This window comes from Acetobacteroides hydrogenigenes, assembly GCF_004340205.1.
Classification (GTDB): Bacteria; Bacteroidota; Bacteroidia; order Bacteroidales; family ZOR0009; genus Acetobacteroides; species Acetobacteroides hydrogenigenes.
Genome location: NZ_SLWB01000004.1, coordinates 1 through 115,343, shown reverse-complemented (window position 1 = coordinate 115,343; position 115,343 = coordinate 1). Strand labels below are relative to the sequence as shown.

Here is a 115,343-nt window from a genome sequence, read left to right as displayed (position 1 = left end):
GCTATAATCGAATACACCACCTCTTGTTTCTAAAACCTCTGCAGTGTAACCTTGAGGTATAGTTTCTTCGAGTTTTGCGTATTTATTCGCCTTTCCTTTGTCCAGCAAGATGCTTACCATGTAGGTGTCGGTTTTTGCATCGTATGATACCTGTCTTAAGGCCTTTGAGGGCATCTTAAGCGACTCCATTTGTTGGGTAGCCGGTATAAATGTAAGATTCGATTCTGGGGCAGGCTTACTCTTAAAGTTTTTGAGGTCAACAACATTTGCTGGATTTACGTTTGGCGCAGGTGTAATTTCCACTACTACATCTTTGGAGGTAGCTGTTGCATGTACATTGTTGGCATTGATGAAAACAAAAGATCCGCTCAAACTTAGAGATCCCTTTACATTAGCATGGGTAACAACTTTGTATGAAAACTTCAATGAATTCGTTTTCTGAAGACTGAACCACATTAGTTTAAGCGTCTGATTCGTAAATTCGAAATCAGAGTTAGCACAATCTGCAGGTTCAACAGTAACTCCATAGGGGAGCCCTTGCATAAATCGGGCTATTCCTTGTATTTCGGCATTAGAAACTTCAATGCTTACAGTAAAAGAAGATCCGGCAACTGCCTGTTTTGGAGCGTTAACTATCAAAACAGGAGTGTCGCCTGCTTGCACTATATTGGTTGTTAGCAAGAAAAAACCGAGTAATATTCCAAAAAAACGCAACATCTCCCTTTTTAGGTTACTTATAGTTCTTTAGTAAGTCTAGTTCTCATCTAAATATAGCTTAAAAATATAAAAGATATTTGGAATACATAGCCTTAAAGTATGTTCAACAAGTAATATTGATGTGCATGACCTTTGTACTTGTATTTAAGTTGCATGTAAACAGTGTATTGTGTTTAAAAACTAAAACTGCTTCCTCCTAAAAATTCTCTTAAAATTGAAGTGGGAGGGATTTCCTCTTCCAGTAAAGGAACGAAGTAGCTCAAAAACTTTAGAAGCCGATGTGCTTCTGCATATTCATAAGTTGTTGGAGGAACCTCCCTGAGAAGTGGTTCTGCATGTTGCTTTAAGACTGCGAGCTCGTAAAGTAGCGCAGAGTTAAACATTACATCTGCAAATTCTTGGTAGGGGAAGATGTTTTTCTCTTCTCCGCTACGTACGCTTGGCCATCGCTTTATAGTTTCGAAGGCAGAGTAGTTTCTATACCTCGCATCGCGTACAATTCGGCGTATTAGTCGGTTATCGGTAGTAGGCACATGGTTGTGCCTGTCCATTGATATAGAGGTAAGCGCTGATAGGTAAATTTTAAACTTTTTCTTCTCATCAATCATCGATGTTAGCATAGGGTTAAGAGCGTGAATTCCTTCTACGATGATAATGCTGTTATTGTCAATCTTCAGTTTGTGGCCTTTGTATATTCGTTGTCCTGTTTCGAAGTTAAACGAGGGTATAGCAACGGTATCGCCATTCATAAGGGCGGTTAAGTCTGTGTTGAATTGCTTTATGTCTACAGCATAAATTGATTCGAAGTCGTAGTTTCCATTTTCATCTTTAGGGGTATGCTCGCGATCGACAAAGTAGTTGTCCATTGAAATGGTTACGGGTTTTAGCCCTAGGACGCGAAGCTGAACTGCAAGGCGCTTCGAAAAGGTTGTTTTACCGCTTGATGAAGGACCCGATATTAGCGCTAGGTGAACCTCTTTCCTGTTGAAAATTAGGTCTGCTATTTGTGCTACTTTTTTTTCATGGAGTGCTTCTGCGACCTTGATAAGCTCGCCTCCATTCCCTTCTAGAATCGTTTGGTTGAGATCTCCAATTGTTTCGGCATCAATAATTTTTAACCAATCCTTTTGCTCCTGAAATACATCGAACATCTTATTTTGTAATACGATATCTTCTAGCTTTTCAGGGTTATCTTTTTTGGGAGTCATTAGAAGCATGCCTTCGAAATATTTCACCAAATCGAAGTTTGTAAGAAATCCTGTAGAAGGAACAAGTTCTTCGTAGTAGTAGTCGATAGTTTCGTCGAGCTGGTAAACCGACGTGTAAAGTTTAGGCTTCGTTTTTAGAAGCTTAACCTTTTGATTCAGCCCTTCCGCTTCAAAAAGTGGAATAGCCTCTTCCGTTAGCATCTTTATTCGGTTAAAGGGTAGGTCTGCATCAATTATTTCTTTCATCCGATCAAGAATAGCCATTACAATTTCGAGGTCAACACCTTCCATCCCTTCAATTTCACAGTAGTATCCTTTGGATATGGAATGCTCAATTCGTAGCTGTTTGGACGGCAAAACATCCTTTATGGCTTTGTTGAGGACGAAGAATAAAGAACGCTCGTACATTCTACGTCCTGCTTGGTGGGTGATGTCTATAAATCGGACGGTCTTCGGAGAGTATATTCTATAGGAAAGTTCTTTTATCTTGTTGTTAACAAAAGCACCTAGGACGGGATGTTTAAGCGTTACATAATGTGATTTGGCAATGTCTAATAGCGACATTCCTGGTTCGATAAGTGCTTTAGCTCCAATGTTGTCTAAAACTATTTCAATTTTATTTGGCATATCCTTCAAATTTGAGAGCTAAATCTAATACTTTTTGTCAATAGCAACTAGTTCATAAAGTTGTTTTCAAGTATTTATTCTGGATACAGGGCAGGCTTACATAGAATGTATTGATGTGCTTTTGCAGTACATTGTATTTGTTAGGTTTTCTGAAATTTGTTGTACCTTTAAATAAATTCAAATGTTGGTGAATATTAAATGTCCAAGATGATGAGTGAAGATTTTTTGCAATTCATATGGAAATTTCAACTTTTTGATCGGCAAAACTTTGTGTGCACCACGGGTGAGACTGTTGAAGTGCTGCATCCTGGTAGCCTTAATAGTGATGCTGGTCCTGATTTTTTTAATGCAAAGCTGCAAATTGATGGTCAGACGTGGGCTGGAAACGTAGAAATTCATCAAAACACATCAGACTGGATAAAGCACAACCATCATGCTGATAAAGCGTATGATAGTGTAGTTATACATGTTGTTGCTAATCATGACGGAACCGATGTATGTCGTACAAATGGAACACCTGTTAAGTGTGCCGTTTTGCATTATGACAAAGGTTTAGAGTCTCGATATTGTGAGATTGTCAATTCTGTAGATTGGATACCCTGTGAAAGGTACATTAGGGATGTTGATGATTTTTTTATAAAGCATTTCTTAGAAAGACTTCTAATTGAGAGGTTGGGTAAGAGGGTTGATGCTGTTGAGCATGAACTTAGAAGAACATTAAAAAGTTGGGAGGAGGTTTTTTACATATTTTTACTGAGAAATTTTGGATTCTCAATTAATGCCCTACCCTTTGAACTATTGGCAAAAGTGTTGCCTTATAACATAGTGCTTAAGCATCGTAATAATAAATTACAAATAGAAGCGTTGCTATTTGGGCAAGCGGGATTTCTTTCAAATGTTGAAAATGATGAGTATACGACAGCTTTAAAACGAGAATACTCCTTTCTGGCTGATAAATACAAGTTAAAGGCGTTGGATTTAAGTTTATGGAAGTTTTTGAGAACCCGTCCTCAAAATTTTCCCACCATACGAATAGCTCAGTTGGCAGATTTGCTCCATAAGCATGCCTCAATATTTTCAAAAGTAGTAAGTTGTAATAGTTTTGTTGAGTTCTGTGATTTGTTTTCGGGCATAACTCTTTCTCCTTATTGGGAGAATCATTTTGTATTTGGCAAACAAGCCCTTTCGCAAAAAAAGAATCTTGGATATAGCGCTTTGAGCCTACTTGGCATAAATCTATTTGTACCTTTCGTTTTTGCATATGGCCATTTGAATGACATGCCTCAGTTAAAGGAGAAAGCGTTAGATATGCTAGAGTCCACCCCCCCAGATAAAAATAGAGTGATCGAAAAGTGGAAGATTCTGGGTATACCGGTAGGTTCGGCGTTTTATACGCAAGCCCTTTTACACTTAAAAAGGGACTACTGTGATGAAAGGCGATGCCTATCCTGTTCAATAGGGAAAAAAATTGTTGAAGGCGGGGTGTCTATACGCTAGAAGCACTAGATTTCAGTTTTTGCTGATGGTTAGAACTTTTGATGTGGATTTATAAGTAAAAAAGCGACGATGAGGTTGGTTGAAAAAAAAATTATGCTTAATTTTGCGCGTCTTTAGTAAGGCGAACGTTATAAAATTTTTTAGAGATGAGCTATTTAACAGCAGAAAAAAAACAGGAACTTTTCCAACAGTACGGGAAGTCTAATACCGACACTGGCTCAGCAGAAGGTCAGATTGCGCTATTTTCATACCGTATCAACCATTTAACCGAGCATCTCAAAACCCACCGCAAAGACTATGACACCCAACGTTCGCTACTTAAGTTGGTGGGTAAGCGCAGAAGATTGCTCGAATATTTGAAGGATACGGATATTGAAAGGTACAGAGCAATCATTAAGGCTCTTAACTTGAGAAAATAATTTTAGAAGGCAATTGCAAAATTGCCTTTTTTTATACTCCCTTTTAACAAAAGGGAGTATATTTGTTTTTTATAACAAGATAGGAATTAATAAAGAGGTTTTTATGTATAATGCGATCCAAAAAATAATCGAACTTGGTGATGGCAGAGTAATAGAGATTGAAACGGGGAAGTTGGCTAAGCAGGCCGACGGCTCTGTTGTGGTTAAGATGGGTAATACCATGCTTTTGGCCACTGTTACTGCTGCAAAGGAGGCCAAGGAAGATGTAGACTTCATGCCGCTTTCGGTAGACTACAAGGAAAAGTATGCAGCTGCAGGTCGTTTCCCTGGTGGCTTCATGAAAAGAGAGGCAAAGCCTTCTGATTACGAGGTCCTGGTTTCGCGATTGGTCGATCGCGCTCTACGTCCGCTCTTTCCCGATGATTTTCATGCTGAGGTTTTTGTTACCGTAAACCTTATTTCTGCTGATAAAGATATTATGCCAGATGCACTTGCAGGTCTTGCAGCATCGGCAGCGTTGGCCGTATCCGATATCCCTTTCAATGGTCCAATTTCAGAAGTTCGTGTTGCAAGAGTTAATGGCGAACTGATGATTAACCCAACCTTTTCGCAACTGAAGAATGCCGATATCGACATTATGGTTGCCGCAACCATCGATAATATTATGATGGTTGAAGGTGAAATGAATGAGGTTTCGGAAGCAGATATGCTTGAGGCCATCAGGTTTGCTCATGAGGCAATAAAGAAGCACTGTGTTGCCCAAATAGAACTTGCTGAAGTGGTTGGCAAGACAGTTAAGCGTACCTACTGCCACGAGCGCAACGACGAAGAACTTCGTGAGAAAATTTGGAAGGAAACCTACGATAAGGTATACGAGATAGCAAAGGGGATGACCTCGAAGCATGAGCGTGGCGATAGGTTTGCTGCCGTTCTCGAAGAATTTGAGGCAACCTTGCCCGAAGAGGTTCTTTCAGATATGAAACCTGTAGTAGAACGCTATTTTCACGATGTTCTTAAAGAGGCCATGCGCCGCATGATCATCGATGAAGGTATGCGTTTGGATGGCCGCGATACAAAGACCATTCGTCCAATTTGGAGCGAGGTAGACTATCTGCCCTCTGCACATGGTTCGGCAGTCTTTACTCGTGGAGAAACCCAATCACTTACGACAGTAACGCTTGGAACGAAACTTGACGAAAAACAAATTGACGAGGTGCTTAATCAAGGTACCGAGCAATTTGTACTTCACTATAACTTCCCTCCATTCTCAACTGGTGATGCTCGTGCTTCGCGCGGATTAAGCCGTCGAGAGATAGGTCATGGAAATCTAGCATTCCGTGCTCTTAAGCCAGTAGTACCAATGAATCCTGAAAATCCATATGCCGTTCGCGTTGTTTCAGATATTCTAGAGTCTAATGGATCTTCTTCTATGGCTACTGTTTGTGCTGGCACTCTTGCTCTTATGGATGCTGGTGTGAAGATCAAACGCCCTGTTTCGGGTATTGCAATGGGACTTATTGCCGATAAGAAGACAGGCAAGTTTGCCGTTCTTTCCGACATTCTTGGCGATGAAGATCATCTTGGCGATATGGACTTTAAGGTTACTGGAACTGAGAATGGTATCACTGCAACACAGATGGATATCAAGGTTGACGGCCTTTCGTATGAAATACTATCTCAAGCACTTGAACAAGCACGTGCTGGACGTATGCATATCTTAGGCAAAATTCTAGAGACCATTAAAGAACCTCGCGAAGACTACAAACCTCACGTTCCTCGCATCGAGCAGCTTATTATTCCTAAGGAGTTTATTGGTGCTGTTATTGGGCCAGGCGGTAAGATTATCCAAGAAATACAAAAGGAAACCAATACTACCATTACTATTACCGAGGTAGAAAACAAGGGTATTGTTGATATCTTTAGTGAAGATAGAGACGGACTTGTTGCAGCTGCTCAGAAAATAAAGGCAATAGTAGCGGTTCCTGAAGAAGGCGAAGTTTATAGAGGTAAGGTAAAATCAATCCTTCAGTTTGGAGCATTTGTTGAAATACTTCCAGGTAAGGATGGTCTTCTTCATATCTCAGAGATTGATCATAAGCGCGTTGAAAAGGTGGAAGATGTCCTTAAAGAAGGCGATATGGTTGATGTTAAACTGATCGAAGTAGATAAGAAAACAGGCAAGCTAAAGTTGAGCCGTAGGGCTCTTCTTCCAAAGCCAGAGCAAGCTCCTCGTGAACCACGTCCTGATGGACCAAAACGTGGAGATCGTCCTTCAAAGCCAGAACGCAAAGAATAGTTTCGCAAATAAGAAGAAAAAGGGGGAGAATTATCTCCCTTTTTTGTTGGTTAAAATAACCTAAAACTCAACTTGGCATGTTGACTTTTGGTTGTTATTGCTGTTAATTCTAAGAGGGTTACACCCTAATTGTTGAAATAAGGATAAATCCTTATTTATTTAATCCATTTATTTCTTTTTTAGCTTAAAGATTTATAAGTTTGCAAATGAATGGCCTGAGTTTGTAAAAAGAAACTTTAATACAAAAATAGACAAGCGATTATGAGAAACATTCGTATCAGCTATTTAGCATGGATGGTTGCTGCTGTACTTCTGCTAGGAAGTTGTAGCAATCCTGAAAAGATGAAGAAGGCGGTTGACCAGGTAAAGGTAACCTGCGTTCCAACTGCACTCGAAGCAAAAGCTGGAACCGTTAAGGCTAAGATTAGCGTTAATTTCCCAGTTAAGTTCTTCAATAAAAAGGCAGTTCTTGAGCTTACTCCTGTTTTAGTATACAATGGAGGAGAACTTGCTGCACCAGCAAAGTTGCTTCAGGGCGAAGATGTAAAGGATAACAATCAGGTTATTAGCTACGAAAACGGTGGTGGCTATGAGCAAGAAGTTGAATTCCCATATAGCGATCAGCTAAGAATGGCGAAACTTGAACTTCGCGTAAAGATCCTTTACAAAGGAAAAACAATTCCATTTGATCAGCCTTACAAGTTAGCAGATGGAGTTAGTGCTCTATACACTTTGGCAACTCCTGCTGCTGCTCCAATTTTCTACGATCAAACTTACCAAAGAATTACCCCAGAGCAACAGTCTGCTGAAATTCTTTTCATGATTAGCAAGGCTATTGTTGAAAAGAAAGAACTTTCTAAGGCTCAGGTTAAAGAACTGGAGCAATACATTTCAAAGGTTAAGAAGGATACCGTAAACAAGTCGTTCCAAGGTCTTGCTATTAAGGCTTATGCTTCTCCAGACGGTCCAGTTGAATTCAACGACAAACTTTCTGCAAAGCGTGGTACTTCTACCAAGGATGCTGTAAAGAAGAGCTTTAAGACTGTTAAGGATGTAGTTAGTAAGCCAGAAGTTACCTCTCTTGGTGAAGACTGGGATGGTTTTGTTGCTCTTGTTAGCGCTTCTAACATTGCAGATAAGGAGCTTATTCTTCGCGTAGTTTCTATGTACAGCGATCCTAACGTTCGTGACCGCGAAATTAAAAATCTTTCTGCTGGATGGCCTGATCTTAAGAAGACCATTCTTCCTGCTCTTAGAAAGTCTAACCTAATTGCAAACGTAAATAGCATTGGTCTTTCTGATGATCAAATTAAGGCTAAGATCCAAAATAAGGATTACAGCAATATTTCAGCAGATCAACTTGTATATGGTGCTAAGCTTTCTTCTGATCTATCTTACAAGATTGCTGCATACGAAGGTGCTATTCAACTTGACAGCAAGAACTACAAGGCTATCAACAACCTTGGTGCTATCTATCTAATGCAAGGAAAGGTTGCTGAAGCCGCTAAGCAATTCGAAGCTGCTGCTGCTATCAACAACGATGCGGTTGTAAAGAACAACCTTGGAGCAGTTGCTCTTGCTCAAGGAAAGATTGCTGAAGCTGAAAAACTATTTGTTCAGGCTGGCGATGCTGGAGATCAGGTTAAGCACAATCTTGCCTACATCGCTATCACTAAGGGTCAATACACTGCCGCTGTAGATTACCTTGCTGGAAGCAACTCGTTCAACCAAGCTCTTGCGCTACTTCTTGTAGGTAAGACTGAGAATGCTTCTAAGGTTCTTGAGCAAGTTAACTCTCCAAAGGGTGCTTATCTTAAGGCTGTAATTGCTGCTCGTCAAGGAAACGAGTCTGCAGTACTTAGCAACTTGAAGGAAGCTGTATCTGGTGATGCTTCATTGAAGAAACTAGCTGCAACTGAATTCGAATTCCGTGCATACCTTCAAAATGCTGCATTCCAATCACTCCTATAGTATTGGAGGTGTAATAATATAAAAGGAGGCTTAACGCCTCCTTTTTTGTTTTCTATAATTGAGAAAGATTTTCGCAAGTAGTGAGCTAAAGTGCAAGTCTTCGGAAGAATTCCCACATTACAATTCCCGCTGTTATAGATACGTTGAGGGAATGCTTTGTGCCTTCTTGGGGAATTTCTATTGCGTAGTTGCTGGCTTGCACTACGGCTTGATCTACTCCTTTAACTTCATTTCCTAGTACTAGAGCATATCTGGCATCTGGTTCGATAACGAATTTTTCGAGAGAAATACTGCCTTCTACCTGTTCGATTGATATAACGATATAGCCAGTTTTTTTTAGGTTTTCGACGGCAGCGGTACAGTTTTCGAAGTATTCCCAAGCAACGCTATCTTCGGCACCTAATGCAGTTTTATGGATTTCTTTGTTGGGTGGTGTCGAGCATATTCCTGTTAATACCACCTTTTCGATTCTAAAGGCATCAGCAGTGCGAAATACTGAACCTATGTTGTTTTGGCTTCTTACGTTGTCGAGAACAATTGCTATAGGGTATTTTTTTGCCCTTTTGAACTCTTCAAGATCTAATCTGTTTAATTCGTGTACTTCTAACTTTCTCATGGTTACCATAAAAGAGGGGTAAAGATATAACAACTTAGCATTAAACCACTCTAAACTTTTATCTTTATGAACTTACACGAATATCAGGCGAAAGAAATTCTTTGCAAGCATGGCGTTGCAGTTCCGTATGGTATACTTGCAAGTACGCCCAATGAGGCCCAAGAGGCTGCATTAAAAATAGAGCAAGTTTCTAATTCGAAGTATTGGGTTGTTAAGGCTCAAATTCATGCAGGTGGTCGTGGTAAAGGTGGTGGTGTTAAGGTCGCAAAATCGATTGAGGAGGTGCGTGAGCTTGCAAATGCAATGATTGGAATGCAGCTGATAACACATCAAACCGGGCCCGAAGGGAAGAGGGTTAGTAAAGTTCTAGTTACCGAGGATGTTTACTTTAAAGGGGAAGATCCTTTAAAAGAGCTATACCTTTCTATCCTCTTAGATAGAAAAGAAAGAAAAAATGTAGTAGTATACTCTACAGAAGGAGGGGTGGATATAGAAGAGGTTGCAAGCAGGTCGCCTGAGCGCATATTTAAAGAGATTATAGAACCTATAGGACTTCAGGATTACCAAATTAGAAAGATTGCATTTAAGTTAGGATTATCAGGAGATACGATTAAATACTTTGCGAATTTTTTGAAGGCAGCATACGATGCATATCTTAGTTCAGATGCTTCGTTAGTTGAGGTTAATCCGTTACTGAAGGCTGCAGATGGGCGTATAATTGCGGTGGATGCTAAAATGGTTATAGATGATAATGCCTTATATAGAAAACCATCTGTTGCGGCTTGTAGGGATATGGACGAGGAAGATCCCTACGAAGTGGAAGCTTCGGCCTGCAACCTTAACTTCATAAAGCTTGATGGTGATGTGGGGTGTATGGTGAATGGTGCAGGATTGGCCATGGCAACAATGGATATTATCAAGCATTCGGGAGGAGCCCCTGCCAATTTTCTAGATGTTGGTGGTGGTGCAAATGCCACATCTGTAGAGGCAGGTTTTAGAATTATACTAAAAGACCCCAATGTAAAGGCAATCTTGGTTAATATTTTTGGCGGAATCGTTCGCTGTGATAGGGTCGCACTAGGGATTGTAAGCGCTTACAAAGAAATAGGGTCTGTCGGAATTCCTGTAATTGTTCGACTTCAAGGAACTAATGCTGTAGATGGTAAGCGTATTCTTGATGAGTCTGGTTTAAAGGTACAAGCAGCCATATCGCTGTTAGATGCAGCAAATCTTGTTAAGTATGCCGTAGTCTGAATATTAAAAAAGAGGGGCAATACCCCTCTTTTTGATTCTATAGTAGTGCTACCAGTTAATCTTTTTTCTTCTTACAGGCATTGTCATGCATCGAGCACCTCCACCACCGCGAGGCAGCTCTGATCCATCAATTGCAACAACATACTTGTGGTGAGCGTTTAGGTCAATATGGTTGGTGATTACATCTTTGGCCTTGATGATTTCGAAGCCGTGCTTGTTCATCTCCTCTAATGTGTATACGTTGCGCGCATAGCCCATGACCTTTCCAGGTCCTAGAGCAAAGAAGTTAGCTCCGCTATGCCATTGTTCGCGTTCCTGAATCCAACGATCTTTGGTGCCTCCACAAATAATGGGCTCAAGGTCCATGCCTAAGGAATGCAGGGCTGTAAGGATGTTATCTACAGCGCGGATGTTTACCTTATTATTGTCTACAGTAATATGAACTGTTTGGTACTTGTTGTTGTCGAGAATTATAGGTTCATACACCATACATTTGTTAAAGTCGAGAAGCGTAAACACCATGTCGAGGTGAATAAACGACTCGGGTGTGTGTGGTAGCTCTTGAACGATGATATGGAACCTACTTTTATCGCTTCGTTGCAGTATTCTCGAAAGGATAAAGTCAATTCCTTGCGATGTTGTACGGCATCCGTTGCCAATTATGAGCACATCTTCACGAGCAATTAGTACATCGCCACCTTCAATAGATATATGCTTGTTGTCTTGTGCTATGTACGGGTTTATTGTGCTAGTGGTAAATGTTCCAGAATGGTTAAAGATAGCCTCCATTATGATTGCTTCTCTATCACGAACCTTATTGGCCATTTTACCAATAAGCACCTTATTGTTGATGGATATTGATGCATCGCGTGTAAAGTAGAAGTTAAAAAGCGGATGAAGGGAGTACCTGTCCTCACTTAGAAAGGTTGTTAAGTTGTTTCTCTTTAGGGGTAAACCTTCAATAAGCGCTTTGCTTAGTGCTTCTGGCGATAGCTCTAAAAGTTCGTCAACCAACTGGTACTGCTTTTCTGCAGCACAAAGGTCTCTAATAAGCTCTTCCTTTACCGATGGGGTTGATAAGGTTTGGGTTAGCAAGTCTCTTACCTCAAACGTTTGGGCAACTTTGCTAAGCACTCCAATTACTTGCTGGTACTCTTTTTTTGCTATAGATAGGTTCAGAATGTCGCTATAAAGTGCTCTTTGGGCATTCTCGGGGGTCATGTTCTCCACCTCTGCACCAGGCGAATGGAGTATAACACCCTCGAGCGTTCCAAATTCCGAGCTTACGTTTATTTCCATGTGGGTTTTATTATTAGTTCTTGAGTGGGGGCAAATTTACAATTCCGGGAACAGATTGCAAAGCTATAATTAAGACTATTTCTTCGAATTGTAAAGATGTGTAAAAGTTATATTTTTACGGATACTTATATAACATAGTAATCTTGATGAAACGACTCTTGCTTATTCTATTCTGCATTTGCACTTTAATTTTGTGTGGCACTGCAAATCCGACATGTTTAATCAGAGGGAAGGCGATGCTCCTTGCTGTTCAAACTAGCGAGAAGATGCAATCGGGTGTTAAAAAGGAAACGGATGAGGATACCCGTAAGCCTGCGGCTCTTCCCAATACGACAATAAGCAAGAAATCGAGGGAACATTCTTCGACTGTTGCCTTTTTATTGCCTATCTCTATAATGCTTTTAGTTATTATGAGTTTAAGCTTAGCGGGATTTATTCGGTATAGGCGCTTATACAAAAGGGAGCAAGCCGCAATGTCGTTACTTCAAAACAAGTATAATGCAGATGTGAGTTTTTTTAAGGATAAAGAGTTCTTGATGAAAATTCTGGAAATGGAGGAGCGAAATGTTTTGGTAAACAAACTGGTTACTAAACTCAACAAGATAAAGGATAAGCAGCCGAAGGAATACCAAGGATGGATGACTTTAGCTACAATAGAAGTTGAAAAGTATAAGGTTCCCGATTTGTGGGATGTGTTTGAACATGATTTTGTAAAGCTTCATCCTCAATTCAAAAAGGATTTAAGCAGTAAGTTTCCTGATTTGACCGATAATGAGTATAAGGTATGTGCTCTTATTCGGGTTAACTTTAAAACTAAGGATATATCGGAGATAACCGGAGTTAGCGTAAAGAGCATTGAAGCTATTCGAACCCGGCTTCGGAAGAGGTTTGACCTGTCGAGCACTGACGTCCTATTGGGGGATTACCTCAATCAATTCGAATAAAAAAGGTGAGCAGCAATGCTCACCTTTTCTTTTACATGTGCTATATTTTACTTAAGCCATTTATCGAGCCATCCGAAGAATTCGCGTTGCCAGATAACCGCATTTTGTGGTTTGGTAACGAAGTGGGTTTCCTCGGGGAATACAAGCAGCTTGGCTGGGATTTGTCTTAGCTTTGCAGCATTGTATGCTTGTAGGCCTTCGGTGTAAGGGATTCTGAAGTCGCGTCCACCTACAATTACCATGATAGGGCTATCCCAGTTCTGAACGAAGCGGTGTGGGCTATTGGCGAACGAGCGCTGTGCAACGGCGTTGCTTTTATCCCAATATGGACCGCCAAGGTCGTGGTTGGCAAAGAAGGTCTCCTCGGTGGCAGCGTAGAAGCTTTCGAGGTTGAACATGCCGTTGTGGGCAATAAATGCCTTGAATCGCTTCTCGTGATTTCCGGCAAGGAAGTAGGTAGAGTAGCCGCCGTAGCTAGCTCCAACGCATCCTAAATGGTTTGCATCAACCCAAGGCTCCTTCTTAACATCGTCGATGGCGCTTAGGTAATCCTTGATGTTCTGACCGGAGTAGTCGCCAGAGATTTGTGCATTCCACTCCTGACCGAACGATGGAACCCCGCGACGGTTTGGCGCTACAATTACGTAATCGTTAGCGGCCATAATTTGGAAGTTCCAACGGAAGCTCCAGAACTGGCTTACGGTTGATTGTGGTCCGCCTTGGCAGTAGAGTAGGGCTGGGTACTTCTTGTTAGCGTCGAAGTTTACTGGAAGAATTACCCAAACGAGCATCTTCTTGCCATCGGTGGTGGTAACCCAACGCTCTTGAGTTTCGGCCATCTTAATATGACGGTAGATATTGGCGTTGGTAAAGGTTAGCTGGGTTTCTTTGCCGGTTTTAATGTCAATTCTAAAAATTTCAGACGACATCTTGATCGACATCTTTTGGCCTACCAGCACCCCATTGTTGAAGCTGCAAGCGGTGTAGTCGTGGTAGCCCTTGGTGAGCTGGGTGATGGCCTTCTTTGCCACATCAATCTTAAATACCTGCTCGGTACCTTGGATTCCGCTGGTAAAGTAGATGGTCTTGCTATCGTTGCTCCACGTGTAGGTTTCGATGTTTTGGTCGAATCCGGCAGTAGCGTATGTTTTTACGCCAGTAGCAACGTCCATTAGAAAGAGGCGCTTTTGGTCGCTCTCGTAACCGTCGGTTTTCATGCTCCACCATGCAATGGTTTTACCATCGGGCGAGAAGGTTGGGTAACGGTCGTAGCCGGCATTATCCGAAGAAATGTTTTCGGTTGTTTTGCTCTCGATGTTGTAAACAAGGATGTCGGAGTTGGTGCTGGTGGCGTACTGACGGCAGGTTAGCGGCTTGGTGGCGAACACGATCTTCTTAGAGTCGGGGCTCCACTGCACCTCTGCGATATCGTAATCGGTTGCCATTGGGGTATCCCAGGTTTGATCCTTGTTGATGTCTATAGCACCTTCGATGGTGTTATTCTTAAAGTCGGCAACAAAAATGTGGCTGTAAGCGCCATCTTCCCAGCTGTCCCAGTGGCGGTACATCAGGTTGTCGAAGATCATCACGTTCGACTTTTCCATCTCGGGGTAAACCTCTTTGCCGGTCACCTTTTGTAGCTTCACATCGGTTGCGTATGCTATTTTCTGTCCATCGGGAGAAATCTGGAAACCGTTGATGTCGCCATCGAGGCTGCTTAGCTTGGTCATTGCACCATTTTCGAGGGTGTACTTCCATAGCTGCGAGCCTCCCTCGCGGGTCGAAAGGAAGTAGATGGTCTTACCGTCCTTGCTCCATGCAGGGTTCGACTCCGATCCCTTTTCGTCCGTAATCTTTTTAGGCTCTCCACCCTTTGTAGATAGAAGGTAGAGGTTGGTAACGCCCTTATTCTCCTTAAGGTTGTAGTACGAAATAGGGTATACCACCTGTTGTCCGTCAGGCGATAGGCTAGGAGCGCCAACGCGTCCGAATTTCCACATGATCTCGGGGGTGAGGATGCCCTTGGCAATTTCCTCCTTGGTAAGCGCAGTGTCGATGGCGATTGCCCCGGTTGCTGCTTGTGCCCCCTTTCCTGATGAGAATGCCATAAGAGAAAGGAGCAGCAGTGCTGCTGGTTTAAAGTGTATTTTCTTCATACGAAAAAGAATTTTGCGGTTTAACTAGCATGACGATGTTTTTTTATCATCGTTACGCTTTTGGTAAGCCTTGCCTAGGCAAGTTTGCTTACTATATGGAGGTAAAAGTACAATTTTGACGATAATGTGATATCGTTGTGCACTTTTTGCCAAGGATTTTAATCCATCTTCATAAATAAAACGCTTTAAGCGATCTGTATATCGTAGCACAAAGCGTATCCCCCGCTGGCGGGGGCAGGGGGGTGGACAATGCTCGTTGATGTTAGAAAACTTTTGCCTAAGAAAAGATGTTAGACATAATACTCTGGTTAACTAATATGGATTACCGAGAATCCACCCCCTACCCCCGCCAGCGGGGGATATTCTTCGAAAAAGTTTTGTGCAATTATTTATAGTGGGTTGAACCATCAGCCTTCGGTCCAATCTTCTCTAAAATGAAGTCAACCTTCTCGTCGAGGGTCAAGTTATAGTCAACCCAGTTGATGGTGGCACCCTTTCGCTCCATGCCCCGGAACCAGGTCATTTGGCGCTTGGCAAACTGGTGGATGGCCATCTCTAGACCGCTAACCATATCGGGGTAGGCGAACTTACCATCGAGGTAGCTGCCCACAAACTTGTACTCCAGCCCGTAGTAAAGGAGGTCGTCGATGGTGACACCCTTGGCAAGTAGCGCCTTCACCTCGTCAATAAGCCCCTCGTCGAGCCGCTGGTGCAGTCGTTGGGTGATGCGCTGGCGGCGCAGCTCGCGGGGAATGTCGATGCCAAAGTAGATGTTGGCGAGCTTAGGGTACTCCACCTTTTCTTGCGGATGATCCCTATAGTAGGTTTCGATTTCGATGGCGCGTATGGCGCGTTTCTTGGTGTCGACATCGGTTTTGTTGTGCAGCGTTTTCATGGCACTGAGCATATCGGTTAGCTCCTCGAGCGTGTACGCCTCGAGCGATGCCCTTAGCGCTTCGTTCTGTGGAACCGGCTTCAGGTCGTAGCCTTCAACCACAGCTTCGACGTACATTCCCGATCCACCGCATACGATGGCCTGGTTGCCCCGAATGGCAACCTCGTTGTAGGCCTTTAGGAATGCCTGCTGGTACTCGAACACGTTGAAGCGTACTCCTGCATCAACAATATCTATTAAGTGGTATGGAATATGGCGCCCGTTGAGCTGGTACTCCGAGAGATCTTTCCCGGTGCCGATGTCCATTCCGCGGTACACCTGGCGCGAGTCGGCCGAGAGTATTTCGCCACCCAACCTGTCGGCTAGCGCAACGGCTAGGGTGGTCTTGCCGCAAGCGGTTGGACCTACAATGGTTATGAGGTCGTATGTTTTTTTGCTCATTGCAGTTGAAATGCTTTAAAACATGGGAGTTTTATGCAAAAATAGCCTATTTTTGTCTGCTTTTTTAATGCACGCTCAAATGAACCCTAAACAACTCTGGAATAGAATATTTGGTCTTCTTCGAAATCCGAAAATGGAATGGGAGGAAATCCGAGAGGAGAACGTTGAGATTAACGCCTTGTACAAAGCTTACCTCATTCCCTTTTGTGCCATCTACGCATTATCGACGTTTATTGGAGACCTGATTTGGACGCAAAGCGATAGCCTTGGAGAAATTATCGGTCAAACCCTCATCGATTTTGCCGTTCCATGTGGCTCGGTAATCGTTTTAACCTACGCCATCGAGAGGCTTTCGGTTAACTTCGACTCTACCAAGGATCTGACGCTTTCGGCTAAGCTGGCCATCTTCTCCATTGCTCCGGCATTGCTGTTTATGACCATCGGCAATATCTTTCAGGTTCAGCCCATCAATGGTTTGATGCGCCTTGCCTGCTTCTACTCGCTGTACGTGCTTTGGCTGGGCTTTAAGCCGGTTTTGGGCACGGTTACCGAGCAGCGCTTGGGCTACACCGTACTCACCGTGCTGATTTTTGTGGGGATAACCCTTATTGCCCACCTTATTCTAAGGGGATTGCTGGCCATCGTATTTTAGAAGGTATTTTTCTATATTTGTAAAGCAGGGCTCGGAGCTCTGCTTTTTTGTCATCGTAACATGGATAAACCAAAAGTCAACATACGGAATAAGCGTGCCAGCCACGACTACGAGTTCATCGAGACCTACACCGCCGGCATCGTGCTAACGGGTACCGAGATCAAGTCGATTCGTGCCGGCAAGGTGAGCCTGGTGGATACGTTCTGCTACTTTCACCGTGGCGAACTCTTTGTTAAAGGGATGAACATCTCGGAGTACTGGTGGGGAAGCTACAACAACCACGATCCGCGGCGCGACCGTAAGCTGCTGCTGCAGCGTAAGGAGCTGGCTAAGCTCGAGCGCAAGTCGCAGGAGAAGGGGCTTACCATCATCGCTACGCGCCTGTTTATAAACGATAGGGGGCTGGCTAAGCTCGATATTGCTCTAGCCAAGGGTAAGAAGGAGTACGACAAGCGCGAAACCCTGAAGCTGAAGGACGCCAAGCGCGAGATGGACCGCCACCTGAAGATATAGAAAACGCCGACTGCAAAGTCGGCGTTTTTTTGATGCATATAGAAAGATTGTAGCTGTTATTCTGTGGCCTTGCATCGGTAAATCACTTTAACCGGAGTCACTTTATCATCGAATTCACGATAGTCTGTTTCGTTAAATACTCTAACAACTTTTCCTTCGCAGCTATATAGAGTAGGCATATTGACGCTGTTACAAAGGGGATCTGTACCCCTAATAAAGAACACAGTTTGATTGTTGTATATGCCCTGAATGATTGAACTCTCGCAGCTACAATTTGTAAGGGAGTTCTTCATGTCCTTAAGCCAACCAACTTCTTCGATTGGATTTGCAGAGGTACAAGCATTCGTTGTATCTACTGTTGCATCCTTGGTGCATCCCATAAATAGGATGCCTAGAATTAAAATAACACCGAGCTTTTTCATAAATGCAATCTTTTTGGTTTTCGATCTAAATAATCCCGGAAGGAAATTTAAAAACATTTTCTAACATTAACAATAATTATGCCAAAGGTGGCATATGGAGCGTTCCGAATTTCAGCCTCTTCCGCGAGGAATGGACTCGGGTGTATTTTACGGCCACTTTTGCTCAATTAACAAGACGCTAATCCGACATCCCTGCGTTAGGAACGCCGTGGTCGTATTCGGAACAGCTGAAATTACGTCTCATTCGAGCGTGCTTATGAGCCGTTGGTTTTGCTGTTTACCACTAGTCGATGCGCCCTGTATTTCATGGCAGCAGTATTTTAGTAGGGCAACCGTACCCTCTCGAAACTAACGCAGCGTATTGCTGCAATGTTCATACTTCGGTAGGCTGGTGTAGGCGCCGTAAAAAACATTGCGTAGGGCGGCTATGTCTATTTGAAATCTCAAAAACCAGCCCTATTTTCGCGCGCCGCTAATGGCTTAAACAAAACTACATTATGGAAAGAAATGACGGTGTTCTTACTCTAAAAGACACAACCGCCAATCCCGCTCCACTTGGGCTTCTTGGCTTTGGTTTAACCACCATTCTTCTAAACCTGCACAATGTTGGATTCTACGGATTAAATGCCATGATTATTGGTATGGGAATCTTTGTAGGAGGGCTTGCTCAGGTAATTGCGGGAGTAATGGAATTTAAGAAAAACAACACGTTTGGGGCAACCGCCTTCACAGCGTATGGCTTTTTCTGGATTTCGCTTGTGATGATTTGGCTGTTGCCACGTACCGAGATGGGCGCAGAGCTTAAGCCTACAGCCGAATCGATGGGCTGGTTCCTGCTTGTATGGGGTGTTTTCTCTGCATTTATGTTTGTAGGAACCCTTAAGATGAACCGCGTGATGCAAATCGTTTTCGGTTCGCTTGTGGCCCTTTTTGCGCTGCTGGCTATTGCCGACTTTAGCGGTAACGAAGCGGTTAAGACCCTTGCTGGCGCCGATGGCATCCTATGCGGTGCTATGGCTCTTTACGCCAGCGTGGCTCAAATCCTAAACGAGGTGTACGGGAAAACGGTACTCCCGCTAGGGGCAAAGTAGGGTAGCCCTTCGATGGGGCGCTTTTGCCGAAAAGAAATAGAAAGAGGCAGCCTTTCGGCAGCCTCTTTTTTTATGCTACTATGGCCGTAAGCGATTTCGTATTCGGGAGTAGGCTATGCGGATGGCTGTTCTAGTACCTATTCCAGCTGCTCATCTGCTCGGTGGACTTGCGGATCTTATCGCGCGTTTTGGCCTCGGAGTAGCCGATGGTAACCAGCAGCGGAATGCGCCGACCCCTATCTACCTGCAGCAGCTTCTTGACCTTCTTCTCGTCGAACCAGCCGATGATGCAGGTGCCAAGCCCCAGGTCGGCCGCCTGCAGGCACAGCTGGTTTACGGCTATGCCCACGTCGAGCAGCGAGAAGTCCTTCCGCTTGATGGCGCTGGCAATGGTGGCCAGTACGTTCATCCGCTCGACCACCACCGCTACGATTACGGGTGCCTGATGGACAAATCGATTCATGCCCAGCTCGGTTGCGCAGCCGGCCACCTGCTCCTTTAGCGCGGGGTCGTCTACCACCACGAACTTCCACGGCTGCGAGTTGTCGGCCGAGGGCGACAGCCGAGCCGCCTCGATGCACTGCAGCAGCTTCTCCCGCTCAACGGGGAGGTCGGCGTACTTCCTATCGCTTTGGCGATGCTTTACTAGCTCTGAGAATTCCATAGGGAGTTTAAGTTAGAGTTGAATGTGAACTAGAACCGATATCCTACCTTCATGTTTAGGGGAAGGGTTAGCTGGAAGTATTTTCCTTCCCTAAATAGGTAGTCTTGTAGGACATCAGGATCGGGTTTGCTGTAATCATCGGCGTACTGGTGGGTGGCGATGTGGTAGCTTACTCCCAAGCCTCCGTATAGCTCGAGCAGAAAATGGTTGAACATAAACTGTTTTCCAATTTTCAAGTTCAAACCAACAACATCCTTATTCACCGTATAGTCGTCGTAGAAAACGCCGCCCCCAATATTGACGTATGTGGTGAAGATATTCGATATGGAATGAGTGTAAAATGATTCCGTTGAAACATAGAAGTTGTGCTTCCCTGTTGCGTTGGTCCAAATAAATCGTTTTGCTTCCACCCTCACCTTGTATCCCGAGTGGCTAAAGTCTTGCGAATTGAAAGTAAACAAATCATGTTTTAACGGTACTATGCTTCTCTTGATTATTATACCTCCATCTAGTTCAATGGCCCATTTCCTATTTAACGCATGTTCGTATGCCAGCTGGATAGATGGCTCATAGATGTTGAACAGGTTTAGCGGGTAGAAAGAAATCGAGCTATTCTTTGCTGTAGTAGTTAACATCTCTTGTTTGCCATCTTGGGCAAATAGCGAGATGTTAAAAGCTAGGAAAGCGAGAATGGTGGTTATGAAAATCTTTTTCATATTCAAAAGAATTCAGTTCTTACTAAATTAATGCAATCATTAACGGCAACCTACCTCCCTGAACAGGAGAATTCCATAGGTCGTTGTGCTTGTTAATACGATGCTGTGTAAACCTAAAGGCTACTTATCTTCCCTTGGCTTGCTGGCTGGCTGCGCAAACCACGAAGCTACGTATGCCGTAAATGTACCAAAAAGCCCGACTCCCGCAGTCATTAGGACGGCCGCAATTATTCTACCTTCTGTAGTTACAGGGTACTTATCGCCGTAGCCCACGGTGGTGATTGTAACGTATGCCCACCAAATGGCATCTTCGGCGGTTTTGATGTTGCTGTTTGGCGCTTTCTCGACCTGAAGTATCGCTATCGCCGAAAAAATAACGAGCAATAGGGCAAGGATGGAGATTGAGGTAAATGCCCCCTTTGTTCGATTCCTGAAGATATACGTTATGAAGTTTTTGTTGGACTGGAATACTCGAAGTAATCTTATAAGGCGTATAACTCGCACCAACCTTCCAGCTCGTAGGTATTCTACCATCGGAATGCACGAGGCAAGGTCAACCCATCCCCAACGCAAAAATGCGAGCTTGTTTTTCGCATAGTAAAACCTGTAGCAAAAGTCGATGAAGAATACTACACAAATGGCGTTGTCAGCGTAAAAAAGGATCTTTGAAACTTCGGTGGGGAGCTTGTATAGGGTGCTTACGAGTAGGACAATTAAAACGTAAAACGATAGAACGAAGGTGATAATGTCTAGATAGCCAAGCCTACCTGTTACATAGCTGGGCGCTGAATCCTCGTTAAGGTTTTCCATATATCTTTTTATTGTTGTGATGAGGTTTGCCCTAGATAATGGCAAAAGGGTGGCTAAATTAAGCAATAACCTCAAATCTGATTTCCGCGTAGTAAAAAAGTAAAGCGGGAGATATAAAATCTACCGCTTTAATACATGCTATAAGGGGTGTATTCTGGTTACTTCTCGGAATCGTAGTGGCAGACTGTGCTAAGAAGCTCCGCGGTGTACTTGTAAATATCATCCAACGATTCTATTTCCACTTTTGTCTCCTTCTTTTCACCATCAAATAGGCCAATATGCTTTTTGGAAACCCCATTAAACCATAACCTGCAAATTGGTTTTCTGTTGTTGTCGTCTAGTATAATGCTGAAATAGGATTGAGAATCTCTAAAGTAGATTCTTGAAGCGTCAATTTTGGTTCTTAGGATGCTCTTCACAATGTAAAAGGCATTCATTTCGTCTTCGGTTGTGACTACCTTGCTCTCTGTGCTTTCAGGTTGTTGGGCTTCTGTACTGCTTTCCTCTGGTCCTTTTTTTGTTTGGTTTATCGCGTTCATTAAGCGATCGCTCACAATGTCGTTAAAGGTTTGTTCAACGGTTTTCTTTACTAGCTCCGTAAATTGCAGCATTACCTTTTCGGTTGCTTTTCCTTCATAAACTCGGCTGACAAAGTATTTGACAAACTCAGGTGTCGGGTTGGCAATTTCTGAGCTTAAAACAGTTCTAATCGCGTTGCTGTACTTCAGCTCGCTTGCTGTTGTGAGGATGGTATTTACATCAAACCCGCTTTTGTGAAACTTTGAAAGCTCTTTTATTTGCTGATCCTTCGGATTTGTGATGTCAAAGCTGAAAAATGGTTTTTCATCCATTTTGTTGGTTGAATCTAAATCGGTGTAAAAGTTGTACTGCACACCGTTTGTTAGCAGCGCAAATCTTGCTTTCGTCAAATGAAAGTACTTATGTACTTGGGTGTAGTGCTTGTCGAGGTTCTCCGAATGATTTTTACATTCAATAATAAGTATAGGCTGATTTTCTTTTAGAATGGCGTAGTCAACCTTTTCAATATTTTTAGCCCCATAGTCGGTTATATACTCTGGAACAACTTCCATTGGATTAAAGATGTCATAGCCGAGGCTCTGTATGAAGGGCATTATAAAAGCGCTCTTGGTCGCCTCTTCTGTTTGAATTTGGTCTCTTAGCTTCACAACTTTGTCTCCAAGTTGTTTGATCTGCTCTTTAAATTCCATAACGTTCTAGTTTAATAGATTAATATTTGAAGTTCTCTTTTTACCTATATAGAGGTTTAGCGTTAATGCTATTGCAATACAGCGCTGCAGATGGCAATAAAGAACGTCAAACCCAGCCGTAAAATCGTATAATCTCAAATCTTCATCTCGAACGAGGGCACACCACGGTAAACATTTGCTATTCTTACTGGTAGATATACGATTATAAGTAGGCTTCTAATGTAATAATAAAAGTCTATCGTTAATCAGTGTTATAGAAAAAAGTCGTTGAAAAAATGATTCCCTCTATTGATGTGCACTTCGGAGGTGCTGGCAGATGGGCACCAGCCGAGTGATGCCGATTTCTAGGAGCTGGTAAATGGGCATCAGCCGATTGATGTGCACTTCGGAGGTGCTGGCAGATGGGCACCAAACAGCTGTCTTCGATTTCCAGCCGCTCTGAAGCGGACAACAAGCAGCTGTCTTCGATTTTTAGCCGCTCGGAAGCCGACGACAAACAGCTGTCGTCGATTTCCAGTCGCCCTGAAATGGACGACAAACAGCTGTCGTCGATTTCCAGCCACTCTGAGGCGGACAACAAGCGGCTGTCTTCGATTTTTAGCCGCTCGGAAGCCGACGACAAACAGCTGTCGTCGATTTCCAGTCGCCCTGAAATGGACGACAAACAGCTGTCGTCGATTTCCAGCCGCCCTGAAATGGACGACAAACCGCTGTCTTCGATTTTCAGCCGCTCGGAAGCCGACGATAAGCAGCTGTCTTCGATTTCCAGCCATCGGGAAGCCGACGACAAGCAACTGTCGGTTGATTAGTGTTCTTTTTAATTAAGGAAGTAGTATGATAGCGGTAATTTGTTGAAGTATAGATTTTGGAAAAATAAGGATGAATTTAATTGTTAATTAAAAATAAATATTAATCTTTAAGGCAGGTCTCCAAAGCCTACCCCAAAGCTTTCGTACTGGGGATACCAACAGTTCTGTTGCCCATGTACGGATTTTTATAAACAAAAAAATTGGTAGAACAATGAGAATTTTATCATTAGATCTTAGTAAGCTGCAGGTAAAGGAAGTCGGTTCTTTGGCAGCGTTTGTTATTAAAAGGTTAATGGTGCTGCTAACCGGCAAGCACGTTCCCCAAAAAATGGTGGATAACATTTTGGACGCGAATAAGGATTTCGATAGGGCAGTGGGCTCTAACGTCAATCCCGAGCAGACCAAGGTGCTACACCTCAAGGACGATGTTTGCGACAGCTCGCTGCAGGAGCTCAAAGGGCTAGCTATCGCAGCAACGGTTCGGCGCGACGAAAATGTACGAAGTGCAGGCGAGCGGGTGCTTACCGCCATTCGGCACCGGGGCTACAACATGCAGGAGTTTCGCATTCCCGTTCAGGTTGATACCATGCGCCAGCTTCTCGCTGATATTAAGGAGTCGCCCTCGCTAACAGCCGATATCGCCACCATTGGGGCTACCGACGTGGTGGTACGGATGGAGCCTGAGGTGAATGATCTTGGAAACTTCGTAGAGAGTATTCAGGATGTTAATGGTGCCGATAACCTGTCGAGCGTTGAGGCTACCCGCCGCCTACGCTCCTCGATGAGCCAGGTGTTCCAGTATCTCAATTCGGTATCGGACTACGAGCCCGAGGTGGCCGCCGCCATCGAGCAGATCAACGGTGCCATTGAGCCGTTTGCCGTTACCATAAAGAGCCGCGCCACCATTCGCGAAAACGAGAAGAAGGAGGCGGAGGGTAAGTAGAACGGCCGCAGTAGGATTTGGAGGTTAACATGTACGGTATACGATGGCGCAGCTCGGCAAGGGATGCGCCATTTTGTTTGAGGGGCGTACAACGGTGCAGCAACCATGCAGCGCGCAGCACCTAAGGCCGCCGATGGGCTCGAAGGGCCGTGGCGGCATAGTGCACGAAGGGTAGCAACGTGATGGGGGAGAGGTAGGAGTCGTACCGTCCTATCAGCTGCCGGGTAGGTTGCTCTTGAGCTTCTCCACGTCGGCCGTAAGCTTGGCGATTTGCGACTTCAGGCTGTTCATCTCCTCGCTTATGGCGTTGTCTATGGCAAACGAGAGGACGCCTTTGGCCTTCCACACCTCCAGGATGTCCTGTGGGCCTACTCTGTAGGGGTCGTATAGCGGGTTGTCGGATACGAACAGGAAGGTTCCATCGTCGTCGATGTTGTTGTATAGGCGCTTAAACGCCACGCCCTCGGTTTCGGTAAGCACCACGTAGGCTTGGCCATCCTTAACGTTCATCCAGTTCTCGACGTACTCGCATACGATGTACGATCCCGAAGGTATGGGCAGCATGCTGTCGCCCTTAATCTGGAACATGCGGTAGGTGCGCTCGGCGCTCATCTCGCTAATGGGCAGCTCGAACGATGGGAGCTGCTCTACGTACTCCATATCGGCATAGCCGTCGAGGTACCCGGCCGATGCCTGTACCGGAACAATGGTAACCTGCTCGCGGTTGCTGGCGTTAACCACGGTGGTAAGCACCCTGAGCTCGGTTCCCTGCATTTTGGGGCGGAATGATTTCAGCTGATCTTCGGGGGTGATGCTCAAGTCTACCGAGATAAGCTCGTCGATCCGTATCCGAAAAAGGCACGAAATCTGCATAAGGGCGCCCAGCTTAGGGGTGGCGCGGCCCTCTTCGTACGAGCCAATTACCGAACGGTTGGCGCCGATTCTACCGGCAAGCTCCTCCTGCGTAAGGTTATGCTTCTTGCGTAGGTACTTCAAGTTCGATGCAAAGCACTCTTCAATCTTCATGTTGTGGTGGTTTTAGCACGTTTCACCTTGGTTTTTCTCAATCGCTACAAGTGCAACTAGGGCGTTTCTGCTCGATGGCGGCTCGCGACCTCCTCCTTGTTGGCCCTTTCTTTTTCTATGTGGAGATTTTAGGGGCACTCCGAGGTGGACCTTTCTTGAGCTAACGGCGTTGGTCTGGACGGAGGATGTAGGTCTATTGGCCTCTTCAGCATGCGCCTTTCTCAGCCTTTACGTCGTCCTGCCGTAGCATCATCAGTAACGCAAGCCCAATTAACAGCTTTTTTAGCCATTTGCCAAATGTTTTAGCAATAAATTTGTAGAACATCGTATAAATGCTATATATTTGCCAATAATATTAGCAAACTAAACAGCTATTGCTATGGATTTGGCTAAAAAAATAGGCATTTTGGCCAATGCGGCCAAGTACGATGTGTCGTGCGCCACCAGCGGGAGCAAGCGCAAGAACAGCAGCGGAGGTTTGGGCAATGCGCTATCGGCGGGTATCTGCCATAGCTTTGCCGACGATGGGCGGTGCATCTCGCTGCTAAAGGTGCTCTTCACCAACCAGTGCATATACGACTGTGCCTACTGTATCAACCGTCGCTCTAACGATGTGCCACGCGCCGCCTTTACGGTTGATGAGCTGGTAGACCTTACCATAAACTTCTACCGTCGCAACTACATCGAGGGGCTCTTCCTTAGCTCGGGCGTGGTGGTTTCGCCCGATCATACCATGGAGCGGCTGGTTAATATTGCCAAGAAGCTGCGCCTGGAGCATAAGTTCAACGGCTATATTCACCTAAAGGCCATTCCGGGAGCCTCGCCGGAGCTGCTCAACGAGGCAGGCTTGTACGCCGATCGTATGAGCGTAAACATCGAAATACCTACCGATAGCGGGCTGAAGTTCCTTGCCCCCGAAAAGGATCATGCCAGCATCATCCATCCCATGCTATACATAAAGGATAGGATTGTGTCGAACAAGGAAGAGCGCCGCATCTTCCGGAAGGCGCCGTCGTACACGCCCGGAGGGCAGAGCACGCAGGTTATTGTAGGCGCTACCAGCGAAAGCGATTCGGACATCCTTCATCTTGCCTCGGGCTTGTACAAGGGGGCAAGCCTAAAGCGCGTTTACTACTCGGGCTACCTGCCAACCAATGCCTACGACAAGCGGTTGCCGGCCGTTTCTGCACCACCGCTCAAGCGCGAGAATCGGCTCTACCAGGCCGACTGGCTGCTGCGCTTCTACCACTTCGATGTGGACGAGCTGGTGGATACGCTTAACCCCAACCTCGATCTCGACATCGACCCCAAGGCGGCATATGCCATTCGCCATCCCGAAATCTTTCCGGTTGACGTAAACAAGGCCGATTACGAGCAGCTGCTGCGCGTGCCCGGCATTGGGGTTCGCTCGGCCAAGCTAATTGTGGAGGCGCGGCGCTACCGCCGGCTCGACAGCGATAACCTTCGCAAGATTGGAGTGGTAATGCGCCGGGCTAAGTACTTTTTGACGTGCAACGAGCTTCCCAGCAAGGCGCTGCTGAGCGACTATCAGCCCGGTACGCTAAAGTCGCTCATCCTTCACGATGCGGCCATCGCAAAGCCACAACAGCTAACGCTATTTTAGCCATGCATCCTGCGGTACCATATAAAAGCAGCGTTGCCATTGTGTACGATGGCACTTTCGAAGGGCTTCTCTCGGCCGTATTCGACATTTACGAGCAAAAGCTGCTGCCAACAACCATCACAACCGACACGCAATCCATGCTTTTCGGCCAGCAGATAACCCTGGTTAAGGACGAGTATAAAAGCGAGCGCGTATTTAATGGCATCTGCAAGTACGGAGGAATGGCAACGTGCGATATGCTCTACCATGCCTTTATGTCGAATGTACCCATGGCCGAGATCGACATATTTCGCTACCTGCAGCTGCTTTTTAAGCTTAAACGAGATGTTTCGGGGATGATGGGGGAGGGGTACATCCTTCGCGTGAGGCAGATGCAGCGCAAGGTAACCCGCGAGGCTCACCGAATGCTGATGTTTATCCGATTCGAGCAATCGAAGGATGGTACCTACTTTGCCCCCATAGCCCCACAGTACGATGTTCTCAAAATCATAGTTTCGCACTTTAAGAATCGCTTCAACGATCAGGCGTGGGTGATTTACGATACCGCCCGTAACTACGGCGCTCATTTCGATGGCAAGGATGTTGCGCTAATTACCATCGAGGAGCCCACCTTTAACATCGAGAATGGGAGGCTGTCTTCCTCGATGGTTGCCGAATGCGAAGCGGAGTATCAGCACCTTTGGCAGGTATTCTTTAAAGAAATCGCCATAAAGGAGCGAAAGAATCTGAAGCTGCAGCAAAACTTCATGCCAAAGCGGTTTTGGAAATACCTTACCGAAAAGAGATAGCAAACTAAGGTTAATCTCTATTTACATCCCTAAAAAACGGGGGCTGAAAGAATGATCCTTGTTGCACACCCTGCTACATTACAGCTTATTACCTTATTTGATGCTTGTTGGGGTTGGTAAATTAATTCCTAAATGGGGCTATATTTGCACCTCAAATCATCAGCAATGAACTTCTTTAGCTTACTCGATCTAATCGGAACATTCGTATTTGCCATAAGTGGAACCATAGCAGCCGGAGAAAAGCGCCTCGATCTTTTTGGTGCTGCTTTTATCGGTTTTGTTACAGCAATTGGCGGCGGAACGCTGCGCGATATGATGATTGGCATAAGTCCTGTTAGCTGGACATCGTCGATGGCTTACCTATACGTCATTATCCTTGCCGTAATAATCACCTTTTTTCTGAAAGAGCAGATTTTCCGATTTCGCAGAACAATCTTTCTTTTCGATACCATAGGTATTGGAGTATTCACCATTATTGGTGTCGAGAAGGCGCTGGCAAATGGGATTAACACTCCTGTGGCCATTATTATGGGTATTCTGACTGCCGTTGCAGGTGGCGTTATTCGAGACACCCTAAATAACGAGGTTCCCCAAATTTTTAAAAAGGAGATTTACGCTACAGCCTGTTTTGCAGGAGCAGTTGTATACATCCTGCTAAAGCGTTTTGGCATACAAACCGAGGCAAACCAAGTTGCGACGATTCTAATAATAATTGGGATACGAGTTATATCCGTAAAGCAGCAGCTTGGGCTTCCCCGAATGGACTTTAGGGCGCAATAGCAGGGGACTTCCCTAAAAAACAAAAGGATGCTACGTTTTGTATAGCATCCTTTTGTTTTTTGTAAGGTGTCCTCTAAAAAGAATCACAAACTATTTAAAACAAAAAAAGCGCGTAGGCTCACCCTAGGCGCTTCTAAAGTATTAAAACCACTCTTAAGTATAAACAAAAAAACCTCACTTTTTGTAGAGGCTTTCGTCGGGGTGGCAGGATTCGAACCTGCGACCTCCTGCTCCCAAAGCAGGCGCGATGACCGGACTACGCTACACCCCGTTGTTCTTATTTTAAGACAAGCAACGTCTTGTCTCCGGTTTTGTCGGGGTGGCAGGATTCGAACCTGCGACCTCCTGCTCCCAAAGCAGGCGCGATGACCGGACTACGCTACACCCCGTTCACTTGCGGTGAGGGGGGGATTCGAACCCCCGGTACGGTAACCCGTACGTCAGTTTAGCAAACTGGTGGTTTCAGCCACTCACCCACCTCACCGTGATTGCGATGCAAATATAAGGATAATTGCTAAGTTGCCAAACATTCTCCTAACATTTTCCCAGCGAAATTAGGCGTGCGCTGGGAATTGTGGGCTTTTAATGCGTCTCTAGATACTGAAAATTAAAGGGGTTGTTACTTTCGCAACAACCCCTTTAATTTATGTAAATTCGAAAATCAGGCCTCTATTGTGGTGCTTATACCCCGTGCTGCTAGGCCATCGTGCATTGCTTCGAGGTAAATATATTCGCCATGCTTAATGTCGCACTTACCTTTTAGGTGGGCTATAAGCGCGCATTGCTCGGCTTGCTCGGCGGTATGATCGCACACGTCAATCAACGATTCAATTACGTGCTCAAAAAGGTTGACTTCGTCATTATAGAGGATTAGCGAATACCTCGCAGATTCCAACTCTTCGATGTCTCCACCTAAATCCGGTAAAAATTTTTCTAAACTCATTGTTGCTTCTATTGCCCGTTAGGAGTTAACTCAATCTTTGTGACAAATGCTTCGACAATGCCCTCTGAAACAAGCCGATTCTTTAGGGGGATTGCCTGTTCAAATGTATCAAAATTTCCAATGCTGTAGGTGATGAGCCCATCGGCCATTGGCGATTTTATAATCTCTTTATCAGACAATAGCTTTTCCACTATATCCTTAATGTTCTTTGGCATCTCTCCTGCAAATGTCCCAACAACAACCCTAAACATTGCCGATGGAGCAGCTACTGTGCTCTTTGTTTCCATCGCTTTTTTCCCTTCCATCGCTTTTGCCTTTGCTAATGGAACCAGTCTTCTATCGGCGAAGGCAACTATAAAGGCATCCTTAAATCCGTTCTCCTTAACCTGAGCAACCCGGCTCTGAGCGCTGTGGTAGCTGTTAAATATGCCTGCAAACACCCTCTTCCCGCTGCCTGTCGATTCGTAGAACATTGGAGAGAACTTAAATAGCGAGTAGTTTAGCTCCTGAGAGAACAGCCCTAGCTGAAAGGAGTAGACAACCCCTGTTGGCAAAGATCTGGAGCTGGGCATTGGGTTTTGTTGGCTGTACGATGCGGTAGTGTTTACGGCAAACTCGCCGCTATTGGTTGGTGCCGAAAAGGCAATCTGTGGTATCTCTACGTTGTCTCGCTTTACAACGCCAAAGTTTGACGCTTCCGTCAACGCGACATCCGTTTGCTCGCTCTCTTTTTGTGGGTTGAGCGCTGCATACAGCGAATCGGCAATGCTTTTTTCCTTTGCTGCTCGAGCCAGGTACAGGCTAAGCCAGTTGAGCGATTTCTGCTCGTTAAGGTATGCCTCCTCTACTTTCTGGTAGTCGGCATAGGTTTCGCCAATGGCTGCTGTTCCGTTCCTAATTCCTTTTGCTCCAAGGTACGAGCGCTGTGCGTTTTGAAGCAGAACTGAATCTTCGGCAGATGTGCTTGGTAGGGATCGAGCCATTTGGCTCATCACCTCGAAGTAGGCACCATAAAACGATGCCCATCCGCTATTCAACCTTTTTAATGCAGGCTTTAGGCTGGCTTCGTACTCGTTGATCTTGCCCTTAACCTTTTCCATCTCCAGGGTGTCGGATGCGGCAGTAAGTATCTGTTGCAAGTCCTGTATTTGCACACCAGTGGAGGATGCGCTATCTATAAGCGCCATAGCTTGTGGCATACGTAGCGGAGAGGTTGCCAGTTTGTCTAGCTGAGGCTTGGTTAGGTGTGTGGCGAGCAGCTCGTTTCGAACGAACCATTCGTTGACAGCGGGCTTTTCGTTAACCTCAAGCTTTATCTTTCCGCTAATAAAATCGCGCTCCAACGAACTTGCCTGGTCGAGCAGCTGCTCCCTGATGTTGGTTAGCTCCATTAGCCTGTTCTCGTTAAAAACGATTAGTCGCTCCACATCCTGACGGGTAGAATCGGGCATGTCTGCCCATACAGCTCTTAAGCGATCAATCTTTTTGGACGTAGAATCGGTTAGCGACTCGTTGTTTGCCAGCGCCACCTTTATTTTGCGGTATTCGGGAAGTGCGGCAACACCTTCTGTTGACTCAACGGCAACTTTGCTTTGCTGTGTAGCGGCAGCTTCGGAGGCCTTTGGTTCGGGAGTGGCGGCTCTTTTATCTAGCCCTTGTAGGGCAAATGCGCTTTCGGGCGAGAGCTCTACTCTAATGGTATTGTCAACGCCATCTACCTTAAACACGTTTATTGTGCCATTGGTCTTAATTCCGCGCATAGAGGCAAAACAGGCTGTTTTGCCATCCTTGTCGGGAACAAATAGGTAGTCGTCGTAGGGGCTATTGATGGGGAAACCTAGGTTTTCGGGTGCGCTCCACTCTTTCTTTTCCGAGCTGTAGGTTGTCCGGTATATGTCGTAGCCTCCGATGCTGTAGAGCCCCTTCGAGGCAAAGTAGAGCGTGCGGTTGTCGGGACACATGTAGGCGTAGTCCTCGTCGAAGGGCGAGTTAATGGTGCCGGGCAGCCGTTGTGGGCGGCTCCATGTCCGTTCGTCAACCTTTTGGATGAAGAAGAGATCCTTACTGCCGGTTTCGTTTTGTCCGTAGCTGGCATATACCGATATATCGCCAACCCTTCCTCCATCAACATGCGAGAAGATAAGCGAGTTCAACCCCTTTTTACCGTCGATGACGGTTTTTAGCTCGGCAGGAATGTCGCCAAACCCCGAGCTGGAGGGGTAGGTGTCGTAGGTCTTGTAGAAGTCGGCGGCGTTAACCTCGGCTTTAGCAATTGGCGATACCTTAGAGCTGTAGCGTAGCAGGTTTTGCCCGTTAGATGCTGCACTTGCCGCCAGTTCCAGCGCTACCGTAGAAACATCGGGAGATCCGCCATTTACCATAAAGCGCTTGTAGTAGCTTAGCGACTCGTCGAAGCGGTAAAGGTAGCGGCACACCTCGCCCAGGTAGTAGTATACCTTATTGGGTACCTCTTTGGTTGATGCTGCTTTTAGGTACTTATATGCCGCGTTCAGATCTTCGTCGGAAAGAAAGTAGCAAATGCCAAGACGGTAGTTATAGGTGGGGTCTTCGCTGTAGCGTTCGAGCAGCTGACGGTACATAGGGATGGCCTCGCGGTACTTCCCTGCTGCAAAAAGCTGGTTTGCGGCATCCGACGATACCTGTTGCGCCGAAACGCTCACAATGCTTACCAGCAGTATTGACGCCGTTAGTAGTAATCGAAGAGTGCGCATGGTTTTACTGTATTTGATATTGCTAAGGTAACGAATCAAATGGTTTTAACAATTTGATGGGCGTTGGATTTTCCCTACTATCCATGTAAACGGGTAAAGACGCGATGAATCGCGCCTCTACGATCGTCCTACAGCATTCGCCAACGCATCATGCCAAACAAAATTGTGAACGCCCCTCGATTTTTCATTTTTTTTAGTAGCTTTATTGTAAAATTGAACTGATTATGGCAACGTTACAGATTGGCGATAAAGCCCCTGATTTTAAGGGCATCGATCAAAACGGCAAGGCGGTTACCCTTGGCGACTTTGCCGGCAAGCGGCTAGTCCTCTACTTTTATCCTAAGGATAACACTCCCGGCTGTACCGATGAGGCCTGCAGCTTGCGCGATGGCTGGAGCGAGCTTAGGGCGAAAGGATTCGAAGTGTTGGGCGTTAGCGCCGACTCGGAGGCATCGCACCAGAAGTTCATAGAGAAGCATAGCTTGCCCTTTAACCTGATTGCCGATACCGAAAAGGTGATTCTAGAAGCCTACAATGCCTGGGGCGAAAAGAGCATGTACGGCAAAAAGTACATGGGCGTCATCCGTAAAACCTACGTGATAGACGGCAACGGCATCATCGAAAACATCTTCGAAAAGGTGAAGGTAAAGAGCCATGCTGAGCAAATCTTAGACGCGTATAAAAAATAACAAACAGATAAAATGGCCACAGCAAAAGCAGAAATCAACAAAGACAAGCTAAAGGCGCTACAAGCCACCCTCGACAAGATTGAGAAGGATTTTGGTAAAGGCGCAATTATGAAAATGGGCGATAAGCCATCGGAGGATGTGCCCGTTATTTCGTCGGGTTCTATCGGGTTAGACGTAGCCCTGGGCATCGGTGGATATCCACGCGGTAGGGTTATCGAAATCTACGGACCTGAGTCGTCGGGTAAAACCACGCTGGCCATCCATGCCATTGCTGAGGCTCAAAAGGCTGGCGGTATTGCGGCTATCATCGATGCTGAGCACGCCTTCGACCGCTTCTACGCCGAAAAGTTGGGCGTTGACGTGGAAACGCTGCTAATTTCTCAGCCCGACAACGGCGAGCAGGCGCTCGAAATTGCCGATCACCTGATCCGCTCGGGCGCCATCGACATCGTGGTAATCGACTCGGTTGCCGCGCTTACGCCAAAGGCCGAAATCGAGGGCGATATGGGCGACAACAAGGTAGGTCTTCAGGCTCGCCTTATGTCGCAGGCGCTGCGTAAGCTCACCGCCACCATCAGCAAAACCAACACCACCTGTATCTTCATCAACCAGCTGCGCGAAAAGATTGGCGTGATGTTCGGTAACCCCGAAACCACCACCGGAGGTAACGCGCTGAAGTTCTACGCATCGGTGCGCATCGATATCCGCAAGAGCACCCAGATTAAGGACGGCGAGGATGCCACCGGTACCCGCGCCAAGGTGAAGATCATCAAGAATAAGATGGCACCACCGTTCCGTAAGGCCGAGTTCGACATCATGTACGGCGAGGGTATCTCTAAGATCGGCGAGATTATCGACCTAGGCGTGGAGTACGAGATCGTTAAGAAGAGCGGCTCGTGGTTTAGCTACGGCGACACCAAGCTGGGACAGGGACGCGATGCCGTTAAGCAGCTGCTGCAGGATAACCCCGAGCTGGCCGAAGAGCTAGAGGGTAAGATCCGTGAGGCGCTGGCTACCAAGTAGGATTATACCGATTGAAAAGATTTACACTGATCCCTTTCAGATCAGAATTGCATAAGGGGAGGCTACCTGCAACGGGCAGCCTCCCTTCGTTTTTGAATGCGGGCAGCCTTTGCGGAGCTGCGGGGGCTATTCGGATGAGCTATCATGGGCTGACAGGCAGAAGTTCTGCTAGCCTATGCAGTGCCGGAGCAATGCTGCGTAGCTGCTTGCCTATCGGTTGGCTGAGGCTTAGGGAAAAGGGCGCAACGTTTTGTTGGCTTCTGCTAAAAATATTAGCCTTGACGCTTAGCGAGATGGCTAAAATGTGGCTCCAATATGGGCGTAGGGCTTGCAAGATCGAAAAAAATGGCCCATCTTTGCGCCACTTCTGAGAGAAACACGGGTGTAGCTCAGTTGGTAGAGCATCGGTCTCCAAAACCGAGTGTCGGGCGTTCGAGTCGCTCCTCCCGTGCTACAAAAAGAGCCTTATCGTACGATAGGGCTCTTTTTTTGTTCGGGCAAACCGAAAAGTCTGCTTACAAATAACGGTCGCCTGGCAAGCCAGACGACCGTTTATAGATTCAAAATAGGTCGATTCAAAGCTACTGGTTGTTTTCAGTAGTGGAGGTCTTTGCTACGGTTTTCTTAGGAGTCGTGTAGGTAACGTCGAATCCCCATTCGCCAAGCATCTTCGGATTCTTAGCGTGGATGGACTTCAGCAGATTCTTACCACGTCTAACGGCCTCCTCGATAGGTTCCATTAGTAGGTCGCGCTCGCGACATTTTGCCTCGGCCTTCATGCGAAGCTCTTCGGCCTCGCGATTCAGCTCAACAGCTTTTGGAACATTGGAAACAAATTCGGTCCAGTTAACATCGGTTAGCGCCAGTAACGGCGAAGAATTTCCATCCTTTAAATGTTTAACTGTCATTTTATCGGCAACTCCGAGAATCTCTGAGATGTTGTTGCCCAGCTTAACCCTTGAAGAGTTTTCCATGAAATTTAAATTTTTGTGTCTACTTAAAAAAGTTGTTTTATCTATTGCTAAATTAGCTTATTATCTGCAAATAAAATACATTAATGGTGAAAAATTTTGTCATTCTTTTCTATGTATTAACCTGAACGCTAGATTTTACAAGGGATTGAGCCACTTATTGACAGCTAAGAAAATTTATCAACAGGTATGCCTTTAATGGAGCAGATGACTTCCTTATGAGTGTCGGTATTGCGCCAAATAGGGGGCAATAGGAGTAAAAAAAGGAGCGCTTGCTGCGTATGCCACCGGCATTACCGATAATATCTGGTTGTTACGCCCTAATAGTAGTGCTATACATGAGTAGGGAATGCCATACGCTCGTATCCGAGCAAAATACACGGCAAAAAGTATCGGCCATATCGTGTATAAGGGCTTATACAAAAGTATTGAGGGCTATACATATGTATTAAGCAAAATACACTGCGAAAATGTGAATGCTACATCGTGTATAAGGGCTTATACAAAAATATTAGGGGGTATACATATGTATTGGGCTTAATACACCATAAAAAACAGAGGATGGCGTAGCGTATAGAGGCTTATACGTAAGCATTTGGGTAAATTATATGTGGTATATGGGGAATAGGGCAGTGGAGAAGTAAGAACTTGGGCTTCAATCTCAGCATTCGAGGTAAAAATGCTACAAGCAGCAGCGTATTGGCTCTGCTTGGCGAAAAAAATCCGATTAAGGTTGGTTAAGCTAATTACTTTTATTGCTACATTTACGGCAATCCTATAGCAGAAACCTTTTTAGTAAACAAAACTTGTATGGCGCTCGTATGCCCACCTTCCGTTTGCAGAAATAGCTATTCAACTGTAGGAAAAAACAACAAAGTATGACCCCAAAGCAGCAAATTTACCATAAAACGACCCGCATTGGGCGTATATGGGGGTAAAGCGGAAATATGTGCAGATAGTAATATCTATATAACCTAAACCTAAGTCGAAAAATGGAAATAAAAGAGATGAGAAAACTCAACGTATTTGAGATAGATTGTAACCTATTTAGCGTATACAACCAGTTCGATAATCTTTTGTCCGAGTTGAGGAGGCGTACGCTCCCCGATGCAATAGTAGCCTACATCAATAGCGGTATCGATCTTGTTAATTCTACGTCAGATATTGGATTGAAGAATCAGATTAAAAAGACGCAAGCCGATATCCTTAAGCTGCTGGAAAAGGAGCTTAAGCTGGTTACCCAAAACCACTACCGTAACTTCTGGATGGCCGTTGGGACTGCAGGATTTGGTTTGCCCCTCGGTGTTGTTTATGGCTCGCTAGTCCACAACATGGGCATGATGGCTATTGGACTGCCTTTTGGCTTGGTAATTGGCATGGCTGTTGGTTCTTCAATGGATAAAAAGGCGCTTAAGGAAGGGCGACAGCTCAATATTGAGATAAAGTAGCCGGATAGAGTCCTTTTATTAACTCGGCTGGTGGGCGCAATAGGTGCGAGAGTAGAGAATGATTACTAAAAGCACGCCTAAACAAAGAGCACGCAGAGTTGTTTTTTGAATAGGAATAACTTAAACAAGGTAAGCTTATGAAATGCCCAATTTGTACCAACGTAGATTTGGTGATGACCGAACGCCAAGGCGTTGAAATAGACTACTGCCCTAGCTGTAGGGGTATTTGGCTCGATAGGGGCGAACTTGACAAGATTATTGACAAGGCAATTGCAAATGAAAAGGGTGGCCCGGGATACCAGCAGCCCCAGCACGACTATAAGGAGCAAAAGTATCACGACAGCCAAGATTACTATAAGCACCGCAAAAAGCATTGGCTAAACGAACTGTTCGACTAGCAACGCTATGGAGGTGGCTATCTAGGTAATTCAATTTTTACATAAGCAATACGCATACGGTATAAAGCAGGCTCTTAGGCCTGCTTTTGCCTTTTGTAGTGGCATTTTGGCATAAAGGTTGTCCCATCGGAGGATAAAACGATGCCTAACGAAGGGCTACGGCGATAGCTGGAAGTAAAGTGCCAGAAGGGTGCGGATGAGAAAGAGTCATTAAGCTGATTATGCTGCCGATTATGGCACTATTTGGTATATTTGCTGCCTAATGGCTTTATGCGTTGCAGTTCGAGAGCGCTGCAGCGAGGCACTGGCCAATATTGCCGATATTAACACATAATCACAGCGGCTACTTATGAGACGTTCTACACTACTATTACTTCTTCTGGCGCCATTGAGCATTTGGGCGCAATCAAGCAAAAAGCCCTACGACTACGTGAACCCGATGCTGGGAACCTCGGGGCACGTGCACACCTATCCCGGGGCAACGGTTCCTTTTGGGGCAATTCAGCTTAGTCCCGACACCGATATTAAGGGATGGGACTGGTGCTCGGGCTACCACTACAGCGATAGCTCGTTAATGGGCTTCAGCCACACCCATCTTAGCGGTACCGGCTGGGCCGATTTGGGCGATATCCTGCTGATGGCCACCACCGGCGAACTGCGCATGGGGCCTGGCGACAAAGCTAAGCCCGGTACAGGCTACCGCTCGCGCTTTAGCCATGCCGACGAGGTTGCAAAGCCCGGATACTACCGTGTTTATTTGAAAGACTACGGCGTTAAGGCCGAACTTACCGCTACCGAAAGGGTAGGGGTGCACCGCTACACCTTCCCCAAGAGCAATGAGGCGAATATTATTATCGACCCTGTTAGCAAGATATTTGGAAAGACCATAGAGACATCGGTAAGCATAGGAACCAACGAGGTTACCGGCTACTGCTACAGCGATGGTTGGGGTGGACGTCGTTACGCCTACTTCGTGGCTACCTTCTCTAAGCCGTTTGCTTCGGCAGGGGTGTACCTCGATGCTGCAATGCACGATCAGCGTCAGGCAAAGGGGCACGATGCCAAGGCTTGGGTGCGTTTTGCTACCAAGCAGGGCGAGGCTATTGAGGTAAAGGTGGCCCTTTCGGCTGTAAGCCTCGATGGGGCTCGTAAAAACCTTAAGGCTGAGTCTACCGGCAAAAACTTCGACCGTGTACGTGCCGAGGCTAAGGCCAAGTGGGAGAAAAAGCTCAACAAGATTGTGGTAGAGGGAGGCACCGAAGACGAAAAGACCATCTTCTACACTGGATTGTACCACTGCTACCTTGCTCCAACCCTTTACATGGACGTTGATGGCAAGTATGTGGCTGTAGGAAAAACGCTTCAGGCGAAGGGCTTTAAGAACTATTCTACCTGGTCGTACTGGGATACCCACCGCGCTACCCATCCGTTGTTTACCATCTTGGAACAGAAGGCAACCGTAGATTTTGCCAACTCGCTCATTAGCCGCTATACCGACGCTAAGGATCATATGCCCATCTGGGAGCTTTGCGGCTTCGATAACACCTGCATGATTGGTTACCACTCGGCTTCGGTTATCTACGATGCCATTGCAAAGGGTATTAAGGGTATAAATCTAAACAATGCCTTTGCCGCCATGAAGGATGCTTCGGTAACCGAGAAAATTAGCTCCAGCGATGGCTCGGGAGGCATTCACGAGTACGCTAAGCTGGGCTACGTTCCTTGCAACATCGACAAGTCGGTGAGCAAAACCCTAGAGTACGCCTACGACGATTGGTGCATTGCCGAGCTGGCAAAAAAGCTGGGTAAAAAGGATGATGAGGCAATCTACCGCAAGCGTGCTGCTTCGTTCGAAAACCTCTTTAACCCTGCCAAGAAGGCGTTCTACCCTAAGTATGCCGATGGACGTTGGCACGAGGATTTGGTTATGAACAGCTGGGATGCGTTGCAGCCCCACTACATATCGGGTAACTTCTGGGATTACGAGTACTACCTGCCTCACGCCATTGATCGTTTGGTGGACCTTAAGGGCGGAAAGAAGGAGTTCGAGAACTCGCTCGATACCCTCTTTAATACGGAGCTTAAGATGGTTGGCGAACAGCACGTCGATATTTCGGGCTTCTTTGGTAAGTACGCGCATGGCGACGAGCCCGGGCATAACATTCCGTACCTCTACAACTACACCGACTCGCCTTACAAAACACAAGAGATGATAAGCAAGATTCGTAAGGAGTTTTACTTTAACGATGTGGTTGCCATGCCAAACAATGAGGATTGCGGGCAGATGTCGGCTTGGTACATTCTTTCTTCGCTAGGATTCTACCCTATGTGTCCCGGAAAACCAGAGTATACCATTGGTACACCTCTTTTCCGTAAGGCTACCATCAAGCTCGAGAACGGCAAGAGTTTTGTGGTTGAGGCTCGCAACTATGCACCGGGCAACATCTACGTTGCAGGTAAGAGCCTTAATGGTAAAACCATCAAGGGATGGACGCTTCAGCATGCCGACATCATGCGCGGTGGCGTTCTTCGTTTCGATATGAGCGCAAAACCTGTACGCTAGATTTCTTTCTGAAGAGTACGTATACAGCAGCAGGCTGCTCCGTTTCGGAGCGGCCTGTTTGTTTTTACTTAATGCTTCCCTATGGAAATTGAAAAAGCGTGCCGTGTAGCACGCTTTTCCCTTTTTCTTTGATTCGACTACTCTACGGCAATCATTGTCATAATAGGCCCTTGGCTGCCATGTAGGTTGCAGTTGCCCTGTACGGTTACCGAGGTGTTTTCTTTAGGTACAAACTTGTACTCTAGGGTGAAGTTTTCGCTTTTAGGAAGGGCATGCTTCGAATACTCCCATCGCTGAACCACCTTGCCATCGAGGGCTAGCGTAACCCAATTGGTGTGGTGCATTTTTGAGTTGCCCTTGTGAAAGACCTTAATAATAACGGTAACTTCTTTTCCCTTTTTTACCTTCTCGGGAGCATCTATCTGTACCGAAGTTTTGTTGGCTAATGCCACCGATGCTACCAGTAGAAATGCCATAGCTGCATATAGCTTTTTCATAGCAGTAATGTTTTTTAGATAATGCTATAACAGCTATTCCGTGGCTAGTGTTTGATCTTTAGCATAAATCCAGTGCCATGAACGCTCGAGATCTCGATGCTTGGATCGTCTTTGAGGTACTTGCGCAGCTTGGTTATGTAAACATCCATGCTACGGCCTGCAAAGTAGCTGTCGTCTTTCCAAATGGTAAGCAGCGCCTTGTCGCGCTGTAGTACGGTGTTGGAGTTTTCGATGAGCAGCTTTAGCAGATCGGCCTCGCGGGGGGATAGCTTTTCCTCAACATCGCCATGCCTAAGGGTGCGCACCTCGGCATCGAAGGTGTAAATGCCGAGCTCGTAGCTCGTTTTTGGAGCGTTGGCGCTTCCGTTCGAAAGCTTATCGCGGTTGAGAATGGCGTTTATCTTCCAAATAAGCACCTCCGAGTCGAAAGGCTTGGTGATGTAGTCGTCGGCACCAATGCTAAACCCTTCCTGAATATCGTTCTTGAGCGTTTTGGCGGTTAAGAAGATGAGCGGAATTCTTGGGTTATGCTCCTTAATGCGGCGGGCAATGGTAAAGCCATCGACGTTGGGTAGCATAACATCGAGAACGCATATGTCAAAGGTTCCCTCTATAAAGGTTTTGAAGGCTTTGGCGCCATCGTCTACCCAGGTTACGTTAAACTCGTTTATGCCGAGGTAGGCCTTGAGCACCGAGCCAAAGTTGGTGTCGTCTTCTACCAAAAGAACGTTTACATTGCTCATGGTTAGCTGTTTTTTTGGGGTATGGTGATGTCGAAGCGGCTGCCCTTGCCTAGCTCGCTCGATACGGTTATTCGTCCGTTGTGAGCCTCAACAATCGACTTCACAAATGCCAAACCAAGGCCAAATCCTTTTATGTTGTGGATGTTGCCATCGGTATGGCGGTAGAATTTGTCGAAAATGTGGCGTTGTGCATCCTTTTTCATACCAATACCTTTGTCGATTACCGATATGTTGATTCTGTTGTTGGTATTAAATGTACAAATTTTTACAAATGGTTGGGTGGGGGAGTACTTAATGGCGTTGTCGATAAGGTTTACAAGGGCATTGAGCATGTGCATCTCATCGGCTTCTACAACTGGATTGTTGGCGTTAAACTCCTTTATGATGGTTCCTCCCTTATTGGCAATTTGCAGTTCGAAGTGCCCTATCGCGGCATTTATCACGTCGTGCACGTCTAGCGTTTGAGGATTCTGCTTAAGCCCGGCACGCTCTACTAGCGCCATCTTTAGTACTTGCTCTACCAGACGATTCATACGGCGGTTTTCGTCGCGAATAATGCCGGTAAAGTACTTTACGGCATCTTCCTTTTTGATCACCTTCTCGTTTTCGATGGAATCTACTGCAAGGTTGATAGTTGCGATGGGGGTCTTAAACTCGTGGGTTACGTTGTTTACGAAATCGCTCTTTATTTCCGTAAGCCTTTTTTGTTTAAGTAGCGTAGCAATGGTTGCAGCAAACGTTGCAAGGATAAAGGCCATCAGCAAAATAGAGCCGACAAGCATAAAGTTGAGCGATCCAAGAATGTAGCTTCGAGGATTGTCGAACTGCAGCAGCAGGGTGTAGGGCTCGCTGCCAATATCGTATGGGAAAAGAGGCGTTCTAAACCCCGCTTGCTTATCTGCTTGGTAGTTTTTAGATCGAATGGATGTTATCTGGTTGTGCTTATCGTTAACGATGGCATATTCGAAGGGAGCATCAATGCCTTCAACAAGAAGTTCCGCCTTTAGGGTAGAGTCCAGCAATTCTGCCTTGATTCGTTTCTCTATGGGCTGGTTTTTGGTGTCGAATTCGAGAATCATTTGGCGGATGGTATTCTCTATGCGGCGTGAGCGTTGCTCTATGTGGGTGCGGAGAAACTGTTCGGCCTCTTTACGCGACACCTCTTCGCTTACCGATGGCTGCATTTCGAAGGGCGTCATCAGCTCGTTCTCGAAGGGGTTTTGCTGAACTTTAGATGGTTTTCTTTTGCTCTTCCTTTTTGGAGTATCAAGCCTTGGCGTCTGCGGGTTAAACTGGTTATATTGGTTCTGCTGCCATTGCTCGAGGGTTTGAATGTCGGGGATAACAATGGAGTTTTCCATCATCCCTTCAGGAGTGTTAATCCTAAATATGATGCGGTTTTGGTTGTCGTTGTATGCAAACTTAGAACTTTTCAGCACGCTTTTAACCAGCGAGTCGACATAGGCAATATCCTGCTTCATGAGGTTGTTGCTTTTCCCCGTTTTGCTGTCTTTCTCGTTGGATGGAGTTCCGTAAATGCGCTGGTCGAAAGTGTCGAGTAACTTCGAAACGTTGTAGCGATCCTCTATCTTGTTTACGGTAGAGCGCATTGCGTTAACAATTGATCGGTTTAACTGCTCTTCCTTAATTTGATAGGCATTGTTAAGCCAGTATAGCTGCGTAACAGCTATAGCAACTAGTGCTGCTCCAAGTAGTATTGCGATGCTTGGTATTGCCTTTTTCTTCATCTATTGGTTTCTAGTCGTCTACAAAGGTAAACATTAAAAGAGGTCAATGCTCGCTCCTTAACTTTTTGTTAACAGGTATTAACCAGCTCTTAGCTGCGCTTCCATTTTCATGTCGTAATTTTGGGAAGGCAAAACCCAGGGGCTTGAAAAATGGGGCTTCGGAGAAGCAACCTACCGGGGTTTAAGGCATGAAAAAACGAATAAGTTCAGAACTTTAAAACATTATTTCAATGAAAAAAGGTTTACTTATAGCATTGCTTGCACTAGGGGTTGTGGTAACCGCAGCTGCAGGTAGTCAGCACAAACAATCCTCCAAACCGAAGTACCAAGCAAAGGCAGATACCTCGTTTAACGTCAAAGCCGAAAGCTTTGGGGATTTTTCTTCTATGGAGAAGATGATGGAAGATATGCATAAGCAGTCGCGCAACTTCTTTGATAATGCAATGGCAATGGTGGAGGAAATGGGTGGTCGTGATTTCGGATTTCCTGCCCAATTGGATAGCATCGTAAAGAAGCTGGAGAACGACGAATTTGTCGACTCCTTGGGCAATAGCAAGTTTCATAAGCGCAAAGGAATGATCATTCCTCGCCCCAAAATGCATGGCAAACAGTATCGCTTTAGAACGGATTCTTTAGGCAACAACGAGTCTATCGTGGTGCTAAGCGATGGCAAAAAAACAACCATTATTAAAAATGGAAAGGATACGACTATCGTTGATGGTCCGATGGACAGCATTATGAGCGATTTTGGTGGTGACATAGATATCTCTAGGAGGCAATTTATGATGCCACGATTCAACTTTAGAGGCTTTAATGATGAAGATTGGGATGTCGCTGCTCCTCGTTCGTTTGGAAATGAAGGTATGGCATCGGAGTCTCCTTCGGTTCAGGAAATGGAGATGTTGGCAAAAAAGGGGATTATTCCATCGAAGCAGACAAAGAATAGCTTGGATGTAGAAAATGTAAGCATTCGCTCAAACAACAGGAGTAACACCTACTCGGTTACCTTCCGTTTAGAGGATGCTGAACAGTGCGACTTACAGGTGGTAGCGCCCGATGGCATGACCCTCGAAAAATCTACAATAATAGGTAGTCAAGGCAGATTTAAAAGAACCGTTAAGATTACACCAAACCAGGACTACGTTTATGTTGTTATTGCCAACAATAAAAAGATATCCGTAAGCAAGTTTTGGTTTTAATTTTTCATTACAGTTAGGGGAATAGGGCTCTTGTAGCCCTATTTTTTTGTAGAATAAACAAAATGGGGGTAGTTGTGGTTTACTATCTGCTTGGCTTCAATGGTTAAGCGAAAAGTAGATATAGGCAACAGGAAATGGCGGAGAAGTATTGTGGTGGTTAGCCTATACTTGAGATAAGCGAAGGCGTCGGAAGACGCCTTCTTTTTTATTAAAGATACAGAGCCTAAGATTTAAGGCTTATATCTTGTGACTTATATCGTGAGCCTATTTTCTATCCATCAGCACTACGTTCTCTACGTGGTGGGTGTGGGGGAACATATCCACTGGCTGCACCTTTTTAACTTCGTAGGCATGGGCTAGCAGGGCAATATCGCGAGCTTGTGTTGCCGGATTGCAACTAACGTAAACAATACGCTTAGGCATAGCTCGCAAAATAGTATTAGCTACGTCCTCATGGATTCCAGCACGAGGAGGATCGAGGATGATAACATCAGGCTGTCCATTTTCGGCAATAAACCTATCGTTGAGCACATCCTTCATGTCGCCTGCGTAGAAGGTGGTGTTGGCGATTCCGTTGATGTCGGAATTCACCTTGGCATCCTCAATTGCTTCTGGAACGTACTCTACGCCCACCACCTTCTTAGCCTTAGATGCAACAAAGTTGGCAATGGTTCCGGTTCCGGTATAAAGGTCGTAAACAACCTCGTTTCCGGTTAGTCCTGCAAAATCGCGGGTAACCTTATAAAGCACGTAAGCCTGTTCGGAGTTGGTTTGGTAGAACGATTTTGGACCTACCTTAAACTTTAACCCCTCCATTTCCTCTATGATATGATCTTTTCCCGCAAAAGTAACGACCTCTTGGTCGGTTATACTATCGTTGCCCTTGGTGTTGATGATGTACTGCAGTGAGGTAATTTGTGGGAATTGCTCCTTTAGGTGGTTGAGCAGCGCAATACGTTTCTCTTCATCCTCGTAGTAGAATACTACGATCACCATCACCTCGCCCGTTGAGGCGGTGCGAATGATGAGGTTGCGCATCAATCCTACCTGGTTGCGGATATCGAAGAACTCGTAGCCGTTTTTAAGCGTAAAGTCGCGAACCGCAAGGCGAATAGCGTTAGATGGTTCGGATTGAAGGTGGCATTTCTCGATGTCGAGTACCTTATCGAACATGCCAGGGATGTGAAATCCAAGCGCGTTTGGCTGGTTGATTTCTGCCCCTGCCTGTACTTCCTCAATGGTAATCCATCGTTTCGACGAAAAGGTGTACTCGAGCTTATTGCGGTAGTTTTCTATTTTCTCAGAACCAAGAATTGGGGTGATTTCGGACAGGTCGATATGGCCAATGCGGGTTAGTTGGTCTACCACCTGCTTGTGCTTGTACTGGAGCTGCAGTTCGTAGGGCAGATGTTGCCACTTGCAGCCACCGCAAACGCCAAAGTGCTGGCAGAATGGGGTTACGCGTAGTGGCGATGGCGTTACCAGCTTCGTGACGAAGCCTTCCATGTAGTTCTTGCGCATCTTGTTTACCTGGATGTTTACCACATCGCCCGGTATTACCTGAGGCACGAAGACCACCATATCGTTATATCGTCCAATGGCCTTGCCTTCGGCGGCAACGTCCACAATCTCCAGATTCTCTATCGCTGGTTTTCTCTTTCTTCCCACGGTTATCTTTTTTGTGGGCACAAAGATAGGTATTTAGGTTCGATGCCGAAAGTAGGGCTACAGAATGTAGTTAAAGATTGATAGGACTGTGGATTGAAAAATAAAAGCGTGGCGCAACATCAGCCCCACGCTTTTTTATTTTATCAGGTCATCTCATCTACGCTAAGCGTTTTGTTGTATACCTTAAGATCGCCGATAAGGAATGTCTCCTTATTTTGCTTTGCTCCGATGGTTTCTAGGGGAAATACCAGCGTTTGGATGCAGGCCATCTTATCCATTCCTCCGTTAAACTCGAACTTCTTCCCTTCAAGGCGCTCAACAAGTTTGCCATCAACAAAAAGGGTAGTTCCCTTGCTGTCGCCCTGAATGGCAATAGCGCTCCATTGGTTTACTGGAACGGTGTAGCTAAAGGTGTAGGTATAGCCATCGCGCGAGAAACCCAGTTTGCCAGATTTTCCTTCACTAAGCCATAAGATCGCGTTGGGCGATTGGAAAAGGATGGTTCCGCTAGCAGCCTCGCTTCGTTTTACCTTGAAGGATACTGTGTATCCGTACCCAATCTCGGTTATCGGTAGCTTAATGGTTGAGCCTCCCTTAATGGATACACATTTTTCTGTTCCATCGTTAACTACTTTAATACCGTTGCCGGCTTTGGCATTATTACCATTACCCGATTTGTCGGTGATGCGCTTGCTGTCGAAGGTGTAGCTGAGAGCTAAATAACCTTTCGCTTTTATCTTACCTTCCATGTTGACACCGGGAGCCTCACTTAGCTGCTCTGCTTTATCGGTGAAGGTGTTAAATTCAATTTCGTTGCTATTTCCTGTCCACATCTTTTGTCCGAGCACCTTCATCGAGGCTAGTACGCGATGGTGCACATCCTTCTCCGAGATGCCATTGCCCATGTGATCGTTCCATACCGCGAATTTGCCTCCAAGAATTTGAGGATGGCCATAGGGGAATACCTCTTTGCCGATTTGAATTGGTTCCCAATTATTGAATAACCATTCATCGTTGAGGTAATCGTAGTAGTAACCTGCTGCAGGAACTATGTAAACCAAACCATCAGGGATACTTATTAAATCGTAGCCTAGGTTTATCATTTCAGCAGGATCTGCATAACCATTGTACCAGGCATCCATAATCACATTCTCCGATTTAACAGGAGTTGTACCCTTTGCATGGGTAAGCGCGCCCCAAACTCTTGCCCGTTTGCCAAACGACTCTACGTAACGAATGTAGCGATCGGTAAATGCGCGGAACTTCTCTGCAACTTTATTAGAGTATTCATCAGTACCGATATGTACTTCCTTGCCGGTGAAGACAGGATTAGGCCCACTCAGGTATTCCTTGAAGAGTGCGTCCATGAACTCGTAAGTTTTTGGATTATCCAAATCGAGGTGATCCATGCCGAATTGCTTGCTCCCAATTTCGGGCATGTAGTGAGCGAAAGCCAAAGTATGCGCAGGTGCATCTATTTCGGGTACGATATTAACCCCATATTGTGAGGCTAGCTTTTGAAGATCAATGAACTCCTGTTTGGTATAATGACCATCCTTTGTAGCAAGTCCGGGGAAGGTTGTACTTTCAAGACGGAAGGCGGAGTAGGTGCTATCCCAACTGTTGCTAAAAAACTTTTTAAAGCCGTTATCGTTGAGGTGAATGTGAAACTCATTGAGCTTATAGTAGGCCATAAACTTCACGTACTGGCGGAGGAAGTCGATGGTGAAGAACTTACGTCCCACATCGAGCATAAAACCACGACGCTCGTACTTAGGGTAGTCTCGTGCAATACCTTTGGGAATGCTGCTCGACTGCTCGAGTAGCTGCAGTACGGTGCGTGTCCCCCAGAAGCAACCTAAGCTAGTGTTTGCTTTTATGATAATAGCATCGTTGATATCAAGGGTATAACCCTCTTTCCCTAAGGTAGTGTCAGCATTGCTTAAGGTTAGAAAGATGCTCCCCTTTTTAGGAGATCCATACTTAACAGTCATCTTTTTACCAAACATGGCGGTATATTCTGAAACAAATGCTTCTGCTGTTTGGCTGAGTTCTAACTTATGGGCAAGATCTACCACCAAAACCATCCTTTTAGATGGTGTAAACTGGCCTGTCCCGCCTAACCATTCGCGCAGGGCTGGTACAACAAAGGGTTTTGCATTGGCTGTGGTTGATGTTTTATTTATTCCGGGGATGATCACCGGAATCGAAGGAATATCACATTTGTTGCCAGCACTATCCTTTAGTACAAAGTAAAGGTGCACTTTGGTATCTACAAGTGGTGGGTTGATCTTTCCGCTGCGGGAAACTACCGGTATGCAGTCGGAACTGATGAAGGTTGCCGTGTAGCCTTTGGGAACCGCTGGCATAGGAATAGTAGAGTTGCTACCAATATTGGGCACTTCTTTTATGGATATAGCTACATTCTTTAGATTAGCCATCGCCACAGAATCAGCTTTTATAGGCGTTGCTCCAAAGGTAAACGAGATAAAGGTATTTAGTGCCAGAGTTAGTACTAGCATCTTTTTAGTTTTCATAAGTAAAGGTTAATAAAATGGTGTTGATGGATTGACAAATATAGGCGATGATGTAATGTATGATAACTCAGTTAGAGGAAGAATTTTTATACTTTTGCAGTTTATAATTTTTGGTGTGCAATGATTTCCATAAATAACGTAACCGTTTCGTTTGGCGGAACCGACCTTTTCTCTTCCATCTCCTTTATGATTAACAAGCGCGACCGTATTGGCTTGGTTGGTCGTAATGGTGCTGGTAAATCGACCCTGCTTAAGGTGATCTTGGGCGAGCGCGTTCCCGATGGTGGTATGGTGGCCATCCCCAGCGAGGTTACACTAGGATATCTTCCCCAGCAGATGAAGGTGCACGATACCCGAAGCGTGTTCGAGGAGACGTTATCAGCCTTCGAGCACTTAAAGGCGCTCGAAAAGGAAGTTGAAGACCTTACCGCCGAAATCGGCTCGCGAGACGACTACGAATCGGACGATTACGCTAAGCTTTGCGCCCGCCTTTCCGATGCCAACGAACATTACCATCTCTTGGGAGGTGGCAATCAGGATGGCGAAGCCGAGATGGCGCTACTGGGTTTAGGCTTCAAGCGCGAGGAGTTCGAGCGTCCAACATCGACCTTTAGCGGTGGATGGCGTATGCGTATCGAGCTGGCTAAGCTGCTACTACGCCGCCCTTCAGTGCTGCTGCTCGATGAGCCTACCAACCACCTCGATATCGAATCTATCCAATGGCTAGAAACTTACCTTAAGGATTACCCCGGTGCGCTGGTGCTAATCTCGCACGACCGTGTTTTCTTGGATAATGTTACAGACCGCACCATCGAGATATCGCTCGGCAAGGTGTACGACTATAAAACTTCCTACAGCCACTACGTGGAGCTGCGCAAGGAGCGCCGCGAGCAGCAGCTGGCGGCTTACACCAATCAGCAGAAGCAGATTGCCGATACCGAAGATTTCATCGAGCGCTTCCGCTACAAGGCTACCAAGAGCAACCAGGTGCAGAGCCGCATAAAACAGCTCGAGAAACTGGATATTATAGAAGTTGATGAGGAGGATAACTCCCGACTAAATATTAAGTTCCCGCCCGCACCCCGCTCGGGACAAGTGGTGATCGAGTCCAAGGAGCTGGGCAAGAGTTTTGGCGAGAAGCACGTCTTCAGCGGTGCCAATATTGTTGTGGAGCGCGGCGAAAAAGTGGCGCTTGTTGGCCGTAACGGCGAGGGAAAATCGACCTTCGCTAAAATCCTGATGGGCGAGCATCCGCACACCGAGGGCGAATATAAGCTGGGGCATAACGTCAACATCGGCTACTTTGCCCAAAACGAGGCCGACATCATGGACGGCAACATCACCGTGTATGATACCTTGGAGCATGTAGCTGTTGGCGATATCCGCACCCGCTTGCGCGATATCCTTGGCGCATTCCTTTTCAGAGGTGAGGAGGTGGACAAGAAGGTGATGGTGCTTTCGGGCGGCGAGCGCTCGCGCCTTGCAATGGCCCGCCTAATGCTTGAGCCGCACAACCTTTTGATCCTCGACGAGCCCACCAACCACATGGACATGCGCTCGAAGGACATCCTAAAGCAGGCGCTGATGGACTACGACGGTACGCTGCTCGTGGTATCGCACGACCGCGAATTTCTCGATGGCCTTGTATCGAAGGTGTACGAGTTCCGCGATGGGGTGGTGAAGGAGCACCTTGGTGGTATTCAAGAATTCCTTGCCAAGCGTAAGATGGAGCGCCTACAGGAGCTCGAGCGTAAGGCCGCACCCGCCCAAGCTTCAGCCAACGCCGGAGGCGTATCCGATGGCAAGCAGTCGTACCTCGAAAAGAAGGAGTTCGATCGTCAAATTCGTAAAGCCGAGAATACAGTTACCAATATAGAGAAGGAGATAGAACGCCTTGAAGGTGAGGTGGCCAAGATGGATGAGATGTTCGCCAATCCATCGGCCCACAATATCGACCCTGCCGATCCCGAACTATTCAAAAAGTACAACGCCCTAAAAAAATCCATCGAAGAGAAGATGTACGAGTGGGAAATTGCCCACGAGGAGCTGGAGGGGTTGAAGGGGTAATCGTTGGGGCGAAAAATTTTGCGCCCCTGTACTATGGCGAAAAATCGTTCGTATTCATTAGGGCGAAAAATATTTCGCCCTAATGAAGGCAAATTGACAAAATGTATTCCCCTATGCTCCATCTTAAATCCGTCCATCATATCGCCATTATATGTAGCGACTACACCAAGTCGAAAGACTTTTACACCCGAATCCTTGGGTTTGAGGTGATGAGCGAGGCGTACCGCTTCGAGCGCGACTCGTACAAGCTAGACCTGTTACTTGGAGGTCGGTACGTCATCGAGCTCTTCTCTTTTCCCCATCCGCCGCAGCGCATTTCGCGCCCCGAGGCGGCAGGGCTTCGTCACCTTGCCTTCGAAGTCGATAATCTAGACGAGGCGGTTGCACACCTTGCCGCCAATGGAGTTACCTCCGAGCCTATCCGCATCGACGAGCATACGGGTCGCCGCTTCACCTTTTTCTTTGATCCCGACAACCTGCCGCTCGAACTCTACGAGGGGTAGAGACCCATCTTCCTAAAAACTGCTGTAATACTAGGCCATCGCTAAGGCGTACCTCTGCAAAAGGTGGTTGCAGGAGGCTTTCCCCTCCTAGTAAAAAATGATTATACCATGATTTGATTGTGTCAGTTTTAAAATTCGTGATTATATACCGGTAATTAGTGGTAAGCTGCCGAAGTTTAGTGGGCATAAGCCAATATTAAGTGGTGTATTACTATTTATTTGCGGTGATATACCGAAAATAGGTGGTATACTACCATTCCCGTATGGTAATATGCCGAAAATATGTGGTAAGAATTCGGAAATTGGTGAAATTATTCGCTAAAATTCGGTAACTTGTGGGTGCCGAATCTTTAAAAACTATACTATGCTAAAGCTGGATATATCGAGGGTGCTGCTGCTGAAGGGCGGGATGAAGCCCTTCACGTTTCTGCTCAAGCTGGGCTTCAAGCGGGCTAAGGCGTTTAACGTGGCCAACAACCGCAACTCCTCAGTGGCGCTGGACGACCTGGAGCAGATCTGCCTACGCCTGAACTGTACGCCCAACGATGTGCTGGAGTGGTCGCCCAGCAGGGCCGAGGACGATATCGCCGATCACGCCCTGCAGTCCATTCGCCGTAAGGATAACGCCGTTGGCGTGGTGAAGCTGGTGCAGGGGCTACCCGCCGAGGAACTGGAGGCCGTGGAGCGCTTCATCCTTGAGCGGGCAAAAAAGTAGATTCCACTCATAATCTTGGTTAACGGGCATCGCTTAGCAAAGCTTATTGAACCTTTAGCTGTTTGTTCCGTAAAAAAAATCGCCATGAGGACGAGGCTTATACTAGTGGCGCTGACGGCCATCGCACTGGTGGGCGTGGCGCAACCATCAAAACTGGAAAAACGGAAGAATATGAAGCAGATAGAGTACAAAAAGCTTACGCGCGAGGAGGAATACGTGCTTGTCAAGAAGGGAACCGAACGCCCCTTTAGCGGCAAGTATGACGATCACTTTGAGAAGGGGACTTACGTGTGCCGACAGTGCAAGGCGCCGCTCTACCGATCGGACAGCAAGTTTAACTCGGGCTGCGGGTGGCCTGCTTTTGACAGCGAGATTAGGGGAGCCGTAAAGCGCACCCCCGATCCCGATGGGCGCAGGGTTGAGATCTCGTGCGCCAGCTGCGGTGGGCATCTGGGGCACGTCTTCGAGGGCGAAGGGTTTACCCCAACCAACACGCGGCACTGCGTCAACTCGGTTTCGCTAAACTTTATTCCAGAGGAGAAAGGGGATAAGAACTAGCGGTAGATCCCCATAAATAAAAGGAAGAGGCCCTGCGTAGAGCAGCGGCCTCTTCTGGTATCAGTAGAGTATTGCTTCGATGTCGTGATACTAAATTGCGTAGTCCACGCAGATACGCCCCTCATTGATCTTCTTGATGAACTCCACCACCTTAAGGTGCTCGGGGTGGATGGCGTAGGCTTCCAGATCGCGGAGGGTAGCGAATTCGCTCTCCAGTATCAGGTCCCAGTTCCCCTCGGGCGTTCCGGGTGCGTTGATGCCAACTCGGATGCTTCGGATTTCATCGATCACCTCACGGAGATCTTCGAGCATTGTTTTGGCGATACGGGCATTTTGCTGCTTGGTGTTGCCTTCGGCCTCATCTTTTAGCTTCCAGCAAACTACGTGTTTTACCATAAATTGTATGTATTTGGCGCAAAGATACCATCTTTGGCATCAGGATAAGCACAAAAGAGCGCTAAAAGGTGTAGGCCAATCCAACGGTAAGAATCTCCTTTAGCTGCACCTCCCCGTCCACGTTATCGTCGTAGAGCAGCTGGGTGGAGATGGAGGTAGAAAGGAACTTGTTGATCTTCATAAAGGCGAGCAGCTGCCAGCTGATGTCGATGTTCTGGGGCTTATCCCCGTAGTTGGAGAACAGGCTGAGGCTAGTTTCTAGGTTTACGTTTTTGATGATGTCTGCCTTTTTGTACTTGGCAATTGCCGCACCACCAAACTCCGATCGGCTCCGTTCGCCGACCTTCACGCCAAATGCGCCGATACTCGATAGGTAGCCGTTATCAACAATGGTATACTTGGCCGTAGCAGGCGATATAAGCACGCTTAGCGTTTTGCTGGTGTTGATGTACTCCATACCTACCGATGCTAGCAGGTAGGCGGGCGCAAACCAGGTAGAGGTAAACTGTTTGGGCGTTACGTTGTAGTCGTACCCTTTGGTAAGCTGCGTTTGCAGGTTAAGCCTTCCGGTGTAGTACCACTTGCCAGAAGCTCGATAGCCGTACTGGGTATTTATGATGAGCTGATCATTCAGCTTTTTTGTGCCCTGATGCTCCATTTGTTGGATGCCGTAGCCCATGTTTAGCGTGTTCTGCCAGATGTTTCGGCCCCAAGTTCGGGTGGCGTTAAGGTTTACCAGCGCGTTGAGCGAGTAGGAACTCTCGCCCCCAGCGCTCCAGTTGCTGAGCGCCACTTGCGAGAAGCCGAGGCTGCTTTCGCCGGTAACCTTCCAAGCGCGCTTGGTGCTATCCTTGGCGGTGGTGTCGGTAGCTGCTACGGCTGGTAGCAGTAGCATAAGTAGGGTAGTGGTAAGTAAGATCTTTTTCATTTTGTTAATGGTTTTAGTTTCCTAATGTATACACTAAAACTTGGTAGCAGTAGCTTTGTTCGTTTTACCTCTCGATATATGAAAGTTAACCTTAACCTCATCATTAGGGGGCTCTTTTTTGCTACTTTTGCCATTAAAATAGTAGCGGTTGGATGAGCAGCAACATTGTAACACCTAACGATCCGAATGGGCCTAGCGGGGAGTCTTTAAAGACATCGAGAAGAGAGAGGCTAAAGCAGCACCTTGTAAAGTTCAAGAATCTTATTGTCGATCCGAACGAGAGCGATCTTACCAAGAGCGTTTCGGTGGCCGTGGGGATATTCATTTCGATAGTTCCCCTGTGGGGATTCCAGACCATTGTTGCGGTTGCGGCTGCTTTTGTACTTAGGTTGAACAAGCCGCTGGTTATTGCCGCAAGCTACTTTAGCGTACCGCCCATGACGCCCTTTATCCTTTACTTCAGCGTGATTTTTGGAGGCGTATTCGTGAGCAAGCCCATTGCGTTTACCCTTTCCAACATTGGGCTCGATGTGCTTCAGGCGGCGCTGTTTCAGTACGTGGTGGGCAGCATTGCGCTTGCCGTTGTGGTGGCTTCTACCTTTGGACTGGCTACGTCGCTGCTGCTGAGGCTTCGAAAGTAAGAAAGGAGCCGTTGGCTCCCTTCAAATGGTTATTTTACGCTTCGTTGCTTTTTGAACTCATCCAGCGACATCTCTTTTCGTTCGATTACCTCGCCCTTATTGTTCCTTTTTTCGAAGATAACCTTCTTTTGTCCGTCGGCTCCGCTTTGAAAGAAGAAGGATTCGGTACTCCGTTCGATTCGCTTCTTAATGTATTTGCTGCTGCTTTCCATTTCGGAGGAAATGGAGCCATTTGTAGACCGCATCTTCTCGGCAAGATTCAGATATTTCGTTAACTCTTCTATTCCCTTCTTGTAATCCTTAAAAGAACGCTCATAGATGTTGGCAATTTCGGTGTAGGGGTCGGGACTTTCGAGGTCGTACTCCTTGGCCTTGTTGAAATTCTCTATGGCTAAATTGTAGCTCTTTCCTTGGCTAAGGGATTTAGCGTAGGCCATGTGCCCATTGTAGAGTTGGGTGTAGTTGGGCTGTAGATTCTTAATTACTTTCGAAAAGTATTTGTTGGCATTTTTAGTGTCGTTTATCTCGTAGTAGGCCTTGCCTAGGTAAAAAGGGATGTCGAAGCTAAGGCTGTCTCCAACCTCGCTCTTGTTGTATACAACCTGTAGGTCTTCCGAGGCATCGAGAAAGAAACCCTTTTTGAAGCTGGCAAAGCCTCCAAGCTTGTAGTTGTAGGCTTCCAGCGTATCGCCATCAGCCTTTAATGTACTTATTTGGGCAAGGCACGAGTCGTACTCCTTCTTACGGTAGTAGGCGTTGGCCAGATTGCGGCGTAGCAGTAGTGCCGATCTTGACGTAAGATTCCCGGCAATAGCTAGTCCGCCTTTTACGGTTCGGATAGCGCTGTCAAGTTGGTTATTCATAATCTGAGCATTGCTCAGCAGGATGATGTTCCCCAAGTGGGTTGGGTTAAGCTCTACGGCTTTGAGGTAGCAGTGTAGGGCATACTTAACTCCTCCAGAGGTTTCGTATAGGCGACCTAGGTTACGAAAGTACGCCGCATTGGTGCTGTCAATATCGCATAGCTTGATAGCTGTTTGTATAGCACTTGGCTTATTGTTGTTGCTCAGGTGAATCTTGAGCATAATGCTTAGCGCTTGGGTGTTGGTGCTGTCAAGGTCTAGCACCTTCATGAAGGAGAGCATCGCCTTATCTTCGTCACCATAGTTCAGGTAGGCCTCGCCTAGGGCCAACGATGTTTTTACGTCGTTGGAGTCGAGTAGGTAGGCCAGGTTGAGGTAGTCGATGCTTTTGCTGTAGCTGTTCTTGTCCTTGTAGGCAAGCGCCAAGCGACGGTATACCTCTTTAGATGGTTGTCCGGTTGACAGCAGCTGTTCGCCAAACCTGATTATAGCCTCTCGGTCGTCGTTTATAATGGCGTGGTTGTACTCCTCGCGCTGGGCAAAGAGGGTAGTAGCGGTAATCAGCAAAAAGGCTATGATTACGATTTTTTTCATCTGATAATTATTGAATTAGTATTCTCTATCTGCTTTTAATGGATGTTTTTTCATTGATCCATCCACCAACTGTGATAACTTGTCCAGATTCGTAGGCGTAGGTAAAAAGATCTTGCTTTGTTGGGAAATTGGCAGAATAACTTTCAATAAGTTTATCGGCGGTTTCTGAAATTTCAGGGCTTTTTGCTTTTGCTTTTTTTAAATAGTCTACAGCAAGCATAAGGGGAGCACGTTTTAAAACTTCATCGCTTCCAAAACGTTCATTCGCATATATTATAGCTAATAGCTGATAGGCATATCCATTTGATTCATCAACTGTAATTGCCTTTTTTGCATAATCACGAGCTTGAACTTTTTCTCCGTTTTTGAAACTTAAAGAAGCTATTTCTAACAATATTCTCGATTTTGTACTGTCATTTTTTTCAGCATCTACAGCCTTTAAGAAATGAGGTACTGCTTCATTGAGTCTGCCATTTTGAGAGTAGAAGTTGGCAATAGCAAGCATATTGGATGAAGTTGGTTCAAGTATTAGGAGTTCTTTCATGGCTCTTTCGTATAGTGGAGACGTGTTACAAGAGAAGGCTTTAAACAACGAAATGACTTTTTTTATTAGGTCTATGTCATTAGTGTTTTGACCTAAGCGAGGCTCGTATATGCTGGTTAGATTATTGCAATTGGCAATGCCACTTTGAACAAACATGGCATCTAGATTTTCTCTATGTTTTTTGTCTGATTCGTTATTTGATGATGCTCTTTGTTCGAAAAGTTGGTTGGCATTGGCATAAAAATCTAGGATGAGGTTTTCGGCGACTTTCCCATTTTTATGTAGATTATTTAGGAGGTGCATCTTGATGATCACGTATGCTCCGTCAATACTATTTCCTTTTTTGGTAAAAAGGCTGTCTACTAAAGCGAGTGATTTTTCTTGTTCATCAGGGAAAAACTTTAGAAAGGCATTTACCTTGTCTTGAAGGGCATTCTCGCTATTGGGGAAATGTTTGATCCGAAGATCGTAGAGATTCATGATGGTATCTAGGTATGCTCGTTTGTCTTTTTCGGATGTGGCATTCCCGTAGAAATAGGTGTATATTTTTACTCCATTTTGGTATAGACTTTCTCTAGCGTTTAGGGGACAAACCTTGTGCGCTGCTTTCCAAAACTTATATGACTCTTTATAGATTCCTTCTTTGAAGGAATCTATGTAAATGCTAAGATTTCTTAGGCATTCGTTTTGCTGTTCTGGAGTTGTTCCGTAGCGCGTATTACCTGTTTGGGCGTAAGTTGATGTAGCTATAAATAGAAAGGCTACTGTGACTAATGCTAGATTTCTCATAGGAAAAGTTATTTAGTTAAATACAGGTTAAGTATTGAAAGCACCACCGAAGTGGTTTTCGGCGGTGCTTTAAGTAAATGCTGACTCGGGAAACCTAATTAAGTGTATATTTAAAATGAATGATTTAGTCTTGTTTATGGGGATGATTAGCTATACCTACTTTTCCCCAATAATGTTCACACCATTTAGAACCTTTGATTCAGAGGTGCCTTCTACGACTGTTATTTCGACAACCCCATTCTTACCTTTCTCGCCATACTTTGCAATGGCTTTTTCTCCTTTTAGAACGGTAATTTGATCAACTATTTCAATCTTGTTCAGATCTCCTGTGTACTCTTTCCCGTTGACGATCTTGAGAACCTTTGAGAAGTCTTCGCTGGTTTTTGTAGTTTCGGAAGCCCCATCGAGTTTAAACTTAATAGGGAAGGTAAATGATACTCGTACGTTTTCCCCTCTTTGCTTACCAGGAGTCCATCGGGGCGAATTCTTAACGATTCGGATGGCTTCTTGGTCAAGAGAAGGATCCGTGCCTCGGAGTACTTTTACGTTAGAGACTTCGCCTGATGCTTCCACAATGAACTGTACGTATACGGTTCCTTGAATTCCTTTTTTTGCAGCCTCTTCTGGGTATTTTAAGTTTGCACCTACGTACTCCCTAAAGCCTAAGCTGGCTTCTTTCCCATTGAAGGTGGGCATGTCTTCGGCAACAAAGAAAACCTCTTCTTCACCTTTACCTTTTTTTGAGACTTTTGCCCCATCGGAGAGCATATACCTAATAGGGAATGTGAAAGAAACTCGTACAGGCTTCCCTTTTATTTCACCTGCTTTCCATCCAGTTGCTTGAGATACTACTCGTATGGCCTCCTTATCCAGCGAGGGGTCAACTCCTTTAAGAATCTTTACTTTGGAAACAGAACCATCTTTTTCTACAACAAATTGTACATAGACGTTTCCTTGGATACCGTTTTTAAGAGCAACCTCAGGATATTTAAGGTTCTTAACAATGTACTCTCGGAAGCCTAGGGTTGCTTCTTTACCTTTAAAGGTGGGCATCACTTCAGCAGTATTGTAGATCTTATCATCCTGAAGTGCTGCTTCACTTGCTAATTGAGTAAAACTGGTAGATGCATCGGTCGAAGTTGAAGTTGCGTTATCTTTAGAGATCTTATCAACTCCCATTTCCACGGTAAACGACGTTAGCACGAGCGCCGATACGAATGCTACTGGAACGAGTATTCCTTTTGCTCGTAGCCAAATTGAATTACTGGTCTTGTTCATCATCTTAATGCGTTTTTTAATAAGGATTAGGCTGAAGTGGCTTACCGGAACAACCTCGCGCCCTACAGTCGCATTCACCAGCGATGCTTGGTACTCGTAGCTGCTCACCCCAAGATCGATCACTGCACGATCGGCCGTGTATTCATGGTTCTCGGTGATGAGCTTCTTGAGCATCCATGATGCCGGGTTAAACCACTGGAACACCGCGAAAAACTCGCCCAAGAGGAGGTCGATGGAGTGCAGCTGCCGGCTATGCACGCGCTCGTGGAGCAGCATCTTGGTAAGGTCGCGGTGGTCGATGAGCTTCTCGGGAAAGACAATCCATCCGAAGAAGGCAAAAGGGGCGATGGCCGCACGGGTCACCTTTATAGTATAGCTATCGATAGTATAATTCTTGGAAGTGGCGATGATGTAGAGCACGCGGGCATACGACCCCATCATCCGCAAAAGAAAGATGGCAACACCTGTAAGGTAGATGGTGAGGATAATGGTAGTGGGATCTCCCCAAGCGCTACCTTGCGCATCCGCTCCTTGCGCGGTGACTACCAGCTCGGGCAGGTTAATGGTATAGGTTGGTGTTATGACGATGGCGGGCATCATTCCTTCTGCTGTTTCGCCGTGCTGCATGGTAAGCAGCGGTATGGCGATGCTCCAGAGGATGGCTCCCATTAGGTAGAAGCGGTTGCGGGCAAACGATCGGTCGGCGGCAAGGGCTAGCTTAAAGAGCCCCATCAGCAGCAGGATGCTGAGCGCAACCTTGGCTAGGTAGATTAGGAATTCGGTTGTCATGGCTTTTCCTTATTTTTCTGGATCATTTCCAGGATATCCTTTAAGTCCTCTTCGCTGAGCTTTTCATTACGGGCAAAAAACGATACCACGTTCTTGTACGAGTTGCCGAAGTAGTTGTTTACAAATCCCGAAAGGAACTGGGCGGTGTACTCCTCCTGCTTTACCAGCGGGAAGTATACGTTTACGTTACCAAAGGTTTTATGGCCAACGTAGCCTTTGGGCTCTAAAATTTTAATCACGGTAGCAAGGGTATTGTAGTGCGGCTTCTTCTTGTCGGGGTAGTTTTCGAGGATGTCCTTAATGGCGCCTTCGCCCGTTTTCCAAACCGCTTGCATTACCTTTTCTTCTTGTCGTGTTAGCTTTTCCATTGTTGATTCAAATTTTACGATAAGACAAATCTATACTATAAAAATAGTAATTGCAACTATTTTTATAGTAATCTTACGGTGGTGGTAGTTTTTTTATGAAAAAAGAGGGCTCGGCTACCCGAAATGGGTAGATAATGGGCGTGCGGAAGCTTGCTGCTTATGCTTTAGCGTTCGCCTTGTGGGCTGTTCTCGCTTCGGGTAAGGTAGGTGTAGGCAAAGCTGGTGCCTATAATCAGAATAACCCCGGCTACTGCCAGTAGGCTGTAGCGTTCGCCAAGGAAGATGAGCGCCAGCATCGACCCAAAGATGGGCTCGAAGTAGGCGAGGAGCGGGGCTAGGTCGGGGCGCACAGCGCTAAATCCCTTAAAGTAGAAGATGCCGCCAATGGCGGTTGCCAGCACGCCAAGCCCGCTTGCGGCGAAGATGTTGTAGGTGGTGAACGATATGGGGAGCATAAACGCTGCGGGCAGAAATAGCGTAAAGCCGACTAGCGCCCCGCTTACGAGCGTGTGCTCGGCATCGATGCCGCAGCCCTTCATGGCCCTAACCTGCACCATCAGGATGCTGAAGAGGAAGCCGGACGATAGCGCCGAAATCAGCCCGAGGATGCTCAGCTTGGTGTCCGAAAGGCTTGCGCCTACAATAAGCAGTAGCCCTAGCAGGTTGATGGCCGATGAGAGGTAGTACCGACTTCCAAAGGTCGACCGCTTAAGGTTGGGGATGAAGTATCGGCGTATAATCTTTTCGGTGAACGGCAGGTAGATGGTGGCGGTGTAGAGCATCACCACGCTTAGGCCTACCGAGAAGAGGAGCGTACCCATGACGTAGGTGGCCATCACCAGCGCCGACACCAGCCCCGTGAGCAGGTACACCTTGGGCGATGCCTTTGCGGCGCTCCAGTTGAGGCTAACGTACTGCTTGGCCTTATCCGTTGAAATGATGAATTGCATCAGCAGAATAACCAGCAGCCCGGCAAGGGCAAAGCCGTAGCGCATCAGCAGGATGTTTAGCGGATGGGTGCCCTGCACGAAGTTGGCGAAGGTGCCCATGGAGCCCATCAAAAGGCATCCGATGAAGAGCAGCGTGGCCCCTTTTCTATTGCTCATGGCTTTTTATATGGGTAGGCTAAAGTAGCCGTCGAGCACCAGCTTGGTGGGGATCATCTTCATTCGGGCAACGTTGTAGATAAGCTCGGCTACCTCTTTAGGATCGATAAACGCTTGTACTCGATCCTCGAAATACTTGCGCTCGTCGGCGCTCACCCCTGCCCAGAGGGCGGTTTCCACCGGGCCCAGCTGCAGGTTGAACACGTTCATCAGCCCCTGACGGCCGTAGCGGGCGTTGTAGCTCTTGGCCAAATTGTCGATGTAGGCGAAGCTGGCGCCGTAGTGCGGCGCCGAGGGTAGTCCGAAGTCGGCGCTCTGCCCCAGCAGGTTCACCAGCAGCCCGCCCTTGTTGAGGTGCTTCTTGGCCAGCGTGAAGATGGCCACGTAGCCGCGCAGGTAGCGCTCCATCATGGTATAATCATCCAGCGAGTCGAGGCTGGTGTTGATGTACGGGAACGAGGCGGTTACGATTAGGTCCAGCGCTCCGATCTGCGCGAAAACCGCTTCGATCGCTTCAATGTTGGTAATATCTAGCTGGAATGAGGTTCCTTCGGGTAGGTTGTCCCTTTTCGATCGGTAGGTATAGCAGATATCGTACTCGCTGCCGAGCCGATTGATGATGCAGCGCCCCATATCGGAGCCTGCGCCTACCACTAGCGCTTTTTTCTTCATGCTTTCTAGGATGATGGCGGTGCAAGTATAGCAAGAATCGGCGATATTCCGTGCTGCACCTTCGGGGTTTGGCCAATACCTATGGGGATTTTCCTGCCGCAGCGCTGCAGCGACCCAATCCCTATGAGGATTTGCCTGCCGCAGACTTGCAGCGACCCAATCCCTATGAGGATTTGCCTGCCGCAGACTTGCAGCGACCCAATCCCTATGAGGATTTGCTTGCCGCAGAGCTGCAGCAGCCCATTCCCTATAGGGATTGGCTTGCTGATGCATTGCAAAAGCGTATTATGCATACATAATTTATTGCCGCAGAGTTGCAGCAGCCAAATATGTATGCATAATTGCCTGCCGCAGGTTTGCAGCGACCCTTTATGCATGCATAATGGCTTGCCGCAGGTTTGCAGCGACCCTTTATGTATGCATAATGGCTTGCCGCAGGTTTGCAGCTACCTTTTATGTATGCATAATGGCGAAATTCGATTCTGAATATTTTGGGAATGCATAAAATGTTGGGGCGGACGTTGTGGTGGCGAACGATGTAGGGGCGAATAATTATTCGCCCCAACGGGAACAAATGGGTACAAAAAATCCCGCCTCCATCACTGGGGGCGGGATTTTATTATTGTAGGGGCGAAAAATTTTTCGCCCCTACAATAACGTTGTTTCTAACGTCTAACAATTATTTCGTTCCTAGCTCTACGGCTTTAGCAATGGCCTTTGCTATGCCCTGGGCGTTCTTTCCGCCGGCTTGGGCAAAGAATGGCTGACCGCCGCCGCCACCTTGGATCTCTTTGGCAGCCTCGCGGATAATCTGTCCGGCATTTACCCCCTTATCCTTGATAAGGGCATCGCCGGCTGCAACGGTAAGGCTTGGCTTGCCGTCGTTCACTGCACCTATTACTATAAGCAGATCGGCATGCTCGCCCTTTAGCTGGAAGGCAAGGTCCTTAATGGCATCTGGACTAAGGGCAACCTCTTCGGCAAGCACTTTAACGCCGTTTACCTCGGTAATCTTAGCCTTCAGTTCGCCCTTTAGCGCCACCACCTTTTCGCGCATCAGCGCATCGATGGTTTTGCGGAGCTCTGCCGCCTCATCGATCAGCTTCTTTAGTCCTGCTGATAGGTTGGCTGGGTTGTTGAGCAGTGCTTTTACCTCTTTTAATGATTCTTCCTGACCGTAGATTAGCTCCTCTGCACCCTTTGCGGTAACCGCCTCAATACGGCGAACACCTGCTGCAATGGCGCTTTCGGAGGTTATCTTGATGATTCCAATTTGACCGGTTGCTGGTACGTGGGTTCCACCGCAAAGCTCAACCGACTCGCCAAACTGGATAACGCGAACCTTATCGCCATACTTCTCGCCGAATAGCGCCATGGCGCCCATCTTTTGAGCCTCTTCGATTGGGGCTTCGCGACGTTCGTTTAGCGGGGTATTCTTGCGGATAAGCTCGTTTACGATGCGCTCAACCTGCTTAATCTCCTCGTCGGTTACCTTCTGGAAGTGGGCAAAGTCGAAGCGTAATCCATCAGGGCGAACCAACGATCCCTTTTGCTCAACGTGTGTGCCTAGCACCTGACGAAGCGCAAAGTGGAGTAGGTGGGTTGCCGAGTGGTTGTTGGCGGTGGCTGTGCGAGCCTCCTCGTTTACTACCGCATGGAAATTGGCCGATGCATCCTGTGGAAGCTTATCGGTGATATGTACGATAAGGTTATTCTCCTTAACGGTGTCGATGATGTTGATTCGCTCGCTTTCCGACTCGATGTAGCCCGAGTCGCCCACCTGTCCACCGCTCTCGCCGTAGAATGGGGTGCGGTCGAACACCAGCTGGTACTGAGTTTTATTCTTGCTCTTAACGGCACGGTAGCGGGCAATTACCACATCGGCGCTGCTATGGTCGTAACCGATAAACTCTTCGGTGTCGAACTTGCGTAGCTCCACCCAGTCGTCGGTTTCAACGGCTGCTGCGTTGCGCGAACGGTTCTTTTGCTCCTCTAGTTCTTTTTCAAAACCCACCTTATCAACGGTGAATCCCTTTTCGCGGGCAATCAGTTCGGTAAGGTCGTATGGGAAACCAAAGGTGTCGTTAAGTACGAAGGCGGTTTTACCGTCGATTTCGTTCTTTCCTTCGGCTTTTGCTTTTTCGATGATCGAATCTAGGTGACGAATGCCCGTTTCGAGGGTGCGAAGGAATGCAGCCTCCTCTTCGGTAATCACCTTTTCGATGAGCACCTGTTGCGATTTAAGCTCAGGGAACTGCTCGCCCATCTGTCCAACAAGAGTTGGAATAAGCTTGTTGATGAATGGCTCGTTGAAGCCAAGGAACGTGTACCCGTAGCGAACGGCACGGCGAAGGATTCGGCGAATAACGTATCCTGCCTTAACGTTCGATGGCAGCTGACCGTCTGCAATCGAGAAGGCGATGGCACGAAGGTGGTCGGCAATAACGCGCATGGCGATATCGGCCTCCTTGTTCTCACCGTACTTCTTACCCGACATTTCGGCAAGCTTCGTAATCATTGGTTGGAATACGTCGGTATCGTAGTTGCTCTTCTTGCCTTGTAGGGCCATGCAGAGGCGCTCGAATCCCATGCCGGTGTCAACGTGCTTGGCAGGTAGCAGCTCTAGGTCGCCGTTTGCCTTGCGGTTGAACTGCATGAATACGTTATTCCATATTTCAATTACAAGAGGATTATCCTTATTAACAAGATCACGACCTGCTACTTTAGCACGCTCGTCGTCATCTCGTAGATCGATATGAATTTCAGAACAAGGGCCGCATGGACCAGTTTCGCCCATTTCCCAGAAGTTGTCCTTCTTAGAACCGGGTAGGATTTGTGCTTCCGGAAGGTACTTCTTCCATATTTCGAAAGCCTCTAGGTCGGCCTCCATATTATCGTCCTTGCTACCGCCAAAGTACGAGGCGTAGAGACGATCCTTAGGTAGCTTGTACACGTCGGTTAGCAGCTCCCAAGCCCAAGCGATGGCTTCCTCCTTAAAGTAGTCACCAAACGACCAGTTGCCCAGCATCTCGAACATGGTGTGGTGGTAGGTATCGTGGCCTACCTCTTCGAGGTCGTTGTGCTTACCCGATACGCGCAGGCACTTCTGCGAGTCGGCAACACGGGGAAACTTGGCGGGTTGGTTGCCCAAAAAGATGTCCTTAAACTGGTTCATACCAGCGTTGGTAAACATCAGCGTAGGGTCGTTTTTTACGACCATGGGAGCCGAAGGCACAATCTCGTGCTGCTTCGAGCGGAAGAAATCAAAGAATGTTTTCCTAATCTCATTCGAATTCATACAGAACCGACTTTATTTCAATTTTACTTAATTTCGAAAAGCAGAAATGTCCTCAGATTCCTGCAAGATACCGTTTCGTGTAGTAGCTACAAAATCAGCAGCAGACTGCTGGATGTATGGTGCTTTAAACACGGCACACTCGCGGCCGATGGACTAAATACGAGGTTGTAAAATTAGTTTATTTCCGTTAGATTTGTCGCCCATCCAACCAATTTGTTCACAAATCAAACCAAGGTGTAATGGCCAAAATACAATATCGATTCAATCCCGAAACGCTTACATTCGATATCGTAGCCATTCCTTTAAAAACTCGTTTTGCCAAAGGTCTCGTTACTTTTCTGGTGGGATTTGCCATTGCTTCGGTTTTTATGGTGATATATGGGCTTTTCTTTGATACGCCTAAGTCGCACAACCTACGCCGTCAGAACGCTGAACTTCGGGTTAAGTACGAGTTGCTCAATAAGCGGTTCGATGAAACAGACCGAATTCTAACTGATTTGCAGGAGCGCGATAATACCGTTTACCGCTCCATCTTTGAGTTGGACATAATTCCCGAACAGGTTCGAGAGGCCGGTTCTGCCTCTTCGGAGAAGTACGAAAAACTTTCTGGTTACGAAAACTCCGACATCCTTATAGGGGCATCCGAAAAATTGGATATGCTCACCCGCAAGGTTTACCTACAGTCCAAATCGTTCGATCAGGTTGCCGTGCTGGCCAAGAGCAAGGAAAAAATGATGCTTTGCGTACCGGCCATCAACCCGGTTGCGCTTAAGGGAAGGCTTAGGTTGATGGAAAACTTCGGTGGCCGTATTGACCCTGTATACCGTAGATGGGCCTACCACGAAGGAATCGACATCTCTGGTCCGCAGGGCACCCCAATATACGCTACCGGTGATGGGGTTGTTGATTTAACCGAATATTCGTTTAGAGGTTACGGCAATCAGATACTTATCAGCCACGGATTTGGATACCATACGCGCTATGCACACCTCACAAAAGTATTGGTTGTACCTGGTCAAAGGGTAAAGCGTGGCGAGAAAATTGGACTGATGGGAAGCACCGGAAAGTCTACAGGATCGCACCTCCACTATGAGGTTATTGTGCGTGGGCGACCTGTAAATCCTGTAAACTACTTGAGCCGTGACATGGAGTTGGACGAGTATGAAAGCATAATCGACAATGCTCCTCAAACGAAGAGTAAAGGGACGGATCTTTCTAAATCGAAAAAGAGAAGAAGAAGATGAGCAAGCACAAATACCTATTCAACCCCGAGTCGTTGAGCTACCAAAAGGTGGGGCCAACGCTCAAGAAGCGGATTATTCGTGCTGCGGCGATTCTAATTACGGCAGCAGTAATATCTACCATCTACTATACTATCTACTCGTTTTTCTTTGATACGCCAGTAGAGAAGAAGCTAAAGCACGAAAATAAGCTGCTCGCCAAGCAGTATCGCGAACTCGACAAGCGTTTTGATAGGTTGCAGGAGGTTGTTGGCGATTTGCAAACTCGCGACCAAAATATCTATCGGGTGATCTTTGAGGCTGAACCCTACAAGGATAGCGTATTCTTGGCCGGGGGAAACTATGCCTTAAGGATAGAGGAAATAGAAAGCAAGAATAATAACGAGCTGATAGAGCAGAGTCAGACCGTATTGGAATCGGTCGCTGCAAAACAGGTACCAATAAATCTAGCTCTTCTAAAGCGAATTGATGTAATATCGAGAGCAAAAGGTGACTCCATTAGGCTTATTCCTTCTATAATTCCGCTTGAGCAGAAGGATATACGCCAGCTTGCCGCACCTATGGGGGTTCGCATACACCCTTTTTACAAAACATTAAAGCCGCATAATGGTGTCGATTTTACGGCACCAGCAGGATCGCCAGTTCTGGCGGCTGCCGATGGGGTAGTGGCGAAAACCGACAGCCGTCGTTCGAGTGGAAATTCTGTATTGATAAACCATACCAACGGGTACAGCACTTTTTACGCGCACTTAGGAAAAATAGGAGTTCGAAATGGGCAGCGAGTTAAAAAAGGGATGACAATTGGCTCTGTTGGCAGCTCCGGCATGAGCGTTGCACCTCATCTTCACTACGAAGTTTTAAAAAATAATCGTCCAGTTAATCCAGTGCATTTCTTTTTTGCCGATATTAGTCCTTCCGATTACCACAAGCTTATCCAAAAGGTAAGCCAGAGTGGGCAGAGTTTAGACTAAATTATACGCTATGCCTTACAAGGAAAAAAAAGTTGAGAAGCTGTTCTACAGCATCGGGGAAGTATCCGAGATGCTAGGGGTTAATCCTTCGCTTATTCGTTTTTGGGAGAAGCATTTCCCTATTATTAAACCTCAGAAGAATAAGAAGGGAAATAGGCTTTTTACAGTAAAGGATATTGAGAACCTAAAGCTTATCTACCATTTGGTAAAGGAAAAAGGGATGACCCTCGAAGGGGCTCAAAAACGGCTTAAGGATAACAAGGAGGGCGAAGATCGCAGCTTCGAAGTGGTCGATCGTCTTACAAAAATCAAGGAAATGCTGCTAGAGGTTAGCAGCCGCCTTCCGTAGTATTAGCAGCTTATTGATTTGTGCACTCCTTACGTTAGGAATGCCTTGTTGTATTGTTGCTTCTTTAATATCATTATTAGATGACCGTAAAAGATGTTGCCAAAATTGTAGAGCAGCTAGCCCCTGTTGGCTATCAGGAGGGGTACGACAACTCGGGGTTAAGCGTTGGATCGCCTTCTATGGAGGTGTCTGGCATTCTTCTTTGCTTCGATGTCACCGAAAAGGTGGTAGACGAAGCTATAGCACTAGGGGCTAACCTTATTATCTCGCACCATCCGGTTATTTTTTCAGGACTTAAGAGCATAACGGGGCGCAGTACGGTTGAGCGTATCGTGCTCAAGGCTATTCAGCATAACATTGCGCTTTACGCGGCGCACACCAACCTCGATAGCGTTCCCAGAGGCATAAACGATAAGCTATGCGACATTTTGGGACTTCAAAATCGTCAGGTGCTTAGTCCGCTAAAGGGACAGCTGGTAAAGATCGTAACCTTTGTCCCCCAACAACAAGCGCAGGACGTTCGCGATGCAATGTTTGCTGCAGGAGCAGGAGGCATTGGTAGCTACGATTGCTGTAGCTTTAACTCTGAGGGGAAGGGGTCGTTTAGAGCATCCGAAGGGGCAAATCCGTTCGTAGGGAAAATAGGGGAACTGCACTTCGAACCAGAAGTTCGAGTTGAGGTAGTTTGTCCTCGAATCTTTGTTAATGGCGTTGTTGGGGCAATGGTAGATGCTCATCCCTACGAGGAGGTTGCCTACGACATTGTTCCCCTAGAGAACGACTACAACAAGATCGGAATAGGAATGGTTGGCGAGCTTGAAGAGCCTATTGCGGCTTCAGCCTTTCTGGAGCTGGTTAAGGAAAAGCTAGGATGCTCGGTGCTTCGCTACTCTAATCCCAATAAGTCGCACGTAAAAAAAGTGGCCGTATGCGGTGGAAGCGGGGCCTCGTTGGCTGGTGTAGCTGTTGCCAAAGGTGCAGATGTTCTTGTAACAGGTGATGTGAAGTACCACGCCTTTCTCGACTATCAGGAAAAGCTTCTGCTCGTTGATGCTGGTCATTTTGAAACAGAGCAATTTGCTATTGGTATTTTTTATGATTTTATTAGAGAAAAAATAGCTAATTTCGCGGTTTACAAGACCGAACAAGTTGATAACCCAGTAAATTACTTATATCGCTGAATATGGCAACAGAAAAAAGCAAAGCCCAAGATGCTAACGAGCTTTCGGTAGAGGAAAGACTCAGAACGCTTTATGAGCTTCAGGTTGTAGATTCTGAAATTGACAAAATCATAACACTTAGAGGCGAACTTCCTCTTGAAGTTCAAGACCTCGAAGATGAAATCGAAGGTTTAGATACTCGTGTTAGAAACCTCGAAACCGAAATTTTGAACCTTGAAAGTCAGATTGCCAAGAAAAAATCAGACATTGAAACCTCAAAAGGATTAATCGCAAAGTACAGCGAGCAGCAAAACAACGTTCGTAACAACCGCGAGTTCGAATCCTTAGCAAAGGAAATTGAATTTCAAACGCTCGAAATAGAGCTTGCCGAAAAGCGTATTCGTGAATTTACTATGCAGGTGAAGGATAAGCGTCGTCTTATTGAGGATGCCAAAACTCACATGCAGGAGCGCGCTATTGATTTGGAAAATAAGCGTCGCGAACTCGATGAAATTACATCTGAAACCCAAAAGGAGGAAAATGACCTTCGTGAGCGTTCGGAGCAGCTTCAGCATCTTATAGAGCCTCGTCTTCTTTACGCATACAAGCGTATTCGTTCGAATGCTCGTAACGGGTTGGCTGTTGCAACCGTTAAACGCGATGCTTGTGGTGGTTGCTTCAACCGTATTCCACCACAGCGCCAACTCGACATTAAGCTCAGCAAAAAGGTTATTGTTTGCGAGTACTGCGGGCGTATTCTTGTAGATACTTCCCTATCGGGCGAGGAAATCGAATAGCTCAATTCAAAGCATACATACAAAGGGCTGCTCCAATAGGGCAGCCTTTGTTTTTGGGAAGCAATCGCTATGATTTTTAGGATGAAGTGCTTTGGGCTCCTGTATGTGCCGGACAAATATTTGTTACAACGATGAAATAGAAATCCGCTGGTGGCGGAAACCTGTTACAACGATGAAATGCCATTCCGCTAGTGGCGGAAGTCCGTTTCATCGTTGTAATGCCATTCCGCAGCTGGCGGAAGCTCGTTTCTTCGTTGAAATGCCATTCCGCTGATAGCGGAAGCTTATTCCATCGTTGAAATAACAATCCGCTGCCAGCGGAAATCCATTTCATCGTTGTAATGGATTTCCGTTAGCAGCGGACGTGTATTTTCGGTCTGTAAATTTACTTGTGCGATTAGCGTTTGCTACCAGTCTCCACCAGCGCCGCCGCCGCCGAAGTCTCCGCCGCCAAAGCCGCCGAAGTCGCTTCCTCCGCCAAAGCCTCCGCCTCCGCTAAAGTCGCTCCATCCGCCCGAACTACGATGTCCTCCTCCGAAACTACTGCCCATGCCCATTAGAAGAAGCCACCAAGGAAGGCTGCTAGTATGGTGTCCTGCAGAGGTGTAAACCGAGCTTGCATTTCTTCGGGCTCGACTAGCCGCAGCAACAATGCCAAACACTATCGCTATTATAATGAATACGAGTACGGATGACAGCGGCGATACTTCTTTTCCCGCGCCTTTCCTATCGGCCTTATACTCGCCCTTGGCCATCTGAATGATGGCGGTTGTGGCCTCATCCAATCCCTGGTAGTACTGATTTCTTCTAAAAGCAGGAATCAGTACCTCATCGGTAAGCCTATTGCTTCGGGCATCGGGAATGGCACCTTCCATTCCGTAGCCGGTAGCGATAAAGACTTTCCCTTTTTCGCTGCCAACTCTAGGTTTAATAAGGATTAAGAGGCCGTTATTCTTGCCTTTTTGCCCGATTCCCCACTTGCGTCCTAGCGCAAACGCGTACTCGCTGATGTCGTAACCATCCAGTGTGGGCACGGTTACAATGGCTATTTGAGTAGAAGTTGAGTCGTTGTATGCTCTGAGCTTCGTTTCCAGCTGCTGCTGTTCTTGAGGGGTGAGCAAGTTGGCAAAGTCGTTTACCATTTGGGGCGGATTTGGCCTTTCGGGTAGATTTTGCCCAAACGATGCAAGCGCAGATGCCAAAACGAATAGCAGCGTGTATAGTAGTTTCATGTTGTTTAAATTTGGGTGGCTATTCCTTTGAATCGCCAAAGGAAATTTCATCGGAAAGCTCGTTAACATCGTCGGTTGCTCTAGGGAAGTGCTTCTTTAGCTGTTCTCCCGCTAGGAGTAAGCCTTCCGTAAGGCCTTCGGTAAATAGCCCTTCCTTAAACTTGTTCGCCATCGTATTTTTAATGCACTCCCAAAAATTAGTAGGAACTCTTTTGTTGATTCCTGCATCGCCAATAATGGCAAACTTGCGATCGGCAGTGGCAAGGTAGAAGAGCACTCCGTTTCGGAGATCTGTTTGGTGCATTCCAAGCTCAGCAAATACGTTTGCAGCTCTATCGAGCACGTTTTTTTCCTTGCAGTGTGCTTCTATATGAACCCGAATTTCACCAGAGGTGTTTAGCTCTGCTTCCTTAATGGCGTTAACAATGGCCTCTTGATCTTTTTCGCTGAATAGCAGCTGGCTTTTCATCGTAAAATAGTTGAAAAGCAACCCTAACATGGTAGGGTTGCTCGGGTTGTTATGTTTTAGAACTTAACTTCGGGTGCTTTTTCGGCACCTTTGTCAGCTTCGAAGTAGGCGGCTTTCTCGAATCCAAACATCGAAGCAAATATCATTTGAGGAAATTTGCGGATGGTTTGGTTGTAGGTTTTTACCTCGTTGTTAAAGTCGTTGCGGGCAACCGTGATTCTGTTTTCGGTACCTTCGAGCTGTGATTGTAGATCGAGGAAGTTTTGGTTAGCCTTTAGATTTGGGTAGTTCTCGGCAACAGCTAGCAACCTTCCTAATGCTGACGAAACTTGGTTCTGTGCGGCTTGGAACTCTTGGATGCTCTTCGCATCGAGTTTCTCTGGGCTAACGGTTACCTTTGTTGCACCTGCACGAGCCTCCATAACCTGAGTTAAGGTCGATTTTTCGAAATCGGCATACCCTTTAACGGTGTTTACCAGGTTAGGGATGAGGTCTGCTCTTCTCTGATACTGGGCCTCCACTTGCGACCATTTCCCCTTTACATTCTCGTCCATAACAACAAGCTTGTTGTACGAGTTTTTAAACCATAAAAACATGATAAGAACAAAAACTGCAACTGCAGCTAATACTATCCAAGTCTTTTTCATTTTTGTCGTTTTATTTGCGTTAACAGCGAAAAGATAAGCAAAATGTATGCAACATTTCTATGTTACGGGGATTTGTCATTAAATTATTTTGAGCCAATCCCTCGTTCTATGAGTTGCTGCTTCTTCTTTAGTGATGTTTGTGTTACCCCACCATTGCTTCTCGGGTTGTTTTATGCTGCGTATAAATGGTGTAGTACATATGGACACGTTAAGATCTCGTGATAGAGATGGCATTTCTGATGCCATCTCTGACCTAAAGTCTTTTGAATTTGATTGAGTTTTTTGGGTTGAACGAGTTCTGGTAGTAAAGAAATTTTGTGCTACTTTTTGTCAAGTTTTGCGACATTTTGGCAGTGTACAAGGTTGTATTCATCCTGCAAAAAAATAAAGCCCAACAGTATTGTCGGGCTTTAATATGTAATTGAAGTATTTACCTATGCCATCGGCCTCCTCTGACTCTTCCTCTGCTGCGAGAATTTCTGCTGTACTTGTCTTGACCAAGCTCCGTACCTATACTTATTCTAAACGTGTTTGCAAGAGGATTGCTCGTACCATTATTAGATGTAGGTATTAAATAGGATACGTCCAGTATAAACAAGTTGTATTTCAATCCGCCTCCAACAGTGAAGAACTTTCTATCTCCCTTGCTTTTTGATTCGCTGAACGATCCGGCTCTTATGCTAAGGAGGTTGTTAAAGGAGTATTCGGCGCCTAACGAAAAGGAAAAACCGCCGGGCATATCGGAGAATGAGCTGAAAATACCTCCTAGCACATCTTTATCTCCGTTTATGTTGGTTCCTTGTTCATCGTACTTAGGAGTGGGGACAAGAAGTTTTGCGACTTCAACAAGTCCTGATATTCTATGTATTCGGCTTGCCGTTGCTGTGTATCGACCTCCTATTCGTAAGGTTGTTGGCAGGAATGATTTTGCATTTTCGTTGTTGCTATACGCCACTTTTGAACCTATATTCGAAATCGATAATCCAAAGGCTACATCCCCATCGTTATACCTTCCAAGGGCTTGGCTGTAGTAAAGAGAAATGTCAGCAGCAAAAGAACTGGCCTTTTTAGTTTCTACGGCATCTTGAGTATAGCCTCCCGTGAGGTTTGAACTTATGTATCTAAAGCTTATTGCAGATGAAAGCATATCGTTTAGTCGACGAGAGTAAGCACCATCGAATGCAAATTCGTTTGGCTTAAACTGCTTTTGAAGGGTATTTGTGTTGTCTGTAAACTCAACTTCTCCAAGAGAAAAGTACCTTAGAGATGCGCTTATAGATTGGCTCTCATCTATTCTGTAGTATCCCGCAATATTGCTTAAGCTAACACCATTAATGATGTTTTTTAGCCATGGGGTATACGTAAAGGAGAACCCTCCCTTGGCTTCTGCAAAGATGTACTTTGCAGGATTCCAATATTGTGAATTGTTATCAGGGCTACTAGCCACGCCTTGATCCCCATATCCAGCTGCTCTAGAATCAGGTGTTATAGTTAAAAATGGCGCGGCAACCCTAATGGGATTGAACTCTTGATCAATAACATCCGACTGAGCAAATACCGAACTTGTAAATAAAATTCCCCCCATTACACACACTCCAACAGCAAATTTCCTTAGCATCCCTTAATCCATATTTATAAGCCCTAAAAATAGTTTTTTATTCCAATTACTAATTACGTTTTTTCTTATTTCTGGGAAGGATTTGGTGTATGTGACGTTTATATTTTTGGTATACAACGAAAAAGCAGGAGGTGTCAGAAATTAGACGTCTCCTGCTTTTTTGCTATATGTGCGATAATATAACCTCTAGCAGAGAGGTTATATCCTGCATGCTATCTTGGGATTTGAACTCCTATTGAAAATCTGAAAGTATTGTCAAGCGGGTTATTTCTTCCCCCACTAGAAGGTATGAGGTATGAAGCGTCAACGGTAAAGGCTTTGTAGTTGATTCCAACTCCAAATGTGTAAAACTTTCTATTTCCTTTGGTTTCTGCTTCGTGAAAGTAGCCTGTACGGAGCGCAAAAATGTTTGCGTAGCTGTATTCAGCACCAATTGAATAAACGAACTCTTTAAGTTCTTCGCTGAATCCGCCTTTAGCATCGCCAAATGAAGAGAAAATACCATCAATTACGCCTTTGTCGGCATTCTTGTCTATTCCGTTCTCAATGTTTGGAGATGGCACAAGTAGCTTTGAGGTTTCGAGCAATCCCGAAATCTTGCTTTTTTCTCCAATGGTTCGAGTGTAGCGTGCTCCAATTCTTAGGTTGGTAGGTATAAAAGACTTTTCGCCTACATCGCTATAGGAAATTTTGGGGCCAATATTCGAGATGTTAACTCCAAGAGCATATTCATTTTTATCAGCCCTTTTTTGATAGTAGAGGGCAATGTCTGCCGCAAATGCTGATGCTGCTTTGGTTTCTACGTTTAGATCGGGGATGGCGTTGCTTCCCATCAGATCTGAGCGTAAGTAGCGGAATGCTATCGCTGCAGAAAAAGATTCTGTCAGTTTTCTTGAATAGGCTAAGTCTATAGCAAACTCATTAGGCTTAAAGTCGGAGGTTACGTTGCCGAAATCATCCCTAAAGGAAATGTTGCCTAACGAAAAGTATCGTAACGAAGCACTAACAGTTTGCTTATCGTCAAACCTGTAAAACCCAGATAGAAAGTGTAGGTTAATGTCGTCTGCAATATTATTCAGCCATGGAGTAAAGGAATACGATCCTCCATATTTACTATTTGAAAAAGAATATTTTGCTGGATTCCAGTATTGTGAGCTATTGTCGGGGCTTGATGCGACACCTTGATCTCCATAGCCAGCCGATCTGGCATCGGGGGTGATTGTTAGGAAAGGAGCACCCATATTTATTTGACTATCTTGCCCGAATAAGTTCGAAGAGAGAACTAGTAAAGAACCGAGTAGAAGAAATGGCCGAAACATATTACACATTATTTTCTTTGTAAGATTAATAGGTGGTAAATTTAAGCTAAATTAATTTCAAAATAAAACATAGACTACAGGGATGTGTAAGATTGAGCGCAACGTGAAATTCAGAATCCTGTAATGCGTTGTATAATAAGTTTGTTTTGTTTTAGATCACTGAATAAGCATTACGGTGTTTTTAGGTTAACTGTCAAAACGTAGCTTATATGGTCTTTCGATTTCTTTTTCTAGTGTTGGGATGCTGATATTTCTGCTTTTGGTAAAGGCCATGTTTCCTTCAAAAAAGACAATGATAGTTGGCGCTGTAAAAATTCGGTATTGTCCATGTATATTGGGGACTTTGTTCATATTTATATGGAGTAACTGTATGTTTGGAAAAGCATTTTGAATTAGTTCTACAATTTTGGGTCTTAGCACATGGCAAACGCCACAATCGTTACTGCTGAAATAGGCTAAAACAGCAACATTTTCTCTTATGGCTTTCTCAAATTCTTCTAGAGACTCTATTTCAACCATTTTAGTTTCGTATAGTTTTTAGGTTTCTTTACTTCGATAGGATTACAACAGCATAAGCTTCAATACCTTCTTCCCTGCCAACAAAACCAAGTTTTTCGGTTGTTGTTGCTTTTACATTTACTTGGCTTGCATCAACCTTCATTACTTTTGAAAGCGTTTCAATCATTTGGGGAATGTAGTTTTTGATTTTTGGGCGTTGCAAACACAATACGCAATCAACATTACCGATCCCGTAACCCTTTTCAGCGATAAGACTGACAGTTCTATCCAAGAGTATTTTACTGTCTATGCCTTTAAATTCTGGAGAGGTGTCGGGAAAATGGACGCCAATGTCGCGAAGACCTGCAGCACCTAGTATTGCATCGCAAATGGCATGAATTAGAACATCTCCATCGGAATGGGCTACGGAGCCTTTTTCATGTTCAATCTTAATACCTCCTAGCCAAAGTTCTAATCCTGGAGCAAGTTTATGTACATCATATCCATTACCAACTCGTATGTTCATGGCCTGTTGTTTGTTGTAAGGTTAGATATTTTACTGTTTCTTTCGAACGTTGCTTTTTTCAAAGGTAGTCTATTTTATTTAGGCTAAAGCCTGGTTTAGTAAAGGGGGAAAGCTATTTATTCTGATATTTTTGGCAAGGAATCGCAGCTGCTCTTCAATGTAAGGTAAGTATGTAATGTTTTTACTGCTTTTAGAAAATCCTTAATGTTAAGAAAGGCGGTTTAGCTGGCGGTCAAATGCTTTTTTTTTATTTTTCATAAAATTATCATGGCTCTCCTATCTTGTTAGGGTATTAATTTTTATATTTGGAAGGTTAAAAAGAAGGGATAACGTAGACCAAAGGATTTTACTATGAAGATTAACAGTACGGTATTTCCATTGTTGGCCATCTCAGCGCTTATGCTTGTTGGATGTGGGGGGAATAGTAATACAGCAAGGAAAGGAAGTTCACCAACAACCGGTTGGGCTTACAATGATCCCAAGATGGGGGGCTTTGAAGTTAAAGATGCCCAAGAGCAAGATCTTGGACCCAATTTGGTATTTGTAGAAGGTGGAACATTTACGATGGGGCAAACCCAACAGGATATCTTTTACGATTGGAATAACGTTCCTCGACGAGTAACTGTGGACAACTTCTACATGGATGAGACCGAAGTTACTAATGTGGATTATAGAGAATATCTATTTTGGTTGCGTAAAGCATATCCAAACTTTATTCAGGTATACCGTAAGGCGCTTCCTGATACTAACGTGTGGCGTCGAGAGTTGGCCTTCAACGATCCATTGATGAAGAACTATCTGCGTCTTCCTCAGTTTAATGACTATCCAGTTGTAGGTGTGTCTTGGCGTCAGGCAAACGACTACTGTACTTGGAGAACAGACCGTGTTAACGAGCTTCGTCTTATAGAGTATGGTGTCCTTGATTATGATCCCGCATCTCAGTTTAATACTGATGCATATCTTGCAGGGCAATATGAAGGGAAAGTTAAGAAGAATCTGCCAAGTTTGAGCAACTCAAAGGATGGCAAAAACGGGACTCGTAGAGTTACTCTTGAAGATGGAATCATCCTTCCTCAATATAGGCTTCCTACTGAAGCGGAGTGGGAGTATGCTGCTTTGGCTCTTATCGGAAACACCTACGATGAGCGTGTGGTAGAGCGTAAGGCATACCCATGGAATGGGCACAGCTTGCGTAATTCAGATCCCAAAGATCGAGGTATTTTTGCCGCCAACATGAGGAGAGGAAGTGGTGACTACAAAGGAACTGCAGGAAGCGCTAATGATGGTTTTTCTAAACCAGCCCCTGTTCGTTCGTTCTGGCCAAATGATTTCGGACTTTACGATATGGCAGGAAACGTAAACGAATGGGTACTCGATGTTTATCGTCCGCTTACATTTGAGGATGTTGAAGACTTCCGTCCTTTCCGTGGAAACGTCTTTACAGAATACAGGAAAAAGGAAGATGGTAGTGTAATGGTTGACTCTTTGAAGCACCTTGTTATAGATACTGTTAAGTCGGTAAAGAGGTATAACTATAGGAAAGGGGATAACCGTAACATTAAAGATGGTGATCTAGGAACGATCTTAGGTTACTCGATGGAGAATAGTTCGGACAGCCTTAGTACAACTCATAAGATGTACTATCAGGGAAATAATAAAGCAACAACACGTCCTAACGATGGTATGGCCTCTCTTGTTAGCGATAAATCGAGGGTCTATAAAGGTGGCTCTTGGAGGGATAGAGCTTACTGGTTAGTTCCAGGAACTCGCCGATTCCTAGATGAAAACGAAGCACGAGACGATATAGGCTTTCGCTGTGCTATGGAAAGTTTAGGTGACCGAATTCCTGCAAATACCAAGAAGAAGAAAAAGTAAGAACCTTAATAACATAAAGAAAGCCTCATTTTGAGGTTTTCTTTTTTTATATAGATAAGTATGGACGCTTTAGACATAATCTTTCAGCAGTATACTAAAAATCCCAAAGTTACTACTGATACAAGAGGAATTGCTCCTGGTGATATATTCTTTGCCCTGAAAGGTGCTAATTTTGATGGGAATGCGTTTGCAGGTAGAGCTTTAGAATTGGGTGCTGCTCTTACTGTTGTTGATGATAAATCGATAAAAGGAGATCGTATTGTTTATGTTGAGAACAGTCTTCTTGCACTTCAAGAGCTTGCTAGGATGTATCGACGGACTCTTAATATTCCATTTATTGGTTTAACCGGCACAAATGGTAAGACTACTACTAAGGAACTAATTGTTGCTGTGCTGAGCTCTAAATATAAGGTTGCTGCAACTAAGGGCAATTTAAACAATCAAATAGGTGTACCTCTTACCATTCTTTCTATACCATTCGATGCACAGGTGGCTGTAATAGAGATGGGGGCTAATCATCCGTTGGATATAGATGAGCTGACCTCGATTGCAATGCCTGATTTTGGGCTGATTACGAATGTCGGAAAAGCTCATTTTGAAGGTTTTGGAAGTTTTGAAGGTGTAAAAAAAACCAAAGGAGAACTCTATGATTTTGTAAAGAAGAAAAATGGAAAAATCTTTATAAACTCAGCGAATTCGCATTTGGTACAGATGGCTCAAGAGCGTGAAATTACTAATACGATTTCTTATGGACTTGGCGAGATGGGTGCAGAAATCTTACAAAAAGATCTTGATCATCCCTTCCTGAGACTGAATTTATCTAAAGGAATACTGGATGGCATTATGCTTGAAACTCGTCTTGTTGGCGATTATAATGCCGATAACGTACTGGCTGCTGTAACAATTGGCCTTCATTTTGACGTACCTGTTGAAAGCATTAGGGCATCTCTACTTGCATATACTCCAACCAATAACAGGTCGCAGTTGATGCGAACTGAAAATAATTTGGTTATTGTGGATTGCTACAATGCCAACCCTACAAGTATGGAGGCTGCTATTTCTAACTTTACTAAGTTTAATGTTGGGCATAAAGTGGCCATATTGGGGGATATGCTCGAACTAGGTGACGCATCAGCGGTTGAGCATGCAAAGGTCATTGATCTTGCCCAGAAAATGGGGGTTGATGAAGTTATGCTTGTTGGACAAGAGTTTGTTTCTGTATCAAAGAATGTCGGTGCTATTTTATTTATGACCTCGGAAGAGTTAGCAGAATACTTGAGGGTTAATCCAATCGTCAACTCGCTGGTTCTAGTTAAGGGTTCTAGAGGAATTAAACTCGAAAATGTTTTATCTTTACTCTAATATAAAGTTTTGAATATATGAAATCTATGGATCCGATAGTTGGAAGATTGATGGGCTTGAGATATAAGTCGCATCCATGGCATGGCGTTTCAATAGGAGAAGAAGCACCTACGGTGGTAACATGTTTTATTGAAATGGTGCCAACGGATACCGTAAAATATGAGGTCGATAAAATTTCGGGATACTTAAAGTTGGACAGACCTCAGAAGTATTCGAACGTAGTACCCGCTTTATACGGTTTTATTCCTCAGACATATTCGGGTAAAAAGGTTGCTCAGATGACCATTGATAAGGTTAATAGAGGCGAGATAAAAGGAGATGGAGATCCTATTGATATCTGCATACTTACAGAAAAGGATATTGCACATGGGGATATCCTAGTTCGAGCACGTCCTATCGGTGGCTTTCGGATGATTGATGGAGTGGATGCCGACGATAAGATTATTGCTGTACTCGAAAACGATGCGGTTTACGGTGAGTACAGTGATATTACGGACTGCCCTCCTATGGCAATTGATCGGTTGAAGCACTATTTTTTAACCTACAAAGACCTGCCTGGCGAAAAACGTAAGGTGGAAATCAGCCATGTATACGATAGGGAAGAGGCTTACGAGGTAATAAGAAGGTCTATGGAAGATTACAACGATAGGTTTAACCTAGAAGATATGCTAATGCTGAAATAGAAAAAGTCGCCCTAAAGCGACTTTTTTTATGAGGTAAACTTTGAAGAATCTAGTTGTTTAAATGTTTTCTTTCCTTTAACGATGTAACTAAGCACAATGCTTTTCTTGTAAAACCCACTGGGTCTATGTTTCCCAACTTGTTTTCGTTTTGTTAGGAATTTGCGAAGCATTTTGTAAAAATCTCGGTGTGCTCTAAGCACTGCGACAAAGAAACCCCATTTGCCATTGGCTAAGAATGCCAAACCTGCGGCTCCATCTAGCACCATTCGGATGAATAGGGTTGTTAGAAGATTCTTTTTTGGAAGATTCTTCGTTAACATAAGTAGGCTATTCCTGAAATTCAGGTACATTTTGTGGGGGTTGTTGTTTGGGAGTGTTCCTCCCCCTACATGGTATACTTCACTTTCTGGGTATACCATAACCTTATATCCAGCATGTTGTAACCTCCAGCAGAAATCGATTTCTTCCATATGCGCAAAGAAGTCGCTATCCAACCCTCCTAGTTTCTTGTAAAGGCTGGTACGTACCATAAGGCAGGCTCCAGAAGCCCAAAATATAGGAATTGGATCATTATACTGTCCGAGATCTTTTTCTGTTGTGGCTAAAATCCTTCCTCTACAGAACGGATAACCATACTTGTCTAGAAATCCTCCTGATGCACCTGCATACTCATACGATTCCTTATCGGCATGTGCTATTAGCTTGGGCATGCATGCTCCAACCTCTGGGTGGCTTTCCATTTGTTTCCAAAGCGGCTCTAACCAACCTTTGGGTGTTTCAACATCGGAGTTTAGAAGGATGGTGTACTCGTAATCGAGATGCTCGATTACCCTGTTATAGCCACCTGTAAACCCGTAGTTTTTGTCAAAACAAATTATTTTTATAAAAGGATAATTCTCCTTTAAGTAGGGAATGCTATTATCGGTGGATCCATTATCTGCGACAATAACATCAGCGATATCTGTTGGCGTGTTTTCAACAACAGAGGGAAGAAACTGCTCCAAAAAAGAACAGCCATTCCAGTTGAGAATAACAACTGCAACTCTATTCATGATATAAGCTATGTAGAGGAGTTTGCGCAGGTCTAGACCTTTTCCAGCGTCGGTGCGACCATAGCCAATACTCTGGTTGTTCTTTTATAAGCTGCTCCAGCATTCTTACATGAGCTTTGGTGATCTCTCCAGGATTTGTATCCTTGGGATTTTCACAGATGATCGACGAGGTTAGCGAGTAGTATCCGCGCTTAGGCTTGTCTATACGGAGAAATAAAACAGGCGAATCAATTTTTTTTGAGATTTTTTCAGGCCCTAGGAAAATTCCGGTTTCGTGATTTAGGAAGTTTACCCAGAAATCGGTTTCCGATTGGGTTGGAGCTTGATCGGCAATTAGTGCAAGCAGGGTTGGTTTGCCATTCTTTGTGCACTCCAGCATCCTTTTTATTGTATGCTTCATGGGCACGGCCTCAATGCCAAAACGTTCACGGCCCTCTTGCATTCTTTTGTTAAAGTGTTTGTTGTTTAGGGGTTTGTATGTGGCAAGAGTTCTGTACTCCGACCAAAGAGGGAACGTAATGTTAACCTCCCAGTTGCCGTAATGCCCCATTACCACAATTGCACTCTTGTTTTTCGCATAAAGCTGCTCGAAAACTTCTGGGTTGGTATACTGAAATCGTTTTTTTGCCTCATCATTTCGCATGTGCAGCAGCTGCATAGATTCAATGAACAGGTCGCAAAGATGGTGATAAAACTTTCGCTCAATCTGCTTAATCTCCTGCAACGGTTTTTCAGGAAATGCTGAGGTTAGGTTTTGACGTACAACTTTTTTGCGATATCCAACAATCAAATAGATGAAAAAGTAGAAGATGTCTGATATGGCATATGCGACACGCAATGGCAGTGCCCAAATTATCCAACTTAGCGAATAGTATAAAGAGTAGCCTATCCTCGATATCATTGCCTATTTTTTAGTAAATTCTTTCAGATGACTTTTTACTATGCCCGTGAATTCCTCTTTTAGCATTGTGTTGCATGCAACAATTTCTTTCCCAAAAATGTAGTTGTTGCCCCCAGAAAAGTCACAAACATGACCGCCTGCCTGCTTTACAATGAGTGAACCTGCTGCCACATCGTAGGACTGGAGGCTATACTCGTAGAACGCATCGAAACGCCCAGCTGCTACGTAGGCGAGATCAGTTGCTGCTGATCCCAAGCGACGGATGCCATGTGTGTTGCGCATTAAGTACTCTAGGAACTTTAGGTATTCTGGCGTTTTCGAAAAATCATAGTAAGGAAATCCAGTTGCAACAAGGCTATCATGTATGGATGGAGCTGTAGATACCTCGATGGGCGTGCCATTAAGGTATGCATTTCCCCCTTTCCATGCATAGAAGCATTCGTCGAGGCTAACTTCGTAAACAACACCAACGACAACTTCCTCTCCTTCCATAAGCGCAATGCTTACTGCGAAAGGGCTTATACCATGTATGAAGTTGGTGGTTCCGTCAAGCGGGTCAATAACCCATCGGTAGTGCTTGTTTTCTGCTGCTACTGTACCTTCTTCTGCAATGAAACCTGCCTCAGGAATTAGCCCCTTCAACTCTTTTACGATAAGTTCTTCCGAAGCCCTATCTACGTAGGATACAAAGTCGTGAAGCCCTTTTTTTTCTACCGCATCCTTTCGAAACTTTGCCCGTTCATTTTTTATTAAATGGCCAGCTTCTACGGCAACAGAAATGGTTTTGCGGCAGATACTCTCGTAATCAATCATTTTTTATATGATGTTTTAGGTTGCACTAATATGGTTTCCTTAAATATCAGTGCAAAGGTAAAATCATTGAGCAAAAGTTTAATGAATCAACCATTTTTTTAGGATATCTGCGGAGATATTAGCTGGAAAGAACAGAACGAAACAATCACTTGCAGGACCTGTAAGTATAGGGAGGTGAATAGATCGACAAACTCTACCATTTCACAACGGGATGACTCTGTCGTATCTATTGAAATATTTGGAAACTTGAATTATGAAATACTTTTGGAGAATTAATCTTTATAGGCAAACCCGTAGGTTTCGTGATGTTGGCTAATATCAAGGCCAACATTTTCCGAGTGGGACGATACGCGCATAGGTACAATCTTGTTGGTTACCCAGTAGAGCAAGTACGACATCCCAAAGGAGAACGATGCTACAATCGTTAGGGCCGCTAGATGTATAGTAAATGTCTTGATGCTGCCTGATGTTAGCCCTACATCTTTGGCGAAAACGCCTGTTAAGATCATTCCCACAACACCACCCATTCCGTGTGCAGGAAATACGTCTAGTGTGTCATCGATGGTTGTTTTGGTGCGAAAGGAAACGGCGTAGTTGCAAATAACCCCTGCAATGGCTCCGATAAGGATGGATTCGCCAACTGTCACGTAGCCTGCCGATGGCGTAATAGCAACCAGCCCCACAACCAATCCTACTGCAGCGCCAATTCCCGAAGGCTTTTCACCTCTGGCTCCTTCGGTAAAAATGTAGGCAAGCATGGCGGCAGCGGCTGCTGTATTGGTATTCAGGAAAGCGGATATTGCCTGAGCATTTGCAGCTAAAGCTGATCCTGCGTTGAATCCAAACCATCCGAACCATAAAAGTCCTGCGCCTAGTAGCACAAATGGGATGTTTGCACGCTTTTCTGGCATGTCGTAATCGTTGCGTTTGCCCAAGAAGATAGCACCTGCAAGTGCGGCAAAACCAGCCGACATGTGAACAACGGTGCCTCCGGCAAAGTCGAGTACGCCCATATTTCGTAGTAGCCCGTTGGGATGCCAGGTTTGGTGGGCAAGCGGCGCATAGACAAAAATGATAAACAGTATAATGAATAAGATGTACGCCCTAAATCGAACCCTTCCGGCAAACGATCCTGTGATAAGCGCGGGAGTAATAATGGCAAACTTCATCTGGAATATGGCAAAAAGTGCAAGCGGAATGGTTGGAGCCAAGCTGGTATTTATGCCTGCGCCAACGTGGTTGAGCATAAAGAAGCTGGTAGGATTGCCGATTAGTCCGGTATGGTAGCCTCCGATGCTGTCGCCAAACGCCAAACTGAAACCAACAAGCACCCAGAGTACGCTAACAATACCCATCGATACGAAGCTCTGTAGAATTGTTGATATTATATTTTTGGGATTAATCATTCCTCCGTAGAAGAATGAGAGACCGGGTGTCATAAGGAGCACCAGTGCTGTTGAGGTTAGCATCCATGCCAGATCTCCTGAGTTAACCCCTTTGATCTCCCCCAAAGGGGTTGATGGCATAAAGATTCCTAGAACTGCTAGCGACATTAGCACTAGCAAGGTAAAAAGCCACTTCTTTTTTGTTTCCATAGTTAGAATATTGATTGGTTCGATCGCAAAAGTATAATATTATCCTTGCTAACCTATATAAAATAGGGGTTGTGCTCTTAAAATATATATAAAATCAACTTTAATCCCTATAAAATACATGATAGGTTGTTTGAATGTTGTAGATATTAAAGCATAGCCTATAAAAAAAGGGGATTCTTTAGCAGAATCCCCTTTTTTTACGATTATATAGTTTAGATAAGTTCACCTATCATATGCCCATCTGGCGAAAGGCTGACGTACTTTACTCTTGCAAGCTGATTTACCAATTTCTCGTTGTAGGGAATTTCAACCTTAATGTACCGTTCGCTAAAACCGTACATTTTTCCGTTTCGCTTGGTGCTCTCGAAGAGAACAAGTCCTTCTCCGCCTACGTTTTTTTCGTAAAACTGCTTATGTAGCTTTTCGCAGAGCAGGCCTAAGCAGTTAGCCCTGTCGGTAATATCGCTATCCTTCACCTTGTCCTCCATGAATACGGTTGGCGTATTGGCGCGCTCCGAGTAGGGGAATACGTGCAGGAAGGCAGGTTCGAGCCTTTCGAGAAACTGGTAGGTTTCCCTAAAATCCTCCTCCGTTTCGCCGGGGAAACCAACTATCACATCAATGCCAAAGAAAGGATTGGGGATGGCCGATCGAATCTTAGCCAGCCGATCCTCGAATATCTCGCGACGATAGCGGCGGCGCATCAGCCCCAATATTTTATTGGTTCCCGATTGCAGTGGAATATGGAAGTGGGGAAGGAATTTTGCCGATTGCGCACAGAATTCGATAACCTCGTCGGTAAGCAGGTTGGGCTCGATGGACGAAATACGGTACCGCTTGATACCATCAACGGCATCTAGATGGCGTATAAGATCGAGGAATGACTCTCCGGTTGTTTTGCCAAAATCTCCGATATTTACTCCGGTTAGCACTATTTCTTTTATGCCGCTAGCCGCTATCTCGTTGGCTTGCTTAATCAGCTCTTCGATAGGAATGTTTCTGCTTTTGCCTCGCGCTAGCGGAATGGTGCAGTAGGAGCAACGGTAGTCGCAGCCATCCTGCACTTTTAGGAACGATCGGGTACGATCGCCCATGGAGTATGCTTTAAAGAAGTTGTCGACCTGCGTAATCTCGCACGAGTGTATCTCGGGAATCGAACTGTTTTCCTCTACAATTTCTACCACTCTTTTGTAGAGCTCGCCCTTTTCGGCGGCACCCATCACCAGCTTTACACCGTCGATGTTGGCAACCTCTTCGGGCTTAAGCTGGGCGTAGCATCCGGTTACGGCAATAACGGCTCCGGGCGACTGTTTGACAAACTTGCGGATGGCCTGACGGCATTTCTTATCGGCCTGCTCGGTAACCGAGCAGGTATTTATCACGTAGATATCAGCGGCCTCGTGGTGCGATACCTTCTGGTATCCACCTTCGGTAAACTGGCGCGCAAGGGTGGATGTTTCGGAAAAGTTCAGCTTACATCCGAGCGTGTAGAACGCTACTCTTTTACTCTCTTTCTCCATTTTTTGTATAAAGTGGTGCAAAGATACTGCTTTTGAAATAATGGCTTGCGCCCCTTAAGCTGGTGATAGCTAATTATTATAGCTAATGCTAGGATGTGGGTAGGTAAGGGGGCGGGATGCCATACGTGCGGTCTTCAGAGCATTCCGCTAAACCCGCTCTCAAAACCTTGCCTTTAAAAGGTTGGACTTTGTGCTCTGATTATTCTCCCGCTTAGGTGGGAGGGCAGGGGGATGACGCCTATAGGCTTTTCCTTTCGTGAAAGCTCAATCGGCGCTCTCCGACGAAACTTTGCACGATGTAAAAGCTCAATCGGCGCTCTCCAACGAAGCTTTACACGATGTAAAAACTCTACAAGCTGTCTACTCCTTTAGCGCTGCCATCAACCTTTTCGTTCCTAGTCTCTTCGTTCAAGTTTTCTAGGTCGTGCAGCTGTAGGTCTAGGGCATGCACCGAGATGTACACCTCCCATACCGAAAGGGCCAAAGAGATGATTAGAAGGCCAAGGCTAACCGAGAAGATGAGCTTAGCTGCAATCATCCAGCTTCTAAATAGAAAGAACATGCATATTACGCTGCACAGAAAGCCAGCGCTTCCCAGTACCTGCATATTCCGTATTATGTTGATTCGCCTGCGCAGGTTCATTAGCTGCAATAGCAGCAGCTTTTCGGGGTTATTGCGGTACTGCGAATGGAGGTTTCGGGTTAGCTGCGCCAGATGAAGAAACCTATTGGTGTAGGCCAGTAGCAGCAGCGAGATTGCCGGGAATAGTAGTGCTGGTGTTGTAAGTGTTAGCTCCATTGCTTACTTGTTTAGTACATTCTTAATTGCTTTCCCCTTTTTATAGTCGGCATAAAGGCTGCGGGTAATGCCATCGGCTACGCCAATAACCGGTACGTAGATGTTTTTTGCATCAATCCATCGGCTAACCATTAGAAACACCTCAGATGCTGGTACGATTACGTCTGCTCTGTCGGGGTTGAGCCCAAACTTTATGATGCGCTCTTCGACCGAAAGCTCCGACAGCTGCTTGGCTATGGCCATGAGCTTAACGCGGCTTAGTGGTTGACCTATTTTGGTTCCTGCTAGCTTGTATATTTTGTTGATGTTGCCTCCCGACCCGATGATCTCTATTTTTCCGTACTTTTCTGTGATATTGTCGAGCCAGGTGTGCATCTGATCCCACTCCTTCTTGTCGACGCTTTTGTTGAGAAGCCGGAGCGTTCCGATGTTAAAGGATCGGGATTTTTCGAGCTTGCCATTTACCAAAAGCGTTAGCTCGGTACTTCCTCCGCCAACATCTACGTAAAGGTAGTTCTTGTTGGGCTCTAGCATATCGGCAATATGGCTATCGTAGATGATTCTGGCCTCTTCCTTTCCATCGATGATTTCGATCTCTATGTTGGAGGCATCCTTGATTAGCTTAACGATGTCGGGACCATTTTGGGCATCGCGCATGGCCGAGGTGGCGCAGGCACGGTACCCTACTACGTCGTTTACGATCATTAGGTGCTTGTAGGCCTTCATCATGTGCACCAGCTTGTCCTTATTCTCTGAGCCTATTTCTCCGTTCTCAAAAGCCTCCATGCCAAGCCGTAGAGGGCCTCTGGTTAGCGATGCCTTTTTAAATATTACCTCCCCGTCGTTTTCGATTACGTTGGTGATGAGCAGGCGCATGGCGTTGGAGCCTATATCAATTGCAGCAAATTTAAGTAGCTTCATCTTCTTTCTTGTTTAGTATTCGCGTTGGCTGTAGTACTGGTAGAGCTCCACCTGCGACCGGAATGAGGGCGCATTGGGCTCTGTTCGGTATTCGTTATTTAGGGAGGCATCAACTATTCGGGCCTTTTGGTTATCCCTAAGAGTGTACTCCATGACGTTGCGGAGCTCTTGCTGGATGTCTTTGTCGTAGATTGGTGCGGCAATCTCTACGCGGTAGTCGAGGTTGCGGGTCATCCAGTCGGCAGAGGAGATGTAGTACCTTGGATCTCCGTTATTGCCAAAAATGAATATCCTCGAGTGCTCAAGGAATCGATCTACGATGCTGATGATCTCGATATTTTCGCTCTTTCCGGCGATTCCCGGAACTAGCGAGCACATGCTTCGAACAACGAGCTTAATCTTTACGCCGGCGTTGCTGGCCTCGTATAGCTTATCTATGATCCCATCGTCAACAAGGTTGTTTACCTTGCAGTAGATGTATGCCGGGTTCCCATTTTTCGCATTCCTTATCTCGTCGTTGATGAGCGAGGTTAGCTTTTTGCGCATGCCGTGTGGCGACACCAGCAGGTGCTTGTAGTTATGGGTGTGGTAGGGGCTTTCGATGAACTTGAAGGCGTGGTCTAGCTCGAGCGTAAGCTCCTTTTGGGCCGTTAGCAGCGTAAAGTCGGTGTACACCGCAGCATTCCCTTCGTGGAAGTTGCCGGTGCTGATGGCGGCTATTCGGGTGGTGTGCTTGTCCGTCTTTTTGGTGATCAGCAGGATCTTGCTATGCACCTTAAATCCGGGCTGGCCGAAGAGCACGTTGATACCAACCTCTTCCATCTTTTTTGACCAGTAGATGTTCGATTGCTCGTCGAAGCGGGCGCGGAGCTCCACCATGGCCGTTACCTTTTTACCGTTTTCGGCGGCGTTAATCAGGGCTCTAACCACCTTCGACTCGAAGGCTACGCGGTAGAGCGATATCTTGATGCTTACCACGTCGGGGTCGAGCGCAGCTTCGCGGAGCAGGCGGATGAAGTAGGCAAAGCTATGGAAGGGGTAGTGCAGGAATCGGTCCTTCTTCCGGATCTCGTCCATCATGCTTTGGCACTTGTCGAAGGTGCGAACGCTAAGGGGCGGAAGCGGTGGGTTAACAAAGGAGTCGCCCAGTAGGTTGGGGAACCCCATAAAATCCTTAAAGTTGTGGTACCTACCTCCGGCAATAAGCGTATCGCCACGGTCGATGCCCAGCTTGTTGGTGAGGAACTTTAGCAGGTCGTGTGGGATTTCCCTGTCGTACACAAGGCGCACCGGTTCGCCCTTTTTGCGGTTTCGCAGGCCCTTCGAAACCTTCTCGAGCAGGCTTTCGGTAAGGTCGTTCTCCACATCCATTTCGGCATCGCGCGTAATCTTGATGGTGTACGCCTCGAACTTATCGTAGGGCAGTATCTTAAACACCTCGGGCAGGTTGGCGCGAATAACATCGTCGAGGAGCACTACGTACTTCTTGGTTTCGTTGTCGGGGAGCACCACAAAGCGCGAGGTGTCCGAGGGGATTTCTATCAGGGCAAAATCCTTTTTCTGGTTCTCGCTGCTCGAGCACTTTATGGCGAGGTAGATCGACTTATCGTTAAGCTGTGGTATTCGGTCGACGTGGTTGAGCATGATGGGGCTCAGCAGGTACCGGATGTTGGTCCTGAAGAGATCTTTTACGTAGGCCCGCTGCTCGGGCGATAGGTCGCCTTCGTTGATCAGGTAAACGTTGTTGGCGCGGAGCTCCTCGGTTAGCTCGTTGAATACCTGCTCGAACTTTTCCTGCGACTGCACGGTTAGCTCGGAGATACGGTTGAGCGTTTTTCGGGGGCTCTCGCCGTAGTATGCCTTGGTCTTTTTCTCGAATTCGGCAAATCGGCGCAGGGTGGCTACCCTAACGCGAAAGAACTCGTCCATGTTGTTGGAAAAGATGCCGAGGAAGCGGATGCGCTCTATGAGCGGCACGGTTTTATCCTGGGCTTCCTGGAGTACGCGTTGGTCGAATGCCAGCCAGCTAATCTCTCGGTTGATGTTCTTTAATTCTTTACTTGTCATCGTTATTTTGGGAATATTACATATTCTAGTTTAGCGCTACCGGGGGTAACGTTGCTCCAGCTGTCGGTTGGCAGGCTAAGGGCAACAAAGCCGCAGGTGGGCAGCTCTAGCCCATGGTCGCCGAGCAGCTCCTGGCAAAGGTACGAAAGGTCGGGGTTGTGGCCAACCACCATTGCCGATGCCACCTCGTTGGGCAGCTGCCTGACGTAGTCGAGCGTTTCGCCGTCGTTGGGCAGGTACAGCTCTGGGGCTACCCGCAGGTTCTCGAAGGCGAGCCCGGCTGTACGAACCACCACCGAGGCTGTTTGCAGGGTGCGAGCGGCGCTGCTTACTGCGGTAAGGTCTACCTTCAGCCCGCGTACGGCCAGCGCCTGGCCTAGGGCGTAGGCATCCTGTAGGCCGCGCGGCTTTAGCGGCCGGTCGATATCGTCAAAGCCATCGAAGCTGCCCGCGGCTTTGGCGTGGCGTAGGATGTAGAGCGTCTTCATCAGCATGCTATCTCTTTTTTACAGGTCGCTTGGAGCACCCCTGCCGAATGCTTACTCCTGTGGCGCTTGCCTTCGAAAGCATGGGGGACCATGAGCTGCGTAGAATTGGGTATGCCTAAAGATAGGAATAAATGCGAATTATTGGGAGCTGTGCTTGCTGATGGCTGCGATTTCTCCGTTTTACTCGCCCGCTTGTAGGGTGTGTTGAACGCTTTTCGTGAGGGTTTCTTTTTGAATGGGGAGAACCTGAAATTCGAAAAAAATGGTCCATTACGGGTGCGGAGGCCAATAAATTTGGCATTTCAAGCCCTTTTAGCTTGTGGAGGCTAATAAATTTGGCATTTACACTCCGTTTAGGGTGCGGAGGCTAACGAATTTGGCATTTTTGCTCCATCAAGGGTGCGGAGGACGCGAAATCTAGAATTTGCGGCTCTTCTATGGTGCGGAGGATCTGTTTCGGTGTAATTAGTAGGAAAATCCCCCTATGCCTATCGGAAATCCTAAGGAATAGGGGGTATGGTTGTAGAAGTGTCGGTTTACGGCTAAAGCGCCAGAATGGCCTGCAGCTCCTGCTCGGTGATGGGCGGGTTGCCGCCGTTGGCCGTGCGGGTAAACGGCCTGTCGGGGGGCACCATCTCATTAAAGAACCCGAAGCTCTTTAGGAAGAAGCGGTTTCCTTCGCTACCTCCGGCAAAGTCTACCCGTCCGCCCTTGCGGCCGGTTTCGTCGCAGGTAAACTTGGCCGAGGGGATCTCCCTCCAAACGCCGCTGGCATCGCGCGCCCACTGGTTGCCGAAGTACACCTTACGGGTAATGTAGCCCTGTGCCGGGTTAAAGTTCTCCAGGAAGGAGTAAGGGCTGGTGTAGTAGGTGCTGGTGGATGGGCGCTTCCAGCTGGCGATGAGCATCCACCTCTGGGCTGCCGCATCGAAGAAGTAGGCCGTGTACTCGGTGCACGCCTGTCCCCACTGGTCGTTTTGGGTGGGGCGGATGCGGGTGAGGAAGCGGTAGGTAAGATCGGCCTTCCAGGGGAATACGAGGTAGCTCTGGCCGCCCGATCCCTCGTTGCCAAACTCGCCTGTTTTTACCCCATCGCCCTTCTTTAGGAGTACGATCTTGTGGTTTTCGGGGATGGCGTTAGGATCGTCGGTGGTAAAGGGGCTCCATACCGAGAAGAGCACGCGGCGCTCGGTTGCCGAGTTTACCTGTATGCCGAAGTAGCCCTGGCCAAAGCCGTTGGCCATGTAGTACGAGCCCTCCACGTCCTGTCCGGCAGGTACGGTAACCTCGTTGTAGAAGAACTCCTGCTGCCCGGCAGGTAGGGTGTAGCTCATATGTACCGATGGGCCACGGCGCCCCCAGTAGAAGAAGTCGGGGCTGCTAACGTAGGTAAGGGTGCCCTGGCTGGCCACGTTGCCAAGGGCAAGGGCATCGATGCAGGCGTAGCTTTCGCCCGTTTTCGACTTGCCCTTTAGGTCGATGCGGATGTATCCCGGCTGGGCAACCTCCACCGAACCTACGGCTACGGTGCTGCTGGTTGCGCTGCTAAAGGTGGCATCGAACGATTTACCGGCAACCGAAAGCGTTACCACCGAGGTGCCGCTAGGAGCGTAGCCGCGCAGCCCGATGTCGAGTTTGCCCGTGCTGCCAGCCTTAAAGTAGATGCTGATGGTGGAGCCGTCGGTCCACTCTGCAATCCCATTTTTGCCAACGGTGGCGCCAGCGCGATTCTCGGTGCAGTAGGCGTTGCCCGCTGTGGGGATGTACTGGGTAAAGCTCATGCGCTCCAGCTCGCTCTTTTGGGCGCTGCTCGAACAGCCGCTAAGGGCCTGAAGGCAGAGCAGTAGCCCTAGATGTATGCTTTTTATGCTCATAGTTTCCGATTTACATGCTTAAAAAAGAGGCTGACTCAAAGAGTTGAATCAGCCTCTACGCTACATTATTTATTAAGGAGGTCTTAGCATTGTTTCCAATGCTAAGGCGTTGGCCCTATAGAGGGTTCTGAACTAGCGGAACTGGGTAGGCGTTAATTTCGCGTTGAGGTATTAGCTCGATTACCGCCTTGTCGGTTGGCTCTACGATGAGCTTAACTGCAGCAGCAGTACCTCTGTCGTGGGTGCCTGGGTATCTTCTATCCAAGGTTTTTCCGTTGCGGAAGATGTCGAACTTACGATGGCCTTCGAAGGCAAGCTCAATGCGGCGCTCTTCTAGCACGAGGTCTAGAATGTCGGTTCCCTGAGGAACGGCCGTGTATGCAGGGATCTGGGCACGCTCGCGGGTAACGTTAACATCCTGCAATGCTCCTCCTGTGTTGCCTTGCTTAGCGCGAGCCTCAGCACGGTTGAGGTACATTTCGGCAAGACGAAGTACCACTGGCGACCAAAGCTGAGCTTGGCCCTCTTGTCTCGAGCATTTGTTTACGTAGTACTTAGGATAGCTAGCACGGTCGGCTAGTAGGTAGTCAATTGCAACCTCGTAGCGGGTGAAGTCTGCTGCATCCGCGGCTTGCTTGGCGTAAAGTACCAGCTTGCCTTCTTCTTCTGCAAGGTATTGATCCTTGTATGCCTTGAAAGGCGCCTTAGGTGTAGCCTGCAGCTTGTACTTGGTTACGCCGTTTACGGTTTCGGGGGTAACCTTGTCGAAGCGGAAGAAGCGTTGCTCTACGCCTGCGCTGTTCTTAACCGTTTCAATAAACATGAAGCAGTACTGCTTTTTCCCGTTGCCATCTAGGATGTACTGGGGCTCAATAAAGGCGTGGCGGATATCGCTAGGATTCTTGTCAAGAAGCTGGCGGTAAGGAAGCGAAGCGTACATCTCGCCCCAACCTATACCGTCGATATTGGCGTACATCGATCCTACCGAGTACCAGTGAAGGTCATCCTTATCCTTTACGAACTTAATGGCGAAGATGGTTTCGCTATTCTCCTCAGGAGTAAAGGTCGAATATTTTTGGTAGTCTTCGGCTCCGAGTAGGGAGTATTTGCCCGAGTCGATAACCTTAGTAGCGTACTCTTCAGCAAGCTTGTTTTCGCCCATGTAAAGGTACACTCTCGAAAGAAGAGCTTGTGCTGCAGTCTTAGATGCGTAAATATTACCGCGATCCTGGTTCATCAGCTGCTCTGCCTTTAGAAGATCTTTAACAACCTGCTCGTAAACGGCCTTTACGGTTGTGCGTGCAGGGAAATCATCCATGCTTGCCGATAGCTTTAGCGGAACCGAAAGGTTGGTTTCGGGCGATTGAGCGTATGGACGACCGAAAATGTTGCTCAGGTTAAAGTAGAGCCATCCTCTTAGGAAGTAGTTTTCGCCAAGAAACTGGTCTACCTTTTCGCTGGTTCCCTCTTTGGCTAGCGAGATAATCTTGTTAGCATTAACGATAATCTTGTAGCTACGGTTCCAAAAGTAGGAGGTTTGGTAGCTGTCTGGAATTCGTTGGTAGTTGTAGAGGTACATCAGGTTGTCGGTAGTCGATCCGCTTAGGGCGATGTTGTCGCCACCGAATTCGCCAACATAGTGCATAGGCTTTATGTAGTACTCCTCTTTAAGGAACGAGTAGCTCCCCGATGTTATCGCTTCGATGGTTCCCACGTCGCCACCGGCAACGCTGCTCTCGTCTGCCATGTTGTATGGCTTCTCGTCTAGTTCGCAGCTGGTAGCCATAAGGGCGGTTGCTGCAAATAGTGCGTATAGTATTTTTTTTCTCATTGTAGTAATCGATTATAGGTCAATGTTGATACCAAAAACAACCTTTTTTACCATTGGGTAGGCACTTGCACCTGAGTTTCCGCTGTTTGATGTTCCCACTTCAGGGTCGATGCCCGAAAAGTCGGTTAGAGTTAGTAGGTTGTCGCCGCTGATGTAAACTTTGGCTCCGTTTAGCTTCACCTTTTTAACGATGTTCGAAGGGATGTTGTAGCTCAAGGTTACGTTGCGCAGCTTAAGGAAGCTACCATCTTCGAGGTATCTTGATGAAGATTTGAATGCTTGGTTGTTTCCTCCTTCAACGGCTTTTGGGTGAGTTGCGATGTCTCCGGGCTTTTCCCAACGCTTCCAGCCGTCGTACAGCTTCATAGAGTTGTAGGTAGAGTAGCCTCCATCGTTATCGTAGAGCTCGCGGGCTGAGTGGTATATTTTATTGCCGTAAAGGAATCCAAAGTTGGCAGCAAGAGTTAGGCCCTTGTACCCTATAGTGGTACCAAATCCTCCGCTAAAGTCTGGCGAAGCAGAAAAGTTAAGTCTGTAAAGGGTTGCAGCGCTGTAGCTAGAGGTTTTCTCTCTACCAGTAACATTGCCGTTGGCATCCTTTACGTCTTTCCACCATTGTGGCGATCCATTTTCAGGGTTTACACCTGCCCATTCGCGCATGTACCATGTGTCCATGTCGTAGCCTTCTTCCAAGCGCTTAAGGCCGCTGATTACAGACTTTCCGTTGTAAAGTTTGGTAATCTCATTCTTGTTGAAGCCAATGTTAAAGTCGGCATTCCAAAAGAAATCCTTTTTGTTGATGATGTTGGCGTTTACGGTAATTTCTACACCACGGTTTCTGAGCGCTCCAATATTCTGGTACTGTCCGTCGTATCCCGATACCGATGGGAACGTAACGTAGTAAAGAAGGTCCTTGGTGTCTTTGTCGTAGAGGTCAATGTTCAGATCAACACGGTCGAATAGGCGCATGTCGATGGCGAAGTTGGTAGAGTATGCTTTCTCCCAAGTTAGATTTCGATTTCCGTATTGTGCTGGGAAAAAGGCTGGAGAACCGTTGTAGAACTTAAGTGAGTATAGCCCTAGGTGCGAGTAGTTACCATTAGGAGTGTTACCTACCGAACCGTAGCTGGCTCTTAGCTTCATGGTGGTGATGTACTTCTTTAGAGGCGCAAAGAATGCTTCGTTATGTACATTCCATCCAGCGCTCAGGGTGAAGAAGTTACCATATCGCTTGTCTTCGCCGAACTTTGACGATCCATCCCTACGAGCAGAGAACTGCGCCATGTAGCGATCGTTGTACATATAGTTGGCGTTGAAAAGGTACGATTGTATAGCCCAGGCACTCTTGTTTCCAGAAACGCTTTTTGCTTTAGCGGTTACGTTGAGAACTTCGTAGCCCGAAGGTATTCCTGCTCCAGTAGCGTCAAACCAATCGTACTTATTGCGAGAATACTCGTATCCAAGTAACGCATCTACACGATGAGCACCAAAAGCCTTGTTAAACTTAAGCAGCTGGTTGGTAAACTTGGTATCGTCCCAGTATGAGTAGTTGTAAAGCGATCCTTCGTCCGACTCTCCTGAAGTAGAGTTCTTGTCGGTATAGGACATGCTATTATTAATGTAGTGGTTGATACTGTTGTTCGACTCGAACTTTAGGTAATCTGTAATTGTAACATCGAAGCCAACCGATGCGGATGCGCTAAGCGTGCGCGATTTGCCGTAGTTCCATTGCAGGTCGTAAAGGTAGTTGTTCATATCACGGCCCAACCAATCGTCCTCTTTGCCCGACCTTACTGAGCCATCGGCATTGTAAGGTTTGTCCCAAGGCAAGTAAAGGAACATGTTGTATAGGCTGTGCTGCCTGTCCTCGTCTTCGCTATAGTTACCAGCAACCTTAGATCGGATAGTAAACCACTTGCTTACCTTGTAGTCGTTGTTCCAACGAGCGCTGTAGCGAGAGAACTCTTTGCCCTTAACGGCACCATCTTCGGTATAGAAGTCTCCGCTGATGTAGTTGTTCGATTTGTCGCTAGAGCTAGAATAGGCAACATTGTAATTTTGGGTGCTTCCTGTATGGGTGCTTAAATCAAACCAATCGGTATCCGTTTTTAGTAAGTCCTCGTTAAACCAAGGTTGGTTGTTGAACGCTTTTTGGTAGTCGTACAGCTCTTTTGAGTTCATTAATTCAAAGTTCCCCATGCTTAGGGTGTTGGTGCCGTAAACTGCTGATGCGGAGATCTTGCTAGCTCCAGACTTTCCTTTTTTGGTGGTAACCATAATAACCCCATTGGCGCCACGAGAACCGTAAAGTGCAGTTGCCGAAGCATCCTTAAGAACGGTGATGTTTTCGATGTCGTTGGGGTTTGGCGAAATGGCTCCCACGATACCGTCAACAACCCAAAGAGGCTCTACTGCTTGGTTTAGAGAACCCTTACCACGAATGATAATGCTAGGGGTTGAGCCTGGTTCTCCCGAGGCGTTGGTAACAACCACTCCAGCTACCTTGCCTTGTAGCATGTTGCCAATGTTCGGTGTGGTAACATCCTTAAGCTTATCCGACTTAAGGGTTGAAACAGAACCGGTAACAGAGGTTTTTTTTTGAGTTCCATAGGCAACTACGACTACCTCTTCAATCTTTTGATTGTCTTCGGTAAGAGCAACCTTGATAGTGCTTTGACCATTAATCGCAATTGTTTGCTTCTGCATCCCAATAAACGAGCATTCGATTGAAGCATTCGCTTTTGCTGTAATGGTTGCTTCTCCATTAGCATTAGTAGTGGTACCCTTGTCGCTGCCAACAACTTTAATGGTTGCGCCAGGCAGGGGCATTCCCGAAGGGTCTACTACAATGATTTTTACTGTTGTTTGATTTTGGACGATGGCCACTGTTGGTGAGCCTGCTCCAATTGTTGGGGTAATGCCTCCGATGCACATAAGTGCTGCTAGTAGCATGGTTGGTTTACTCCCGCCAATTCTCCAATGAGAAGTGATTTTCATAGAGTTAGATTTAGTACGTAAATAAGTGGTTACTTTATTACACCTACCTGTCGGTTAGGGTAATGCTGGTTAACAATTGTGTCTATTTAAAAAATGCTGACAAAATCTAGGTTTTTGAACTGTTAAGTGCCTGTTAAAATTGTCTTTTAAGACTTCAACTTTAGTTCTTAGCCTCGATCTTACTCGTTGCAAGTATAGTGTATGGGTATTTAAAAAAAATTCAGGATGTAAAAATAAAATAGAGAAAGATGTGTTAATTCGGATAGTTTGGCGATGATTTTTTGTTAATGAATGTCTATAATGTGTTGAATAATAGTGTTTATTGATTTTGTGCAATAATAAGGCATTGTTTTGTCTTGGTGAGTTGGTGTTGTATTTAAATTAACAATAAAAGTTTTAAAATAAAACCAATATTAACATTTAGAGTGTAGGTTTGTTAGACTTTATTTTGATTTAAAGATTAACACCTATTCGGTGAGGATTTTTGGAGGAGAAATCTGAGAGGATCGATTTTTCTTTCATTTTAGCGCAAATGTTTGCATGGATTGTGTTTTGAAACGAACATATGTTCATTATATTTGTAGAAAAATTGTTCGTAATGGTACGTCAAAAGAAGCATCGTCTTATACAACGAGCTCCTAGTTTCGGAGGATTTATCCCATACGGGATGCAGCATACTTCTTCGGGGGAGGTAAATCTTACTTTTGAAGAGTATGAGGCTTTTACTTTGTGTGACTATGAACTGCTGAAGCACGAGGAGGCCGCTCAGTTAATGGGGGTGTCGCGTCCTACATTTACTCGTATTTACAGTAGTGCTCGTAAAAAGCTGGCACAAGCATTAGTTGAGGTTGCTGCTATTCGGATTGGAGGTGGGCGTATTGAGATGGCAACTAGCTGGTTTCATTGCCTTGATTGCGACGTTGACTTTAATTCAGATAGTGATAAAGAGGTCAGATGTCCGCTTTGTTCGGGAGGTCGTATAAACAAAAATTGGTAAGAGATGGTGTTAGGGATGGCTACGAGCCAAAATTCTGTAAGTGCCCCTATCGATATGCATTTTGGACGTTGTTCTTGGTTTTGCGTTTACGATACTGGTACTGGTGAAGTAGGATTTGTTAAAAATACTTTTACTTCGAGCAATGATTCTGCTGGGGTTCAGGTTGTGGAAATGCTTGAGAAACTTGGCGTAACAGTAGTTGTTGCTGGCCGATTTGGGAATAGGGTTGTGGATATGCTTAAAGGAAAAGGAATTCAGCTTATTGTTGTTTCCAAAGAAAAAAGCGTAGAAGATATTATTAACCGTACAAAACAAAGTAAAGAGCTATGAAGATTGCATTACCAACAAGAGAAGGTCGTATAGATAACCATTTTGGTCATTGCGAAATGTACACTGTATTTACAGTAAGCGAGAACCGAGAAATTGTGGGCACTGAAACCATCCCATCGCCTCAGGGCTGCGGGTGTAAGTCTAACATTGCATCGGTGCTGCAGGCGCAGGGCGTTGTGGTGATGCTAGCCGGCAACATGGGGGCAGGTGCGCTCAACGTGCTTGGCAACCACGGCATCCAGGTGGTTCGCGGCTGCTCGGGCGAGGTTAAGACCGTTGCCGAGGCTTGGCTAAAAGGCGAACTCGCCGATTCGGGCGTAGGCTGTTCGCATACGCATGACGATGGGCATGTTTGCAACCACTAGAAAGATGATGTCTAAAAAGTATCACGACACACGTATCACGTATCACGAAATGTTACCACAGCCTACTGCAATGTGGTCTAACTTGTCGTGATACGCATATCGTGATACGTGATACCCCTTTTTGGACAGCTTCCTTGTTCTAATAATAAGATAAGCAACCAATGAAAGTCACCACCCTAGTTGAAAATCTCACCTATAAGTCAGGGCTCTTAGCCGAGCATGGGCTGTCGTTCTACATCGAAACGGAGAGTAAGAAGATTCTCTTCGATACCGGGCAATCCGATGTTTTTGTACGCAACGCCCAAGCGCTGGGCATCGATCTCACTGAGGTTGATGCGGTGGTGATCAGCCATGGTCACTACGACCATGCGGGTGGGCTAAACACCTTTCTGCGCCTTAACCAAAAGGCGAAGGTGTACCTCAAGCGGGCTGCATTGGCTGATAAGTACCACGGCACCTCCCGTTACATCGGTGCTGCGGTGAACTCCAGCTTGGCATCAGGGCGCATCGTCTTTGTCGATGACCAACTGGAGTTAGATAGAGGTCTGTTCATCATCCCCCAAACTCCAATTGTCAACCCTGCAGACACCCACTTCAAGGGTTTCCTTGTCAAAAAGGAGAGCTTGTTTGAGGAGGACACCTTCGAGGATGAACTTTTCCTTGCTGTTGATTCTACCGATGGCATCTCCATTATCAGCAGCTGCTCGCACAGGGGCATTACCAACATGGTGGAGACGGCAAAATCAACTTTTAAGAAGGAGATAAAAGCAGTAGTGGGTGGCTTCCACTTGCAGGGATGCAGCCCAGAGCAGCTGGAGGAGACGATTAGCTACTTCGAGCAGCAGGCTCCTAAGTCGCTTGGCATTTGCCACTGCACCGGAATCGATCGATACGGTGCATTTGTGCAGTGGTTGGGCAGCACGGTTTTCTATAATTCTACAGGAACAACCTTCGAGTTGTAGCCTTTTTTGGTAGTTTTGGGCACTCTAAACGCTCAAAATACCTATGACTACTTGTCGGAATCGTGCCTTATTCCTACTTTTAACTATATCGTCCATTTTACTTGGACTTGGTTCCCGCAAAATGGCGGGATACCTTCCTGATTCTATAAACCTTGGTCTGGGCGATGCGCTTTGGGCTGTGATGGTTTATTTTTTATTTGCCGCTGCTTTTTGCAGATGGAGCATCGTTCGTACTGCTCTTGTTGCCCTAACCTTTTGCTATCTTATCGAGATATCGCAGCTCTACCATGCACCATGGATTGATGCTATTAGGGCTACCCGCCTGGGAGGTCTCGTGCTAGGCTTCGGTTTCCTTTGGACCGACATAGTTGCCTATACACTAGGTGTGGGTAGTGCGGTATTGTTCGAATCGTTTGCGTATCGAGCATCATTTCTTAGAAATCATCTATTTAAGGATAGATAAACGGCGATTTTTGTAACTATTTCCGACAACTTTGGTTTTCTTATAGAAAAAGTCTTTACCTGTATTAATATATACATCACATGATTTTCAAGAAGCAGCTTTTGATTATATCGATATTACTCCTTGGGGCAGGCTTATCCATGGCGCAGGGCAATCCATCATCGAAGCTATGGTACAAGCAGCCCGCACAGAAATGGTCTGCCGAAGCTTTGCCGATTGGTAACGGTAGGATGGGGGCAATGCTCTATGGTGGAGTCGATCAAGATCGTATTCAGTTTAACGAGCAAAGCCTTTGGTCGGGCGATAACAACTGGGATGGCGACTATGACACCGGCGATCATGGATTCGGTTCGTACCGTAATTTCGGGGAGATTGTCGTTGACTTTGCAGCTAAAAGTGATGCTACCTCTTATATTCGTTCGTTGGACATATCGAACGGCACTCATTCTACAAATTTTGTTCAGGATGGAGTGCGCTTCACCCGCGAAGCGTTTGCCAGCCATCCCGATCAGGTGATGCTTTTCCGCTATGCGGCGGATAAGATGGGCGCATTGTCCGGCAAAATTTCGTTAACCTCAGCCCAAGGTGCAGTGGCTGTTGCTACCGGAGAAGGGCTGACCTTTAGAGGCGAGATGCCCAATAAGCTGAAGTATGCAGCCGTTGTGCGCGTCCTTCACAATGGGGGAACGGTGATGGTTGAGGGTAATCGCTTAACCTTTAACAGATGCAATTCGTTAACCCTGCTTGTTGATGCGCGCACCAGCTATAAGCCATATTTTAAGTCCGATTGGCGAGGGGGAGACCCTATGGCGTTAATAGGGTTTGAGATTGCCAAGGCTCAAAGAAAAACGTTCGATGCATTGCGAAAGAATCACATTAAGGATCTGACTGCACTTTTGGGACGCGTGAAGTTCGACATCGGCACAACTTCGTCCGATTTGTTGGCTCTGCCAACCGATGTACGCCTGAAGCTCTATGCTGGGGTGGAAGTTCCGGTTGAGGCGGTTAAAGGGTGCAATATCGATTCAAGAGTTTTCGATAAGCTAGTAAACCAACGTAAAGGAACTGACGATCCCGATTTGGAAGAAGCCATGTTTTACTATGGGCGCTACTTGTTGGCCAGCTGTTCTCGTCCAGGTGGATTACCGGCCAACCTACAGGGTCTTTGGAATAATAGCAATACGCCTGCTTGGGCCAGCGACTACCACAACAACATCAACGTTCAGATGAACTACTGGGCAGCCGAATCCACCAACCTCTCGGAATGCCAAATCCCATTAATCGATTTTATAGTTGCTGCACAGGAACCCTGCCGTATTGCTACCCGCAAGGCATTTGGCGATAGTATGCGTGGCTGGACTGCTCGCACCAGCCAAAGTATTTTTGGAGGAAATGGCTGGGAGTGGAACATTCCGGCTAGTGCTTGGTATGCTCAACATGTTTATGAGCACTGGGCTTTCACGCAGGATATGGATTATCTGCGAAAAACAGGATATCCTATTATAAAGGAGATTTGTGAGTTTTGGGAGGACCACCTCAAAAAGCTACCTGATGGAACGTTGGTGGTACCTAACGGTTGGTCGCCCGAGCATGGTCCCCACGAAGATGGCGTTATGATGGACCAGCAGTTGGTTTGGGATCTTTTTCAGAACTACCTTGATGTTGCCAAAGCTCTTAATACGGATGCAGACTACCAGAAGAAGGTTGCCGATATGCAGGCGCACCTTGCTCCAAATAGGATTGGCAAGTGGGGGCAGCTGCAGGAGTGGCAGGTCGATCGTGATGATCCCGACGATCAGCACCGTCACACCTCTCATCTGTTTGCCGTTTATCCCGGTCGTCAGATCAGCAAAACCCTAACTCCACAGCTAGCCGAGGCGGCAATCATCTCCCTAAGGAGCCGTAGTGGCAACTACGGCAAGAACATCAACTCTCCATTTACGGTAGAATCGACGGTGGGCGATAGTCGCCGCTCGTGGACGTGGCCTTGGCGATGCGCCCTTTGGGCTCGCTTAGGCGAGGGGGAACGTGCTGCAATAATGATCCGCGGTTTGCTTACCTATAACACGCTGCCCAACCTATTCTGCAACCACCCACCGTTCCAGCTCGACGGTAATTTCGGTATACCTGCAGCAATGGTCGAAATGGTGCTGCAAAGCCATGCCGGAGAGATACAGCTGCTACCTGCATTGCCTAAGGAGTGGGCTACGAAGGGCTTCTTCACGGGGCTTCGTGCTCGTGGTGGGTATGTGGTAGACTGCGCATGGCAGAATGGAAAGGTAACCTCCTGCAAAATTCGTGGTATTAAGCCGGGTAAGGCTAGGGTGCGGATTAATGGAGAGATAAAAGAAGTTGAGGTAGGTGTCCTTTAGTTGCGATAAATTATAAACGAGCTAGAGCTACAGCCTTCTAAGCTGTGGCTCTAGTTTTTTATAGCATACTGTCTCCATTCATTTTTTAGCTTTATCAGATATTTTTTTATCACTCTTCTTTCGTTAGTCAATTCACAAACTTATATATTTGCGGCTGTAAATAGTTGACAGTGTCAAATAAAGTAGCATGAACTCAATTTGCAAGTTAAAGGATATCTATAAGGCGCTTCACGAATTCGAGGCGTCGTTCCTGAAGCAGTATGGGATTACCGTTAACGAGGGTATCATCCTCTGCATGCTGGGCGATGGGCCGCTTAAGGTGGGCGATATCTGTGCCGATTGCTCGTTGTCGAACTCGCGCCTATCGAAGGTGCTGGGTAGCCTAGAGAAGAAGGGGTATGTACAGCGCACAATCGACCCGAACGATAGGCGTGTAGTGATGGTAGAGCTTACACCTATTGGAATAGAGAAGAGATCTACGATGTCGGAAGAGCAGGTATGCATTCCCGATGCGCTATCGAAATTGTTAGAAAAATAAAACCATATAATACGATGAAGTACCTTATTGTTGGTGGAGTTGCAGGTGGCGCTACCACCGCTGCTCGCCTCAGAAGAATGGACGAGCAAAGCCAAATTGTGATGTTCGAGCGCGGCGAGCATGTATCGTACGCCAACTGCGGATTGCCCTACTACATTGGCGGCACCATTGCCGAGCGTGAGAAGCTTTTCCTTCAAACCCCTCAGTCGTTTAATGCCCGCTTTAACGTAGACGTGCGCGTTAACGCCGAGGTGGTGGCCATCAACAGAAATGAAAAGACGGTTACCGTAAAGAATCTGGCAAGTGGTGAGGAGTATGTGGAGAACTATGATAAGCTGGTGCTCTCGCCCGGTGCCGAGCCCGTTCGTCCGCCGCTACCGGGGATCGATACCGAGGGCATCTTTACCCTTCGAAACGTAACCGATACTGATAGGATTAAGCGCTACGTCACCGAGAACAGCATTAAGCGTGCGGTGGTGGTGGGAGCAGGGTTTATTGGCCTAGAGATGGCCGAGAACCTCCATCAGCTGGGCGCGTTGGTGTCGATTGTGGAGATGTCGGAGCAGGTGATGACTCCGCTCGACTACTCGATGGCTTCTATCGTGCATCAGCATCTGAAAACAAAGAATGTAGAGTTCTACCTAAAGGAGGCCGTTACGGCTTTCCGCAAGGAGAATGGGCAGATAGTGGTGTCGCTGAAGAGCGGGCGCGAGCTGAAGGCCGAGCTGGTTATCCTATCCATCGGTGTTCGACCCGATAACAAGCTGGCCAAGGATGCTGGGCTCGACATTGGCGTAACGGGCGGTATCAAGGTAAACGAGCATCTACAAACCTCCGATGCCGACATCTACGCGGTGGGCGATGCTATTGAGTATATCAACCCCATCACCCAGAAGCCAACCATAACCTATCTAGCAGGGCCTGCCAACCGTCAGGGCCGCATCTGTGCCGATAATATCGTCTTTGGAAATAGGATCGCCTACAAGGGCTCTATTGCTACGGCCATTGCCAAGGTGTTCGATATCACCGTAGGTTCGACGGGCGTTGCCGGGAAGACGCTCAAGCGCGAGGGGATATCCTACCTCGAATCGACCACCCACTCGGCCTCACATGCAGGGTACTATCCGGGGGCAATCCCAATGTCCATCAAGATTATGTACGCACCCGAAACGGGCAAACTGTACGGCGCTCAGGTGGTGGGCTACGATGGCACCGACAAGCGCTTGGATATGTTGGCAACCGTTATCAAGAATAACGGAACGATCCACGACTTGGTGGATATCGAGCATGCCTACGCGCCTCCGTACTCGTCGGCCAAAGATCCGGTAAACATTGCTGGATACGTTGCCGAGAATATTCTCGCCGGAAAGATGCGGCCGGTTTACTGGCGCCAGCTCATTGGCGACGATGCCAAGGAGTTCTTCCTGCTCGATGTCAGAACCAAGGAGGAGAATGCGCTGGGAACCATCCCTGGGGCGGTGAACATCCCGGTTGACGGCCTTCGCCAGCATCTTAACGAAATCCCAAAGGATAAAAAGATTGCCGTTTTCTGCGCGGTAGGGCTTCGCGGCCATGTGGCTTCGCGCATCCTGATGCAAAACGGGTTTAGCGAGGTGTACAACCTTTCGGGGGGCTACAAGACCTACCAGACTGCCGTTCAGAAGCAGAGCAACGAGGATATCTACGCCAACCTTACCATCGAAAAGGACGACCATATCTACCAAAAAACGCCTAAGATTAAGGTGCAGGCGCTTAAGGTTGATGCCTGCGGCCTTCAGTGCCCCGGCCCAATCATGAAGCTGAAGAAGTCGTTCGACGATGCCCAGGCGGGCGATATGGTGGAAATTACCTCTACCGATCCCGGCTTTGCCCGCGACGTGCAGAGCTGGTGCAGCAGCACCGGCAACCGTTTGGTATCGCTAACCAACGAAAAAGGGGTGATCACCGCCATTGCCGAAAAGGTGGAGGTTAAGGCTACTACACAGGCCGCCATCAGCCCAAAGAATAAAACGCTGATCGTGTTTAGCGACGATCTCGACCGCGCGCTGGCCTCTTTCGTGCTGGCCAACGGCGCCGCAGCAACCGGCCACAAGGTTACCATGTTCTTTACCTTCTGGGGGCTCAACGTCATCAAGAAGCAGCAGAAGCCTGCCGTTGCAAAAGATATAATGGGTAGAATGTTCGGATGGATGATGCCATCGAGCAGCCGCAAGCTGAAGCTCTCGAAGATGCACATGGGCGGCATGGGTACGGCTATGATGCGCAACGAGATGAAGCGTAAGGGCATCGACTCGCTCGAAAGCCTCATCCAGCAGGCCATCGACAACGGCGTAGAGTTTATCGCCTGCCAGATGTCTATGGATGTGATGGGCGTGAAGAAGGAGGAACTGCTCGACAACGTTGAGGTTGGCGGAGTGGCTACCTACATGGAGCGTGCCGAGAATGCCGGGGTTAACCTGTTTATCTAAGAAGACACAAGTATCAAGTATCAAGACGCAAGAGGACGATGTGTGTAGGAAAAAGGCTGCAAAGTGCAGATTCCCCTCCTTTTTAAGGAGGGGTCGGCGTAGCCGGGGGTGGTTGTCGGTAAAATGCGCACGTTAAGGATGGCGGTTTCCACCTATGTAGAATGTTGTTAATGTAAACCTATTGCTATGGCAAAAATTGGAATCATTCTGGAGACAAAGGAGTACGAAAAGGCGTGGAATGCCTTTCGCTTTGCGGTGACCGCTAAAAAGCAGGGGCACGAGGTAAAGGTGTTTCTGATGGGGGAGGCCGTAGAGTGCGAGGGTCTTACCCACGATAAATACAACGTTGACGAGCAGCTGAAAAGCTTCGTCAATATTGGTGGCGAGATTCTGGCTTGCGGCACCTGCCTGAAGTCGCGCCACCTTGAAAGCACCGAGGCATGCCCCATATCCACCATGGTCGATTGCGTAGAGCTGGTGGTCTGGGCCGATAAGACGGTTACCTTTTAAGCTATACGAGGGGCTAGATTTTTCTGGCCCCTCTTTTTTTTGCTGAAGCCCTTCAGCAAATTTCAGAATGGATTTTGGATTTCCCGTCGCCCGACGGTAACCTCAAATTTTCGTTTTGGGCTTACTGAACCCCTTCAGCAACCCCAAAATTGCAAGTTGAAATTACAGAAGCCCTTCAGTGACCTCAAAACGGCTAGTTTGGCCTGCTGAAGCCCTTCAGTAAATTTCCAAAATAGATTTTTGATTTCCCGCAGCCCGACGGTAACCTCAAATCTTCGTTTTGAGGTTACTTCCAACCTGCGGTAAGCCCAAAACGAAAAATAGGGTTACTTCCAAAGTGCGGGAAGCCCAATTCTGCCATTTTGGAGCAACCGCCAAAGTGCGGGAGGCTCAAAATGAAAATTTGGGCTTGCCGCAAAAGTGCGGGAAGCCCAAAATGGGATTTCGAGGTTCCCGCACTTTGGAATTTTTTTAAATTTTCGAGAACCTTCGTGACTTTTATGGATAAAAGGGCCTATAGCAGGTTGCTGGCCAGCTCGGCCAGCATGCTGCGCTCGCCCTTAACGAGGTTGACGTGGGCAAAGAGCTCCTGCCCGAGCATCTTGTCGCTGAGGTAGGTGAGGCCGTTGGACTTAATGTCCAAGTAGGGCTGGTCGATCTGGAAGATATCACCCGTAAACACCAACTTGGTACCCTCGCCGGCGCGGGTGATGATGGTCTTAATCTCGTGCGGGGTGAGGTTCTGCGCCTCGTCGATGATGAAGTAGACGTTGGTAAGGCTGCGCCCGCGGATGTAGGCCAGCGGGGTAATCACCAGCTTTTCCGACTTCAGGATCTCCTCGATGCGCATGTACTCGCGGTTGGTGTTCTTGTATCGGGTTTTGATGAAGTTGATGTTGTCGTACAGCGGCTGCATGTAGGGGCCAATCTTCGACTCCACATCGCCGGGAAGAAAGCCAATATCCTTGTTCGATAGCGGTACCACCGGACGGGCAACCAGAATTTGGTCGTACTCCTTCTCCTGGGCGAGGGCAGCGGCAAGCGCCAGTAGGGTCTTCCCGGTGCCTGCCTTTCCGGTAAGGGCCACCAGCTGCACATCCTTTCTAAGGAGGGCATCGAGCGAGAAGGCCTGCTCGGAGTTGCGCGGTTCGATGCCGTAGGCGCGGTGCTTCTCAATCCGCTTAAAGGCTCCTGATGGCTTGTCGAAGTAGGCGAGGGCGCTCTTGGTATTGCCCCTTAAAATCATGTACTCGTTATGGAAGAAGGCTTGCTTCATCTTATTTGCCGGTAGCTCGTTGTTCTTGTAGAAGGCCTCAACCATGTCATCGCCAAGCGGCACCTCCTCAACATCCTTTTTTAGGATGTCGATGTCGGCTACCTTATCGGTCAGGTAGTCCTGCGCCAGCAGCCCAAACGCCTTGGCTTTAAGCCTTAGGTTGATATCCTTCGAGATGAGGATTACGGGACGATCGGGGTGCTGCTCCTTTACGTATAGGGCGATGCTGAGGATTCGGTTGTCGGGGATGTCGTCGTAGAGCGACAGCTGCACCCTCTCGGGCATCTTTTGGCCCAGCTCAACGCGCAGCTTGCCCATATTTTTTCCTAGCGGGATGCCACCGTTAAAGAGGTTGTCGCCCGAAATCTTATCGAGCTCGCGGGCAAACTCGCGGGCGTTGTAGTTAATTTCCTCGTTGCCCTTCTTGAACTTATCCAGCTCCTCAAGCACGGTTATCGGAAGTACGACGTCGTTGTCCTGAAAGTTTCGAATGCAGCTATGGTCGTGTAGGATGACGTTGGTGTCGAGTACGAATACCTTTGAAACACCTTTCGTTGTAGAACTTTTCTTCATAATGGCCAAGGTTTAGTGGATTAGTAGGTAAGAACGTTAGTTGAGCGGTTATGCCGAAAACTTTAAAAGTTAAACCCACCGTAGAGAACATTTGTTTCTCTTTTATAGCTAAAATTGCAGGAAATTTATCAACATGACCTACCAGGAAACGCTCGATTATATGTTCAGCCAGCTCCCCATGTTCCATAGGGTTGGCAAAAGCGCCTACAAGGCAAACCTCGACAATACGCTCATCCTCGACGAGCATTTCGGACATCCGCACACGAAGTTTAAAACCATACACGTTGCTGGAACCAACGGAAAGGGTTCTACCTCGCACATGCTGGCCTCCATCCTTCAGGATGCCGGGCTAAAGGTAGGGTTGTACACCTCTCCCCACCTGCGCGACTTCCGCGAAAGGATTAAGATTAACGGCGTAGAGGTTTCGGAAGCCTACGTTGTCGATTTCGTGGAGCAGCACAAGGCGCTTTTCGAGAAGATACAGCCCTCGTTCTTCGAGATGACGGTAGCCCTAGCCTTCAAGTACTTCGCCGACGAGCAGATTGATGTTGCCGTGGTTGAGGTTGGTATGGGCGGTAGGCTCGATTCCACCAACATCATTAGCCCGCTGGTTAGCATCATCACCAACATCGGCTTCGACCATACCGAATTTCTTGGCGATACCTTGGCTAAGATTGCCTTCGAAAAGGGGGGCATCATCAAGCCTCAAACACCAGCTATTATCGGCGAGTCTCATCCCGAAACTGCATCGGTATTCGCTAAGATAGCCGAAGAAGTACAGGCTTCTCTTGTTTTTGCCGATCAGAGGTATAGGGTAGGGGAGCGCTCACTAACCAGCGATGGTCTGCAGCGGTTTACCATCGAGAGCAGCGCTGGCGATGTCGTTTATGATGATGTTGAGGTAGACCTTCAGGGCAGCTACCAGGCAAAGAATATTCTCGGCGTACTTACCGCTGTAGATGTGCTTAAGGCGCATTTCCCATCCCTCACCGACGATGCTGTTCGTCGTGGGCTACGCCATGCATCGGCGCAAACCGGACTCCGTGGCCGCTGGTTTAAGCTATCCAACAATCCGCTTACCATCTGCGATACCGGCCACAACGTTGATGGCATTACCTACATCGTCGATCAAATCAGCAAAACACCACACGAGAAGCTCTACTGGGTTTTTGGAATGGTAAGCGATAAAGAAATTAATAAGGTGATTCAACTACTCCCCAAGGACGCCTACTACATCTTCACCCAAGCATCCATTCCACGTGCTAAGGATGCCGATTTGCTGGCCGAAGAGTGTCGCGCTGCTGGTTTAGCCGGAGAGGTGGAAAAGAATGTTGAAAAGGCGGTAGAAAAAGCAAGAAGTATGGCTTCGAGTAACGATCTTATTTTCATAGGTGGAAGCACTTTTGTTGTTGCAGAAGTAGTTTAAAAGGTCTACGTTCAAAAGCAAATATTTTTAGCGGGCTCTTGCAGAATTAAAATTTTGCTGTACCTTTGCATCGCTTTTGGAAACAATCGCAGCGATCTTTGTAAAAGATTTTTGAAAGGGAGCATAGCTCAGCTGGTTCAGAGCATCTGCCTTACAAGCAGAGGGTCACAGGTTCGAATCCTGTTGCTCCCACTTCTTTCAAAAATAGCATACTCGGGAGCATAGCTCAGCTGGTTCAGAGCATCTGCCTTACAAGCAGAGGGTCACAGGTTCGAATCCTGTTGCTCCCACTTTTCGAAAAAAAACATACTTTGGGAGCATAGCTCAGCTGGTTCAGAGCATCTGCCTTACAAGCAGAGGGTCACAGGTTCGAATCCTGTTGCTCCCACGAAGATAAAGAGGGGAATTACTTAGCGGTAGTTCCCTTTTTGCGTTTACACCATTTTGTATGGAAGCATTCTGGGTTTACATCCTATACAGTGCCAAACTGGATCGATACTACATTGGTAGTACCAACAATCTAGCCCGTCGGCTAGCAGAGCATGAACGGGGCTAGACGACCTACTCCCGCCAAGGTTCTCCTTGGGCTTTGAAGTATAGCGAGGCGTATTCCTCTCGTTCGGAAGCCTATAGTCGGGAGATGGAGCTGAAAGGATGGAAAAGCCGCAAGCGCATAGAAAGCTTAATCGTTGATGGGGCCCAGCAGGAAGCAGGGCATCCCGCTTAAGGCGGGAGGGTCACAGGTTCGAATCCTGTTGCTCCCACGAAGATAAAGAGGGGAATTACTTAGCGGTAGTTCCCTTTTTGCATTTACCTAAATTGGTATGGAAACTTTTTGGGTTTACATTCTTTACAGTGCAAGAATTTGCCTCTCCTCCTAGCTAGCGCTAAGCCTTATTTTAGGATTTGGCTTTTAGTTCTTGCAAATCACTCCAAATCTTTTTGTATAAAATCGTTTGATTTTTTCTTGTTTTAAGCTAATTTAAGGGCAAACTAATTTCCCGAAATTACATGGCAAATACTAAATCGAACTACAAAGGGGTGATTGGCGTCCTTACAGGAGGAGGCGATGTGCCCGGTTTAAATCCAGCTATCAGGGCGGTAACGTTCCGCGCTATTCGTGAAGGTTACAAGGTGATTGGAATCCGTAAAGGATGGGAGGGTATGATAACCATCGATCGCTCTAAAAAACTTGAAGAGCAGGAGGATGCAGTTGTTCTTACCGAACAGATGGTGAATAGGTTGGGAAGAACTGGAGGTACATTCCTGCATTCTTCGCGTACTCGTCCTGACATGGTAAAGTTGGATAGAGTTCCTGATCTCTACAAGGATAAGTACACCCTTGACATCAACGACATGACCAGTGAGGTGATGTTGAATATCGACTATCTAGGACTAGATTACCTCATTCCGATAGGAGGCGATGATACGCTTAGCTACGGGGTGCACCTGCATAGTAAGGGCGTGCCTGTAGTAGCCATCCCTAAAACAATGGATAATGATGTTCCTGGAACCGATTACTGCATTGGTTTTGGCACCTGCATCTCGCGTACAATTGAGCTTGCGCACGAGTTGCGAACTTCGGCTGGCTCGCACGAGCGCTTTTTGGTCATAGAAGTTTTTGGGCGTTATGCTGGATTCTCTGCCTTACTGCCTACCATGGCAGGCGCTGCCGATCGATGCGTTATCCCTGAGCATAAGTTCGACATCGAGCATCTTACCGAACTGATGGTTCAAGATAGAGCTAACAATCCAAGTAAGTATTCCGTTCTTTTGGTTTCAGAAGGGGCTATGTTTAAAAACGGAGATATGATCTTTAAGGGTGAAGAGGCCGATGCCTATGGGCACAAGAAACTCGGTGGAATTGGTGATATCGTTTCGGAACAGATGCGAAATATATCGGCAAAATACAATAATGGTAGAAAGATTGATGTTATCAACCAGCGATTGGGCTATATGGTTCGGTCTGGGGCGCCTGATGCGCTTGATAGCATTGTGCCTATGGCTTTTGGAAACCTTGCGCTCGATCTTATTCTTAAAGGAACTTTTGGTAGGTTGGTGAGCTTACGCAATGGGAGGTACGACAATGTACCTATCGAAGTTGTAACTAGCTACAAAAAGAAGGTTGATATCGAAAAGTTCTACGATAAGGAACGGTATCGACCACGGTACGAGAATTTCAACGATAAGCCACAGCTTATTATGACAAGCGACTACTAGGCCGTTAAAGAGAGGAGAGATTTTTCATCTCTCCTTTTTTATTTTAGAAATTGTAATGAGAATTCAACCTAGTTCTGGAATTTCTAAATTTTAAGTGTTAAATCGCGGAAGTGAATTTGGGCCATGTGGTTTAATCTGCGACGATAAGAACATTACTTTTTGTTATATTGTAGCTTGATTTTGGTTTATTGTTGCAAATTGTAATGTAGAATAGATTTCGTAGTGATAAATTTGTTAAATCTGTTTTTGCTAAACGAAAAACTATTACTTTTGGTGGCATCAGAAAACGCAATCATATGGAAAATTTAGATTGGGGTAAGTTGCCTTTCGGTTACATCAAAACCGACTACAACATCCGTTGTACATTTAAAGATGGGAAATGGGGAGAATTAGAGGTGTCTGATTCGGAATATCTCCCAATTCATATTGCCGCAACAGGACTTCATTATGGACAAGAGGCATTTGAAGGCTTAAAGGCTTATAGAGGCAAAGATGGCAAGATCCGTCTTTTCCGTTGGATCGAGAATGCGAAGCGTTTACATCGGTCGGCTGAAGGCATTCTGATGGCTCCAGTTCCTGAAAAGCTTTTTGAAGAGGCAATCCTTAAGGTTGTGAAGCTTAACGAGCGCTTCGTACCGCCATATGGTACAGGTGCATCACTATACCTGCGCCCAGTTCTATTTGGTACAGGCGCAGAGGTGGGCGTTAAACCTGCAAGCGAGTACACCTTTATCGTATTTGCAACGCCTGTCGGTCCTTACTTCAAGGAAGGCTTTAACCCTGTTAAGATTGCTATTGTTAAGGATAGCGATCGTGCTGCACCGCTAGGTACCGGAACCTTAAAGGTTGGTGGTAACTATGCTGCTAGCCTCCGTGGTGTTGTAGAAACCCACCATAAGGGCTATAGCTCGCCAATGTACCTCGATGCAAAGGAGAAGAAGTACATCGATGAGATTGGTGCCGCTAACTTCTTTGGCATTAAGGATAACTGCTATATAACCCCCGAGAGCACAAGTATTCTTCCATCGATAACCAACATGAGCTTGCTAACGTTGGCCGAAGATCTTGGAATTAAGGCTATCCGCCGTCCTATTCCGGTAGAGGAACTAGACACCTTTGAAGAGGTTGGCGCTTGCGGAACGGCTGCCGTTATATCTCCAATTGGCGAGATTGCCGATCTGGAAACCGGTAAGGTTTACAAGTTCTGCAAAGACGGACGTCCAGGACCAGTATCGACTAAGCTGTACGAAACCCTGGTGGCGATTCAGTATGGCGATATTCCTGATCCTCACGGCTGGGTTACCATTGTTGAGTAATCAAGAAAACAAAAATAAGCATAGAAGGGCGGCAAACATGTCGCCCTTCATTTTTAGATATTTGTCGGAAAAAGGCTACCTTTGTGGCCGATTCGGCGATCTTACGAACCGCGTAAGATTAAAGGGAATCCGGTTAAAATCCGGAGCTGTACCCGCAGCTGTATGTCCTAGTAGCGGCCTTTAATGGTTTACCACTGTCAGCTGATGATGGGAAGGTTTTAAAGGGGGGACGAGCCAGAAGACCTGCCACGATCATGGGTAAACATCAACTTTCGGGAATAAAAGTTTAAAGAATGACACGTTTTAGAGCCTTACTGGCAACTGCACTGGTTTTACTGCTGTTTAGCGCTTGCTCTTCCAAAAAAAACGGCAACGGCGAATCATCGAACTCCGGTTCGTCCTACTTTTCGGAGAAAATAACCCTTAAGTACCTTCGCGGATTTAGCATTGGCTACCACGGCAGCTACGCTACGGTTGACGTTCGCGATCCGTTCGACTCGACCAAGCTGCTTAAGCGCTACATCCTGATCGATCGTACTAAACCTACCCCTACGGGATTGCCCCAAGGCATTGTGGTGAAGGTTCCTGTCGAGAAATCGGCCTGCTTTTACGGTTTAACGGTGAACGAGATGGCCCGCCTAGGAGTGAACCAGACCGTAACCGGAGTGGCCGAACCCCAATACGTAAAGGATGGCCTTGTGCAGGCGGGGCTTAAGCAGGGCAAGGTGGTGGATCTGGGCGAGGTGGCGCAGGCCAACGTGGAGCGCATCATCGAAGCGAACCCGGAGATACTGGTTGTCTCGCCAATTTCGGGGGGATCGCTAAATAAGATAGAGCAAACGGGCGTACCGCTGGTGTACGACTGCTCGTACCTGGAGAATACGCCGCTGGCGCGTGCGGAATGGATTAAGTTCATCGCGCTATTCTTTAAAAAGGAGGCGCTTGCCAACAAAATGTTCGATAGCGTTGATGCCCGATACTGCCGCGTTGCAAAAATTGCAAGGGCTTCCAAGTCGCATCGGCCTACGGTATTCACCGAAAAGAAGTTCGGACAGGTGTGGTACACCCCTGGAGGCCGCAGCTACATGGCTCGCTTCCTAGAGGATGCCGGAGCCGACTACATCTGGAAGGATGATAAGAGCACGGGTTCGCTACCGCTAAGCTTTGAGTCGGTGCTGGCAAAAGCATCGAATGCCGACTACTGGATCATAAAAACCAACACCCCATACGTGTACACCTACGCCCATCTCGAAAAGGAGTTCGGGCTGTACAGCAGCTTCAAGGCGTTTAAGGAGGGCTCCATCGTTAGCTGCGATACGGGAAGAGTGCCCTACTACGAGGACGGCTACCTTGAGCCGGATGTCATCCTTAGCGATATGGTGAGCATCTTCCATCCGGAGCTGCTGCCCGGCTATATTCCCAAATACTTTAAAATGCTGGCCCGATGAGCATCGCTGCAGCGAGACGTAAGCGGAGCCAAAGCGTGCGCATTATGGCAGGAGTAGGGGCGCTGATCCCACTTCTGATGCTGATGAATATTGCTTGGGGAACGGTGTCCATTCCTGTGGGAAAGGTGTTCGAGATACTTTCCGGGGCCGACACGTCGAACGTTGCGTGGAATAACATTATTTGGATGTCACGCATGCCCCAGTCGATTACGGCCATGCTGGCTGGCGCTGCCCTTGCGGCCTGCGGGCTGATGATGCAAACGCTCTTTCGCAATCCGCTTGCCGATCCTTCGATCCTCGGAATTAGTACGGGTGCGAATTTGGGCGTTGCCATCATGGTGCTATCGCTCAACGGGTCGATGGTGGTAGGCACCATTATGGGCTACACCGCCAACATCCTAGCGGCATTCGTTGGCGCTCTGGCCGTACTGCTGATCATCCTATCGCTATCGGGAAAAATAAAGAATACGGCCATGCTGCTTATCGTGGGTATCATGATTGGCTTCATGGCATCGTCCATCATATCGGTGCTTAACTTTTACGCCTCGAAGGAGAACATCCAAATCTTCGTGCTTTGGGGGCTGGGCGATTTCTCGAACGTAACGTGGAACGAGATGCCCTCCTTTGCCATTGCTTCGACTATTGGGATTGCGTTTGCCCTTTTGCAGATTAAGCCGCTGAACGCGCTGCTGCTGGGCGAAAATTACGCCTCGAACCTTGGGGTTAACGTAAAGCGGGCGCGATACTCCATTCTGCTGGCCGCAGGTTTGCTGATTGCGGCTGTTACGGCCTTCTGTGGGCCGATATCCTTTATCGGTTTGGCCGTTCCGCACGTGGCGCGGATGCTGCTCGGGACATCGAACCACAAGACGCTGCTGCCGGCAACCATTCTGCTGGGCTCGGTGGTTGCTCTTTTGTGCAACCTGCTAACAACCCTGCCGGGTGAGGGAGGGATTATCCCCATTAATGCCGTAACTTCGATGCTTGGTGCGCCGGTGGTGATATACGTGATCTTTAACCGTCGTAAGCTACAATACTTTTCGTGATGAGTGCAAGGAAACAACCGCAAACCGAACAGGTAACCCTTAAGGCAACAGGGTTGGGCATTGGCTACTCCGCTGGCCGAAGCCAGGCTACGCTCCTGCACGAGAACCTTAACCTGGAGCTGAAGACGGGCGAGCTTACCTGCTTGCTGGGTCCCAACGGTGCGGGCAAGTCTACCCTTATCCGTACGCTGGTTGGCTTTCAGCCAAGGCTGGCCGGCGATGTTTACATCGGGGGTAAGCCCATAAAGGGGTACTCTCAGGGCGAATACGCCAAGCTGGTAAGCGTTGTGCTTACCGAGCGATCGTCGATAGGCGGAATGACCGTGCGCGAGCTGGTGGGCATGGGCCGTTATCCGCACACCGGATACTTTGGCATCCTGCGCACCAAGGATCATAGGGTGGTTGAGCGGGCAATTGCGCAGGTTGGGATTGCTGATTTGGCCGGCAAGTACGTATCGGAGCTGAGCGATGGCGAGCGCCAAAAGGCGATGATTGCAAAGGCGCTGGCTCAGGAAACGCCCATCATCATTCTGGACGAGCCTACCGCGTTTCTCGACCTTCCGAGCAAGATTGAGGTGATGGTGCTGCTGCTTAACCTTGCGGAGCAGACGCAGAAGAGCATTCTGCTATCGACGCACGACCTAGAGCTGGCGCTGCAGCTGGCCGATAGGCTCTGGCTGCTGGCAAAAGACCGCGAGCTGGTGTCGGGCGTGCCCGAAGATCTGGTGCTCTCGGGCGAGTTCAACTCGTTCTTCGAGCGCGAGGGCATACTTTTCGATAAGGAGACCGGATCGTTTCGTGTGCACAACCCTATTGCCAAGTCGGTGCACATATCCGGGGTAGGGGTGGAGGCGCAGTGGGTGGCCAACGCGCTGGTACGAAACGGCTTTGCGCCATCGGCCGATCCCGATGCCGAATACCGCGTGGAGGTGAGCGAGGAGTATCCCGGTGAGTACCTGGTTTACCGCAACTCGGTGAAGATGTTTACGGCCAACTCCATCGAAAACCTGCTGAAACTGCTGAAGGCGTCGTAGCGGCTTTATAAAAGAGACTTTCTGAGATTAAATACCTACCGTTAGTCGTGGCAATTTTGCTGCGACTTTTTGTTTTGGGCTGGTGTGAGGTAGTGCATTAAGGTTTTCCGCTGGTTATCTTCATATAGCGGCAACTTTTACTTCATAGGCGTAACGCTAAGAGTTGTTTCGAAATCTTAAATGCATAATTATAGCAGTTTATCCCCTCCTTAGGAGGGGTAGGGGTGGGTTAAGGTTTTTTCAAATAGAAGGAATATGCTTTTCATCCATCCCTTGTCCTTTCTAGGACATTGTCGTTAGGTTAAGTAATTGGAAGGCGGTAAGCTCCATTTTTCATTTCTTTTCAGGGATGAAAAGAAACGAAACAAAGAAAAATCCTGCACGAATTAACTCGCTCGGTCGCGGGGATAACATTTCCTTTTCAAAATAGATTCTAGGCCAATCATCGCTATTACGCTGATTGTCGTTGTGCAAGCTCCGCTCGCTCAAACAGAATTCGTGCCTGTCTGGTATGGCTTCGCCATGGTGTTTACGGAATAACCTTGCGGCTCTTTTTACCAATCCATTCCGTTTGTTCGGTATCCGTCATTTTAATACTCTGGTTTTGTTCTTCAATAAATAGTTCTCGTATGTTTGCAGCACAGGAATGGCCAGTGAAATTTACCATGATTCGGTAAGTTTGCGACCATTAATCAGAAAAGAAGACGTGAGAATAGCAA

General features: G+C 46.7%; 99 protein-coding genes, 7 tRNA genes, 1 pseudogene and 1 riboswitch (1 of these 108 running past the window's edge). Of the genes and pseudogenes, 53 read left to right on the top strand and 54 right to left on the bottom strand.

Features of this window, described 5'->3' with window-relative positions; genetic code table 11:
- Together CLV25_RS05900 and CLV25_RS05895 are read right to left on the bottom strand one after the other, a co-directional pair.
- Positions 1-663, bottom strand: partial view of an SPOR domain-containing protein gene (locus CLV25_RS05900; protein WP_165877002.1) — the 5' portion only. The gene continues 717 nt to the left of window position 1, outside the view; the window shows 663 of its 1,380 coding nt (coding positions 1-663); its start codon is at positions 661-663; its stop codon lies off the left edge, out of view.
- Positions 664-890: 227 nt separating this feature from the next.
- Positions 891-2,552, bottom strand: a complete 1,662-nt coding sequence (locus CLV25_RS05895; protein WP_131838709.1) for a nucleoside kinase — start codon at positions 2,550-2,552, stop codon at positions 891-893.
- Positions 2,553-2,759: 207 nt separating this feature from the next.
- Between CLV25_RS05895 and CLV25_RS05890 the strand changes: the two genes are divergently transcribed.
- The 4 genes from CLV25_RS05890 to CLV25_RS05875 all read left to right on the top strand — a co-directional run bounded on the left by CLV25_RS05890 (position 2,760) and on the right by CLV25_RS05875 (position 8,735).
- Complete coding sequence (locus CLV25_RS05890; RefSeq protein ID WP_165877001.1) at positions 2,760-4,049, top strand: DUF2851 family protein; 1,290 nt, start codon at positions 2,760-2,762, stop codon at positions 4,047-4,049.
- A gap of 146 nt (positions 4,050-4,195) precedes the next feature.
- A complete protein-coding gene (rpsO, locus tag CLV25_RS05885) occupies positions 4,196-4,468 on the top strand; it encodes a 30S ribosomal protein S15 (RefSeq protein WP_131838707.1) in 273 nt (90 codons plus the stop codon).
- Positions 4,469-4,571: 103 nt separating this feature from the next.
- Entirely contained in the window at positions 4,572-6,764 is a 2,193-nt protein-coding gene (locus CLV25_RS05880; RefSeq protein WP_131838706.1) for a polyribonucleotide nucleotidyltransferase, read from the top strand.
- A gap of 261 nt (positions 6,765-7,025) precedes the next feature.
- Positions 7,026-8,735 carry a tetratricopeptide repeat protein gene (locus tag CLV25_RS05875; protein ID WP_131838705.1) on the top strand — a complete coding sequence of 570 codons (1,710 nt, stop codon included), beginning with the start codon at positions 7,026-7,028 and terminating at the stop codon, positions 8,733-8,735.
- A gap of 85 nt (positions 8,736-8,820) precedes the next feature.
- On the opposite strand, the gene CLV25_RS05870 is transcribed toward CLV25_RS05875, so the two are convergent.
- A complete protein-coding gene (locus tag CLV25_RS05870; protein ID WP_131838704.1) occupies positions 8,821-9,351 on the bottom strand; it encodes an RNA methyltransferase in 531 nt (176 codons plus the stop codon).
- Between the two features lie 66 nt (positions 9,352-9,417).
- Between CLV25_RS05870 and sucC the strand changes: the two genes are divergently transcribed.
- The gene (sucC, locus tag CLV25_RS05865) at positions 9,418-10,605 is read left to right on the top strand and encodes an ADP-forming succinate--CoA ligase subunit beta (RefSeq protein WP_131838703.1); all 1,188 of its coding nucleotides are present in this window, start codon (positions 9,418-9,420) and stop codon (positions 10,603-10,605) included.
- A 48-nt stretch (positions 10,606-10,653) separates the two neighbouring features.
- Here sucC and CLV25_RS05860 read toward each other — a convergent pair whose 3' ends face one another.
- Positions 10,654-11,904 (bottom strand): arginine deiminase, encoded by a 1,251-nt coding sequence (locus tag CLV25_RS05860; protein WP_131838702.1) that lies wholly within the window; start codon positions 11,902-11,904, stop codon positions 10,654-10,656.
- Between the two features lie 473 nt (positions 11,905-12,377).
- Here CLV25_RS05860 and CLV25_RS05855 point away from each other — a divergent pair, with 473 nt between their 5' ends.
- Positions 12,378-12,848, top strand: coding sequence for a helix-turn-helix transcriptional regulator (locus CLV25_RS05855; RefSeq protein WP_131838701.1), 471 nt, complete (start codon positions 12,378-12,380; stop codon positions 12,846-12,848).
- Between the two features lie 47 nt (positions 12,849-12,895).
- On the opposite strand, the gene CLV25_RS05850 is transcribed toward CLV25_RS05855, so the two are convergent.
- The gene (locus tag CLV25_RS05850; RefSeq protein WP_243649601.1) at positions 12,896-15,004 is read right to left on the bottom strand and encodes a S9 family peptidase; all 2,109 of its coding nucleotides are present in this window, start codon (positions 15,002-15,004) and stop codon (positions 12,896-12,898) included.
- 385 nt (positions 15,005-15,389) lie between these two features.
- Complete coding sequence (gene miaA, locus CLV25_RS05845) at positions 15,390-16,340, bottom strand: tRNA (adenosine(37)-N6)-dimethylallyltransferase MiaA (protein ID WP_131838700.1); 951 nt, start codon at positions 16,338-16,340, stop codon at positions 15,390-15,392.
- Positions 16,341-16,419: 79 nt separating this feature from the next.
- Here miaA and CLV25_RS05840 point away from each other — a divergent pair, with 79 nt between their 5' ends.
- Entirely contained in the window at positions 16,420-16,992 is a 573-nt protein-coding gene (locus CLV25_RS05840; RefSeq protein WP_165877000.1) for a Yip1 family protein, read from the top strand.
- Positions 16,993-17,052: 60 nt separating this feature from the next.
- Positions 17,053-17,505, top strand: a complete 453-nt coding sequence (smpB, locus tag CLV25_RS05835; protein WP_131838698.1) for an SsrA-binding protein SmpB — start codon at positions 17,053-17,055, stop codon at positions 17,503-17,505.
- Between the two features lie 56 nt (positions 17,506-17,561).
- On the opposite strand, the gene CLV25_RS05830 is transcribed toward smpB, so the two are convergent.
- Positions 17,562-17,927 carry a hypothetical protein gene (locus CLV25_RS05830; protein WP_131838697.1) on the bottom strand — a complete coding sequence of 122 codons (366 nt, stop codon included), beginning with the start codon at positions 17,925-17,927 and terminating at the stop codon, positions 17,562-17,564.
- Between the two features lie 497 nt (positions 17,928-18,424).
- Here CLV25_RS05830 and CLV25_RS05825 point away from each other — a divergent pair, with 497 nt between their 5' ends.
- On the top strand, positions 18,425-19,018 hold the full coding sequence (locus tag CLV25_RS05825; RefSeq protein ID WP_131838696.1) for an acetate uptake transporter: 594 nt from the start codon (positions 18,425-18,427) through the stop codon (positions 19,016-19,018).
- A gap of 130 nt (positions 19,019-19,148) precedes the next feature.
- On the opposite strand, the gene CLV25_RS05820 is transcribed toward CLV25_RS05825, so the two are convergent.
- From CLV25_RS05820 to CLV25_RS05805, 4 genes are all read right to left on the bottom strand, one after another.
- Positions 19,149-19,682, bottom strand: coding sequence for a nitroreductase family protein (locus tag CLV25_RS05820; RefSeq protein ID WP_131838695.1), 534 nt, complete (start codon positions 19,680-19,682; stop codon positions 19,149-19,151).
- 29 nt (positions 19,683-19,711) lie between these two features.
- A complete protein-coding gene (locus tag CLV25_RS05815; RefSeq protein ID WP_131838694.1) occupies positions 19,712-20,398 on the bottom strand; it encodes a hypothetical protein in 687 nt (228 codons plus the stop codon).
- A gap of 120 nt (positions 20,399-20,518) precedes the next feature.
- Positions 20,519-21,208 carry an ion transporter gene (locus CLV25_RS05810; protein ID WP_131838693.1) on the bottom strand — a complete coding sequence of 230 codons (690 nt, stop codon included), beginning with the start codon at positions 21,206-21,208 and terminating at the stop codon, positions 20,519-20,521.
- A 158-nt stretch (positions 21,209-21,366) separates the two neighbouring features.
- Entirely contained in the window at positions 21,367-22,437 is a 1,071-nt protein-coding gene (locus CLV25_RS05805) for a type I restriction endonuclease (protein ID WP_131838692.1), read from the bottom strand.
- Positions 22,438-22,838: 401 nt separating this feature from the next.
- On the opposite strand from CLV25_RS05805, the gene CLV25_RS05800 reads away from it, so the two are divergent.
- Positions 22,839-23,246 (top strand): hypothetical protein, encoded by a 408-nt coding sequence (locus tag CLV25_RS05800; protein ID WP_131838691.1) that lies wholly within the window; start codon positions 22,839-22,841, stop codon positions 23,244-23,246.
- 211 nt (positions 23,247-23,457) lie between these two features.
- Positions 23,458-24,189, top strand: a complete 732-nt coding sequence (locus tag CLV25_RS05795) for a DUF6261 family protein (RefSeq protein WP_131838690.1) — start codon at positions 23,458-23,460, stop codon at positions 24,187-24,189.
- A 213-nt stretch (positions 24,190-24,402) separates the two neighbouring features.
- Here CLV25_RS05795 and CLV25_RS05790 read toward each other — a convergent pair whose 3' ends face one another.
- Complete coding sequence (locus CLV25_RS05790) at positions 24,403-25,215, bottom strand: XRE family transcriptional regulator (protein ID WP_131838689.1); 813 nt, start codon at positions 25,213-25,215, stop codon at positions 24,403-24,405.
- Positions 25,216-25,588: 373 nt separating this feature from the next.
- Here CLV25_RS05790 and CLV25_RS05785 point away from each other — a divergent pair, with 373 nt between their 5' ends.
- The 3 genes from CLV25_RS05785 (at position 25,589) to CLV25_RS05775 (ending at position 28,407) form a co-directional block, all read left to right on the top strand.
- Entirely contained in the window at positions 25,589-26,839 is a 1,251-nt protein-coding gene (locus CLV25_RS05785; RefSeq protein WP_131838688.1) for a putative DNA modification/repair radical SAM protein, read from the top strand.
- A gap of 2 nt (positions 26,840-26,841) precedes the next feature.
- On the top strand, positions 26,842-27,627 hold the full coding sequence (locus CLV25_RS05780; RefSeq protein WP_131838687.1) for a TIGR03915 family putative DNA repair protein: 786 nt from the start codon (positions 26,842-26,844) through the stop codon (positions 27,625-27,627).
- Positions 27,628-27,759: 132 nt separating this feature from the next.
- The gene (locus CLV25_RS05775) at positions 27,760-28,407 is read left to right on the top strand and encodes a trimeric intracellular cation channel family protein (RefSeq protein ID WP_243649600.1); all 648 of its coding nucleotides are present in this window, start codon (positions 27,760-27,762) and stop codon (positions 28,405-28,407) included.
- 196 nt (positions 28,408-28,603) lie between these two features.
- Here the strand turns inward: CLV25_RS05775 and CLV25_RS05770 are convergent.
- From CLV25_RS05770 to CLV25_RS16210, 5 genes are all read right to left on the bottom strand, one after another.
- Positions 28,604-28,678: transfer RNA gene (locus tag CLV25_RS05770), tRNA-Pro, on the bottom strand.
- A 43-nt stretch (positions 28,679-28,721) separates the two neighbouring features.
- A tRNA-Pro gene (locus tag CLV25_RS05765) sits at positions 28,722-28,796 on the bottom strand.
- Between the two features lie 8 nt (positions 28,797-28,804).
- Positions 28,805-28,891: transfer RNA gene (locus CLV25_RS05760), tRNA-Ser, on the bottom strand.
- Between the two features lie 177 nt (positions 28,892-29,068).
- Positions 29,069-29,350 carry an ATP-dependent Clp protease adaptor ClpS gene (locus CLV25_RS05755; protein WP_131838686.1) on the bottom strand — a complete coding sequence of 94 codons (282 nt, stop codon included), beginning with the start codon at positions 29,348-29,350 and terminating at the stop codon, positions 29,069-29,071.
- An 8-nt stretch (positions 29,351-29,358) separates the two neighbouring features.
- Positions 29,359-32,082 (bottom strand): tetratricopeptide repeat protein, encoded by a 2,724-nt coding sequence (locus CLV25_RS16210; RefSeq protein ID WP_131838685.1) that lies wholly within the window; start codon positions 32,080-32,082, stop codon positions 29,359-29,361.
- Positions 32,083-32,306: 224 nt separating this feature from the next.
- Here CLV25_RS16210 and bcp point away from each other — a divergent pair, with 224 nt between their 5' ends.
- The 3 genes from bcp (at position 32,307) to CLV25_RS05735 (ending at position 34,245) form a co-directional block, all read left to right on the top strand.
- Positions 32,307-32,771, top strand: coding sequence for a thioredoxin-dependent thiol peroxidase (gene bcp / locus CLV25_RS05745; protein WP_131838684.1), 465 nt, complete (start codon positions 32,307-32,309; stop codon positions 32,769-32,771).
- A gap of 12 nt (positions 32,772-32,783) precedes the next feature.
- On the top strand, positions 32,784-33,794 hold the full coding sequence (recA, locus tag CLV25_RS05740; RefSeq protein WP_131838683.1) for a recombinase RecA: 1,011 nt from the start codon (positions 32,784-32,786) through the stop codon (positions 33,792-33,794).
- 378 nt (positions 33,795-34,172) lie between these two features.
- Positions 34,173-34,245, top strand: a tRNA-Trp gene (locus CLV25_RS05735).
- A gap of 130 nt (positions 34,246-34,375) precedes the next feature.
- On the opposite strand, the gene CLV25_RS05730 is transcribed toward CLV25_RS05735, so the two are convergent.
- Complete coding sequence (locus CLV25_RS05730) at positions 34,376-34,768, bottom strand: hypothetical protein (protein WP_131838682.1); 393 nt, start codon at positions 34,766-34,768, stop codon at positions 34,376-34,378.
- Positions 34,769-35,757: 989 nt separating this feature from the next.
- On the opposite strand from CLV25_RS05730, the gene CLV25_RS05725 reads away from it, so the two are divergent.
- The 3 genes from CLV25_RS05725 to CLV25_RS05715 all read left to right on the top strand — a co-directional run bounded on the left by CLV25_RS05725 (position 35,758) and on the right by CLV25_RS05715 (position 39,174).
- Positions 35,758-36,213 carry a hypothetical protein gene (locus CLV25_RS05725; protein WP_131838681.1) on the top strand — a complete coding sequence of 152 codons (456 nt, stop codon included), beginning with the start codon at positions 35,758-35,760 and terminating at the stop codon, positions 36,211-36,213.
- Between the two features lie 137 nt (positions 36,214-36,350).
- Positions 36,351-36,611 (top strand): TFIIB-type zinc ribbon-containing protein, encoded by a 261-nt coding sequence (locus CLV25_RS05720; RefSeq protein ID WP_131838680.1) that lies wholly within the window; start codon positions 36,351-36,353, stop codon positions 36,609-36,611.
- A gap of 349 nt (positions 36,612-36,960) precedes the next feature.
- Entirely contained in the window at positions 36,961-39,174 is a 2,214-nt protein-coding gene (locus CLV25_RS05715; RefSeq protein ID WP_131838679.1) for a GH92 family glycosyl hydrolase, read from the top strand.
- 137 nt (positions 39,175-39,311) lie between these two features.
- Here CLV25_RS05715 and CLV25_RS05710 read toward each other — a convergent pair whose 3' ends face one another.
- Genes CLV25_RS05710 through CLV25_RS05700 form a run of 3 tightly spaced genes read right to left on the bottom strand, consistent with a single transcriptional unit; the run spans position 39,312 to position 42,162 of the window.
- A complete protein-coding gene (locus CLV25_RS05710) occupies positions 39,312-39,671 on the bottom strand; it encodes a desulfoferrodoxin family protein (protein WP_131838678.1) in 360 nt (119 codons plus the stop codon).
- A gap of 44 nt (positions 39,672-39,715) precedes the next feature.
- Complete coding sequence (locus tag CLV25_RS05705) at positions 39,716-40,414, bottom strand: response regulator transcription factor (protein WP_131838677.1); 699 nt, start codon at positions 40,412-40,414, stop codon at positions 39,716-39,718.
- A 2-nt stretch (positions 40,415-40,416) separates the two neighbouring features.
- Positions 40,417-42,162: a sensor histidine kinase gene (locus tag CLV25_RS05700; protein ID WP_131838676.1), complete on the bottom strand. Its 1,746-nt coding sequence runs from the start codon at positions 42,160-42,162 to the stop codon at positions 40,417-40,419.
- 230 nt (positions 42,163-42,392) lie between these two features.
- Here CLV25_RS05700 and CLV25_RS05695 point away from each other — a divergent pair, with 230 nt between their 5' ends.
- Entirely contained in the window at positions 42,393-43,361 is a 969-nt protein-coding gene (locus CLV25_RS05695) for a hypothetical protein (RefSeq protein ID WP_131838675.1), read from the top strand.
- A 264-nt stretch (positions 43,362-43,625) separates the two neighbouring features.
- Here the strand turns inward: CLV25_RS05695 and rlmD are convergent, their stop codons facing one another.
- Both rlmD and CLV25_RS05685 read right to left on the bottom strand, forming a co-directional pair.
- The gene (gene rlmD / locus CLV25_RS05690; protein ID WP_131838674.1) at positions 43,626-45,029 is read right to left on the bottom strand and encodes a 23S rRNA (uracil(1939)-C(5))-methyltransferase RlmD; all 1,404 of its coding nucleotides are present in this window, start codon (positions 45,027-45,029) and stop codon (positions 43,626-43,628) included.
- A 143-nt stretch (positions 45,030-45,172) separates the two neighbouring features.
- Entirely contained in the window at positions 45,173-47,551 is a 2,379-nt protein-coding gene (locus tag CLV25_RS05685) for a family 20 glycosylhydrolase (protein ID WP_207895593.1), read from the bottom strand.
- 135 nt (positions 47,552-47,686) lie between these two features.
- Here CLV25_RS05685 and abc-f point away from each other — a divergent pair, with 135 nt between their 5' ends.
- The 4 genes and pseudogenes from abc-f to CLV25_RS05665 all read left to right on the top strand — a co-directional run.
- Positions 47,687-49,633 carry a ribosomal protection-like ABC-F family protein gene (gene abc-f / locus CLV25_RS05680; protein WP_131838673.1) on the top strand — a complete coding sequence of 649 codons (1,947 nt, stop codon included), beginning with the start codon at positions 47,687-47,689 and terminating at the stop codon, positions 49,631-49,633.
- 113 nt (positions 49,634-49,746) lie between these two features.
- Positions 49,747-50,136, top strand: coding sequence for an SMU1112c/YaeR family gloxylase I-like metalloprotein (gloA2, locus tag CLV25_RS05675; protein WP_131838672.1), 390 nt, complete (start codon positions 49,747-49,749; stop codon positions 50,134-50,136).
- A gap of 364 nt (positions 50,137-50,500) precedes the next feature.
- Positions 50,501-50,851, top strand: coding sequence for a helix-turn-helix domain-containing protein (locus tag CLV25_RS05670; protein ID WP_131838671.1), 351 nt, complete (start codon positions 50,501-50,503; stop codon positions 50,849-50,851).
- 171 nt (positions 50,852-51,022) lie between these two features.
- A pseudogene (locus tag CLV25_RS05665) lies at positions 51,023-51,391 on the top strand (methionine-R-sulfoxide reductase); the annotation flags it as partial.
- 108 nt (positions 51,392-51,499) lie between these two features.
- Here the strand turns inward: CLV25_RS05665 and CLV25_RS05660 are convergent.
- Both CLV25_RS05660 and CLV25_RS05655 read right to left on the bottom strand, forming a co-directional pair.
- Complete coding sequence (locus CLV25_RS05660) at positions 51,500-51,805, bottom strand: Dabb family protein (protein WP_131838669.1); 306 nt, start codon at positions 51,803-51,805, stop codon at positions 51,500-51,502.
- Positions 51,806-51,866: 61 nt separating this feature from the next.
- Positions 51,867-52,733: a DUF3078 domain-containing protein gene (locus CLV25_RS05655; protein WP_131838668.1), complete on the bottom strand. Its 867-nt coding sequence runs from the start codon at positions 52,731-52,733 to the stop codon at positions 51,867-51,869.
- Positions 52,734-52,885: 152 nt separating this feature from the next.
- On the opposite strand from CLV25_RS05655, the gene CLV25_RS05650 reads away from it, so the two are divergent.
- Complete coding sequence (locus tag CLV25_RS05650) at positions 52,886-53,374, top strand: DUF2062 domain-containing protein (protein WP_131838667.1); 489 nt, start codon at positions 52,886-52,888, stop codon at positions 53,372-53,374.
- Positions 53,375-53,403: 29 nt separating this feature from the next.
- On the opposite strand, the gene CLV25_RS05645 is transcribed toward CLV25_RS05650, so the two are convergent.
- The 8 genes from CLV25_RS05645 to alaS all read right to left on the bottom strand — a co-directional run bounded on the left by CLV25_RS05645 (position 53,404) and on the right by alaS (position 63,675).
- The gene (locus tag CLV25_RS05645) at positions 53,404-54,831 is read right to left on the bottom strand and encodes a tetratricopeptide repeat protein (protein ID WP_131838666.1); all 1,428 of its coding nucleotides are present in this window, start codon (positions 54,829-54,831) and stop codon (positions 53,404-53,406) included.
- A gap of 25 nt (positions 54,832-54,856) precedes the next feature.
- Positions 54,857-56,164 (bottom strand): tetratricopeptide repeat protein, encoded by a 1,308-nt coding sequence (locus CLV25_RS05640; protein ID WP_131838665.1) that lies wholly within the window; start codon positions 56,162-56,164, stop codon positions 54,857-54,859.
- A 156-nt stretch (positions 56,165-56,320) separates the two neighbouring features.
- Complete coding sequence (locus tag CLV25_RS05635) at positions 56,321-58,231, bottom strand: TonB family protein (protein ID WP_131838664.1); 1,911 nt, start codon at positions 58,229-58,231, stop codon at positions 56,321-56,323.
- Complete coding sequence (locus CLV25_RS05630) at positions 58,228-58,599, bottom strand: BlaI/MecI/CopY family transcriptional regulator (RefSeq protein ID WP_131838663.1); 372 nt, start codon at positions 58,597-58,599, stop codon at positions 58,228-58,230. Before CLV25_RS05630 ends, CLV25_RS05635 begins: the two co-directional genes overlap by 4 nt.
- Before the next feature lie 164 nt (positions 58,600-58,763).
- Positions 58,764-59,705, bottom strand: a complete 942-nt coding sequence (locus tag CLV25_RS05625; protein WP_131838662.1) for a DMT family transporter — start codon at positions 59,703-59,705, stop codon at positions 58,764-58,766.
- Between the two features lie 6 nt (positions 59,706-59,711).
- The gene (locus CLV25_RS05620) at positions 59,712-60,377 is read right to left on the bottom strand and encodes an SDR family oxidoreductase (RefSeq protein ID WP_165876998.1); all 666 of its coding nucleotides are present in this window, start codon (positions 60,375-60,377) and stop codon (positions 59,712-59,714) included.
- Positions 60,378-60,382: 5 nt separating this feature from the next.
- Positions 60,383-60,670 carry a hypothetical protein gene (locus CLV25_RS15915; protein WP_165876997.1) on the bottom strand — a complete coding sequence of 96 codons (288 nt, stop codon included), beginning with the start codon at positions 60,668-60,670 and terminating at the stop codon, positions 60,383-60,385.
- Positions 60,671-61,056: 386 nt separating this feature from the next.
- Positions 61,057-63,675 (bottom strand): alanine--tRNA ligase, encoded by a 2,619-nt coding sequence (alaS, locus tag CLV25_RS05615; protein WP_131838660.1) that lies wholly within the window; start codon positions 63,673-63,675, stop codon positions 61,057-61,059.
- A 239-nt stretch (positions 63,676-63,914) separates the two neighbouring features.
- Here alaS and CLV25_RS05610 point away from each other — a divergent pair, with 239 nt between their 5' ends.
- From CLV25_RS05610 to CLV25_RS05590, 5 genes are all read left to right on the top strand, one after another.
- Positions 63,915-64,919, top strand: a complete 1,005-nt coding sequence (locus CLV25_RS05610; RefSeq protein ID WP_131838659.1) for a M23 family metallopeptidase — start codon at positions 63,915-63,917, stop codon at positions 64,917-64,919.
- Positions 64,916-65,887, top strand: coding sequence for a M23 family metallopeptidase (locus CLV25_RS05605; protein WP_131838658.1), 972 nt, complete (start codon positions 64,916-64,918; stop codon positions 65,885-65,887). Before CLV25_RS05610 ends, CLV25_RS05605 begins: the two co-directional genes overlap by 4 nt.
- A gap of 10 nt (positions 65,888-65,897) precedes the next feature.
- Entirely contained in the window at positions 65,898-66,236 is a 339-nt protein-coding gene (locus CLV25_RS05600) for a MerR family transcriptional regulator (protein WP_131838657.1), read from the top strand.
- An 80-nt stretch (positions 66,237-66,316) separates the two neighbouring features.
- Positions 66,317-67,417 carry a Nif3-like dinuclear metal center hexameric protein gene (locus CLV25_RS05595; protein ID WP_131838656.1) on the top strand — a complete coding sequence of 367 codons (1,101 nt, stop codon included), beginning with the start codon at positions 66,317-66,319 and terminating at the stop codon, positions 67,415-67,417.
- 2 nt (positions 67,418-67,419) lie between these two features.
- Complete coding sequence (locus CLV25_RS05590) at positions 67,420-68,193, top strand: zinc ribbon domain-containing protein (protein ID WP_131838655.1); 774 nt, start codon at positions 67,420-67,422, stop codon at positions 68,191-68,193.
- A gap of 407 nt (positions 68,194-68,600) precedes the next feature.
- Here the strand turns inward: CLV25_RS05590 and CLV25_RS05585 are convergent, their stop codons facing one another.
- The 7 genes from CLV25_RS05585 to ispF all read right to left on the bottom strand — a co-directional run bounded on the left by CLV25_RS05585 (position 68,601) and on the right by ispF (position 74,502).
- A complete protein-coding gene (locus tag CLV25_RS05585; protein WP_131838654.1) occupies positions 68,601-69,425 on the bottom strand; it encodes a TPM domain-containing protein in 825 nt (274 codons plus the stop codon).
- Between the two features lie 19 nt (positions 69,426-69,444).
- The gene (locus CLV25_RS05580) at positions 69,445-69,894 is read right to left on the bottom strand and encodes a TPM domain-containing protein (RefSeq protein WP_131838653.1); all 450 of its coding nucleotides are present in this window, start codon (positions 69,892-69,894) and stop codon (positions 69,445-69,447) included.
- 56 nt (positions 69,895-69,950) lie between these two features.
- A complete protein-coding gene (locus tag CLV25_RS05575) occupies positions 69,951-70,541 on the bottom strand; it encodes a LemA family protein (protein WP_131838652.1) in 591 nt (196 codons plus the stop codon).
- A 430-nt stretch (positions 70,542-70,971) separates the two neighbouring features.
- Positions 70,972-72,159 carry a type IX secretion system outer membrane channel protein PorV gene (gene porV / locus CLV25_RS05570; protein ID WP_131838651.1) on the bottom strand — a complete coding sequence of 396 codons (1,188 nt, stop codon included), beginning with the start codon at positions 72,157-72,159 and terminating at the stop codon, positions 70,972-70,974.
- A 212-nt stretch (positions 72,160-72,371) separates the two neighbouring features.
- Positions 72,372-73,478 carry a type IX secretion system outer membrane channel protein PorV gene (porV, locus tag CLV25_RS05565; protein ID WP_262709460.1) on the bottom strand — a complete coding sequence of 369 codons (1,107 nt, stop codon included), beginning with the start codon at positions 73,476-73,478 and terminating at the stop codon, positions 72,372-72,374.
- A 186-nt stretch (positions 73,479-73,664) separates the two neighbouring features.
- Complete coding sequence (locus CLV25_RS05560; RefSeq protein WP_131838649.1) at positions 73,665-73,997, bottom strand: thioredoxin family protein; 333 nt, start codon at positions 73,995-73,997, stop codon at positions 73,665-73,667.
- Between the two features lie 28 nt (positions 73,998-74,025).
- Positions 74,026-74,502, bottom strand: coding sequence for a 2-C-methyl-D-erythritol 2,4-cyclodiphosphate synthase (ispF, locus tag CLV25_RS05555; RefSeq protein WP_131838648.1), 477 nt, complete (start codon positions 74,500-74,502; stop codon positions 74,026-74,028).
- A 351-nt stretch (positions 74,503-74,853) separates the two neighbouring features.
- Here ispF and CLV25_RS05550 point away from each other — a divergent pair, with 351 nt between their 5' ends.
- From CLV25_RS05550 to CLV25_RS05540, 3 genes are read left to right on the top strand one after another with little or no spacing between them, the layout of a single operon-like run.
- The gene (locus CLV25_RS05550) at positions 74,854-76,377 is read left to right on the top strand and encodes an SUMF1/EgtB/PvdO family nonheme iron enzyme (RefSeq protein WP_131838647.1); all 1,524 of its coding nucleotides are present in this window, start codon (positions 74,854-74,856) and stop codon (positions 76,375-76,377) included.
- A 60-nt stretch (positions 76,378-76,437) separates the two neighbouring features.
- Positions 76,438-77,739, top strand: coding sequence for a UDP-N-acetylmuramoyl-tripeptide--D-alanyl-D-alanine ligase (locus CLV25_RS05545; RefSeq protein WP_131838646.1), 1,302 nt, complete (start codon positions 76,438-76,440; stop codon positions 77,737-77,739).
- A 17-nt stretch (positions 77,740-77,756) separates the two neighbouring features.
- Positions 77,757-78,422, top strand: a complete 666-nt coding sequence (locus CLV25_RS05540; RefSeq protein ID WP_207895591.1) for an inorganic pyrophosphatase — start codon at positions 77,757-77,759, stop codon at positions 78,420-78,422.
- 26 nt (positions 78,423-78,448) lie between these two features.
- Here CLV25_RS05540 and CLV25_RS05535 read toward each other — a convergent pair whose 3' ends face one another.
- The 12 genes from CLV25_RS05535 to CLV25_RS05480 all read right to left on the bottom strand — a co-directional run bounded on the left by CLV25_RS05535 (position 78,449) and on the right by CLV25_RS05480 (position 95,280).
- Positions 78,449-79,474, bottom strand: a complete 1,026-nt coding sequence (locus tag CLV25_RS05535) for a glycosyltransferase family 2 protein (protein WP_131838645.1) — start codon at positions 79,472-79,474, stop codon at positions 78,449-78,451.
- Complete coding sequence (locus tag CLV25_RS05530; protein ID WP_131838644.1) at positions 79,467-80,375, bottom strand: lysophospholipid acyltransferase family protein; 909 nt, start codon at positions 80,373-80,375, stop codon at positions 79,467-79,469. Before CLV25_RS05530 ends, CLV25_RS05535 begins: the two co-directional genes overlap by 8 nt.
- A 3-nt stretch (positions 80,376-80,378) precedes the next feature.
- Positions 80,379-81,188: an inositol monophosphatase family protein gene (locus tag CLV25_RS05525; RefSeq protein ID WP_131838643.1), complete on the bottom strand. Its 810-nt coding sequence runs from the start codon at positions 81,186-81,188 to the stop codon at positions 80,379-80,381.
- A 272-nt stretch (positions 81,189-81,460) separates the two neighbouring features.
- The gene (locus tag CLV25_RS05520; protein WP_131838642.1) at positions 81,461-82,783 is read right to left on the bottom strand and encodes an ammonium transporter; all 1,323 of its coding nucleotides are present in this window, start codon (positions 82,781-82,783) and stop codon (positions 81,461-81,463) included.
- A 212-nt stretch (positions 82,784-82,995) separates the two neighbouring features.
- Entirely contained in the window at positions 82,996-84,303 is a 1,308-nt protein-coding gene (gene mtaB / locus CLV25_RS05515) for a tRNA (N(6)-L-threonylcarbamoyladenosine(37)-C(2))-methylthiotransferase MtaB (RefSeq protein ID WP_131838641.1), read from the bottom strand.
- Positions 84,304-84,652: 349 nt separating this feature from the next.
- Complete coding sequence (locus CLV25_RS05510) at positions 84,653-85,102, bottom strand: DUF2721 domain-containing protein (RefSeq protein WP_131838640.1); 450 nt, start codon at positions 85,100-85,102, stop codon at positions 84,653-84,655.
- Positions 85,103-85,105: 3 nt separating this feature from the next.
- The gene (locus CLV25_RS05505) at positions 85,106-86,023 is read right to left on the bottom strand and encodes a Ppx/GppA phosphatase family protein (RefSeq protein WP_131838639.1); all 918 of its coding nucleotides are present in this window, start codon (positions 86,021-86,023) and stop codon (positions 85,106-85,108) included.
- A gap of 12 nt (positions 86,024-86,035) precedes the next feature.
- Positions 86,036-88,090, bottom strand: a complete 2,055-nt coding sequence (locus CLV25_RS05500; RefSeq protein WP_131838638.1) for an RNA degradosome polyphosphate kinase — start codon at positions 88,088-88,090, stop codon at positions 86,036-86,038.
- Positions 88,091-88,092: 2 nt separating this feature from the next.
- Complete coding sequence (locus CLV25_RS05495) at positions 88,093-88,584, bottom strand: SixA phosphatase family protein (RefSeq protein ID WP_131838637.1); 492 nt, start codon at positions 88,582-88,584, stop codon at positions 88,093-88,095.
- 536 nt (positions 88,585-89,120) lie between these two features.
- Positions 89,121-90,452 carry a DUF3472 domain-containing protein gene (locus CLV25_RS05490; protein WP_131838636.1) on the bottom strand — a complete coding sequence of 444 codons (1,332 nt, stop codon included), beginning with the start codon at positions 90,450-90,452 and terminating at the stop codon, positions 89,121-89,123.
- Between the two features lie 115 nt (positions 90,453-90,567).
- On the bottom strand, positions 90,568-92,283 hold the full coding sequence (locus CLV25_RS05485; protein WP_131838635.1) for a RagB/SusD family nutrient uptake outer membrane protein: 1,716 nt from the start codon (positions 92,281-92,283) through the stop codon (positions 90,568-90,570).
- Positions 92,284-92,295: 12 nt separating this feature from the next.
- Positions 92,296-95,280, bottom strand: coding sequence for a SusC/RagA family TonB-linked outer membrane protein (locus CLV25_RS05480; protein ID WP_131838634.1), 2,985 nt, complete (start codon positions 95,278-95,280; stop codon positions 92,296-92,298).
- 598 nt (positions 95,281-95,878) lie between these two features.
- Between CLV25_RS05480 and CLV25_RS05475 the strand changes: the two genes are divergently transcribed.
- From CLV25_RS05475 to CLV25_RS05435, 9 genes are all read left to right on the top strand, one after another.
- Complete coding sequence (locus CLV25_RS05475) at positions 95,879-96,277, top strand: DUF134 domain-containing protein (RefSeq protein WP_131838633.1); 399 nt, start codon at positions 95,879-95,881, stop codon at positions 96,275-96,277.
- A 3-nt stretch (positions 96,278-96,280) separates the two neighbouring features.
- Positions 96,281-96,607 carry a NifB/NifX family molybdenum-iron cluster-binding protein gene (locus tag CLV25_RS05470; RefSeq protein WP_131838632.1) on the top strand — a complete coding sequence of 109 codons (327 nt, stop codon included), beginning with the start codon at positions 96,281-96,283 and terminating at the stop codon, positions 96,605-96,607.
- A complete protein-coding gene (locus CLV25_RS05465; protein WP_131838631.1) occupies positions 96,604-96,972 on the top strand; it encodes a NifB/NifX family molybdenum-iron cluster-binding protein in 369 nt (122 codons plus the stop codon). Before CLV25_RS05470 ends, CLV25_RS05465 begins: the two co-directional genes overlap by 4 nt.
- Positions 96,973-97,133: 161 nt before the next feature.
- Positions 97,134-97,934, top strand: a complete 801-nt coding sequence (locus CLV25_RS05460) for an MBL fold metallo-hydrolase (RefSeq protein ID WP_131838630.1) — start codon at positions 97,134-97,136, stop codon at positions 97,932-97,934.
- A 43-nt stretch (positions 97,935-97,977) separates the two neighbouring features.
- Positions 97,978-98,397, top strand: a complete 420-nt coding sequence (locus CLV25_RS05455; protein WP_131838629.1) for a ribosomal maturation YjgA family protein — start codon at positions 97,978-97,980, stop codon at positions 98,395-98,397.
- An 80-nt stretch (positions 98,398-98,477) separates the two neighbouring features.
- Positions 98,478-100,769 carry a glycoside hydrolase family 95 protein gene (locus CLV25_RS05450; RefSeq protein ID WP_131838628.1) on the top strand — a complete coding sequence of 764 codons (2,292 nt, stop codon included), beginning with the start codon at positions 98,478-98,480 and terminating at the stop codon, positions 100,767-100,769.
- A 187-nt stretch (positions 100,770-100,956) separates the two neighbouring features.
- The gene (locus tag CLV25_RS05445) at positions 100,957-101,307 is read left to right on the top strand and encodes a MarR family winged helix-turn-helix transcriptional regulator (protein ID WP_131838627.1); all 351 of its coding nucleotides are present in this window, start codon (positions 100,957-100,959) and stop codon (positions 101,305-101,307) included.
- Positions 101,308-101,321: 14 nt separating this feature from the next.
- Positions 101,322-103,775 (top strand): FAD-dependent oxidoreductase, encoded by a 2,454-nt coding sequence (locus CLV25_RS05440; protein WP_131838626.1) that lies wholly within the window; start codon positions 101,322-101,324, stop codon positions 103,773-103,775.
- Between the two features lie 186 nt (positions 103,776-103,961).
- Positions 103,962-104,285, top strand: a complete 324-nt coding sequence (locus CLV25_RS05435) for a DsrE/DsrF/TusD sulfur relay family protein (protein WP_131838625.1) — start codon at positions 103,962-103,964, stop codon at positions 104,283-104,285.
- A gap of 514 nt (positions 104,286-104,799) precedes the next feature.
- Here the strand turns inward: CLV25_RS05435 and CLV25_RS05430 are convergent.
- Positions 104,800-106,134 (bottom strand): PhoH family protein, encoded by a 1,335-nt coding sequence (locus CLV25_RS05430; RefSeq protein ID WP_131838624.1) that lies wholly within the window; start codon positions 106,132-106,134, stop codon positions 104,800-104,802.
- A 133-nt stretch (positions 106,135-106,267) separates the two neighbouring features.
- Here CLV25_RS05430 and CLV25_RS05425 point away from each other — a divergent pair, with 133 nt between their 5' ends.
- The 10 genes from CLV25_RS05425 to CLV25_RS05375 all read left to right on the top strand — a co-directional run bounded on the left by CLV25_RS05425 (position 106,268) and on the right by CLV25_RS05375 (position 114,624).
- Positions 106,268-107,560: a bifunctional folylpolyglutamate synthase/dihydrofolate synthase gene (locus CLV25_RS05425; RefSeq protein WP_131838623.1), complete on the top strand. Its 1,293-nt coding sequence runs from the start codon at positions 106,268-106,270 to the stop codon at positions 107,558-107,560.
- 117 nt (positions 107,561-107,677) lie between these two features.
- Positions 107,678-107,752 (top strand) — tRNA-Val (locus tag CLV25_RS05420).
- A 23-nt stretch (positions 107,753-107,775) separates the two neighbouring features.
- Positions 107,776-107,850 (top strand) — tRNA-Val (locus CLV25_RS05415).
- Between the two features lie 23 nt (positions 107,851-107,873).
- A tRNA-Val gene (locus CLV25_RS05410) sits at positions 107,874-107,948 on the top strand.
- 60 nt (positions 107,949-108,008) lie between these two features.
- Complete coding sequence (locus tag CLV25_RS16165) at positions 108,009-108,116, top strand: GIY-YIG nuclease family protein (protein WP_131838622.1); 108 nt, start codon at positions 108,009-108,011, stop codon at positions 108,114-108,116.
- A 455-nt stretch (positions 108,117-108,571) separates the two neighbouring features.
- On the top strand, positions 108,572-109,780 hold the full coding sequence (locus tag CLV25_RS05395) for a 6-phosphofructokinase (RefSeq protein WP_131838621.1): 1,209 nt from the start codon (positions 108,572-108,574) through the stop codon (positions 109,778-109,780).
- A 296-nt stretch (positions 109,781-110,076) separates the two neighbouring features.
- Positions 110,077-111,096, top strand: a complete 1,020-nt coding sequence (locus CLV25_RS05390) for a branched-chain amino acid aminotransferase (RefSeq protein WP_131838620.1) — start codon at positions 110,077-110,079, stop codon at positions 111,094-111,096.
- A gap of 67 nt (positions 111,097-111,163) precedes the next feature.
- Positions 111,164-111,361, top strand: a riboswitch (cobalamin riboswitch).
- Positions 111,362-111,389: 28 nt separating this feature from the next.
- Entirely contained in the window at positions 111,390-112,544 is a 1,155-nt protein-coding gene (locus CLV25_RS05385) for an ABC transporter substrate-binding protein (protein ID WP_131838619.1), read from the top strand.
- A 44-nt stretch (positions 112,545-112,588) separates the two neighbouring features.
- Positions 112,589-113,590, top strand: a complete 1,002-nt coding sequence (locus CLV25_RS05380; RefSeq protein ID WP_131838817.1) for an iron ABC transporter permease — start codon at positions 112,589-112,591, stop codon at positions 113,588-113,590.
- Positions 113,590-114,624, top strand: a complete 1,035-nt coding sequence (locus tag CLV25_RS05375) for an ABC transporter ATP-binding protein (protein WP_131838618.1) — start codon at positions 113,590-113,592, stop codon at positions 114,622-114,624. Before CLV25_RS05380 ends, CLV25_RS05375 begins: the two co-directional genes overlap by 1 nt.
- A 529-nt stretch (positions 114,625-115,153) precedes the next feature.
- On the opposite strand, the gene CLV25_RS15910 is transcribed toward CLV25_RS05375, so the two are convergent.
- Entirely contained in the window at positions 115,154-115,291 is a 138-nt protein-coding gene (locus CLV25_RS15910; RefSeq protein ID WP_165876996.1) for a hypothetical protein, read from the bottom strand.
- Positions 115,292-115,343 lie beyond the last annotated feature (52 nt).

What these genes read in the sequence shown, in the direction of transcription:
- CLV25_RS05810 (WP_131838693.1), bottom strand. Translation starts at nt 21,208, where the DNA reads ATGGAAAACCTTAACGAGGATTCAGCGCCCAGCTATGTAACAGGTAGG.
- CLV25_RS05640 (WP_131838665.1), bottom strand. Translation starts at nt 56,164, where the DNA reads ATGAGAAATCTAGCATTAGTCACAGTAGCCTTTCTATTTATAGCTACA.
- CLV25_RS15910 (WP_165876996.1), bottom strand. Translation starts at nt 115,291, where the DNA reads ATGGTAAATTTCACTGGCCATTCCTGTGCTGCAAACATACGAGAACTA.
- CLV25_RS05825 (WP_131838696.1), top strand. Translation starts at nt 18,425, where the DNA reads ATGGAAAGAAATGACGGTGTTCTTACTCTAAAAGACACAACCGCCAAT.
- CLV25_RS05850 (WP_243649601.1), bottom strand. Translation starts at nt 15,004, where the DNA reads ATGAAGAAAATACACTTTAAACCAGCAGCACTGCTGCTCCTTTCTCTT.
- CLV25_RS05730 (WP_131838682.1), bottom strand. Translation starts at nt 34,768, where the DNA reads ATGGAAAACTCTTCAAGGGTTAAGCTGGGCAACAACATCTCAGAGATT.
- CLV25_RS05460 (WP_131838630.1), top strand. Translation starts at nt 97,134, where the DNA reads ATGAAAGTCACCACCCTAGTTGAAAATCTCACCTATAAGTCAGGGCTC.
- CLV25_RS05495 (WP_131838637.1), bottom strand. Translation starts at nt 88,584, where the DNA reads ATGCTGATGAAGACGCTCTACATCCTACGCCACGCCAAAGCCGCGGGC.
- CLV25_RS05375 (WP_131838618.1), top strand. Translation starts at nt 113,590, where the DNA reads ATGAGTGCAAGGAAACAACCGCAAACCGAACAGGTAACCCTTAAGGCA.
- CLV25_RS05620 (WP_165876998.1), bottom strand. Translation starts at nt 60,377, where the DNA reads ATGAAGAAAAAAGCGCTAGTGGTAGGCGCAGGCTCCGATATGGGGCGC.
- CLV25_RS05500 (WP_131838638.1), bottom strand. Translation starts at nt 88,090, where the DNA reads ATGACAAGTAAAGAATTAAAGAACATCAACCGAGAGATTAGCTGGCTG.
- CLV25_RS05840 (WP_165877000.1), top strand. Translation starts at nt 16,420, where the DNA reads ATGAACCCTAAACAACTCTGGAATAGAATATTTGGTCTTCTTCGAAAT.
- CLV25_RS05795 (WP_131838690.1), top strand. Translation starts at nt 23,458, where the DNA reads ATGAGAATTTTATCATTAGATCTTAGTAAGCTGCAGGTAAAGGAAGTC.
- CLV25_RS05600 (WP_131838657.1), top strand. Translation starts at nt 65,898, where the DNA reads ATGCCTTACAAGGAAAAAAAAGTTGAGAAGCTGTTCTACAGCATCGGG.
- CLV25_RS05435 (WP_131838625.1), top strand. Translation starts at nt 103,962, where the DNA reads ATGGCAAAAATTGGAATCATTCTGGAGACAAAGGAGTACGAAAAGGCG.
- CLV25_RS15915 (WP_165876997.1), bottom strand. Translation starts at nt 60,670, where the DNA reads ATGCATAATACGCTTTTGCAATGCATCAGCAAGCCAATCCCTATAGGG.
- CLV25_RS05380 (WP_131838817.1), top strand. Translation starts at nt 112,589, where the DNA reads ATGGCAGGAGTAGGGGCGCTGATCCCACTTCTGATGCTGATGAATATT.
- CLV25_RS05725 (WP_131838681.1), top strand. Translation starts at nt 35,758, where the DNA reads ATGGAAATAAAAGAGATGAGAAAACTCAACGTATTTGAGATAGATTGT.
- CLV25_RS05820 (WP_131838695.1), bottom strand. Translation starts at nt 19,682, where the DNA reads ATGGAATTCTCAGAGCTAGTAAAGCATCGCCAAAGCGATAGGAAGTAC.
- CLV25_RS05390 (WP_131838620.1), top strand. Translation starts at nt 110,077, where the DNA reads ATGGAAAATTTAGATTGGGGTAAGTTGCCTTTCGGTTACATCAAAACC.
- CLV25_RS05755 (WP_131838686.1), bottom strand. Translation starts at nt 29,350, where the DNA reads ATGAGTTTAGAAAAATTTTTACCGGATTTAGGTGGAGACATCGAAGAG.
- CLV25_RS05780 (WP_131838687.1), top strand. Translation starts at nt 26,842, where the DNA reads ATGCATCCTGCGGTACCATATAAAAGCAGCGTTGCCATTGTGTACGAT.
- CLV25_RS05830 (WP_131838697.1), bottom strand. Translation starts at nt 17,927, where the DNA reads ATGAAAAAGCTCGGTGTTATTTTAATTCTAGGCATCCTATTTATGGGA.
- CLV25_RS05705 (WP_131838677.1), bottom strand. Translation starts at nt 40,414, where the DNA reads ATGAGCAATGTAAACGTTCTTTTGGTAGAAGACGACACCAACTTTGGC.
- CLV25_RS05430 (WP_131838624.1), bottom strand. Translation starts at nt 106,134, where the DNA reads ATGAAGAAAAGTTCTACAACGAAAGGTGTTTCAAAGGTATTCGTACTC.
- CLV25_RS05610 (WP_131838659.1), top strand. Translation starts at nt 63,915, where the DNA reads ATGGCCAAAATACAATATCGATTCAATCCCGAAACGCTTACATTCGAT.
- CLV25_RS05815 (WP_131838694.1), bottom strand. Translation starts at nt 20,398, where the DNA reads ATGAAAAAGATTTTCATAACCACCATTCTCGCTTTCCTAGCTTTTAAC.
- CLV25_RS05580 (WP_131838653.1), bottom strand. Translation starts at nt 69,894, where the DNA reads ATGAAAAGCCAGCTGCTATTCAGCGAAAAAGATCAAGAGGCCATTGTT.
- CLV25_RS05425 (WP_131838623.1), top strand. Translation starts at nt 106,268, where the DNA reads ATGACCTACCAGGAAACGCTCGATTATATGTTCAGCCAGCTCCCCATG.
- CLV25_RS05670 (WP_131838671.1), top strand. Translation starts at nt 50,501, where the DNA reads ATGCTAAAGCTGGATATATCGAGGGTGCTGCTGCTGAAGGGCGGGATG.
- porV (WP_131838651.1), bottom strand. Translation starts at nt 72,159, where the DNA reads ATGCTAAGGAAATTTGCTGTTGGAGTGTGTGTAATGGGGGGAATTTTA.
- recA (WP_131838683.1), top strand. Translation starts at nt 32,784, where the DNA reads ATGGCCACAGCAAAAGCAGAAATCAACAAAGACAAGCTAAAGGCGCTA.
- CLV25_RS05485 (WP_131838635.1), bottom strand. Translation starts at nt 92,283, where the DNA reads ATGAGAAAAAAAATACTATACGCACTATTTGCAGCAACCGCCCTTATG.
- CLV25_RS05475 (WP_131838633.1), top strand. Translation starts at nt 95,879, where the DNA reads ATGGTACGTCAAAAGAAGCATCGTCTTATACAACGAGCTCCTAGTTTC.
- ispF (WP_131838648.1), bottom strand. Translation starts at nt 74,502, where the DNA reads ATGAACATACGAGTTGGTAATGGATATGATGTACATAAACTTGCTCCA.
- rpsO (WP_131838707.1), top strand. Translation starts at nt 4,196, where the DNA reads ATGAGCTATTTAACAGCAGAAAAAAAACAGGAACTTTTCCAACAGTAC.
- CLV25_RS05860 (WP_131838702.1), bottom strand. Translation starts at nt 11,904, where the DNA reads ATGGAAATAAACGTAAGCTCGGAATTTGGAACGCTCGAGGGTGTTATA.
- CLV25_RS05710 (WP_131838678.1), bottom strand. Translation starts at nt 39,671, where the DNA reads ATGAAAAAGCTATATGCAGCTATGGCATTTCTACTGGTAGCATCGGTG.
- CLV25_RS05505 (WP_131838639.1), bottom strand. Translation starts at nt 86,023, where the DNA reads ATGAAGCTACTTAAATTTGCTGCAATTGATATAGGCTCCAACGCCATG.
- CLV25_RS05590 (WP_131838655.1), top strand. Translation starts at nt 67,420, where the DNA reads ATGGCAACAGAAAAAAGCAAAGCCCAAGATGCTAACGAGCTTTCGGTA.
- CLV25_RS05510 (WP_131838640.1), bottom strand. Translation starts at nt 85,102, where the DNA reads ATGGAGCTAACACTTACAACACCAGCACTACTATTCCCGGCAATCTCG.
- CLV25_RS05525 (WP_131838643.1), bottom strand. Translation starts at nt 81,188, where the DNA reads ATGATTGATTACGAGAGTATCTGCCGCAAAACCATTTCTGTTGCCGTA.
- CLV25_RS05550 (WP_131838647.1), top strand. Translation starts at nt 74,854, where the DNA reads ATGAAGATTAACAGTACGGTATTTCCATTGTTGGCCATCTCAGCGCTT.
- CLV25_RS05720 (WP_131838680.1), top strand. Translation starts at nt 36,351, where the DNA reads ATGAAATGCCCAATTTGTACCAACGTAGATTTGGTGATGACCGAACGC.
- CLV25_RS05695 (WP_131838675.1), top strand. Translation starts at nt 42,393, where the DNA reads ATGAAAAAAGGTTTACTTATAGCATTGCTTGCACTAGGGGTTGTGGTA.
- CLV25_RS05855 (WP_131838701.1), top strand. Translation starts at nt 12,378, where the DNA reads ATGTCGTTACTTCAAAACAAGTATAATGCAGATGTGAGTTTTTTTAAG.
- CLV25_RS05660 (WP_131838669.1), bottom strand. Translation starts at nt 51,805, where the DNA reads ATGGTAAAACACGTAGTTTGCTGGAAGCTAAAAGATGAGGCCGAAGGC.
- CLV25_RS05585 (WP_131838654.1), bottom strand. Translation starts at nt 69,425, where the DNA reads ATGAAACTACTATACACGCTGCTATTCGTTTTGGCATCTGCGCTTGCA.
- CLV25_RS05530 (WP_131838644.1), bottom strand. Translation starts at nt 80,375, where the DNA reads ATGATATCGAGGATAGGCTACTCTTTATACTATTCGCTAAGTTGGATA.
- CLV25_RS05595 (WP_131838656.1), top strand. Translation starts at nt 66,317, where the DNA reads ATGACCGTAAAAGATGTTGCCAAAATTGTAGAGCAGCTAGCCCCTGTT.
- CLV25_RS05490 (WP_131838636.1), bottom strand. Translation starts at nt 90,452, where the DNA reads ATGAGCATAAAAAGCATACATCTAGGGCTACTGCTCTGCCTTCAGGCC.
- CLV25_RS05445 (WP_131838627.1), top strand. Translation starts at nt 100,957, where the DNA reads ATGAACTCAATTTGCAAGTTAAAGGATATCTATAAGGCGCTTCACGAA.
- sucC (WP_131838703.1), top strand. Translation starts at nt 9,418, where the DNA reads ATGAACTTACACGAATATCAGGCGAAAGAAATTCTTTGCAAGCATGGC.
- CLV25_RS05470 (WP_131838632.1), top strand. Translation starts at nt 96,281, where the DNA reads ATGGTGTTAGGGATGGCTACGAGCCAAAATTCTGTAAGTGCCCCTATC.
- CLV25_RS05715 (WP_131838679.1), top strand. Translation starts at nt 36,961, where the DNA reads ATGAGACGTTCTACACTACTATTACTTCTTCTGGCGCCATTGAGCATT.
- CLV25_RS05775 (WP_243649600.1), top strand. Translation starts at nt 27,760, where the DNA reads ATGGGGCTATATTTGCACCTCAAATCATCAGCAATGAACTTCTTTAGC.
- CLV25_RS05685 (WP_207895593.1), bottom strand. Translation starts at nt 47,551, where the DNA reads ATGCTAGTACTAACTCTGGCACTAAATACCTTTATCTCGTTTACCTTT.
- CLV25_RS05700 (WP_131838676.1), bottom strand. Translation starts at nt 42,162, where the DNA reads ATGAAGAAAAAGGCAATACCAAGCATCGCAATACTACTTGGAGCAGCA.
- CLV25_RS05520 (WP_131838642.1), bottom strand. Translation starts at nt 82,783, where the DNA reads ATGGAAACAAAAAAGAAGTGGCTTTTTACCTTGCTAGTGCTAATGTCG.
- CLV25_RS05395 (WP_131838621.1), top strand. Translation starts at nt 108,572, where the DNA reads ATGGCAAATACTAAATCGAACTACAAAGGGGTGATTGGCGTCCTTACA.
- CLV25_RS05535 (WP_131838645.1), bottom strand. Translation starts at nt 79,474, where the DNA reads ATGAATAGAGTTGCAGTTGTTATTCTCAACTGGAATGGCTGTTCTTTT.
- CLV25_RS05540 (WP_207895591.1), top strand. Translation starts at nt 77,757, where the DNA reads ATGAAATCTATGGATCCGATAGTTGGAAGATTGATGGGCTTGAGATAT.
- smpB (WP_131838698.1), top strand. Translation starts at nt 17,053, where the DNA reads ATGGATAAACCAAAAGTCAACATACGGAATAAGCGTGCCAGCCACGAC.
- CLV25_RS05655 (WP_131838668.1), bottom strand. Translation starts at nt 52,733, where the DNA reads ATGAAAAAGATCTTACTTACCACTACCCTACTTATGCTACTGCTACCA.
- CLV25_RS05790 (WP_131838689.1), bottom strand. Translation starts at nt 25,215, where the DNA reads ATGAAGATTGAAGAGTGCTTTGCATCGAACTTGAAGTACCTACGCAAG.
- CLV25_RS05545 (WP_131838646.1), top strand. Translation starts at nt 76,438, where the DNA reads ATGGACGCTTTAGACATAATCTTTCAGCAGTATACTAAAAATCCCAAA.
- CLV25_RS05635 (WP_131838664.1), bottom strand. Translation starts at nt 58,231, where the DNA reads ATGACAACCGAATTCCTAATCTACCTAGCCAAGGTTGCGCTCAGCATC.
- CLV25_RS05875 (WP_131838705.1), top strand. Translation starts at nt 7,026, where the DNA reads ATGAGAAACATTCGTATCAGCTATTTAGCATGGATGGTTGCTGCTGTA.
- gloA2 (WP_131838672.1), top strand. Translation starts at nt 49,747, where the DNA reads ATGCTCCATCTTAAATCCGTCCATCATATCGCCATTATATGTAGCGAC.
- CLV25_RS05625 (WP_131838662.1), bottom strand. Translation starts at nt 59,705, where the DNA reads ATGAGCAATAGAAAAGGGGCCACGCTGCTCTTCATCGGATGCCTTTTG.
- bcp (WP_131838684.1), top strand. Translation starts at nt 32,307, where the DNA reads ATGGCAACGTTACAGATTGGCGATAAAGCCCCTGATTTTAAGGGCATC.
- CLV25_RS05605 (WP_131838658.1), top strand. Translation starts at nt 64,916, where the DNA reads ATGAGCAAGCACAAATACCTATTCAACCCCGAGTCGTTGAGCTACCAA.
- CLV25_RS05455 (WP_131838629.1), top strand. Translation starts at nt 97,978, where the DNA reads ATGACTACTTGTCGGAATCGTGCCTTATTCCTACTTTTAACTATATCG.
- miaA (WP_131838700.1), bottom strand. Translation starts at nt 16,340, where the DNA reads ATGAGCAAAAAAACATACGACCTCATAACCATTGTAGGTCCAACCGCT.
- abc-f (WP_131838673.1), top strand. Translation starts at nt 47,687, where the DNA reads ATGATTTCCATAAATAACGTAACCGTTTCGTTTGGCGGAACCGACCTT.
- alaS (WP_131838660.1), bottom strand. Translation starts at nt 63,675, where the DNA reads ATGAATTCGAATGAGATTAGGAAAACATTCTTTGATTTCTTCCGCTCG.
- CLV25_RS05890 (WP_165877001.1), top strand. Translation starts at nt 2,760, where the DNA reads ATGATGAGTGAAGATTTTTTGCAATTCATATGGAAATTTCAACTTTTT.
- CLV25_RS05800 (WP_131838691.1), top strand. Translation starts at nt 22,839, where the DNA reads ATGGGCACCAAACAGCTGTCTTCGATTTCCAGCCGCTCTGAAGCGGAC.
- CLV25_RS05870 (WP_131838704.1), bottom strand. Translation starts at nt 9,351, where the DNA reads ATGAGAAAGTTAGAAGTACACGAATTAAACAGATTAGATCTTGAAGAG.
- mtaB (WP_131838641.1), bottom strand. Translation starts at nt 84,303, where the DNA reads ATGGAGAAAGAGAGTAAAAGAGTAGCGTTCTACACGCTCGGATGTAAG.
- CLV25_RS05560 (WP_131838649.1), bottom strand. Translation starts at nt 73,997, where the DNA reads ATGGTTGAAATAGAGTCTCTAGAAGAATTTGAGAAAGCCATAAGAGAA.
- CLV25_RS16165 (WP_131838622.1), top strand. Translation starts at nt 108,009, where the DNA reads ATGGAAGCATTCTGGGTTTACATCCTATACAGTGCCAAACTGGATCGA.
- CLV25_RS05575 (WP_131838652.1), bottom strand. Translation starts at nt 70,541, where the DNA reads ATGAAAAAGACTTGGATAGTATTAGCTGCAGTTGCAGTTTTTGTTCTT.
- CLV25_RS05480 (WP_131838634.1), bottom strand. Translation starts at nt 95,280, where the DNA reads ATGAAAATCACTTCTCATTGGAGAATTGGCGGGAGTAAACCAACCATG.
- CLV25_RS05440 (WP_131838626.1), top strand. Translation starts at nt 101,322, where the DNA reads ATGAAGTACCTTATTGTTGGTGGAGTTGCAGGTGGCGCTACCACCGCT.
- CLV25_RS05645 (WP_131838666.1), bottom strand. Translation starts at nt 54,831, where the DNA reads ATGAAAAAAATCGTAATCATAGCCTTTTTGCTGATTACCGCTACTACC.
- porV (WP_262709460.1), bottom strand. Translation starts at nt 73,478, where the DNA reads ATGTTTCGGCCATTTCTTCTACTCGGTTCTTTACTAGTTCTCTCTTCG.
- CLV25_RS05465 (WP_131838631.1), top strand. Translation starts at nt 96,604, where the DNA reads ATGAAGATTGCATTACCAACAAGAGAAGGTCGTATAGATAACCATTTT.
- CLV25_RS16210 (WP_131838685.1), bottom strand. Translation starts at nt 32,082, where the DNA reads ATGCGCACTCTTCGATTACTACTAACGGCGTCAATACTGCTGGTAAGC.
- CLV25_RS05895 (WP_131838709.1), bottom strand. Translation starts at nt 2,552, where the DNA reads ATGCCAAATAAAATTGAAATAGTTTTAGACAACATTGGAGCTAAAGCA.
- CLV25_RS05450 (WP_131838628.1), top strand. Translation starts at nt 98,478, where the DNA reads ATGATTTTCAAGAAGCAGCTTTTGATTATATCGATATTACTCCTTGGG.
- CLV25_RS05805 (WP_131838692.1), bottom strand. Translation starts at nt 22,437, where the DNA reads ATGGAATTTAAAGAGCAGATCAAACAACTTGGAGACAAAGTTGTGAAG.
- CLV25_RS05650 (WP_131838667.1), top strand. Translation starts at nt 52,886, where the DNA reads ATGAGCAGCAACATTGTAACACCTAACGATCCGAATGGGCCTAGCGGG.
- CLV25_RS05880 (WP_131838706.1), top strand. Translation starts at nt 4,572, where the DNA reads ATGTATAATGCGATCCAAAAAATAATCGAACTTGGTGATGGCAGAGTA.
- CLV25_RS05385 (WP_131838619.1), top strand. Translation starts at nt 111,390, where the DNA reads ATGACACGTTTTAGAGCCTTACTGGCAACTGCACTGGTTTTACTGCTG.
- CLV25_RS05630 (WP_131838663.1), bottom strand. Translation starts at nt 58,599, where the DNA reads ATGGAAAAGCTAACACGACAAGAAGAAAAGGTAATGCAAGCGGTTTGG.